Source organism: Pseudomonas botevensis (assembly GCF_019145475.1).
In the GTDB taxonomy this organism is placed as follows: domain Bacteria; phylum Pseudomonadota; class Gammaproteobacteria; order Pseudomonadales; family Pseudomonadaceae; genus Aquipseudomonas; species Aquipseudomonas botevensis.
The window spans coordinates 1-115343 of the sequence record NZ_JAHTKI010000012.1; the positions used below are offsets into that span (position 1 = coordinate 1).

Annotated in this window: 105 protein-coding genes (1 of these 105 running past the window's edge); 53 read left to right on the forward strand and 52 right to left on the reverse strand. The window is 61.2% G+C overall.

Going from position 1 to position 115343, the window contains the following annotated elements; translation table 11 throughout:
- Positions 1-141: 141 nt before the first annotated feature.
- Positions 142-612, reverse strand: coding sequence for a hypothetical protein (locus KVQ74_RS16725; protein WP_217832278.1), 471 nt, complete (start codon positions 610-612; stop codon positions 142-144).
- A gap of 195 nt (positions 613-807) precedes the next feature.
- A complete protein-coding gene (locus tag KVQ74_RS16730; protein ID WP_217832279.1) occupies positions 808-1776 on the reverse strand; it encodes a LysR family transcriptional regulator in 969 nt (322 codons plus the stop codon).
- A 272-nt stretch (positions 1777-2048) separates the two neighbouring features.
- On the opposite strand from KVQ74_RS16730, the gene KVQ74_RS16735 reads away from it, so the two are divergent.
- Genes KVQ74_RS16735 through KVQ74_RS16750 form a run of 4 tightly spaced genes read left to right on the forward strand, consistent with a single transcriptional unit; the run spans position 2049 to position 6845 of the window.
- Entirely contained in the window at positions 2049-3548 is a 1500-nt protein-coding gene (locus KVQ74_RS16735; RefSeq protein WP_217832280.1) for an efflux transporter outer membrane subunit, read from the forward strand.
- Between the two features lie 34 nt (positions 3549-3582).
- Entirely contained in the window at positions 3583-5787 is a 2205-nt protein-coding gene (locus tag KVQ74_RS16740) for an FUSC family protein (protein WP_217832281.1), read from the forward strand.
- On the forward strand, positions 5777-5977 hold the full coding sequence (locus tag KVQ74_RS16745; RefSeq protein WP_015096751.1) for a DUF1656 domain-containing protein: 201 nt from the start codon (positions 5777-5779) through the stop codon (positions 5975-5977). Before KVQ74_RS16740 ends, KVQ74_RS16745 begins: the two co-directional genes overlap by 11 nt.
- A gap of 10 nt (positions 5978-5987) precedes the next feature.
- Positions 5988-6845 carry an efflux RND transporter periplasmic adaptor subunit gene (locus KVQ74_RS16750; protein WP_217832282.1) on the forward strand — a complete coding sequence of 286 codons (858 nt, stop codon included), beginning with the start codon at positions 5988-5990 and terminating at the stop codon, positions 6843-6845.
- On the opposite strand, the gene KVQ74_RS16755 is transcribed toward KVQ74_RS16750, so the two are convergent.
- From KVQ74_RS16755 to yaaA, 17 genes are all read right to left on the reverse strand, one after another.
- Positions 6833-8113, reverse strand: a complete 1281-nt coding sequence (locus KVQ74_RS16755) for an NHL repeat-containing protein (protein ID WP_217832283.1) — start codon at positions 8111-8113, stop codon at positions 6833-6835. The genes KVQ74_RS16750 and KVQ74_RS16755 overlap by 13 nt on opposite strands.
- 336 nt (positions 8114-8449) lie before the next feature.
- Positions 8450-9451: an SEL1-like repeat protein gene (locus KVQ74_RS16760; RefSeq protein WP_217832284.1), complete on the reverse strand. Its 1002-nt coding sequence runs from the start codon at positions 9449-9451 to the stop codon at positions 8450-8452.
- A 242-nt stretch (positions 9452-9693) separates the two neighbouring features.
- Positions 9694-10518, reverse strand: coding sequence for an SDR family oxidoreductase (locus KVQ74_RS16765; RefSeq protein ID WP_217832285.1), 825 nt, complete (start codon positions 10516-10518; stop codon positions 9694-9696).
- Between the two features lie 35 nt (positions 10519-10553).
- Positions 10554-11018, reverse strand: a complete 465-nt coding sequence (locus KVQ74_RS16770) for a multidrug transporter (protein ID WP_217832286.1) — start codon at positions 11016-11018, stop codon at positions 10554-10556.
- 230 nt (positions 11019-11248) lie between these two features.
- Entirely contained in the window at positions 11249-12700 is a 1452-nt protein-coding gene (locus tag KVQ74_RS16775; RefSeq protein WP_217832287.1) for a mannose-1-phosphate guanylyltransferase/mannose-6-phosphate isomerase, read from the reverse strand.
- Positions 12701-12805: 105 nt separating this feature from the next.
- Entirely contained in the window at positions 12806-13462 is a 657-nt protein-coding gene (locus tag KVQ74_RS16780; RefSeq protein ID WP_217832288.1) for an alginate O-acetyltransferase AlgF, read from the reverse strand.
- Positions 13463-13476: 14 nt separating this feature from the next.
- Positions 13477-14652 carry an alginate O-acetyltransferase gene (locus KVQ74_RS16785; protein ID WP_217832289.1) on the reverse strand — a complete coding sequence of 392 codons (1176 nt, stop codon included), beginning with the start codon at positions 14650-14652 and terminating at the stop codon, positions 13477-13479.
- 10 nt (positions 14653-14662) lie between these two features.
- Positions 14663-16228 (reverse strand): MBOAT family O-acyltransferase, encoded by a 1566-nt coding sequence (locus tag KVQ74_RS16790; RefSeq protein ID WP_217832290.1) that lies wholly within the window; start codon positions 16226-16228, stop codon positions 14663-14665.
- Between the two features lie 132 nt (positions 16229-16360).
- Entirely contained in the window at positions 16361-17485 is a 1125-nt protein-coding gene (locus KVQ74_RS16795; RefSeq protein ID WP_217832291.1) for a mannuronate-specific alginate lyase, read from the reverse strand.
- A gap of 8 nt (positions 17486-17493) precedes the next feature.
- On the reverse strand, positions 17494-18945 hold the full coding sequence (locus tag KVQ74_RS16800) for an alginate O-acetyltransferase (protein ID WP_217832292.1): 1452 nt from the start codon (positions 18943-18945) through the stop codon (positions 17494-17496).
- A 10-nt stretch (positions 18946-18955) separates the two neighbouring features.
- Entirely contained in the window at positions 18956-20542 is a 1587-nt protein-coding gene (gene algG, locus KVQ74_RS16805) for a mannuronan 5-epimerase AlgG (RefSeq protein WP_217832293.1), read from the reverse strand.
- Between the two features lie 26 nt (positions 20543-20568).
- The gene (locus KVQ74_RS16810; protein WP_217832294.1) at positions 20569-22050 is read right to left on the reverse strand and encodes an alginate export family protein; all 1482 of its coding nucleotides are present in this window, start codon (positions 22048-22050) and stop codon (positions 20569-20571) included.
- Positions 22047-23459: an alginate biosynthesis TPR repeat lipoprotein AlgK gene (algK, locus tag KVQ74_RS16815; protein ID WP_404822693.1), complete on the reverse strand. Its 1413-nt coding sequence runs from the start codon at positions 23457-23459 to the stop codon at positions 22047-22049. The genes KVQ74_RS16810 and algK overlap by 4 nt, the downstream gene beginning before the upstream one ends.
- 9 nt (positions 23460-23468) lie before the next feature.
- Positions 23469-24638: an alginate biosynthesis protein Alg44 gene (locus tag KVQ74_RS16820; protein WP_217832296.1), complete on the reverse strand. Its 1170-nt coding sequence runs from the start codon at positions 24636-24638 to the stop codon at positions 23469-23471.
- A 35-nt stretch (positions 24639-24673) separates the two neighbouring features.
- Complete coding sequence (alg8, locus tag KVQ74_RS16825) at positions 24674-26155, reverse strand: mannuronan synthase (protein WP_217832297.1); 1482 nt, start codon at positions 26153-26155, stop codon at positions 24674-24676.
- Between the two features lie 94 nt (positions 26156-26249).
- Entirely contained in the window at positions 26250-27566 is a 1317-nt protein-coding gene (locus KVQ74_RS16830) for a nucleotide sugar dehydrogenase (RefSeq protein ID WP_217832298.1), read from the reverse strand.
- Between the two features lie 809 nt (positions 27567-28375).
- A complete protein-coding gene (yaaA, locus tag KVQ74_RS16835; protein WP_217832299.1) occupies positions 28376-29155 on the reverse strand; it encodes a peroxide stress protein YaaA in 780 nt (259 codons plus the stop codon).
- Between the two features lie 176 nt (positions 29156-29331).
- On the opposite strand from yaaA, the gene KVQ74_RS16840 reads away from it, so the two are divergent.
- The 6 genes from KVQ74_RS16840 (at position 29332) to KVQ74_RS16865 (ending at position 34561) form a co-directional block, all read left to right on the forward strand.
- A complete protein-coding gene (locus tag KVQ74_RS16840; RefSeq protein ID WP_217832300.1) occupies positions 29332-30456 on the forward strand; it encodes a polysaccharide deacetylase family protein in 1125 nt (374 codons plus the stop codon).
- Positions 30457-30804: 348 nt separating this feature from the next.
- Positions 30805-32199 (forward strand): PhoH family protein, encoded by a 1395-nt coding sequence (locus tag KVQ74_RS16845; protein WP_217832301.1) that lies wholly within the window; start codon positions 30805-30807, stop codon positions 32197-32199.
- Between the two features lie 139 nt (positions 32200-32338).
- Positions 32339-32812: a cyclic pyranopterin monophosphate synthase MoaC gene (moaC, locus tag KVQ74_RS16850; protein ID WP_217832302.1), complete on the forward strand. Its 474-nt coding sequence runs from the start codon at positions 32339-32341 to the stop codon at positions 32810-32812.
- Positions 32809-33051 (forward strand): molybdopterin converting factor subunit 1, encoded by a 243-nt coding sequence (gene moaD, locus KVQ74_RS16855; RefSeq protein ID WP_217832303.1) that lies wholly within the window; start codon positions 32809-32811, stop codon positions 33049-33051. The genes moaC and moaD overlap by 4 nt, the downstream gene beginning before the upstream one ends.
- 3 nt (positions 33052-33054) lie before the next feature.
- A complete protein-coding gene (moaE, locus tag KVQ74_RS16860; protein WP_217832304.1) occupies positions 33055-33507 on the forward strand; it encodes a molybdopterin synthase catalytic subunit MoaE in 453 nt (150 codons plus the stop codon).
- A 277-nt stretch (positions 33508-33784) separates the two neighbouring features.
- A complete protein-coding gene (locus tag KVQ74_RS16865; protein WP_217832305.1) occupies positions 33785-34561 on the forward strand; it encodes an ABC transporter substrate-binding protein in 777 nt (258 codons plus the stop codon).
- 81 nt (positions 34562-34642) lie between these two features.
- Here the strand turns inward: KVQ74_RS16865 and KVQ74_RS16870 are convergent, their stop codons facing one another.
- The 5 genes from KVQ74_RS16870 to KVQ74_RS16890 form a co-directional block, all read right to left on the reverse strand.
- Positions 34643-35284: a helix-turn-helix transcriptional regulator gene (locus KVQ74_RS16870; RefSeq protein ID WP_217832306.1), complete on the reverse strand. Its 642-nt coding sequence runs from the start codon at positions 35282-35284 to the stop codon at positions 34643-34645.
- A 93-nt stretch (positions 35285-35377) separates the two neighbouring features.
- A complete protein-coding gene (locus KVQ74_RS16875; RefSeq protein ID WP_217832307.1) occupies positions 35378-36505 on the reverse strand; it encodes an NAD(P)/FAD-dependent oxidoreductase in 1128 nt (375 codons plus the stop codon).
- A gap of 59 nt (positions 36506-36564) precedes the next feature.
- Positions 36565-37509, reverse strand: a complete 945-nt coding sequence (locus KVQ74_RS16880) for an ornithine cyclodeaminase family protein (protein WP_217832308.1) — start codon at positions 37507-37509, stop codon at positions 36565-36567.
- A gap of 124 nt (positions 37510-37633) precedes the next feature.
- Positions 37634-39085 carry an ATP-dependent RNA helicase RhlB gene (gene rhlB, locus KVQ74_RS16885; protein ID WP_225930064.1) on the reverse strand — a complete coding sequence of 484 codons (1452 nt, stop codon included), beginning with the start codon at positions 39083-39085 and terminating at the stop codon, positions 37634-37636.
- Positions 39086-39222: 137 nt separating this feature from the next.
- Positions 39223-39879: an alpha/beta hydrolase gene (locus KVQ74_RS16890; protein WP_217832310.1), complete on the reverse strand. Its 657-nt coding sequence runs from the start codon at positions 39877-39879 to the stop codon at positions 39223-39225.
- A 467-nt stretch (positions 39880-40346) separates the two neighbouring features.
- On the opposite strand from KVQ74_RS16890, the gene KVQ74_RS16895 reads away from it, so the two are divergent.
- The 4 genes from KVQ74_RS16895 (at position 40347) to KVQ74_RS16910 (ending at position 44510) form a co-directional block, all read left to right on the forward strand.
- Entirely contained in the window at positions 40347-41378 is a 1032-nt protein-coding gene (locus KVQ74_RS16895; protein WP_217832311.1) for an amino acid ABC transporter substrate-binding protein, read from the forward strand.
- A 65-nt stretch (positions 41379-41443) separates the two neighbouring features.
- Positions 41444-42625 carry an amino acid ABC transporter permease gene (locus KVQ74_RS16900; RefSeq protein WP_217832312.1) on the forward strand — a complete coding sequence of 394 codons (1182 nt, stop codon included), beginning with the start codon at positions 41444-41446 and terminating at the stop codon, positions 42623-42625.
- Positions 42626-42635: 10 nt separating this feature from the next.
- Complete coding sequence (locus KVQ74_RS16905; RefSeq protein WP_217832313.1) at positions 42636-43733, forward strand: amino acid ABC transporter permease; 1098 nt, start codon at positions 42636-42638, stop codon at positions 43731-43733.
- Between the two features lie 12 nt (positions 43734-43745).
- The gene (locus KVQ74_RS16910) at positions 43746-44510 is read left to right on the forward strand and encodes an amino acid ABC transporter ATP-binding protein (protein ID WP_003221897.1); all 765 of its coding nucleotides are present in this window, start codon (positions 43746-43748) and stop codon (positions 44508-44510) included.
- A gap of 64 nt (positions 44511-44574) precedes the next feature.
- Here KVQ74_RS16910 and KVQ74_RS16915 read toward each other — a convergent pair whose 3' ends face one another.
- Positions 44575-45057: a type II toxin-antitoxin system MqsA family antitoxin gene (locus KVQ74_RS16915; RefSeq protein ID WP_217832314.1), complete on the reverse strand. Its 483-nt coding sequence runs from the start codon at positions 45055-45057 to the stop codon at positions 44575-44577.
- A complete protein-coding gene (locus KVQ74_RS16920; RefSeq protein WP_217832315.1) occupies positions 45054-45365 on the reverse strand; it encodes a type II toxin-antitoxin system MqsR family toxin in 312 nt (103 codons plus the stop codon). The genes KVQ74_RS16915 and KVQ74_RS16920 overlap by 4 nt, the downstream gene beginning before the upstream one ends.
- 165 nt (positions 45366-45530) lie before the next feature.
- Between KVQ74_RS16920 and KVQ74_RS16925 the strand changes: the two genes are divergently transcribed.
- The 5 genes from KVQ74_RS16925 to KVQ74_RS16945 all read left to right on the forward strand — a co-directional run bounded on the left by KVQ74_RS16925 (position 45531) and on the right by KVQ74_RS16945 (position 49437).
- Entirely contained in the window at positions 45531-46190 is a 660-nt protein-coding gene (locus KVQ74_RS16925) for a FadR/GntR family transcriptional regulator (protein ID WP_217832316.1), read from the forward strand.
- A complete protein-coding gene (locus KVQ74_RS16930) occupies positions 46180-47484 on the forward strand; it encodes a CynX/NimT family MFS transporter (protein WP_217832317.1) in 1305 nt (434 codons plus the stop codon). The genes KVQ74_RS16925 and KVQ74_RS16930 overlap by 11 nt, the downstream gene beginning before the upstream one ends.
- 120 nt (positions 47485-47604) lie before the next feature.
- Positions 47605-48075 (forward strand): nuclear transport factor 2 family protein, encoded by a 471-nt coding sequence (locus KVQ74_RS16935; protein WP_077571232.1) that lies wholly within the window; start codon positions 47605-47607, stop codon positions 48073-48075.
- A gap of 39 nt (positions 48076-48114) precedes the next feature.
- Positions 48115-48417, forward strand: coding sequence for a GIY-YIG nuclease family protein (locus KVQ74_RS16940; protein ID WP_217832318.1), 303 nt, complete (start codon positions 48115-48117; stop codon positions 48415-48417).
- Between the two features lie 84 nt (positions 48418-48501).
- On the forward strand, positions 48502-49437 hold the full coding sequence (locus KVQ74_RS16945; RefSeq protein WP_217832319.1) for a glutathione S-transferase family protein: 936 nt from the start codon (positions 48502-48504) through the stop codon (positions 49435-49437).
- Between the two features lie 43 nt (positions 49438-49480).
- Here KVQ74_RS16945 and KVQ74_RS16950 read toward each other — a convergent pair whose 3' ends face one another.
- Positions 49481-49831 (reverse strand): glutaredoxin family protein, encoded by a 351-nt coding sequence (locus tag KVQ74_RS16950; RefSeq protein ID WP_217832320.1) that lies wholly within the window; start codon positions 49829-49831, stop codon positions 49481-49483.
- Positions 49831-50835 (reverse strand): nucleoid-associated protein YejK, encoded by a 1005-nt coding sequence (gene yejK / locus KVQ74_RS16955; RefSeq protein WP_217832321.1) that lies wholly within the window; start codon positions 50833-50835, stop codon positions 49831-49833. The genes KVQ74_RS16950 and yejK overlap by 1 nt, the downstream gene beginning before the upstream one ends.
- Positions 50836-51231: 396 nt before the next feature.
- Between yejK and KVQ74_RS16960 the strand changes: the two genes are divergently transcribed.
- A complete protein-coding gene (locus KVQ74_RS16960; protein WP_217832322.1) occupies positions 51232-51513 on the forward strand; it encodes an HU family DNA-binding protein in 282 nt (93 codons plus the stop codon).
- A gap of 66 nt (positions 51514-51579) precedes the next feature.
- Here KVQ74_RS16960 and rlmF read toward each other — a convergent pair whose 3' ends face one another.
- The 5 genes from rlmF to KVQ74_RS16985 form a co-directional block, all read right to left on the reverse strand.
- Positions 51580-52611 carry a 23S rRNA (adenine(1618)-N(6))-methyltransferase RlmF gene (gene rlmF, locus KVQ74_RS16965; RefSeq protein ID WP_217832323.1) on the reverse strand — a complete coding sequence of 344 codons (1032 nt, stop codon included), beginning with the start codon at positions 52609-52611 and terminating at the stop codon, positions 51580-51582.
- Between the two features lie 127 nt (positions 52612-52738).
- Positions 52739-55585: a valine--tRNA ligase gene (locus tag KVQ74_RS16970; RefSeq protein WP_217832324.1), complete on the reverse strand. Its 2847-nt coding sequence runs from the start codon at positions 55583-55585 to the stop codon at positions 52739-52741.
- Positions 55586-55743: 158 nt separating this feature from the next.
- Entirely contained in the window at positions 55744-56145 is a 402-nt protein-coding gene (locus KVQ74_RS16975) for a DNA polymerase III subunit chi (RefSeq protein ID WP_217832325.1), read from the reverse strand.
- Positions 56146-56153: 8 nt separating this feature from the next.
- On the reverse strand, positions 56154-56582 hold the full coding sequence (locus KVQ74_RS16980; RefSeq protein WP_217832326.1) for a DNA polymerase III subunit chi: 429 nt from the start codon (positions 56580-56582) through the stop codon (positions 56154-56156).
- A gap of 60 nt (positions 56583-56642) precedes the next feature.
- On the reverse strand, positions 56643-58133 hold the full coding sequence (locus tag KVQ74_RS16985; RefSeq protein WP_217832327.1) for a leucyl aminopeptidase: 1491 nt from the start codon (positions 58131-58133) through the stop codon (positions 56643-56645).
- A gap of 308 nt (positions 58134-58441) precedes the next feature.
- Between KVQ74_RS16985 and lptF the strand changes: the two genes are divergently transcribed.
- From lptF to pdxJ, 8 genes are all read left to right on the forward strand, one after another.
- The gene (gene lptF / locus KVQ74_RS16990) at positions 58442-59563 is read left to right on the forward strand and encodes an LPS export ABC transporter permease LptF (RefSeq protein WP_217832328.1); all 1122 of its coding nucleotides are present in this window, start codon (positions 58442-58444) and stop codon (positions 59561-59563) included.
- Positions 59556-60617: an LPS export ABC transporter permease LptG gene (lptG, locus tag KVQ74_RS16995; RefSeq protein WP_217832329.1), complete on the forward strand. Its 1062-nt coding sequence runs from the start codon at positions 59556-59558 to the stop codon at positions 60615-60617. The genes lptF and lptG overlap by 8 nt, the downstream gene beginning before the upstream one ends.
- 172 nt (positions 60618-60789) lie before the next feature.
- Complete coding sequence (gene lepA / locus KVQ74_RS17000; RefSeq protein ID WP_217832330.1) at positions 60790-62586, forward strand: translation elongation factor 4; 1797 nt, start codon at positions 60790-60792, stop codon at positions 62584-62586.
- Positions 62587-62595: 9 nt separating this feature from the next.
- Positions 62596-63450, forward strand: a complete 855-nt coding sequence (gene lepB, locus KVQ74_RS17005) for a signal peptidase I (RefSeq protein WP_217832331.1) — start codon at positions 62596-62598, stop codon at positions 63448-63450.
- A gap of 184 nt (positions 63451-63634) precedes the next feature.
- Positions 63635-64324: a ribonuclease III gene (rnc, locus tag KVQ74_RS17010; protein WP_217832332.1), complete on the forward strand. Its 690-nt coding sequence runs from the start codon at positions 63635-63637 to the stop codon at positions 64322-64324.
- On the forward strand, positions 64317-65219 hold the full coding sequence (gene era / locus KVQ74_RS17015) for a GTPase Era (RefSeq protein WP_217832333.1): 903 nt from the start codon (positions 64317-64319) through the stop codon (positions 65217-65219). The genes rnc and era overlap by 8 nt, the downstream gene beginning before the upstream one ends.
- Positions 65220-65392: 173 nt before the next feature.
- Entirely contained in the window at positions 65393-66082 is a 690-nt protein-coding gene (gene recO, locus KVQ74_RS17020) for a DNA repair protein RecO (protein ID WP_217832334.1), read from the forward strand.
- Between the two features lie 46 nt (positions 66083-66128).
- Entirely contained in the window at positions 66129-66872 is a 744-nt protein-coding gene (gene pdxJ, locus KVQ74_RS17025; RefSeq protein WP_217832335.1) for a pyridoxine 5'-phosphate synthase, read from the forward strand.
- Between the two features lie 128 nt (positions 66873-67000).
- On the opposite strand, the gene mltF is transcribed toward pdxJ, so the two are convergent.
- On the reverse strand, positions 67001-68461 hold the full coding sequence (gene mltF, locus KVQ74_RS17030) for a membrane-bound lytic murein transglycosylase MltF (RefSeq protein WP_217832336.1): 1461 nt from the start codon (positions 68459-68461) through the stop codon (positions 67001-67003).
- 285 nt (positions 68462-68746) lie between these two features.
- Between mltF and purL the strand changes: the two genes are divergently transcribed.
- Together purL and KVQ74_RS17040 are read left to right on the forward strand one after the other, a co-directional pair.
- Positions 68747-72643: a phosphoribosylformylglycinamidine synthase gene (gene purL / locus KVQ74_RS17035; RefSeq protein ID WP_217832337.1), complete on the forward strand. Its 3897-nt coding sequence runs from the start codon at positions 68747-68749 to the stop codon at positions 72641-72643.
- 5 nt (positions 72644-72648) lie between these two features.
- Positions 72649-72960 (forward strand): YqfO family protein, encoded by a 312-nt coding sequence (locus tag KVQ74_RS17040; protein WP_217832338.1) that lies wholly within the window; start codon positions 72649-72651, stop codon positions 72958-72960.
- Between the two features lie 677 nt (positions 72961-73637).
- Here KVQ74_RS17040 and nagE read toward each other — a convergent pair.
- From nagE to KVQ74_RS17075, 7 genes are all read right to left on the reverse strand, one after another.
- Positions 73638-75353 (reverse strand): N-acetylglucosamine-specific PTS transporter subunit IIBC, encoded by a 1716-nt coding sequence (nagE, locus tag KVQ74_RS17045; protein WP_217832339.1) that lies wholly within the window; start codon positions 75351-75353, stop codon positions 73638-73640.
- Positions 75354-75376: 23 nt separating this feature from the next.
- Positions 75377-77890, reverse strand: coding sequence for a phosphoenolpyruvate--protein phosphotransferase (ptsP, locus tag KVQ74_RS17050; protein ID WP_217832340.1), 2514 nt, complete (start codon positions 77888-77890; stop codon positions 75377-75379).
- A 33-nt stretch (positions 77891-77923) separates the two neighbouring features.
- Positions 77924-78934, reverse strand: coding sequence for an SIS domain-containing protein (locus KVQ74_RS17055; protein ID WP_404822695.1), 1011 nt, complete (start codon positions 78932-78934; stop codon positions 77924-77926).
- On the reverse strand, positions 78927-80033 hold the full coding sequence (nagA, locus tag KVQ74_RS17060) for an N-acetylglucosamine-6-phosphate deacetylase (protein ID WP_217832342.1): 1107 nt from the start codon (positions 80031-80033) through the stop codon (positions 78927-78929). Before nagA ends, KVQ74_RS17055 begins: the two co-directional genes overlap by 8 nt.
- Positions 80034-80061: 28 nt before the next feature.
- Entirely contained in the window at positions 80062-80793 is a 732-nt protein-coding gene (locus tag KVQ74_RS17065; RefSeq protein WP_217832343.1) for a GntR family transcriptional regulator, read from the reverse strand.
- A gap of 292 nt (positions 80794-81085) precedes the next feature.
- Positions 81086-81592: a L,D-transpeptidase family protein gene (locus KVQ74_RS17070; protein WP_217832344.1), complete on the reverse strand. Its 507-nt coding sequence runs from the start codon at positions 81590-81592 to the stop codon at positions 81086-81088.
- 48 nt (positions 81593-81640) lie between these two features.
- Positions 81641-82192 (reverse strand): NUDIX hydrolase, encoded by a 552-nt coding sequence (locus tag KVQ74_RS17075; protein WP_217832345.1) that lies wholly within the window; start codon positions 82190-82192, stop codon positions 81641-81643.
- Positions 82193-82338: 146 nt separating this feature from the next.
- Between KVQ74_RS17075 and KVQ74_RS17080 the strand changes: the two genes are divergently transcribed.
- The 5 genes from KVQ74_RS17080 (at position 82339) to purT (ending at position 85573) form a co-directional block, all read left to right on the forward strand.
- Positions 82339-82938 (forward strand): CoA pyrophosphatase, encoded by a 600-nt coding sequence (locus KVQ74_RS17080; protein WP_217832346.1) that lies wholly within the window; start codon positions 82339-82341, stop codon positions 82936-82938.
- Between the two features lie 46 nt (positions 82939-82984).
- Entirely contained in the window at positions 82985-83509 is a 525-nt protein-coding gene (locus tag KVQ74_RS17085) for a gamma carbonic anhydrase family protein (RefSeq protein ID WP_007954617.1), read from the forward strand.
- Complete coding sequence (locus KVQ74_RS17090) at positions 83506-83715, forward strand: DUF1289 domain-containing protein (protein ID WP_217832347.1); 210 nt, start codon at positions 83506-83508, stop codon at positions 83713-83715. Before KVQ74_RS17085 ends, KVQ74_RS17090 begins: the two co-directional genes overlap by 4 nt.
- Positions 83716-83823: 108 nt before the next feature.
- Positions 83824-84291: a preQ0 transporter gene (locus KVQ74_RS17095; protein ID WP_217832348.1), complete on the forward strand. Its 468-nt coding sequence runs from the start codon at positions 83824-83826 to the stop codon at positions 84289-84291.
- Between the two features lie 100 nt (positions 84292-84391).
- Positions 84392-85573 carry a formate-dependent phosphoribosylglycinamide formyltransferase gene (gene purT / locus KVQ74_RS17100; protein WP_217832349.1) on the forward strand — a complete coding sequence of 394 codons (1182 nt, stop codon included), beginning with the start codon at positions 84392-84394 and terminating at the stop codon, positions 85571-85573.
- Between the two features lie 89 nt (positions 85574-85662).
- Here the strand turns inward: purT and KVQ74_RS17105 are convergent, their stop codons facing one another.
- The 3 genes from KVQ74_RS17105 to KVQ74_RS17115 form a co-directional block, all read right to left on the reverse strand.
- Positions 85663-86976 (reverse strand): MFS transporter, encoded by a 1314-nt coding sequence (locus KVQ74_RS17105; RefSeq protein ID WP_217832350.1) that lies wholly within the window; start codon positions 86974-86976, stop codon positions 85663-85665.
- Between the two features lie 271 nt (positions 86977-87247).
- Positions 87248-88492 carry a transporter associated domain-containing protein gene (locus KVQ74_RS17110; RefSeq protein ID WP_217832351.1) on the reverse strand — a complete coding sequence of 415 codons (1245 nt, stop codon included), beginning with the start codon at positions 88490-88492 and terminating at the stop codon, positions 87248-87250.
- Between the two features lie 12 nt (positions 88493-88504).
- A complete protein-coding gene (locus KVQ74_RS17115; RefSeq protein ID WP_217832352.1) occupies positions 88505-89317 on the reverse strand; it encodes a cytochrome C assembly family protein in 813 nt (270 codons plus the stop codon).
- A gap of 210 nt (positions 89318-89527) precedes the next feature.
- Here KVQ74_RS17115 and ffh point away from each other — a divergent pair, with 210 nt between their 5' ends.
- The 12 genes from ffh (at position 89528) to KVQ74_RS17175 (ending at position 100467) form a co-directional block, all read left to right on the forward strand.
- On the forward strand, positions 89528-90904 hold the full coding sequence (ffh, locus tag KVQ74_RS17120; protein WP_217832353.1) for a signal recognition particle protein: 1377 nt from the start codon (positions 89528-89530) through the stop codon (positions 90902-90904).
- 249 nt (positions 90905-91153) lie between these two features.
- Complete coding sequence (gene rpsP, locus KVQ74_RS17125; RefSeq protein WP_065259645.1) at positions 91154-91405, forward strand: 30S ribosomal protein S16; 252 nt, start codon at positions 91154-91156, stop codon at positions 91403-91405.
- A 5-nt stretch (positions 91406-91410) separates the two neighbouring features.
- Positions 91411-91947, forward strand: a complete 537-nt coding sequence (rimM, locus tag KVQ74_RS17130; RefSeq protein WP_217832354.1) for a ribosome maturation factor RimM — start codon at positions 91411-91413, stop codon at positions 91945-91947.
- 3 nt (positions 91948-91950) lie between these two features.
- Positions 91951-92703, forward strand: a complete 753-nt coding sequence (trmD, locus tag KVQ74_RS17135) for a tRNA (guanosine(37)-N1)-methyltransferase TrmD (RefSeq protein ID WP_217832355.1) — start codon at positions 91951-91953, stop codon at positions 92701-92703.
- A gap of 45 nt (positions 92704-92748) precedes the next feature.
- Positions 92749-93099 (forward strand): 50S ribosomal protein L19, encoded by a 351-nt coding sequence (gene rplS, locus KVQ74_RS17140; protein WP_217832356.1) that lies wholly within the window; start codon positions 92749-92751, stop codon positions 93097-93099.
- Positions 93100-93318: 219 nt separating this feature from the next.
- Positions 93319-94215, forward strand: coding sequence for a site-specific tyrosine recombinase XerD (gene xerD / locus KVQ74_RS17145; protein WP_217832357.1), 897 nt, complete (start codon positions 93319-93321; stop codon positions 94213-94215).
- 149 nt (positions 94216-94364) lie between these two features.
- Positions 94365-95096, forward strand: a complete 732-nt coding sequence (dsbC, locus tag KVQ74_RS17150; protein WP_217832358.1) for a bifunctional protein-disulfide isomerase/oxidoreductase DsbC — start codon at positions 94365-94367, stop codon at positions 95094-95096.
- 132 nt (positions 95097-95228) lie between these two features.
- Complete coding sequence (locus KVQ74_RS17155) at positions 95229-96533, forward strand: homoserine dehydrogenase (RefSeq protein ID WP_217832359.1); 1305 nt, start codon at positions 95229-95231, stop codon at positions 96531-96533.
- Positions 96534-96596: 63 nt separating this feature from the next.
- Positions 96597-98006, forward strand: a complete 1410-nt coding sequence (gene thrC / locus KVQ74_RS17160) for a threonine synthase (protein WP_217832360.1) — start codon at positions 96597-96599, stop codon at positions 98004-98006.
- Between the two features lie 119 nt (positions 98007-98125).
- Positions 98126-99496, forward strand: coding sequence for a transporter substrate-binding domain-containing protein (locus tag KVQ74_RS17165; protein ID WP_217832361.1), 1371 nt, complete (start codon positions 98126-98128; stop codon positions 99494-99496).
- 116 nt (positions 99497-99612) lie between these two features.
- Entirely contained in the window at positions 99613-100020 is a 408-nt protein-coding gene (locus KVQ74_RS17170; protein WP_217832362.1) for a response regulator, read from the forward strand.
- 162 nt (positions 100021-100182) lie between these two features.
- Positions 100183-100467: a DUF3509 domain-containing protein gene (locus KVQ74_RS17175; protein ID WP_217832363.1), complete on the forward strand. Its 285-nt coding sequence runs from the start codon at positions 100183-100185 to the stop codon at positions 100465-100467.
- Positions 100468-100641: 174 nt separating this feature from the next.
- Here the strand turns inward: KVQ74_RS17175 and KVQ74_RS17180 are convergent, their stop codons facing one another.
- On the reverse strand, positions 100642-101622 hold the full coding sequence (locus KVQ74_RS17180; RefSeq protein WP_217832410.1) for a TIGR02285 family protein: 981 nt from the start codon (positions 101620-101622) through the stop codon (positions 100642-100644).
- Complete coding sequence (locus tag KVQ74_RS17185; protein WP_217832364.1) at positions 101549-102748, reverse strand: CaiB/BaiF CoA transferase family protein; 1200 nt, start codon at positions 102746-102748, stop codon at positions 101549-101551. The genes KVQ74_RS17180 and KVQ74_RS17185 overlap by 74 nt, the downstream gene beginning before the upstream one ends.
- 146 nt (positions 102749-102894) lie before the next feature.
- Here KVQ74_RS17185 and KVQ74_RS17190 point away from each other — a divergent pair, with 146 nt between their 5' ends.
- From KVQ74_RS17190 to KVQ74_RS17200, 3 genes are all read left to right on the forward strand, one after another.
- Entirely contained in the window at positions 102895-103437 is a 543-nt protein-coding gene (locus KVQ74_RS17190; RefSeq protein ID WP_217832365.1) for a YaeQ family protein, read from the forward strand.
- Positions 103438-103492: 55 nt separating this feature from the next.
- On the forward strand, positions 103493-105202 hold the full coding sequence (recJ, locus tag KVQ74_RS17195; RefSeq protein ID WP_217832366.1) for a single-stranded-DNA-specific exonuclease RecJ: 1710 nt from the start codon (positions 103493-103495) through the stop codon (positions 105200-105202).
- Between the two features lie 268 nt (positions 105203-105470).
- Positions 105471-106577, forward strand: a complete 1107-nt coding sequence (locus KVQ74_RS17200; protein ID WP_217832367.1) for an NADH:flavin oxidoreductase/NADH oxidase — start codon at positions 105471-105473, stop codon at positions 106575-106577.
- A gap of 91 nt (positions 106578-106668) precedes the next feature.
- Here the strand turns inward: KVQ74_RS17200 and KVQ74_RS17205 are convergent, their stop codons facing one another.
- Positions 106669-108297: a glucan biosynthesis protein D gene (locus KVQ74_RS17205; protein ID WP_217832368.1), complete on the reverse strand. Its 1629-nt coding sequence runs from the start codon at positions 108295-108297 to the stop codon at positions 106669-106671.
- Between the two features lie 404 nt (positions 108298-108701).
- Between KVQ74_RS17205 and KVQ74_RS17210 the strand changes: the two genes are divergently transcribed.
- Entirely contained in the window at positions 108702-108887 is a 186-nt protein-coding gene (locus KVQ74_RS17210; RefSeq protein ID WP_217832369.1) for a hypothetical protein, read from the forward strand.
- Between the two features lie 7 nt (positions 108888-108894).
- Here the strand turns inward: KVQ74_RS17210 and KVQ74_RS17215 are convergent, their stop codons facing one another.
- Complete coding sequence (locus KVQ74_RS17215) at positions 108895-109098, reverse strand: hypothetical protein (protein WP_217832370.1); 204 nt, start codon at positions 109096-109098, stop codon at positions 108895-108897.
- A 101-nt stretch (positions 109099-109199) separates the two neighbouring features.
- On the reverse strand, positions 109200-109700 hold the full coding sequence (locus KVQ74_RS17220) for a BRO-N domain-containing protein (RefSeq protein ID WP_217832371.1): 501 nt from the start codon (positions 109698-109700) through the stop codon (positions 109200-109202).
- Between the two features lie 440 nt (positions 109701-110140).
- Here KVQ74_RS17220 and KVQ74_RS17225 point away from each other — a divergent pair, with 440 nt between their 5' ends.
- Both KVQ74_RS17225 and KVQ74_RS17230 read left to right on the forward strand, forming a co-directional pair.
- Positions 110141-111394: an AAA family ATPase gene (locus KVQ74_RS17225; protein ID WP_217832372.1), complete on the forward strand. Its 1254-nt coding sequence runs from the start codon at positions 110141-110143 to the stop codon at positions 111392-111394.
- 2 nt (positions 111395-111396) lie between these two features.
- Entirely contained in the window at positions 111397-112023 is a 627-nt protein-coding gene (locus tag KVQ74_RS17230; protein WP_217832373.1) for an RloB family protein, read from the forward strand.
- A 40-nt stretch (positions 112024-112063) separates the two neighbouring features.
- Here the strand turns inward: KVQ74_RS17230 and KVQ74_RS17235 are convergent, their stop codons facing one another.
- The 3 genes from KVQ74_RS17235 to KVQ74_RS17245 form a co-directional block, all read right to left on the reverse strand.
- Positions 112064-113548: an APC family permease gene (locus KVQ74_RS17235; RefSeq protein WP_217832374.1), complete on the reverse strand. Its 1485-nt coding sequence runs from the start codon at positions 113546-113548 to the stop codon at positions 112064-112066.
- A gap of 173 nt (positions 113549-113721) precedes the next feature.
- Positions 113722-115146 carry a gamma-aminobutyraldehyde dehydrogenase gene (locus KVQ74_RS17240; protein WP_217832375.1) on the reverse strand — a complete coding sequence of 475 codons (1425 nt, stop codon included), beginning with the start codon at positions 115144-115146 and terminating at the stop codon, positions 113722-113724.
- A gap of 79 nt (positions 115147-115225) precedes the next feature.
- A protein-coding gene (locus KVQ74_RS17245) for an ABC transporter permease (protein WP_217832376.1) crosses the window boundary here: on the reverse strand, positions 115226-115343 show its 3' end. 692 nt of this gene lie beyond the right edge of the window; the window shows 118 of its 810 coding nt (coding positions 693-810); its start codon lies beyond the right edge, outside the window — the gene reads right to left on this strand; its stop codon occupies positions 115226-115228.

The following is a 115343-nucleotide window of genomic DNA, read 5'->3' on the forward strand; positions in this document are numbered from 1 at the left end:
AGCTAACGCTCATTGTGTTGAGTGGTGAAGGGCGGAGGTGGACGGCTTTCGCTTTTGCTTTTGTGGGAGTGGGTTTGCCCGCGAAGGTGGCCTTTGGGCCGATCTGGTTTGGGTGATGGGGTGTCTGCAGGTCTGCTCAAATTACTCGCCCGGCCTTTCAATCATGCCCGCTGCGCTGATTTTGAAAATGACTTGAAAGTCTCTCTTGCTGTCGTGATGGTCGTAAAAAGTAAAGTTACCTTCAGCATCAAATTCTCCCTTAACAGGATCGAACCTGATGATGGTGATGTATCCCTGATCGCGGTAAGAGTTGTAGTACATCTGAGTGCCGCCGCTCAGGCGCGAGACGGTTGGTACTTCGGCGGCTCCTGCTTGTCCGAAGAAGTATTTTTTATTTTCTATGCTGTCGGGAAAAACCATTGAGCATATGAGTCTTGCGCGGGCGTCATATTCTCCCTCACCCACTACCACGACTATGTCGCGCTGGTGATAGAAGGTTCGAACGCCAAGATTGAAATTTTCCTTGCCGTAACCAGGGATAGAGAAAACAAACGCTCCGGATGCAGAGGGTTGATGGGGTTGATCGAAAGCGTCCAATGCTTTACTCGTCATGTTATGTAATCTCAGCTGATGGGTGAGGAGACAAACATGACACGCAAACACGGTCGCAACTACTGTCAGTTCTGACAGGTCATTTAGAATGATTGGCTATTGCAGCCACCTGAAAACAAATGACTGCGCGCTGATTGCCAGCCAGCCAGACCCTTGTCGGCAGGCAGATCAGCACTTCAGTCAAACCAGCAAAAGTCAGTTCGCCACCCGAACCCCACCCATGCTCCCGCTCAGTTCATAAGCCGCCAGTTCCGCCTGATGCGCCGCCAGAATCTCCGGCAACGAACCCCGCAGGTACTCGACCCAGGTCTTGATCTTGGCGTCCAGGTACTGGCGCGACGGGTAGATCGCGTACAGGTTCAGTTCCTGCGAGCGGTAGTTGGGCATGACCCGTACCAGCGAGCCATTGCGCAGGGCTTCGATCGCGGCGTACACCGGCAGCACGCCAATGCCCATGCCGCTGATGATCGCGGTTTTCATCGCATCGGCGGAGTTCACCAGGAAGGGTGAGCTGTTGATGGTGACCATTTCCTGGCCTTCCGGGCCGTCGAAGGCCCATTTTTCCAGGGGGATCACCGGGCTGACCAGGCGCAGGCAGGCGTGGTTCAGCAGGTCGCTGGGTTTTTGCGCGCAGCCGTTGGCTTTCACGTAAGCCGGGGAGGCGCAGACGATGCTGTAGGTGATGCCCAGGCGCTGCGAGACGAAGCCGGAATCCGGCAGTTCGCTGGCGAGCACGATGGACACGTCGTAGCCCTCGTCGAGCAGGTCCGGCACGCGGTTGGCCAGGGTCAGGTCGAAGGTCACGTCCGGGTGGGTCTTGCGGTAGCGGGCGATGGCGTCGATGACGAAGTGCTGGCCGATGCCGGTCATGGTGTGCACTTTCAATTGCCCGGCCGGGCGTGCGTGGGCGTCGCTGGCTTCGGCTTCGGCCTCTTCGACGTAGGCCAGGATCTGCTCGCAGCGCAGCAGGTAGCGCTTGCCGGCCTCGGTCAGGGCGATGCGCCGGGTCGTGCGGTTGAGCAGGCGGGTTTGCAGGTGGGCTTCCAGATTGGAGACCGCGCGCGAGACGTTGGCGGTGGTGGTGTCGAGTTGCACGGCGGCGGCAGTGAAGCTGCCGGCTTCGGCCACGCAACTGAAGGCGCGCATGTTTTGCAATGTGTCCATGGGGTGCTCTCAAGGGAGATGGCAAATTGTGACACGAAGTTTCAGGGGCTGAACCCCAGACTTAAGGATTATCTCGTTAACCGTAACAAAGATTCGCAGAAATCCCAGCTTATCGTGGTTCGGGGCGCCCCCTAGAATTGCGCCGTTGTGGAGCCGGGCCCTTTGCGAAAGCCACGTATTGATCGACATCAATGTTGAATGCGAAAGCGTTTTCGCGAGCAAGCCCGCTCCCACAGGGTCTCGATCCATCCCTCTCTCAGGAATTCGCAGCTGTGCCGCGTCGCATCAACAGAGCGCTTTTGCCGCTCAGTGTTCTGGCTTTTACCCTGGGTCTTGGCGGCTGCATCGGAACCGGAGGCATTGCCCCGCAGGGCAAGGCGCTGGAGGCCAACGCCCTGGCCACCGACGACGCCATCGCCCACGCCGCCCGTGATGCAAACTGGCCCACCGCCCGCTGGTGGCAGGCTTACGGCGACCCCCAGCTCAATCACTGGATCGACCTCGCCGTGCAAGGCAGCCCGACCATGGCGATGGCGGCCGCGCGGGTGCGTCAGGCCCGGGCCATGGCCGGTGTTGCCGAAGCCGCCGAGTCGTTGCAGATCAATGGCGAGTCGACCCTCAAGCGCCACAACTGGCCGACCGATCAGTTCTACGGCCCTGGCGAGTTGGCTAACACCACCACCTGGGACAACAACGCCGCCCTGGGCTTCAGCTATGCCCTCGACCTCTGGGGCCGGGAGAGCAATGCCAGCGAGCGCGCGGTCGATCTGGCGCACATGAGCGCCGCTGAAGCGCGGCTGGCGCAGCTCGAATTGCAGAACAACATCATGCGCGCCTACATCGAACTGTCGCTGCATTACGCCCAGCGCGACATCGTTGCCGCGACGCTCAAGCAGCAGCAACAGATTCTCGACCTGGCGCAGAAACGCCTGAACGGCGGGATCGGCACGCATTTCGAAGTCAGTCAGGCGGAAACCCCGCTGCCGGAAACCCATCGGCAACTGGATGCGCTGGACGAGGAAATTGCCCTGAGCCGCAACCAGATTGTGGCGCTGGCCGGCAAGGGGCCGGGGGAGGGCGCGCAGTTGCAGCGTCCGACCCTGTCCCTCGGGGCCGCGCTGAAACTGCCGTCGGCCCTGCCCGCCGAATTGCTCGGCCAGCGTCCGGACGTGGTCGCCAGCCGCTGGCAAGTGGCGGCGCAGGCGCGCGGGATCGATGTGGCGCATGCCGGGTTCTATCCCAACGTCGATCTGGTCGGCAGCCTCGGCTACATGGCGACCGGTGGCGGGGCGCTGGAGTTTCTGACGGGCAAGAAGCTCAACTACAACGTCGGCCCGGCGATTTCCCTGCCGATCTTCGACGGCGGCCGCTTGCGCGCTGAACTCGGTGAAGCCTCCGCCGGCTATGACATCGCCGTGGCGCATTACAACCAGACCCTGGTCAATGCGCTGAAGAACATCTCCGATCAGTTGATCCGCCGCGAGTCGATGGACAAGCAACAGGCATTCGCCGCCGAGTCGGTGGCGACCGCGCAGAAGACCTACGACATCGCGATGGTCGCGTATCAGCGCGGCCTCACCGACTACCTCAACGTGCTCAACGCCCAGACCCTGTTGTTCAAGCAGCAGCAGGTGCAACAGCAAGTGCAGGCCGCGCGCTTGAGTGCCCATGCCGAACTGGTGACCGCGCTCGGCGGTGGCCTCGGTGCCGGTAACGATGTGCCGACCACCGAACAGACCGCCGTCCCGAAAACCCCGGCGCTCTTGCGGTGAACTCGCTCCCACGGATTTTTCTGAGCAGAACTTCATGACTCCCTTGCCCGCCCCCCTGCGCTGGCTCTACTCCCTGGAGTGGCGCCGGGGTTTCTTCGACTGGGCACGCAGCGATGGCGTGACCTGGGTCTACATCTTCAAGGTGCTGATCGCCGCGTTCCTGACCTTGTGGCTGGCGATGCGCCTGGAGCTGCCGCAGCCGCGCACGGCGATGATCACCGTGTTCATCGTCATGCAGCCGCAGAGCGGTCAGGTGTTCGCCAAGAGTTTCTATCGTTTCCTCGGCACCCTGGCCGGGTCGGCGATGATGGTCACGCTGATTTCGCTGTTCGCGCAGAACACCGAACTGTTCCTCGGTTCGCTGGCGATCTGGGTCGGCATCTGCTCGGCCGGTGCCGCGCGCTGTCGCAACTTCCGCGCCTATGGTTTTGTGCTGGCCGGGTATACGGCGGCGATGGTCGGCCTGCCGGCGCTGGCGCATCCTGACGGCGCGTTCATGGCGGCGGTGTGGCGGGTGCTGGAAATCTCTCTGGGGATTCTCTGCTCGACCCTGGTCAGCGCCGCGATCCTGCCGCAGACCGCCAGTGCGGCGATGCGCAACGCCTTGTATCAGCGTTTCGGCGTGTTCGCGCTGTTCGTCACCGATGGTCTGCGCGGGCGCAGCAAAGCGGAGTCGTTCGAAGCCAGCAACGTGCGCTTCATCGCCGAAGCGGTAGGGCTGGAAGGGCTGCGCAGCGTGACCGTGTTCGAAGACCCGCACATGCGCCGACGCAACGGTCGCCTCAGCCGTTTGAACAGCGAATTCATGGGCATCACCACCCGTTTCAACGCCTTGCATCAGTTGCTCGAGCGCCTGCGCCGCAACGGCGCCGAGCACGTAGAGGCGGCGATCAGACCGGGCTTGCAGGACCTGGCCGAAGTGCTCGACGGCTTCAGCGGTCGCGCCCTGACCAGCCCGGATGCGGCACGACTGGTGGTGGCGTTGACGGCCTACAAGGAAGGCCTGCCGGCGCGGGTGCGCAGCCTGCGGGCGATCTTCCAGGAGCGTGCGCCGAGCGATGCCGAGCTGTTGGATTTTCATACCGCGTATGAGCTGCTTTATCGCTTCGTCGATGACCTGCACGGTTATGCGCAGACCCACGCCTCTCTGGCCGATCACCGCCACGAGCGCGAGCGCTGGGACGAGCCGTTCACCCCGCAGACCAACTGGTGGGCTGCCGCCGCTTCGGGGATTCGCGCGTCGTTCATTCTCATCGTGCTCGGCAGTTACTGGGTGGCGACCGCATGGCCAAGCGGCGCGACCATGACCCTGATTGCCGCCGCTACCGTAGGCCTTTCCGCTGCGACGCCGAACCCGAAACGCATGGCGTTCCAGATGGCGTGCGGGACGTTTCTCGGGGCGCTGATCGGCTTCGTCGAGATGTTTTTCATCTTCCCGTGGATCGATGGTTTTCCACTGTTGTGCGTGATGCTCGCACCGGTGATCGTGCTCGGCTCGTTCCTCGCTTCCCGTCCGCAATACGCCGGGGTCGGCCTCGGTCTGCTGATCTTTTTCAGTACCGGTTCGGTGCCGGACAACCTGACCATCTACAACCCTTACAACTTCATCAATGACTACATCGCCATGGTCATGGGCATGCTGGTCTGCGCGGCGGCGGGGGCGATCATTCTGCCGCCGAACAGCCGCTGGTTGTGGAAGCGTCTGGAGCAGGATCTGCGCGGGCAAGTGGTGTATGCGATCAGCGGCAAGCTCAAGGGCCTGGCGTCGAGTTTCGAGAGTCGTACCCGCGACTTGCTGCACCAGGCCTACGGCCTGGCGGCCGGTCAGCCGCTGGTGCAGAAAAACCTGCTGCGCTGGATGTTCGTGGTGCTGGAGATCGGTCACGCGATCATCGAATTGCGCAAGGAACAGGCGATCCTGCCGGTGCATCCGGCGTACGCCGAATCGCAGCCGTGGCGTCAGGCGATCCGCGTCATGGGCCGGGCGCTGGTGCGGCTGTTCCTGCAACCGAACGCGAGCAATCTGGAGCGCGCGCTGGTCGCCGTCGATCACGCGATCAGTCGGGTGCAGGCCACCGACGAGCCGTTCGCGCCGCACTTCGACACCTCGGCGTTGCGCCGGGTGAAGAGCTACCTGCACTTCATCCGCACCTCGCTGCTCGACCCGCAATCGCCGCTGTCGGCCTACGTTGCCGTCACCGCATCCGCCAGACCCGAAGGACTTGCCCATGCCTCGTGAGATCGCTTTCCACGGCGTGTACATGCCGACCATGACCCTGATGTTCTTCATCGCTGCGGCGCTGGCCTGGGCGCTGGACCGGTTTTTGTCCGGATTCGATCTGTACCGCTTCTTCTGGCACCCGGCGCTGCTGCGCCTGAGTCTGTTTACCTGTCTGTTCGGCGCGATGGCGCTGACTGTCTACCGTTGAGAACGCTCCGATGAAAAAGTTTTTCAGCCTGCTCGCGACTCTGCTGGTGCTGGCCCTTGCGCTGTGGATCGGCCGGACCCTGTGGGAGCACTACATGAACACGCCGTGGACCCGCGATGGGCGGGTCCGGGCGGACATCATCAACGTCGCCGCCGACGTCACCGGGGAAGTGGTCGACGTCCCGGTGCGCGACAACCAGTTGGTGAGGAAGGGCGACCTGCTGATGCAGATCGACCCCGAGCACTATCGTCTGGCGGTGAAACAGGCGCAGTCGCTGGTGGCGTCTCGCAAGGCCACTTGGGAGATGCGCAAGGTCAACGCCCATCGCCGCGCCGATCTCGACAACCTGGTGATCTCCAAGGAAAACCGCGACGACGCCAGCAACATCGCCGACTCGGCGCTGGCCGATTACCAACAGGCCCAGGCGCAACTGGAGGCCGCCGAACTCAACCTCAAGCGCACCGAAGTGCGTGCGGCGGTGGACGGCTACGTGACCAACCTCAACGTTCATCGCGGCGACTATGCACGCATCGGCGAAGCGAAAATGGCCGTGGTCGACATGAACTCGTTCTGGGTCTACGGCTTCTTCGAAGAAACCAAACTGCCCCACGTGCGTGTGGGCGACCAGGCCGACATGCAGCTGATGAGCGGCGAAACCCTCAAGGGCCATGTCGAAAGCATCTCGCGCGGCATCTACGACCGCGACAACCCGGAAAGCCGCGAGCTGATCGCCGATGTGAACCCGACCTTCAACTGGGTACGCCTGGCCCAGCGCGTGCCGGTGCGGATTCACATCGATGAGGTGCCGGAAGGTGTCGTACTGGCGGCGGGGATTACATGTACGGTGGTGGTCGGTCAGGCTCGGTAGTAGCGATAAAAAACCCCAGAGACTCCACCTAATCCAATGACGTTGCATACATAGAGCAACCGGTCTGATGAATAGGGCAGGAGTGCGTTAGCAGCGCCTGACATGAACTCTCCCACAACGCCACCCGTGCCAAACCTGGGATTGAGTTCACCGTCAGGCGTCAGTGACGCAAGCAGGAGGTCGTAGCCACCGGCTGCGTAAATATTTGGGCCGTGAGTGAACAGTGCGTCCCAGCCGGTCGTATGACTTGGGCTGACGGCCCCCTCCAGCGCAACGCCGGCATTGAATTCGGGATCGTTTTTGCCCTGGTTGTCGAAGCCCAGCAACAGACCGATGGCGTCAGTTGCCCCGACTTCGCCAATGCTGCCCGCCGCCAGGTATTTGCCAGGTTCGCGCTCAGTGACGGCGTTCAGACTGACGTTGCTGTCTGCCTTGGCGAATAGTCGAAAGCCGGGGGCATTTGGGTCGCCGCCAAAGATCAGATTGGTCGAACCGTTCTGGTTCAGCATGGAGAGTAAACCGCCAGAGAACCGGGATGATTTGGCGTGAGCGTAGCCTGCCAGAAGAATTCGACCGTCGCTCAAGACGCACACGTCTTTCAAGGTAGTGACTGCTTCGTAGGGCAGGTTTATGTCGACAACGCCATTGTTACCGAAAGACGTCACGGGCCGGCCACGGGCATCGAACTTCATCAGGTAACCCCTTGTGACGCGAGACGGGCCAATAGCACCGTTGGCGACGACAAGCAGACTGCCATCTGGCAGGACCCGGATGCGACCCGGTAAATGCCCATGGAAAACGCGATCATTGACCTTTTTTTCTATGATGATTTGCCCGTTGGTCCCGAAGTCTTCGATGCGCTTGCCTGTCTCGTCGAAGCATAAAACCGCCATTTCGGTATCCAGAGAATCTGGTGCTTTTGAGCCGCCGAACATATAGATGCGCCCATCCGCTCCCTGAACCATCTCGCCAGCTTTCGCAGAAAGATCGGGCGCGAAGAGTTCTGTGAGAAATCCTTTTCGCCCAAAGCGCTCATCCAGTTCTCCGAGAGCGTTGAGTTTGGCGATAGAGAAATGTGGCAAGCCGGCTTCCATCATCGTGGTGGCAATCAACGTACTGCCATCGTCAAGTATCAAGGCACCCTGGGCCTGACGAGCGTCGGACTGACCATCATCAAACACGTCTTTTATGAATATTCGTCCGTCTTTGTTCGGCCCCCAATGTTCATCACGACTACCGGGTGCACCCGTCAACGTATCAGTCTTCATGTCCGTTTCCCCTCAAGGAGTGGTCGCCGGGAGATGAAGTGAAATCGGCCAGCCGAGGACCGCCCGGTGCCGATCCCTCGCGCGACCGACTCTACGCCTTGGCCCCCCCGGCCATAACTGACAACTCTGACAGTTGACACAGGCGAGTCGAGGGGAGTACCGGCGGCCGGAGATGCAATGAGATAGTGGAAGCGGGCGACGCGATCCTGTTGGGAGCCGTGCTTGCCCGCGAAGAACGATAACGCGGTCTTAGAGTTGCCCGCGCAAGCCGAAGCGCTTCATCAACGTCGATTCCACGCTCACGCGGGAGCAAACGCTCTCGCTATAGGTATGTATTTACCGGTAGAACTTTTCGACCACTTTCAGGCCGGACTCGATGGTTTCACCGACCGACAAGTCAGGGTCGTCCATGATGGCGACGATTCGCGGGTCCTTGGCGATATTCGCGTCAGGTTTTTTCAGCAGGGCGGCGCGATTGATCACGATGTAGCTCAATACGTGACCGCGACTCTTGGTGAACGGCAGATCGAGGGCCGTGTACATTGACTGCTTCACGTAGTTGTAACGCTCGGTGGACGACATGCCCTTGAAGGTGTCCGGCCATTCCTGGTAGATCTCGGCGGAGTAACGGCCGACGTCTTCTTCCCGCGCTTCGGCGTACATGGCTTTCTTGCTGGCGACCTGAGCGGCGAGTTCGCTGTAACGCTTTTCACCGTCGGCAATTTGCGCAGCCGTCATTTTCTTTTTCAGGGCATCGGCCGCCGTGCTGTCATCATCCTTCGCCATTACTTTGGTCCAAGCATAGGCGTCAGCCAGGTTGCCTCGCTCCTCATACTGCTCGATCAGCTCTTTCTGCGCCTCGGGATAACCGTGCAGGGAGGAACGCTCCAGCCAGCGAGTGGCGAGTGCCGCATCTGCCTCGACCCCGACGTTGCCGTATTTATAGGTCTGGTACAGGCCATATTCCGCGCACCAGTCGTTTTGCAATGCCGCATAAGCGGTGTAATTGAAGGCTTCGGTGTCGCGTTGCTCGGTGGTCAACTGCTCGTCCTGACGGACAATCATCGACAGATAGCAAAACGCGCGCGTGTGCTTTGGCGCAGCCATGACCATGCAGGTCTTGGCGTCGTCGAGTTCCTGGTTTTCATACATCTGGAAGCCGATGCCGTACAGAATGTCGCTGTCCATCTGCGCATTGCAGTGTTCATTGGCAGTGACGGTCGGCAACACGTTCTGCAGGGTCAGTTTGGGCAGGGTGTCATTGAGGGACGGTTCTTTGGCTGCGCAGCCAACCAGCAACGAGAGCAATGCCAGTGGCAATACTTTGAAAGTTTTCAAAAGATGTTTCCTGATCTGAATTGAAGCGTAAAGCGGGGTTCGCGTCAGGCAGGTCAACAAAGCAGCGGCGCTTTCCAGGCAGGAAAGGTCCGGGAGGAAACGATCAGTGTTCAGCAATTCCCTTGCTTCGATGCTTGCGCCAGCGATTCCATGCGCTATTGGTGGCACTTCAAGCACCGGGGTGCTCGAAGTGCGGCGCATTCTACGTGGATCGAGCGATTTGGCAATTTGGCGCGGTTGAATCAGAGATTTCCACGCAAACCGAAGCGCTTCATCAACGTCGACTCCAGCAAGCCTTTAGGCAGCAGTGTCGCCAGCAGCGGCAGCGCGCGGCTGCCGTTGCCGATGCGGATCAGCCGTGGCGGCTTGCTCTGTTGCACGGCTTTGAGCAGTTCGGCGGCGAACTCGCTGGCCGGTGTCGGTTTGTCCTGGGAGGCCTTGGCCCGTGCGCGAATACCTTCGCGCAGGGGGAACCACGGCGATTGTTCGGTGATCAGTTGCTCGGCCTCGGCTCCGGCATTCTTGGCGAAGCTCGACTGAATCGCGCCGGGCTGTACTTCCATCACCCGGATGCCGAACGGTGCCAGCTCCATGCGCAACGCATCGCTCAAGGCATGCACCGCCGCTTTCGAAGCGCAGTAGGCGCCGGCGAACGGTGTGACCAGAACCCCCGACACGCTGCCGACATTCACCACCAGTCCCTTGGCCCGGCGCAGCACCGCAAACATGGCGCGAGTCACGCCGACGATCGAGAACACGTTGGTTTCGAACTGGCGCTGCATGGCCGAGACGCCGCCATCGAGCAGCGGCCCCATGGCGCCGTAACCGGCGTTGTTGATCAGCACATCGAGGCCGCCGTGTTGTTGATTGATCCGCTCGGCGAGCTGTTCCAGTCCCCCGGCGTCGTTGACGTCGAGTTGCACGGCGGTGAAGCCGGCGGACGCCAGCATGGCGACGTCGTCAGCCTTGCGCGCCGTGGCCCAGACCGAATAACCGGCAACCTTGAACGCGTCGGCCAGGGCGCGGCCAATGCCGCTGGAACAACCGGTAATCAACGCAACGGGCATGGCGCATTCCTTGTGCAAAAGAGTGGGGAAAAGGATCAGTCGGAGAAGCTACCCTGCAATCGCTCGGCGCGAAACTCCAGGGTTTGCGGACGGTAGCCGGGGCGCAGCGGCGGCAGGGGCAAACAGTCGTCCCAGTTGCCGCCGGCCTGCAATTCGCCCGGGCCGCGATAGCGTGGCGCGGCGTATTGATTGTCGGCCAGATTGACCGTGTCGCCGGGCGCGTAGGCCGCGATGCGCCAGCGCAGTTCAGTCAGCGGCACATCGTTGCCGTTATTCATCTTCAGCAACAGCGGACGATCCGCCGGGCACTGTTCGGGAGCGTAGGTGATGCGCAGTTCAAGACGCGCCAGTTGCTTGATCTCGCGGTTGTCCAGCCACACCACCCACATCGCCACCAGCCCGAGGCCGACAGCGGCAGCCATCGACACCGGCAGGGCCTTGGCCGGATAGCGCAGCAACAGGATCAGCCAGGTGATGACCAGCAAGACGCCGATGAACATTTCGCACAACCTCGCAGGGATAGAGGGGCATCCTACCTAAGCGTAGGTGAGGTTGGCGATGGGCCGTGCTTCGGAGGTGTCCGTCAGGACGCCTTCACGTCTGCAGGAGTCGGGCTTGCCCGCGAAGAGGCGGGCGGCGCCAATACACCATCCGGACAAAAAAAGCCCCCGGGCCAACCACTGCGGATAGGGGACGCAGCGGCGGGGCCGGGGGCTTTAAAACAGCGCGATCACTGGGCGATGGTTTTCACTGACACGCCACGTTCGATCGGCGTGGAGCGACCGTAGATATCTTCGAAACGCTCGATATCGTCTTCACCCAGGTAGCTGCCCGATTGCACTTCAATGATCTCCAATGGGATCTTGCCCGGGTTGCGCAGGCGATGCACCGAGGCGATCGGGATGTAGGTCGACTGGTTCTCGCAGAGCAGGAACACGTTCTCGTCGCAGGTCACTTCGGCGGTGCCGCTGACCACGATCCAGTGTTCCGCGCGGTGGTGGTGCATCTGCAGCGACAGGCACGCGCCCGGCTTGACCGAGATGTGCTTGACCTGGAAACGCCCGCCCATGTCCACCGAGTCGTAGGAGCCCCACGGACGATAGACTTCGCAATGGTTCTGGGTCTCGCTGCGGCCCTGCTCGTTGAGCGTGTTGACCATCTGCTTGACGCCCTGAACCTTGTCCTTGTGGGCGATCATCATGGCGTCCTTGGTTTCGACCACCACGATGTTTTCCAGACCGATCACCGACACCAGTTTGCCGTTGCCGTGGATCATGCAGTTCTTGCTGTCCTGGATCACCACGTCGCCCTTGCTGACGTTGCCGTTGGCGTCCTTCTCGTTGACTTCCCACAACGATGACCAGCAACCGACGTCGCTCCAGCCGGCGGTCAGCGGCACCACGCAGGCACGCTGGGTCTTTTCCATCACCGAGTAGTCGATGGAGTTGTCCGGGCAGCAGGCGAAAGTGGCTTCGTCGAAGGTGATGGTGTCAACATCCTGCTCGCTGCGTTCCAGGGTCAGCAGGCAGGTGTCGTAGATGTCCGGATCGTGTTTTTTCAGCTCTTCGAGGAAACGGCTGGCGCGGAACAGGAACATGCCGCTGTTCCAGTAATAACCGCCGGACTCGACGTATTCGGTGGCGCGTTTGACGTCGGGTTTTTCGACGAAATGCGAGACACGGCTGACCCCTTCGGGCAGCAGCGAGTCGTTGACCGACTTGATGTAGCCGTAACCGGTTTCCGGTTTGGTCGCCGGTACGCCGAACAGCACCATCTCACCGTTTTCCGCCGCCACGGTGGCCAGGGCCAGCGCGCGTTGCAGGGCTTTCTGATCTTCAAGGACGTGGTCGGCCGGCAGCACCAGCATCAGTTCATCGCGACCTTCGTTGACCAGCATCATCGCGGTCAGTGCCACCGCCGGCGCGGTGTTGCGGCCGAACGGTTCCATGAGGATGCGCTGGGTTTCCAGATTACGGTTGCTCAACTGCTCGTTGACGATGAAACGGTGATCCTTGTTGCAGACCACGATCGGGGTGTCCATGCCTTCGAACACCAGGCGCTCCAGGGTTTGCTGGAACAGCGTGTGTTCGCCGGTCAGGGCGAGGAATTGCTTGGGGAATTGCTTGCGCGAAAGCGGCCAGAGACGTGAACCGCTACCACCTGACAAGATCACCGGAATCATGTTGTTACTCCTTGAGAATCGATTGGTTAGAGGCACGAACGTTGTGTCGTTTCACTCTTGTTGTTGTTCCGTGCCGGGCAGCGACGGCTGCCCGGTTTCATAGGCTTAGCGGGTCGACACCGGGCGTTTCACCCACACCGGCGACAGGCTGCTGCCAGTGCCGGTGACGTACAGCACCGCCGCTTCGCCGCGTTCCAGGGCGACCGGCTTCACGTCGCCGACTTTCTTGTCGCCCTCGTACAGCGCCAGGCTGACTTTCACCGGATTGATTTCACGCTCGCCACGGCCCTTGGCGGCCACGTTTGGCACCACCTCGGTCTTGCCGTCGGCGGTCTTCAGGGTCAGCGGCTTGTCGCTGAGGTTCTGCACGCGCACCAGGGATTTCTGCTTGTTCTTGAACGGCGGCTCTTCGATCAGTTGCGGCGCCCCGGAAGCGTTGTTGACCAGGGTGTAGTAATGGTCGCTGGCGAGTTTCACCGGCAGGGTCTGGCTGCCGATCTTGGCGCTGTAGTCGCCGCCGGGCATGAAGCTGAAGTCGCTGCTGGCCAGCGGCGCGACGTCGCTCAGGCTGGTGCTGCCGACGGTGGCGCTGACTTCGGCGTTGCTCGCGTTGTAGACCCGCACGAAGGTCGAGCCTTTCGGTGCAGTCGGGCCGTACAGCGCAGCGTCGCCACCGGCAAATGCCTGGACCGACAGCACGCTCAGACCGGCAACCAGCGCGAAGCGTTTAGCGAGACGACGAGGAGTTGTAGTGAAAGTCATGGTGTACCTCTCTTTCAGTTTTGCGCCCGATCGGGCGTCTCGGATTTAGTGTTGATGGCTACGTTTTGTTGGCGAGCGCCGGCTTGTTTGAGCTCTGCGACCCACTGCGGGTCGGCGTCGCCGATTTCGTTGTTCACAGGCAGATATCGTTCAGGAAACTCCCAGATCAGCACCTGTGGTGGGCTGTTCTTGAAGTCATCGCTTTTCAGGTAGCTGAGCATCGGCAGAATCGGGCCGTGGCCGTCTTCGGCGTAATTGACCACGTCGCTGTGCAGCGCTTGCTTGAGTGCACCGACGAAGTTCCAGTTGGGGTTGGCGCTGTAGCTGGTGCCGATCAGCGCGACCGGCACTTCGCTGTTGGCGAACAGCGCATCGTCACCGGCAGGCTGCTCGGCGGCGGCCACGGTGTTGCGTTTTTGCAGCGGCTCCTGGGCCGGCATCAGGTTTTCGAACAGCGGATCCAGCGGCAGGAACAGGCGCAGGTCGCCCTTGTGCGTGACTTTCTCCGCTGGCGTGGTGACGAAGCGCTGCGGCTCGCCGCTGAGCGGGAACTTGTCGGCGATGGTTTTCGCCAGGGTGTTGGCGGCGATCTCGGCGCCTTCCGGGGTCCAGTGGGTGTCGGTGCGCAGGAACACTTGCTGGCCGTTCTGCTTGGCCTGTTGCAACGGCTTGAGCAGGTCGGGAGCGAGGATCTTGTCTGCCGCAACGCGAGCGTGGAAGTCCTGATAGAGGTTGGCGTGGATGCTCGCCGGTTTCACTTCACCCAGGTGTTCCGGGTACAGGCGAACCTTGGCCGGGACGATCGCCATCACCAGTTTCACGCCTTTGGCCTTCAAGGTCTGGCGCACGCCTTCGACCAGCGCGTAGTTGCCTTGCAGGTTCAGCTCTTCGTTGACGATCGGATTGAATTCCTCGTCGCTGTACAGCCACTGATCGCGACCGAGCACCACGCCCGGACGGCCCTCGTTGAACAGTTTGAAATCCAGCGCGGCCCAGAGATTGGTGCCCAGGCGCTTGATCGGAAACTCATCGTCGTAGTGGGTTTCCACAGCCTTGGTCCAGCGCCCGTTGAGTACCGTCGCGTCGGCGTTGGTGCTGAAGCCGAAGAAGCTGCGCATCGACCACAGACCGAGCACCAGCAAGGTCAGCAGAAACAGCGCGATGTAGAACATGCGTAATGAGCGGGTCATGTCAGATCCCTCAGAACTGGAAGTAAAGGAACGGCGAGAAGCTTTGCGCCGAGAGTTTGAGAATCGAGGCGATGAACAGCAGCAGGATCAGCCCGCGCATCACGTAGCGCGGCCAGTCGGCAGTCCAGTAGGCCGGTTGCACCTGGGCTTCGACGCCGACGGTGTAGCCAGGCTCGTGGATGCTCGCCGGGTTTTCGCCAGGGGCGGCCTTGATCACCCCCGGTTGGGCAGCGGCAGGGCCGTCGCTTTCGACGTTCACTTCAGGCTTGGTCTTGACCGGTGGCTTGCTGGTGTACAGGTCACGCAGGCCGAAGAACGCCAGGGTCAGGTAGGCCACCACCAGCGTTGCCACATGCAGGCCGGTGAGGCTGGCGCGGTTGAGTTCCGACAGCGACCAATCGCCGAAGCTGAACATCGCGCCGTACATACGCCCGGCCACGTGCAGGTTCTCGGCGCGGAAGATCACCCAGCCCATCACCACCAGCAGGAAGGTCAGCGCCCAGCGGATCGGGTTGAGGCTGCGCGGCGAGGTGTTGAGGCCGAGCATTTTTTCGATTGCCAGCCACATGCCGTGCCACGCACCCCAGACGATGTAGGTGATGTTCGCGCCGTGCCACAGACCGCCCAGGAGCATGGTCAGGAACAGGTTGCGGTAGGTCATCAGCGTGCCTTTGCGGTTGCCGCCAAGGGTGATGTAGAGGTAGTCGCGCAGCCAGGTCGACAGGCTGATGTGCCAGCGCCGCCAGAACTCGGTGATCGACTGGCTGATGTATGGCTGCTTGAAGTTTTCCATGAAGCGGAAACCCATCATCAAGCCCAGACCAATCGCCATGTCGCTGTAGCCGGAGAAGTCGAAATACAGCTGCGCGGTGTAGGCCAGCGCACCGAGCCAGGCATCGCCGGTGGTTGGGTGTTGCAGGGCGAAGCAGTGGTCGGCGACCACCGCCAGGGTATCGGCGATGAATACCTTCTTGATGAAGCCCTGCATGAACCGCGTGCAGCCCTCGGAGAACTTGTCGAGGGTGTGGGTACGGTTGTTGAACTGATCGGCGAGGTCGCGGAAACGCAGCACGGGACCTGCGATCAGGTGCGGGAAGATCGCCACGAACGCCGCGAAGTCGATCAGGTTGCGGGTGGCCGGGGTGTCGCCGCGATACACGTCGATGATGTAGCTGATCGACTCGAAGATGTAGAACGAGATGCCGATCGGCAACAGCACGTGAGTCAGGATGAACGGCTCAAGGCCTACCGACGTCATCATCGCGTTGATGCTGTCGACGCCGAAATTGGCGTACTTGAAATAGCCGAGGATGCACAGATCCACCGCCACGCCGAGCAGCAACCAGCGTTGGGCCGGTTTGCTGCGCACGCCGGCGGCACCGACTTTCAGGCCGATCCAGTAGTTCCACAATGTGACGGCTGCGAACAGCGCAAGGAAGTCCACCCGCCACCAGGCGTAGAACACATAGCTGGCGATCAGCAGCAGCAGATTGCGATAGCGTTGCCCGCTCAGGTAGTACAAGCCGAGAAAGATCGGCAAGAACAGAAACAGGAACACGTTGGATGAAAATACCATCCCGATCTCTCCATGTTTGAACCAACAGTCAAGGGCCAAAGCCCCCCCAAACCCCCCGTGAAATTCCGGTGGGCGACATCACTTCGCTGTGGGAGCGGACTTGCTCGCTCCCACAGGGGGATTGCATTCGTCTTACGAGCCTTTGTTGCCCTTTTCATGCGATGGGTCGTAGACCTTGGTCAGGTCTCCACCCAGCCGGAACGTCTTGAACGGCTGCATCCCGTGCTTCTTCTCCAGCACGTCCGGCGAGCAGGTGTAGAGGGTGCAGAACGGTTCGAGCCAGGCGAATTTCATGTCCTCTTTCAGATCGGTCATGTCCTGCTCCTTGCCGTTCTTCTTCTCGAACTGCTCCGGGTCTTTCACCCCGGCCAGCACCCGATCACCCAGACGCTTCAGCGCGCCGTTGTTTTCCTGACGCAGGTCCACGCCGTTGACCTGGGCGAAACTGGCGATCATCGCCAGCGGCGGCAGGGCGTAGTTGTGGTAGGCGAGGGCGCGTTGCTGGCGCTTGAGTTCGTTCGGCAGGTAGCCGTCGGCGTCGATCTGATTGGCGCCGACCTTGTATTCCTTCACCGCCCAGTCAAACAGGTCGCGGCGGTTGGTGGCGATCGACGTCGCCATCACCGACCAAGCCGCCCAGTACGAGTGGTTGTTGGTTTTATCCAGCGGCAGGTTGTCCCAGTCGCTCACCACCTGGTCGGCCATCTTGCTGAACCAGGCCTCGATCAACTGCGCTTCCTGCTGATGCTCGGCCAGCGGATGGGAGTCGGAAAACTTCAGGCGAATGTATGAAGACGCCATACTGCCCAGCGCCCATTTGCGCATCGACTTGCCGGTGTGGTTGAAGTCCCTGGACATCAAGGCATCTGCCTTGGCCCAACTGGTGAGCCAGTTCAACGTGCAATCGAGTTGCTCCGGACGCCCGTCGCGCATGAACTGCATCACCCGTTTGGCGGTGCCGCGCTCCAGGGTGGTGATGTCCTTGGTGGTGTCGCGGAAAGCCTTTTCCGACTGCACGTTGAGGGTCGCGCGGGCCTTGTCCGAGCCTTCGTACTTGCTGCGAAATTGCAGCGGGCCGGTGTACGGCGCCGGCATTGCGTCGCAGCCGTCGCTCTTGTCGGCGGATTTGAATCTATCCACAGGCGCGAAGTAGCCCTGGGGTGGACGCAATGGCGCGGCGGCCTGGGTCGCTCCGGCGAACATCGCCAGGGTCAGCAGGGACGGCGCGAGCCAGTGTTTGATCGTTCGGTTGTGCATGGCAGACCTCATTGCCCGAGCTGCGCGGTTTGTTGACCGGCGCCGGGGAATACGTTGCGTTTGCAGATTTTCGCTTCGACCTTCTGTGGCGTGCCGCCCGTTTCCGGGCCATGGACTTCGACGGCCAGCAGGTTTTGCGAGGCCCAGTCTTCGTCGGTGCGCAGTTCAAAGGCGAAACGCCCGTCGGTGTCGGAGGTTTCCGGTTTTTCGATCTTGATGTCCTCGTGGCGACCGTTCATGTACCAGAGGGTGGCTTGCAGGGTTTTCACCGAGGTGTCGGCGAAGCGGATGTCGACCTGGTGGCTGCTGTTCTGCAGGTTCAGGTTCTTGCTGTTGACCAGCAGTTCGGTCTTGCCGTTCGGCTTGACCGTACCGCTGCCGGTCATCTGCGCTTCTTTGCCTTCGCAGCCGTTGTCCAGCAGCGCCATCATCTGGCGGTAAATGGTTTCCTGGTCGAGGCGATACAGCGGCGAGAATTCCCAGATGAGAATTTTCGGCGGGGTCTTCTGGAATTCGTCGCTGCCCAGGTACTGCAACATCGAACCTTCCAGACCGCCGCCAGGGAAGGCGACGTTGAGGATGTCGGCGCCGATGGCTTCTTCGAGGAACCCGGCGAAGTTGTAGTTCTTGCCGCTGTGGGAGGTGCCGACCAGGGTGATCTGCGGATTGCCGGAATCGCCGAACAGATCGCCGTCACCGGCCTCGCCCTTCGGCTCGGTGGTGAACTGGTCCATGTACTGGATCGCGTAACTGGTGCCGCACAGTTGCCCGGCCATGTTGTGCAGGGTGCCGGTCTTGCCCATGCGCCCGGAGCGCTTGGTTTCGAATTCACGCTTGGGAATGTCGGCGAAGGCGGGGATCTGCCTGACCTTCTCGGCGACGATTTTCGCCGTGCGCTGGGCGCCGTACGGGGTCCAGTGCTGGTCGCCACGGAAGTAGAAATCGTGGGCCGGCAAGGTGTCGGGCAGCGACTCGTTGGTCAGCGGCGAGAGGTCCGGCACCACGTAGCCCATTTTGGCGAAACGGCCGAGCATGGTCTTGTAGTTGCCCAGCGCTTTCTCGTAATCGAAGGCGGCTTTCTCTTGCGGGTTGAGCTTGTTGCGGTTCACCAGGCCACGGGTCGGCTGATAGACGATCACCAGTTCCACGCCCTTGCTCTTGAATGCGTCGTGCAACTGTTGCAGGCGCTTGTAGCCGGCCGGGGTGGTGTCGAACTCGGTGCGCAGGTCTTCCTGGGTCCGGAACAGCCAGTCGCCTTGCGCCTGCACCAGCGTGGTGAAGTTCTGCTGATAACGGGTGGTGTAGTTCTTCGCATCGTGGGCGGCAGGGCACAGGCTGCAGCACGGTTCGGCGCTGAACGACGGCGCTTTGACTTCATCGGCACGGGCGCCAGTGCTGGCCGCGAGAATGCCCACGGTCAGGGCCGACAGGCTGAGTAATCTGATCAGGTGTGGGTGCATAAAATTATCCTCAGTCCTGCATTTCGGTCTGGCGTTCGACGGGGTCGATCAGCACGGCTTTCTGCTGGCGCACCAGCAGGTCGAGAATTTCATCCTGGCGCTCGCCGAGGATGCCGTTGAAGCTGATGCCGCTGGATTTGGTCGGCGCCAGCATCGACACGCGGTACAACTCGACACTCAACGGCGAGTCGATCGACAGCGGGCCGCTGCCATTGGCCGCCAGCTCGCCGCCGACCACGATCAGCGACACCTGGGCGTCGAACGGGTCGAGCTTGATGTCGCGGTCGGTGTCGGTCAGGTCCTTGATGTGCCCGTAGACGCCGGTGAGACCGTTGGCCATGGCGACGTTTTCGTAGAGGCGAATGTTCACGCTGTTACGAATGCGGATGCCGTGGCGCTTGTTGCTGATGACCTTGTTGCCCCACAGCAGGTTGTCGGCGGACTCGTAGAGGGTGATGCCGTCGGTGTGGTTGCGGTAGATCTCGTTGTAGGCGACCAGGTTGTTCACGCTGTTACGGTCGATCACCAGCCCCGAGAGGTGGTTGTCGTAGCTTTTGTTGTTGAAGATGAAGCTGTCGTTGACCTCACGGGAAATGATGATTCCGTGCTTCTTCTTCGTCCCGTACACGGTGTTCTCGGCGATGATCAGACCGTGGGAACGGTCGTGCGGGTCGATGCCGTAGACGATGTTGTCCTTGTAGGTGTTGCCCTTGACCACGAAGTCGCGGGTCTCGTAGCAGTAGAAGCCGTACCACATGTCGGAGAACTCGGAACCGACGATCCAGCCGGTCGGCTCTGGACGCTTGAGGACCTTGGCCATGTTCGGCGTGTACTGGGAAATACTCACGCCGTAGGACTTACTGTTGGCGTAGCCGAAACTCGCCATCTTGCTGTTGACGATGTAAGTCTCGGTGCCGCCCCAGGCCAGCAGGAACGGACGGAATTCCTTCGGCGAGCGGAAGGTCGCCGGGCCGTTTTCCTTCTCGCGCCAGCCAGTGACTTTGGTATCGCGCACGAACAACTGGCCGTCGTTGACCAAGAACGAACCGGCCTCCTGGGACAGGCGCAACTCCTGGGTCTGGCCGTCGATTTCGAGGATGCCCTTGCGGCCGACCACGATCGGCAACTTCGCCAGATACACCCCCGGCGAGGTTTCGCTGAAATACTGCTTGGGCAGTTTCTGCGCCAGTTCCTTGAGGTTCATGTAGCCGTCGTCGACGAAGATCGCCTGGGGGATGCCGTGCTGGCGCACCACCCATTCGGCCATCTTGTTGTCGCCGCCGATGAAGTCCTTCAGGGCGTCTTCCTGCATCATCCGGCGCACGCTGAGCTTGCCTGGTTTGCTGCGCACGATCTTCGCGGCGGCGGCTTCGGCGGTGTAGCCGGAGAGATCGGGCAGTTTCGGCTTCGCCAGCTCCAGCGCCTCGGTCGGTGCGCTGCTGACGGTGTAGGTCTTGGCCTGTTGCAGTTCCTTGGCGACGGTCACCGGTTTGCCGGGTGACGGTGCCGCCGGTTCCACGTTGGCGAACGTGCCGGCCGAGGCCAGCAGCATCGCGCCGGCCAGCAGGCTCAACGTGGCTATGCGGTTGCTGTGCATGTCGGGCACTCCCTTGGCGGTCTGCATCAGAAGCGCCAGATCACATCGATGAACGCACGGTGCATGTACGAATCGACCTGGCTGCCGTAGGCATCACCCGGCTTGAACACGCCGCCACGGAAACGCACCAGCGCCGACGGCTCGTCGATCGACTGGCTCAGCGCCGCCGGCAACAGGCCCTGCTTGAAGTACTTGGTGACCACCAGATCCATTTCCTGGCCCAGGTCCTTGTTGCCGTCCTGCAATGGCAAGGAGGTGCTGGAGAGGATCGCGCCGGTCACGTCGTCGGTGTTGTTTTCCACGGCGTTGATGCCGTTGCTGCCCACCGGTTTGTTGCCGTCCACGCGCCAGAACTTGTGGTAGATCAGGCTGGCGTCGTACTGGTCGTTGAGCATCCACGAGCCGAACAGGGTGGCGCTCTGCATGTTGTTCATTTCGCCACGGAAGGCCTCGCCGAAACGGTGAACTCGCGAGCGGGTGCCGGTGTAGGTCGAGCGGTTGCTTTCCAGGCCGTTCTGTTCGTAATCGGCACTGGCACGGGCATAGGCGGCACCGACCTGCCATTGCGGATCGAGGCGCAAGCGCACGCCGACATCGGTGGCCCAGCCGTCGACGTTGTCGCTGCGCTTGGCCTGGGCCGGACGGCTGCCATCGGCGTTCAGCGGGTTGACCGTGTCGCGGTCGCCGCTCATGCCGGTGATACTGCCCCAGTAGTTGACGGTGTTGGTGTTGCGCCAGTTGTAGGCGTCACTGTCGGCGGTCAGGCCGAGCCAGCTGATGTCGCCGTTTTCGGTCTTGTCGAGGGTGTCGCGGGGCACGCCCGGCTCGGCGTAGTCGAGCTTGCCGTCATCGTGGGTGTGATGGCCACGAATGCCGACCCAGTTGCCCGGCGTCCACTGGTAAGCGGCGTCGGCGTAGGCGTGCAGGCGATCCTTGTCTTTGGGCGCCAGTTCCTTGAGGTCGGTGCGGTATTCGCTGAAGCGTTCGGCGACACCGGCGTTGGCGCGCAGCAGGGTGGTGTCGAAGGTCCAGTTCAGCGCCTCGATGTTGGTGTCGCGCCATTGGCCGTCGTCGTTGCGCAGGCGCTGGCGACCGAACTTGAGCATCTCGCCGGGATAGGGCGTCAGGCCGCTGTAGCCGACCCAGAACTCGCGCATCGCCAAGTAGTTTTTCTTGGTCTTGCGGTCGCCGCTGTCGGTGGTTTGCGCACCGTCGGACTGTTGCAGGGTGTCGGTCTCGATGATGTCGGTCGAGGTCACGGCCTGACCCATGGCGTAGGCGCTCCACGCGCCGCTCTCGCCGTAGACCCACGGACGCAGGTCGAGGCCGACGCCGTTGACGTCGCCACCGCTGGCGGTGCCGAGGTCGCGGTCGTCTTCGGACTGGCCGGTGATTTTCACTTCGAGACCGAAGTTCTTGGTTTCAGTCATCGCGGCCAGTGTCGGGCAAGACCAGATCAGCGCGAAGGTCAGGCCGATGCCGGCCTTGACGAATGGATTCAGCTTCATAGGGATTCCTCGCCGTCTTCTTCTTGCAGGGCGTGCAGTTGCAGCGTGTTCTGGTTCAGGGCGCCACGGCTGGCCTGCTCCTGTTGCAGCAGGCGCTGGGCTTCGGCCAGGCGTTCGGGCGGCAGTTGTGCGGCGAGGGTGGTCGCCAGCTCATCCGCTTGCGGGGTGTTTTGCGCCTTCGCCAACTGGCTGAACACGTAGGCGTTGAGCGGATCAGGCTTGGTGCCTTTGCCTTGGGAGAACAGTTGGGCAATGGCGAAGTCGGCGCTGTTCTGGCCGTTGCGCGCCGCCGTCAGCAGGTGATCGAGGGCCTTCTGCGGATAGACCTTGCCCAGGTAGCCACGGCGGTAGATCTGACCGAGGTAGTAATCGGCGGCGACTTCGCGGCCGACGGCTTTCTGGAAGTGTTCCTCGGCGACCTTGGCGTCGGCCGGGACCATTTTCCCTTCGTAGTAAAGCTTGCCCAGCAACAGCTCGGCGCGCGGCTGGTCGGCGGCGCGGCCGTTGTCCAGGTACTTCATCATCTGGTCGATATCGCCCAGTTCCGGGAAGTCGTAGAGCAATTGCGCGAGGGTCACCCACGAGGCCGGGTAGCCGGGGGCGATCGGTTCGAGCAGCGCCTGCGCGGTTTTTTCGTCGGTCTTGCCCAGGGTCGAATCGGCGAGCACACGGGCCACGCTGTCGACCCGTTGCGCGGTCACGGCGCCACGGCTGAAACCTGCCTGCATCTGCTTGAGCAGTTCGGCCTGCTGTTCCGGTTGCGCGCGTTTCTGGTAAACGGTGGCCAGTTCGACGTAGCAGATATCGGTGGTGTGCAGCGCGGCCTTGCAGATTTTTTCCACGTCATCCAGGTGCTGGTCGTAGCTGCCCTGAGTGCGATACAGCAGCACCTGCGCCAGACCCGCCTCCGGGTTACCCGCCTTGCGCCACTGGTCGATCTGCTGCTGGGCGTTGATGTTCGGGAAGCTGTGCGGGTATTGCAGATAGAGCATCGCCAGCGGGATCAGCGTATTGCCTTCGCCATTGGCGCCAGCCTTTTTCAGCAGGCTTTCGGCCTCCTGATGTTCGGCTTCGGTGGCGCCGGGCTTGGCCACCAGCAGGCGCCCGAGACGCGCCTGGGCGCGGGGCGAAACGCTGGCGGCGGCACGGTAGGTGGCTTCGGCCTGTTTGATCTGCGCCGGGTCACGGCTGTCGACCTGAATGTCGGCCAGGCCCACTTGCGCTTCGCTGTAGCCCAGATCGGCCAGCGCGCGGTAGTTCTGCGCGGCCGTGGCGGTGTCCCCGCGCTTGAGCGCTTCGTTGGCCAGGCGCTGGTCCGGCAGGCCGGCGCAACCGGCCAGACTCACCGCCAATGCCACTGCACACAGGGTCTGCGGGGTTCTGAGGATGGGTGAAATCATCACAGGCATATCCTCGACTTAAAGACCGGCAGCCATGGCTTTGTCGATCAGCCAGTTGAGGTTCGGACCACGGTCGCTGTTCACTTCCACCGGGCGACCGGCGAAGGTGCTGTCCAGCGGCTCGTCAGGCTGGATCTGCACGCGGATATCGGAAGACAGGTCTTCGCTTTTCAGGCTGGAACTGCTGACGATCTTGCCGGTGCGGGTCTTGTCGTCGCCGGCGATCTGGAAGCTGACCGGAGTGCCCGGACGCACGTCGCCGAACTGGCGATAGGAGAAGCGCGCATCGACGGTGGCCTGGGTATTGCGCGGCACCAGTTCGAAAATCACGTCACCCTTGCTCGCGTATTGACCGTCGGCCACCAATTGTCGGGCCACGGTGCAGTCGCACGGCGAAGTCAGGGTGCCGGTCATTTGCTTGCCGAACAGTTCCTCGACCTTGGCCGGCTGCAACTGGTCTTCGTCCAGATGGCCCTTGAGCACGTCGAGCATGCTGGTGCTGAAGGTCGCCAGCGGTGCGCCCTTGGCGGCGACGCCGTCGGACTTGATCAGGCTCTGCACGGTGCCGTCGCGAGGCATGGTGATGTTCATCGCCGGCACGCTGACCAGACCGGCCTGGGCGTGGCTGACGAAGTACATGCCGTACACCGATTTGAAAATGAAACCGAACGCCGCCAGGCCGACGATGAACACACCGGCGCTGAAGGTCACCGCTTTCAGACGGCCGAAGGCGGTCATGCCATGGCCGCCGTCCTTGACCTTGCGCGCCTTGGTGAAATTGTCGCGCTGCAGGGTCGCGAGCACTTCGCCGATGCTGACGATGTCGCCGGCCAGGTGCGAGGTGATCAGGTGGCGCAGGGTGGAAATATCCTGCGGCTCGAGGTTCTGGAACTGGCAGCCGGCGCGGCCGGTCTGGCGGTCGTAGGAGCGGACCTGCAACTCGACGTCCATCGCCAGGCCGAGGTTGTCGATGACGAATTGCAGACGGGCCTTGTACACATCACCGGTCTTGAGCGGCAGTTGCCCGGCGTTGAACGCCAGGCCACCGGCGGACAGGTCGATGACCCGCGCTTCAACCGGCGTCCGGTCAGGGCCGAAGAACCGCAGCTTGGCCGGGATTTTCACCCGCGCGTGCTGACGCTGGGCTTCGGATTCATGGACTACGTTGACGTTGACGGCGGTATTCATAGGGGCGGTTTCCTTGTTAATTCAAGAGGGGCGGTTCAGACCATCATCAGCAGCACGGCGACGAAAATGCTGCCGGCGGAGAAGGTCATGGTCCGAGACGACCAGGTGTTGAACCAACGTTGAAAGCTGGCGAGATCACGGGACAGCGATGTGGGCTGGCGAGTCCAGGATTGCTGGTCGAGGCGGAAGAACACGTAGATCTTCACCAGCGCGCCGACGATCTGGTTGTAATAGAGAATCGCCGGGTAGGCCGGGCCGATCCGGTGACCGGAACAGGACAGCAGCAAGGTCAGGATCAGGCGGGTGATGCCGATCCACAGCAGGTACACGAGGATGAACGCGGTGCCGTACTTGAAACTGGCGATGATCGCCACGGTCAGGCCGAGCAGCGACGTCCACATCGACACGCGCTGGTCGAACAGCACCACCGAGGTGAAGACGCCAAGGCGCTTCACACCCAGCCCCAGCGCCCGGGAGTTCTGCCGCAGGTTGTTGCCGTACCAGCGGAACATCAGTTTGCGACTGGCCTTGATGAAGCTCTTTTCCGGCGGATGTTCAACGGTGTTGATCGCCGCGTCCGGCACGTAGAAGGTGTCGTAACCCAGGCGCATCAGGCTGAACCAGCTCGACTTGTCGTCGCCGGTGAGGAACTTGAAGCGGCCCAGGCGCCAGTGTTGCAGCGAGTCGCTTTCGACGTCGGCGATGAATTCCGGGTTGGTGACCACGGTGGCGCGGAACACCGACATCCGCCCGGTCATGGTCAGCACACGCTTGGACAGGGCCATCGAGCACATGTTGATGTGACGCTGGGCGAAACGCAGCTTGTGCCATTCGCTCATGATGTAGCCGCCGCGCACTTCGCAGAACTCGTTGGTGGTCAGGCCGCCGACATTGCCGAACAGCTGGAACCACGGCACGGTCTTGCGCACGGTGCCTTCGCCGAGCACGGTGTCGCCGTCGATCACGGCCACCACGGCACGGTCGTCCGGCAGGTGACGGGAGATCGCGCGGAAACCATACGCCAGGCCATCGCGCTTGCCGGTGCCGGGAATGCGCACGAAGTCGAGCTTGACCCGATCCGGCGGATTCATCCGCGCCCACAGGCTTTTCACCAGCAGCTCATCGGACATTTCGACGATCGAGCAGACCACGGTGGTCGGCAGTTCGCAGTCGATGGCTTCACGGATCACCGAGCTGTAGACCTGCGCGGTGGTCAGCGCGTCGATACGGAAACTGGTGACCATCAGGTACACATGCGACGGGTCTGCCGCTTTACCCAGCTTGCGCAGTTTGCGGCGCAGATGCGGGTAGACGATGTAGAGAAAAATCATGCCGCGCACGAAGTGCGTGGCACCCATCGAGTAGCGCCAGATACCCACGGCGCCAATCAGGAAAATGAAGTCCTTCGACTCTGAGTCGAATGTGGACACGGGCAGCATCAGGGCCAGGCCCATCAGCAGGCTCAGGAACAAAAGCCAGCCGGCAGCTTGCAGAAAAAAATGTTTGAGCTTGGACATGACCGTCTTCCGAAGGTGAAGGAGGCTTCGAGCCACAAGCGTCGGGCTGCAAGTGCAACGACTTGGCGCCCGACGCTTGCCGCTCAGGGCTGCTTTACCAGCAGATCCCTTCGGTACGGCTACCGGCGCTGGTGGCCTTGGACATGAAGCCCACCAGGTCGATGACTTGTTTGCCGTGCGGTACTTCCTGGGCCAGGGCGCGGAACTTCTCGTCGCGGTTGCCGAGGATGATCACGTCGGAGTTATCAATCACCGACTCGAAGTCCGCATTGAGCAGGGACGACACGTGAGGAATCTTCGACTCGATGTAGTCCTTGTTCGCGCCGTGGACACGGGCGTACTCGACGTTGCTGTCGTAGATGCTCAGGTCGTAGCCCTTGCCGATCAGCATCTCGGCCAGTTCCACCAGCGGACTTTCGCGCAGGTCGTCGGTGCCGGCCTTGAAGCTCAGGCCGAGCAGGGCGACTTTGCGTTTGTCGTGGCTTTCGACGATGTCGAAGGCGTTCTGCACTTGCGATTCGTTGCTGCGCATCAGCGAGTTGAGCAGCGGCGCTTCCACGTCCAGGGAACCGGCGCGGTAGGTCAGGGCGCGTACATCCTTCGGCAGGCACGAGCCACCGAAAGCGAAGCCCGGACGCATGTAGTACTGGGACAGGTTGAGGGTCTTGTCCTGGCAGACCACTTCCATCACTTCACGGCCATCGACGCCGACCGCCTTGGCGATGTTGCCGATCTCGTTGGCGAAGGTCACTTTGGTAGCGTGCCAGACGTTGCAGGTGTACTTGATCATCTCGGCGACGGCGATGTCCTTGCGGATGATCGGTGCGTCGAGCTCTTCGTACAGTGATTGCAGGACATCGCCCGAAGCCTTGTCGAACTCGCCGATGACGGTCATCGGTGGCAGGTCGTAGTCGGCGATCGCGGTGGACTCACGCAGGAATTCCGGGTTGACCGCAACGCCGAAATCGACGCCGGCCTTCTTGCCGGAGCAGTCTTCGAGAATCGGGATCACCACGTTGGCGACGGTGCCCGGCAGCACGGTGCTGCGGACGACGATGGTGTGGCGGGTGGTTTTTTCCCGCAGGACGAAACCGATCTCGCGGCATACCGCTTCGATGTAGTTCAGCTCCAGGTCGCCGTTCTTCTTGCTCGGCGTACCGACACAAATCATCGACAGATCGGTGTCGCGAATCGCCTCGGCGAAGTTGGTCGTACCGCGCAGACGACCGGTCTCGATACCTTGCGCCAGCAGCTCGCCCAGGCCCGGTTCCACAATGGGGGATTTGCCAGCGTTGATCATATCGATCTTGTCTTTGGCAACATCGACGCCAACCACGTCATGGCCCCGTGCAGACAGGCAACCGGCACATACTGCGCCGACGTAACCCAAACCAAATATGCTGATGCGCATCGCAATTACCTCTGTATATATCAGGCCGTTAGATGGCCGGAGTTAATGGTGTTCAGCGGTCATAGTGCACTCGAAAGTGCGGCTTACAGGCGCCGCAATGCCGTGTGCAGGCATACTAAGTTTCGAGTGTCTAAATAAGTGCACTCAAGTTGTGCGCAACCAGGACTTGTTCTTGTGACTTGCCCTGTCATGCAGCCGATCCTCAATCTTGAGGATGTTCGTGCATTCTTTCTGCGCGCTCGATGCCGGACGAAAGGCCCGTGGATCAAGCGGTTCGGTGCTCAGGCGAGCACGTTATAGGGGGACGGCCCAGGCCTTGCCGGCGATCGTCATGGTGCGTATCTCCGGTCCCTTGTTAGTTGTCCAGAGGCGTTATTCCATCTAGACAAGTTGCTGTGACAACTTGGTTACATGGTTTTTATCTCTGCGTAAGTTATCTCGTACAAATTCGCCGAGAATCGTTACCGGTGGTATGAGCAATGCATTTGGACATAGTTCCTGCCCGCTCATCGCGAAATCTGAAATTTCTTGAAATATTGTAAAAGATGGCACTGAGAGCAAATTGATAGCACTTTTGATTTCGCCCTTTATTAATAGGGAGATAATCGGCGCGGATGGTTTTATGCCACTACCGTGAAAAAAATTACGTGCCACTACTGAAAAAAATGACATCTGTCGAGTGAAACAAACGTTAGGAATTGGCGAGGTGTTTTATTGGCGCCGGTTAATTGGCGTTATTAGGCGGGGGATTTTTGACGTCGTGCGAGCTGCACGACTCTTTTATTGAAGAGTCGTGCAATGAGCATGCTTTATTCCGGGGCGTGGTCGCGCAGAAAGACCAGATTGTCCGGTTTCGATTGCTCGGCGCTGAAGCGATAACCCTGCACGTCGAACTGTTTGAGGGCGGTCGGATCGTTGATGCGTTCCTGGATCACGAAACGGCTCATCAGGCCTCGGGCCTTCTTCGCGTAGAAGCTGATGATCTTGTACTGGCCGTTCTTCAGGTCCTTGAATTCGGTGTTGATGATCCGCGCGTTCAGGGCCGTGCGCTTGACCGCCGAGAAATACTCGTTGGAGGCCAGGTTGAGCAGCACGTCATCGCCCTGGTCGGCCAGCGCTTCGTTCAGCCATTCGCTGATGCGCGTGCCCCAGAAGGCGTACAGATCCTTGCCTCGGGCGTTGGCCAGTCTGGTGCCCATTTCCAGGCGATAGGCTTGCATGAGGTCCAGCGGACGCAGCAGGCCGTAGAGCCCGGAGAGCATGCGCAGATGCTGTTGCGCGTAGTCGAAATCCGCTTCGCTGAAGGATTGTGCGTCGAGCCCGGTGTAGACGTCGCCCTTGAAGGCCAGCAGTGCTTGCTTGGCGTTGGCCGGGGTGAACGCCGGTGTCCAGCTGCCGAACCGCGCGGCGTTGAGGCCGCCGATCTTGTCGGAGACATGCATCAGCTCGCTGATCTGCGCCGGTGTCAGCTCGCGCAATTGCTGGATCAGCTCCTGGGAATGGTCGAGGTATTGCGGCTGGGTGAAGCGCGAGGTCGCCGGCGGTGTTTCGTAATCGAGGGTCTTGGCGGGGGAAATCACCATCAGCATGAAGTCGTCTCCTTTAATCGTGGGGGCGATTCTAGGGGGTTGAGCGTGTCGACTCCAGCTATCAGGGTCATAGGTGATCGACGGCATCACCTGATTCTTGTGGGAGTGTCGTTGCTGCTGGGATTGGTACTGGATCAGCTATAGTGCCGCGCGGGTTTTGTTATGGAGACATCCCTTTGCGTACCGTTCTTTTATTCACCGCGTGGCTGTTGAGCTTCGGTGCCGTGGCGGCGCCGGGCGATATCGCGACGCTGGATCGCAGCACCTGGCCGGAAAAACTGAGCAGCCCGACCCTGTTCGACGTGGCCTCGCGGGCGGAAGTCCTGATGTTTGCCCGAGGCCTGCTGGGCAGCGAAGCGCTGGAGCCCACCGCGCTGGCCCAACGCCTGGGGCTGCGCACGGTCAACATCGACGCGATCAACAGCCTGCGCGAGCGCCTGTGGCAGCGGCTGCTGACCAGCTACAACTTTGCCCAGCAAAGCTGCGATCAGGACGCCTCGTTCTGCTTCCTCGTCGAAGATCTGCCGACCCTGCGCGAGCAGGCTGCCAAGTTCGTGGTCAGTGACGAGAGTTATTACACCAAGTGGGCCGAGCCGAGCCGGATCTTCCATTTGCAGTATCTGGACGAGCTGTTGCGCAAGGCTGCGCTGTCGCCGCAGACCAGCAGCGAAGTCGATCATTTCGGCGACTACGAGCGTAACGGCGACGACATGCACGATCGCCTGTTTCTGTTGAGTTTCGACAGCGCCGCCAACCTGCAGCCGGACAACACCGACTGGCTCACCGAGTACTTGCGCAAGTCGAACCTGAGCGGCACGTTCTTCATGTTGGGCAAGGATATTCAGGCGCGTCTGGCCGAGCGTTCGGTCAGCAATCTGCAAGCGGCGTTTTCCCGCCAGTGCGTGGGTGTCCAGGGCTGGGAATTCCGTTCCCACAGCCACTGGCAGGACTGGCAGGACTCGGTACGCCGCAGCGCCGATCTGGTCAAGAACAAGCTGCCGGAAAACTACGTGCCGCTGTTCCGTCCGCCGGATGGCCAGCGTCGTAGCGACGCCCAGGGCTTCTTCAACAATCAGGGGCTGCAAGTGGCGCTGTGGGACATCGATGCCCAGGACGGCGCGGGCAAACTCAAGGGCAATCCGAGCGCGCAACGGGTGCTGACCCTGATGCTGCTGTGGCGTCACGGAGTGATCAATTTCAACATGAAACAGGATGCGGTGAAGACCGCGTTGCCGTGGCTGATCACGCAAACCGCGCAAAGCGGCATCGGCTGGGAAGATTGTCAGGACGCGTTTCGCTGAGAAACGGCAGAAGCCCGGAAACATTGGGCCTGGGAAAAATTTTACGCAGATTTTGAAGCAGGCGGACTTCCGACTCTAACGGGGGCAGGGCGGTCCGCCAAGGGCTTTTCGTCACTTTGCAAAATAAACTTCAAAAAAGCGTCAAAGTGCTTTTTTCTGTCATGGGTTTTGGAGTATTACGAAGTCAGACCGCCGAAACCTGCGACACAGGTGGCGTCTCCCAAGACCCACTTTGTGTGCAGTCCGTCTGGCCCTCGAACGAGCCCGCGCAGATGGATTCGGCAGTCACTTCGAGGCGCAGCACCGCCCAGGTATTGCGTCGAATGGCTCCCACAAAGGTGACCGAGTATGGATGATCACGGACGTAGCCCTTCTTCCAACCAGCCAATCCTTTATGTACTCGATACCAACGTACTGATTCACGATCCAAACGCCCTGCTGAATTTCGAAGAACACCACGTCGCGATCCCGATGACCGTGCTTGAAGAGCTGGACAAGCTCAAGAGCGGGCATCACAGCGTGGCCGCCGAATGCCGCCAGGCCATCCGGCTGATCGACAAGACGCTGGGCGATGCGTCTCCCGAAGATGTCGAGCTGGGCGTGCCGATCCAGCGCGGCAAGAGCGGACCGAAGGGCTTGCTGTCGATTCTGATGAGCAAACAGGCCGAGTCGAACCTGATTCTGCCCGAGCACCTGAACGACAACAAAATCATCAACCAGCTGATCGACCTGCACACCCGCGAGCCGAAGAAACCGGTGGTGCTGGTCACCAAAGACATCAACATGCGCCTCAAGGCGCGCGCCTGCGGGATCGCGGCCGAGGACTACAGCACCGACCAACTGGTCGACGACGTCTCCCTGCTGCCCAACGGCTACCACGAAATGACCGGCTCCTTCTGGGACCGCGTGAGCAAGGTCGAAACCCGTCAGGACCACGGCCGCACCTGGCATCAAGTGCAACTGATCGACAACCTGCCGGCGGTGCACATCAACGAGTTCATCATCGACGAGCAAGGCTTCGTCGGCTGGATCAAGGAGATCGACGAGGACCGTCTGCTGATTCTCGATCTGCACCAGGAACCGCTGCTGCATCAGGAAGCGTGGGGCCTCAAGCCGCGCGACATCTATCAGAGCCTGGCGCTGTACGCGCTGCTCGACCCGGATATCCATCTGGTCAACCTGTCCGGTGCCGCCGGCTCGGGTAAAACCATTCTGGCCCTGGCGGCGGCGATCGAGCAGACCATGGTCAGCAAGCGCTACCGGCGCATCATCGCCACCCGCAGCGTGCAGGGGCTGGACCAGGAAATCGGCTTCCTGCCGGGCACCGAAGCGGAAAAAATGGAGCCTTGGCTCGGCGCCATCACCGACAACCTCGAAGCCTTGCACATGGATGACGAAAACACCCATGGCAGCGTCGACTACATCCTCAGCAAAGTGCCGTTGCAGTTCAAATCGCTCAACTACATTCGCGGTCGCAGCTTCCAGCAGAGCCTGATCCTGATCGACGAATGCCAGAACCTCACGCCGCACCAGATGAAAACCATCATCACCCGGGCCGGCGCCGGTTCCAAAGTGGTGTGCCTGGGCAACCTGGCACAGATCGACACCCCTTACCTGTCCGCGACCAGTTCCGGGCTGACCTACCTGACTGAACGCTTCAAGGATTTCCCCAACGGTGTCCACATCACCCTGCAAGGGGTGCCTCGTTCGATCCTGGCCGAATACGCCGAATCGCATCTGTAATCCGCAACACCAAAACCGGGCGGCGTAAAAGCCGCCCGGTTTTTCATGCGTACACAACCGGTGGCAGGGGGCGGTAATCAAAGGTGCGCAGTCTTGACCCGCAGGTTTACAATCGATGCTCCTGATCAGGAGTAATCCCGTGCTGACTCATCTCGATTCCCAAGGTCGCGCCCATATGGTCGACGTCACTGAAAAAAACGTGACGTTCCGTGAAGCGACGGCCCAAGCGCTGGTGCGCATGCTGCCCGAAACCCTGCAGATGATCGTCAACGGTGGCCACCCCAAGGGCGACGTGTTCGCCGTGGCGCGCATTGCCGGCATCCAGGCAGCGAAGAAAACCAGTGATCTGATTCCTCTGTGCCACCCGCTGATGTTGACGGGCGTCAAGGTCGAACTCAGTGCCGAAGGCGACGATACCGTGCGCATCACCGCCTGCTGCAAGCTGTCCGGGCAGACCGGCGTCGAGATGGAAGCGCTGACCGCCGCCAGCGTCGCCGCCCTGACCATTTATGACATGTGCAAGGCCGTGGATCGCGGCATGACCATCGAAAGCGTGCGCCTGCTGGAGAAACTCGGCGGCAAGAGCGGACACTTTCGCGCGGAGCAAGCATGAACCTGACCGTGAAGTTTTTTGCCCGTTACCGGGAGGCGCTGGGTGTGGACTCGATCAAGGTCGAGGGCGATTTCCGCACCGTCGATGACGTGCGCGCACTGCTGGCGCAGCGTGCTGGCGCCGAAGTGTTGAGCGAACAGAACCTGATGTGCGCCCGCAACGAAGATTTGTGTCAGCTCGACGAGCCGGTGGCCGACGGCGATGAAGTGGCGTTTTTCCCGACCGTGACCGGAGGCTGAGCCATGGCGATTCGCGTGCAGACCACGCCGTTCGATCCGGGCGTTGAAGTCAATGCGATGCATGCGGCGAACGTCGGCGTCGGCGCGGTGGTGAGTTTTGTCGGCTACGTGCGTGATTTCAACGATGGCCTGGACGTGGCCGGGATGTTCCTCGAACACTATCCGGGCATGACCGAAAAAGCCCTGGGCAAGATTGCCGACGAGGCGCAGCAGCGCTGGCCGTTGCTGAAGCTGGAAGTGTTGCACCGCATCGGCGCGCTGGAACCGGGCGAGCCGATCGTCTTCGTCGGCGCTGCCAGCGCCCATCGCCAGGCGGCGTTCGACGCCTGCGCCTTTGTCATGGATTATCTGAAAACCCGCGCGCCGTTCTGGAAGAAAGAGAACACCAGCGACGGCCCGCGTTGGGTCGAAGGGCGCGACAGCGATCATGCGGCGGCGGATCGCTGGCAGAAGTAAAGTCTGCGTCGTCGTCCCGTCTGCCTTCGCGAGCAAGCCCGCTCCCACAGGATTTCACCGATCCGGTGGGAGCGGGCTTGCGGGCGAACAGGTCTTCAGTTCTGCCGGATAACCCTCTGATTCATCACCCGACCACCGGCCGGGCGCAATCCCTTCTGCCCGATTGACGGAATATACATAAAAGTCCAGTATGGATTTCCAAGTACAAAAAAGTCGTCCCCGCTCCAGCTCTTTCTTCTGTCTTGCCAAACCTACAACAACCCGCGAGAGAACGAACATGAAGAAGCTTCCCCTCATCACCGGTCTGGCGCTGAGCCTGTTGGCTGCCAGCAGCGTGTTCGCCGCCGAGAAAACCTTGCGCATCGGCATCGAAGCCGCCTATCCGCCGTTCGCGTCCAAGACTGACGCCGGTGAAATCGTCGGTTTCGACTACGACATCGGCAATGCGCTGTGCGCGCAGATGCAGGTCAAGTGCGTGTGGGTCGAGGGCGAATTCGACGGTCTGATTCCTTCCCTGAAAGTGAAGAAAATCGACATGGCGCTGTCGTCCATGACCATCAATGACGACCGCAAGAAGTCGGTGGACTTCACCCACAAGTACTATTTCACCTCGTCGCGGCTGGTCATGAAGGAAGGTGCGACGGTCGACGATCAATACGCCAGCCTCAAGGGCAAGACCGTCGGCGTGCAGCGCGCCACCACCACCGACCGTTACGCCACCGAGGTGTTCGAGCCCAAGGGCATTACCGTCAAGCGCTACGGCAACAACGAAGAAATCTACATGGACCTGGCGGCCGGACGCCTCGATGCGATCTTTGCCGACACCATTCCCCTGACGGATTTCCTGGGCATGCCACGGGGCAAGGGGTACGCGTTTGTCGGGCCGGAACTGAAGGATCCGAAGTACGTGGGCGAGGGCGCCGGGATCGCAGTGCGCAAGGGTAATACCGAGCTGGTCAGCCAGTTGAACACGGCCATCGACGGGATTCGCGCGAGTGGCGAATACCAGAAGATTTCCGAGAAGTACTTCAAGTCTGATATCTACGGCGACTGATTGACCGCCTTCGCGAGCCAGCCCGCTCCCACAATGTCGTGGGTGCGGGCTGGCTTGCGAAGGGGCCGGATCGCTCGGCTCCTAGCCTTTCAATTCCTTCAAATGCTTGTACACCGTCGCCCGCCCCATGTTCAGCACATTGGCCACATAGTTCGAGGCGCTCTTGCCCTTGAACGCGCCTTCGGCGTGCAGCGCGAGCACCAGTTCGCGTTTGTGGTCACGGGTCAGCAGGTTCAGGCTCAGTTGCCGCTCGCGCAGCCAGTTGTGTAGGAAGGTGTTGATCCGCTCCTGCCAGTCATCGCGAAACAGTGAGTCCGGTTGCGGGATCAGTTTGCTCGGCGAGAGGAACAGGTCCAGCGCAGCCTTGGCATTCTCGAACAGCGAAATGTTCAGGTTGATACACAGCACCGCCAGCGGATGACCGTCGCTGTCGCGCAGCACGGTGCTGAGGCTGCGAATCTTCTGGCCGTCCCAGTTGAGCTTTTCGTACGGGCCGATGTTCCGTTCGCTGACGTCCTCGCTGAGCATGTCCTCCAGCGACGACTCATCTCCGATTTCCCGCTTCGACAGGTTGTTGGCGATGTAGTCGACTTTCTGCGTGCGCAGGTCGTGCAGCACCACTTCGGCGTGGGGGAAGAACAGCGTGGCGATGGCGTCGGCGATGGCATGGAAGTTATCCAGCGCGGCGTCATGCAGCTCGGGTGTCGGTTCGGGGGCGGTCATAGCAGTGGAGCTCCAGGCAGCGTCAATGCCCCCGTATTCCGGGGGCAAGACGAGTGTGCCGCAATCCGTTGGGCGCGTCATCCGGGCAAGCGGTCAGCTCAGGCGAGCGGGGGAGAGCATGTCGGCGCTCAGGCCGAACTGCTTGAGATGTTCGGGCAGCGGCTCACCCCGCACCAGCGCCGCGCTGGCCTGGCCCATGGCCGGCGACGTCTGGATGCCATAGCCGCCCTGGGCCGCCACCCAGAACAGCCCCGGAACCTGCACATCGAAACCGGCCAGCAAGTCGCCGTCCGCGACGAAACTGCGCAGGCCGGCCCAGGTTCGGGTCGGGCGGCGGATGGTCAGGGTCGTGGCTTCTTCGATCTGGTAGATGCCCATGGCGATGTCCAGTTCTTCCGGCTGTACGTCGTGGGGTTCGACCGGATCGGCATTGGCTGGCGAGCCGAGGAACATTCCGGCGTCGGGCTTCATGTAGAACGATTCGTCGAGGCTGACCAGCATCGGCCAGTGGTGAATGTCCACGCCTTCGGGGCCGGCGAAGATGAACGCGGCACGGCGTTTCGGTTGCAGCCCGAGTGTTTGCGCGCCGGCCAGTGCGCCGATCTGGTCGGCCCAGGCGCCTGCGGCGTTGATCACGATGGGTGCACTGAAGGTCTGGCCGTTGGTCTGCACCTGCCACTGGCCACCGGCGTCGCGGCTCAGGCCCAGCACTTCGCAGTCGGTATGGACTTCACCGTTGTTACGCCGAATGCCGCGCAGATAGCCCTGGTGCAGGGCGTCGGTGTCGATGTCGCTGGCCGAGGGATCGTAGATCGCGCCGTGGACTTTTTCCCGGCGCAGGATCGGCAGCCGTGCACAGGCTTGCTCGGCGCTGAGCAGTTGCATCTCCGGCACCGTGGCCTTGGCGCTGAGGTACTGATTGTTCAGTTCGGCGGCATCACCGGTGAAGTCCACGGTCATTTCACCGCGCGGCGTCAGCAACGGATGCTCGCAGAAACCAGGCGGCGGCGTGTCGAAAAACGCCCGACTGGCCTGGGTCAACGCCCGCACTTGCGCGGTGCCATAGGCGGCGGTGAACAGTGCGGCGGAGCGTCCGGTGGAGTGATAGGCCGGGTGCGACTCGCGCTCCAGCACAATGACCTTGCCGTGGGGCGACAGCCAGAAACCGGTGGAAGCGCCGGCGATTCCGCCGCCGATGATGATGAAGTCTGCCTGGCTCATTGAGATCTCCAGTGGGCGCGATATCGAGAAATTGGTTGATTGTCTCGTGGGAGCGGGTATCAGGATTGGAGGCGGTACACCGCGTTGGCGACGGCGATGTCTTCCAGGCCCAGGCCGATGGAGCGGAAAAATACGTGACGGTCGTAAGCGGGGCGCGGCACTTTTTTGCCGAGCAGATCCGCCAGGTCGCCAACGATCGCGTCCTTGTTCCAGCCGTGCTGCTCGGCGGCAATCAGCATTTCCCCCGCCGAGCCCGGCGTGGTCAGACGATAGTCGCAGAATACCTGCATGCCATTGAGGCTGCTCGGCGGCACTTCATGGGCGCGCGGGGCGTTGGTGCTGATCGAGGTGATCAGCGCCGGTTTGCTCAGGATGGCCGGATCGATCACAGGTCCGGCGGACGACGTGCAGAGCATGATGACGTCGGCATCGGCGATGGCGGCTTCGCGGCTGGCGGCAATGTTCAGGCGCGGCTCGATGCTTTTCAGCAGGCTCGCGGTGGCCGGATCTTCGCCGAGGTTCGGGGCGTACAGGCTGATGCTTTGCCAGTCGCGCAGGGTTTTGACGTAATGCAGATGCGCCTGGGCCACTTTGCCGCTGCCGATGATCGCCAGCCGTTCGGCCGCGTGCGGGGCGAGGGCGTCGACTGCGACGGCGGTGGTCGCGGCGGTGCGCGCGGTGGTCAGTTCGCCGGCGTCGCACAGCAGCAGCGGCTGGCCGGTCTGCATCGACATCAGCAGCGTCCACGCGGTGACCAGCGGACCTTGCTCGCGGACGATGTACGGCGAAGTCTTGACCCCGTACACGCCATCTTCGGCCAGCACGCCGAGGTAGTTGATGAAGTCGCCGGCACCCTGGGGGAATTCCACCAGTTGTTGCGCCGGTTGCACCGCATGCCCGGCCGCCAGATCACGAAACAGCTTGCGCATGATCTGCGGCACATCGATACGGGCCAGCAGGTCGCGGGCCTGGGTTTGATCGATCACATACGGCGTGCTGGACATGGCGGACTCCGGGGATTGAAATTAAACTAATTTGTCCATTATGGACTTTTAGTTTAATCCAGCAATATCCAGGCGAAAAAAAAGCGCAGCCCGTTACCGGCTGCGCCTTTTTTTACCGCGTCGCTTACTGAGGACGCTTGCGCTCAACCGCCCGTAGCAGATGGGTTGGTGGCATTTCGCAGCTGATCTTGCGACCCAGCAGTTCCTCGATGGACGGTAGCTGATACGAGTCGTCCTCACCGGCGAAGCTGATCGACACGCCATCGGCGCCTGCCCGACCGGTACGGCCGATGCGGTGTACGTAGTCGTCCGGGACTTCCGGCAGGGTGAAGTTGATCACATGGCTGATACCGTCGATGTGGATACCGCGACCGGCCACGTCAGTGGCGACCAGCACACGGATCTTGCCTTCGCGGAAACCTTCCAGGGTCTTGATGCGTTTGTGCTGCGGCACGTCACCGGACAGTTGCGCGGCGTTGATACCGTCACGCACCAGGCGTTCTTCGATGCGTCGCACTTCATCCTTGCGGTTGGCGAACACGATCACCCGCTCCCAGCCGTTGTCGTTGACCAGGTTGTAGAGCAGTTTGTACTTGTCGGCGCCAGCCACGGCATAGATGTGCTGTTCGACGTTCTCGTTGGCCACGTTGGTGACTTCGATTTCGACGATGGCGGGGTCGGTGGTCCATTGCTTGGCCAGGTTCATCACGTCATCGGTGAAGGTCGCGGAGAACAGCAGGGTCTGGCGTTCGCTTTTCGGCGGGGTCTGGCGAATGATCTGGCGAACCTGCGGGATGAAGCCCATGTCGAGCATGCGGTCGGCTTCGTCCAGCACCATCACTTCAACCATGTCCAGGTGCACGTCGCCGCGCTGGTTGAAGTCCAGCAGGCGGCCTGGCGTGGCGACGAGGATGTCGCAATGGCGCGCTTCGAGGTGCTTGAGCTGCTTGTCGAAGTCCATGCCGCCCACGAAGGTCATGACGTTGAGGCCGGTGTACTTGGTCAGGTCGGCGGCGTCCTTGGCGATCTGCACCACCAGTTCGCGGGTCGGCGCGATAATCAGTGCCCGTGGCTCGCCCATGTAGCGCTCTTTCGGCGGCGGCGTCTGCAGCAGTTGGGTGATGATCGAGATCAGGAACGCGGCAGTCTTGCCGGTGCCGGTCTGGGCGCGGCCGATGGCGTCTTTGCCGGCGAGGGTGAAACCCAGCACCTGGGCCTGGATCGGCGTGCAGTACGGGAAACCCAGGTCCTGGATGGCGTGCATCAGTTCCGGAGCGAGTTTGAAATCGTGGAAGCGGGTTTTGCCTTCCTGGGGTTCGACGACGAAATCTTCGAGTTTCCAGGGAATCACCGGCGCCTTGGGCTTCGGTTCGCGGCGCGGTCTGGGCGGTTTCGGTGCTTCGCTACGGGCAGGTTCGGCAACGTTGGCAGCGGCGGAGGCCGGTTTCGGCTCTGGTTTCGGTGCCGCTGGGCGAGGCTGGCGGTCGGCCGGTTTGGCATCGTTGCGATGACCGGGGGCGGGGGACGGCGCAGTGGGCGCTGGTGCGAGCGGCTCAGCCTCGCTTTTACCGAACATTTTCTTGAGTGCTTTGAGCACGGTCGTCTCATCAATTGGTTAAGGAATGTACGCCGGCCAGTGTAATGCAAGAAACGGGCGCGGCGTAGTGGGATGATCAAAGGGTGCCGTCTGTAGGAAAAACCCCTGAGGCGCGATCAGCGCAGGCGTTCGCCCAGCCATTGACCAATGTCGCGAATTTCTTCGGGTAACACTTCGTGCTCCATTGGGTATTCCTGCCATGTCACGGTGACACCATTGGCTTTCAGATACTCATAGGCGGTGCGGCCCATGGAGTTCTGCACCACGTTGTCGAACTGGCCGTGGAGCGACAGCACCGGGATCCGTTGCTGGCTGGCGGACAGCTCCAGCGCATCGCTGAATGTCGGTGCGTAGGTCGACAGCGCCAGCACGCCACCCAAGGGTCCCTGCCATTTCAGGAACGCGGTGTGTAGAACCACTGCGCCGCCCTGGGAAAACCCCGCGAGAAAAATCCGCGAAGCGTCTATTCCGCTGGCGCGCTGCTCTTCGATCAGTTCGATGATGCGGTCGGCGGACGCTTCCAGTTCGTCGCGGTCGATCGCCCGCGCCGGGCTCATGGCCTTGATGTCGTACCAGCTCGGCATGGCATATCCGCCATTTATCGTGACCGGGCGGGTGGGTGCCTGAGGCAGGACGAAACGCGTGCTCAACAGGGTTTCCTGCAACGCCTCGGCCACCGGCAGGAAGTCGTAGCGATCGGCGCCGAGGCCGTGCAGCCAGATCACGCAGGCGTCCGCGGTCTTAACAGGCTGAAGAATCAAGGGCTCGGTCATGGCTGCTCCAATTGTGTGCGGGCGCTCTCATTAAGTGCGTGATTCGAGTGCGCGCCTGGTTTATCCGTTAAGAAGATGTCGCAAGGCTGAAAGTTTTGCTATTGACCTCTTCCTCATCTGCTTCTGCGACCGGTCTGGTACGGGCTTTGCTATGAGGTGGTTGTGCAATCGATCTCGGGCCTGGCGGTAACACTATCAGTGAACGCCCGGCGACGGGATAGCAAAGAATCCGGTGATGGATGTTCGCCAATGGCCGCTACGGGCATCGCGAACGTGAAAGGGCTACAGCCCGTTCGGCCGACTGGTGAGAAGTGAGTTGTCCATTATGTGGATTTTCTCCTACTAGACTCATAGCTAAGGTCTTACGTCGGTTGACCCCATAAGAAGCCAACACGGGTCAACTACGCCTCAAAAGGGTGCGACTGGACTCAAGCTCCGACACAACAAGAGCAAAACTGGAGGTTTGAATGAAGATGTTGAAATCCACTCTGGCGGTCGTGACTGCTGCTGCAGTTCTCGGCGTCAGCGGGTTCGCTCAGGCGGGTGCAACCCTGGATGCGGTACAGAAGAAAGGTTTCGTGCAGTGTGGCGTGAGCGACGGTCTGCCAGGCTTCTCCGTACCGGATTCGACCGGCAAGATCATCGGTATCGACGCTGATGTCTGCCGTGCCGTGGCCGCTGCCGTGTTCGGCGATGCGACCAAGGTCAAATTCAGCCAGCTGAACGCCAAGGAGCGCTTCACCGCGCTGCAGTCCGGCGAAATCGACATCCTGTCGCGCAACACCACCATGACCAGTTCCCGTGACGCGGGCATGGGCCTGAAATTCCCTGGCTTCATCACTTACTACGACGGTGTGGGCTTCCTGGCCAACAACAAGCTGGGCGTGAAAAGTGCCAAGGAACTGGACGGTGCGACCATCTGCATCCAGGCCGGTACCACTACCGAACTGAACGTGTCCGACTACTTCCGCGCCAACGGCCTGAAGTACACCCCGATCACTTTCGACACCTCCGATGAAAGCGCCAAGTCGCTGGAGTCCGGTCGTTGCGACGTGCTGACCTCCGACAAGTCCCAGCTGTTCGCCCAGCGCAGCAAGCTGGCTTCGCCGAAGGACTACGTGGTTCTGCCGGAAACCATTTCCAAGGAACCTCTGGGCCCGGTCGTGCGTAACGGCGACGACGAGTGGCTGGCCATCGTACGTTGGGTCGGCTACGCGCTGCTCAACAGCGAAGAAGCCGGTATCACTTCGAAAAACGTTGTTGAAGAAGCCAAGTCCACCAAGAACCCGGACGTTGCCCGTCTGCTGGGTGGCGACGGCGAATACGGCAAGGACCTGAAACTGCCGAAGGACTGGGTCGTCAAGATCGTTTCCCAGGTGGGTAACTACGGCGAAATCTTCGAGAAAAACCTCGGCAAGACCACTCCGCTGGAAATCGACCGTGGCATGAACGCGCTGTGGAACAACGGCGGCATTCAGTACGCACCACCAGTGCGCTGATTGTTCTATCACCCGGCGGGCCAACCGCCGGGTGATGTTCTGTTCGATTTTTTCCGGGGCACTTCATGCAAAATTCAATCGGCGCACCAAAGCAGAGGTTCAGCCTCAGCGATCCGCGTGTGCGTGCGTGGCTGTTTCAGATCATCACCGTCGTGGCGGTGGTCTCGATGGGCTGGTATCTGTTCGATAACACCCAGACCAACCTGCAACACCGGGGCATCACCTCCGGTTTCGGCTTCCTGGAGCGCAGTGCCGGGTTCGGTATCGCTCAACATCTGATCGACTACACCGAAGCGGACAGTTATGCCCGCGTCTTTGTGATCGGCCTGCTCAACACCCTGCTGGTGACATTCATCGGCGTGATCCTGGCGACCCTGCTGGGCTTCATCATCGGTGTGGCGCGTCTCTCGCCGAACTGGATCATCAGCAAACTGGCGACCGTGTATGTGGAAGTGTTCCGCAACATTCCGCCGCTGCTGCAAATCCTGTTCTGGTATTTCGCGGTATTCCTGACCATGCCGGGGCCGCGCAACAGTCACAATTTCGGCGACACCTTCTTCGTCAGCAGCCGTGGCCTGAACATGCCGGCCGCGCAAATGGCCGATGGCTTCTGGGCGTTCGTGGTGAGCATCGTGGTGGCCATCGTCGCCATCGTGTTCATGAGCCGCTGGGCGACCAGACGCTTTGAAGAAACCGGCGAGCCGTTCCACAAGTTCTGGGTTGGCCTGGCCATCCTGCTGGTGGTTCCGGCCTTGTGTGCGTTGATCTTCGGCGCTCCGCTGCATTGGGAACTGCCGCAGCTCAAAGGCTTCAACTTCGTCGGCGGCTGGGTGTTGATCCCGGAACTGCTGGCGTTGACCCTGGCCCTGACCGTGTACACCGCAGCATTCATCGCCGAGATCGTGCGTTCGGGGATCAAGTCGGTCAGCCATGGCCAGACCGAAGCGGCCCGTTCCCTCGGCCTGCGCAACGGTCCGACCCTGCGCAAGGTGATCATTCCGCAAGCGCTGCGAGTCATCATTCCGCCGCTGACCAGCCAATACCTGAACCTGGCGAAGAACTCGTCCCTGGCCGCCGGTATCGGTTATCCGGAAATGGTTTCGCTGTTCGCCGGCACCGTGCTCAACCAGACCGGTCAGGCCATCGAAGTCATTGCCATCACCATGAGCGTGTACCTGGCGATCAGTATCAGCATTTCCCTGCTGATGAACTGGTACAACAAGCGCATTGCGCTGATCGAGCGGTGAGGAAACGCGCATGACATCCCATACTTTCAAACCTGACATGCCCCCACCGAGCAGTAGCATCGGCGTGGTGGCGTGGATGCGCGCGAACATGTTCTCCAGCTGGCTCAACACCCTGCTGACCCTGTTTGCGTTCTACCTGATCTACCTCGTGGTCCCACCGATTCTCAGCTGGGCGATCCTCGATGCCAACTGGGTCGGCACCACCCGCGCCGACTGCACCAAGGACGGCGCCTGCTGGGTGTTCATCCAGCAGCGTTTCGGCCAGTTCATGTACGGCTACTACCCGACCGACCTGCGCTGGCGCGTGGACCTGACCGTGTGGCTGGCGGTCATCGGCGTGGCACCGCTGTTCATCTCGCGCTTCCCGCGTAAAGCGGTGTACGGATTGAGCTTCCTGGTGATCTACCCGATCGTTGCCTACTGCCTGCTTCACGGCGGTGTGTTCGGCCTGACCACCGTGGCGACCAGCCAGTGGGGCGGCCTGATGCTGACCCTGGTGATTGCCACCGTGGGGATCGCCGGTGCGCTGCCGCTGGGGATTCTCCTGGCGCTGGGGCGTCGCTCGAACCTGCCGGCGATTCGCGTGGTCTGCGTGACCTTCATCGAGTTCTGGCGCGGCGTGCCGTTGATCACGGTGCTGTTCATGTCCTCGGTGATGCTGCCGCTGTTCCTGCCCGAAGGCATGAACTTCGACAAGCTGTTGCGAGCGCTGATCGGCGTGATCCTGTTCCAGTCGGCCTATGTCGCCGAGGTGGTGCGTGGCGGTCTGCAAGCGATCCCCAAAGGTCAGTACGAAGCCGCCGCTGCGATGGGCCTCGGTTACTGGCGCGCCATGGGCCTGGTGATTCTGCCGCAAGCCCTGAAGCTGGTGATCCCGGGCATCGTCAATACCTTTATCGCGCTGTTCAAGGACACCAGCCTTGTGATCATCATCGGCCTCTTCGACCTGCTCAACAGCGTCAAGCAAGCCGCCGCCGATCCGAAATGGCTGGGCATGGCCACCGAAGGCTACGTGTTCGCCGCCCTGGTGTTCTGGATTTTCTGTTTTGGTATGTCGCGCTATTCCATGCATCTGGAACGCAAGCTCGACACTGGCCACAAGCGTTAGGAGTTCTCTGTAATGAGCGAAGCAATCAAAAAGCCAGTGGGGCCTGAAGGCATCATCCAGATGCAAGGCGTCAACAAGTGGTACGGCCAGTTCCACGTTCTGAAAGACATCAACCTCAATGTCAAACAGGGCGAGCGTATCGTGCTGTGCGGCCCGTCGGGCTCCGGCAAGTCCACGACCATTCGCTGCCTGAATCGTCTGGAAGAGCACCAGCAGGGCCGCATCGTGGTCGACGGCGTAGAGCTGACCAACGACCTCAAGCAGATCGAAGCGATCCGCCGTGAAGTCGGCATGGTGTTCCAGCACTTCAACCTGTTCCCGCACCTGACCATCCTGCAGAACTGCACGCTGGCGCCGATGTGGGTGCGCAAGATGCCCAAGCGCAAGGCCGAGGAAATCGCCATGCATTACCTGGAGCGCGTACGCATTCCGGAGCAGGCGCACAAGTTCCCGGGGCAACTGTCCGGTGGTCAGCAACAACGTGTGGCGATCGCCCGCGCGTTGTGCATGAAGCCGAAAATCATGCTGTTCGACGAACCGACTTCGGCACTCGACCCAGAGATGGTGAAAGAGGTTCTGGACACCATGATCGGCCTGGCCGAAGACGGCATGACCATGCTCTGCGTAACCCACGAAATGGGCTTCGCCCGCACCGTGGCCAACCGCGTGATCTTCATGGACAAGGGCGAGATCGTCGAACAGGCGGCGCCGAACGACTTCTTCGACAATCCGCAGAATGATCGGACGAAGTTGTTCCTGAGTCAGATTCTGCATTGATGCAGAGGTGATTTCTGAAACAGACCCGGCCTTGTGCCGGGTTTGTTTTTTGCGGGAAACCTGTTCAGGAGGCGGGGAGGGTTTCGCGTTCCGTGTGAACAGTGTCCTTGAACCCCCGCAAGTCCGCGCCTTCCCCCAGCACGCGAGCGTCGGCGAGCAAATGCGGATAACGATCGAGCAGGCGCATCAACACCATCAACGCCTTGGGAGGCAACGTTTCACCACGTTCATAGCGTGAAAACGCGTTGTGCCCGCCGCCCGACAGCAGTTGCACTGCGTCTTTCTGAGATAGATGGAGTTTGCGGCGAATGCGCTTCATCTCATTGCCGATCATTTGCCTGCCGGCGATGACCAGTTCGTCGCAGGCATCCGAATAACGCTCTGCGCTACCTGGGTCGAAGATGACCTCTGCGCAGGCCTGGCACTCCCAACCGGATAAGTCATCGAGCCGCTGCTCCATGCCCTTGACGCTCATGGTTTCGCCGCGACCCTTGAAGTGCCGCATCCCCTCGGGGGCACCACAGCTGAAACATTGCTTTGTGTTCATGGATTTTTCTCCTTGAAGGAGATCACCGGAGGTTCACTACCTGTGCAGTAAGTGACCTTGATGTATATCTCCAAATCGTTCCAGGTCGTGTGATAGACGTCTTGCCAGACTCGATGATCGCTGTAGGTGGTCATCGATTTGTAAAGCATCCGGCTGTTGAGTTCGAAAACGACCTGTTGCATTTCATTGAGGCTCAGACCCAAGTCCCTGCCGGTATTTCGGGCAGTTCGGGTGAACGCTTCTCTACCCAGTCTCCTGACATCCTCCTTGATCACCGCCAGGTTGTAGTGGGGTGTGTTTTTCTCCATAAAAACCTGAGTCCCGTCCCTGAAATTACCCTTAAAGGGTAATTTTGACCAATCGAAAATCCCGCTCCATTTCCCTCTCTCTGACCGTAGGCGGTTGCCGTCCTACACGGAGCTGACTAACATGTCAGAAAATTCATCCCATGATTGGATGAAAGGACGAATCCCATGTCAGAAAATTCCTTGCTCATTAAGCGGTCACTGGTCGATCAGGCGCTGGACCAGTTGCGCCAGCGCATCACCGACGGCACCTGGCAGGTCGGCCAGCGTCTGCCCACCGAACCCGAGCTCTGCGCGGAACTCGGCATCAGCCGCAACACCGTGCGTGAAGCCATGCGCGTCCTGGCGTTTTCCGGGTTGATCGAAATCCGTCAGGGCGACGGCAGTTATCTGCGCGCGGTGGTCGACCCGATGGACACCCTCAAGGCGCTGTCCCGGTGCTCGCTGGATCAGGCCCGGGAGACCCGGCACATTCTCGAAGTCGAGGCCATCGGGCTGGCGGCCCTGCGCCGTACCGATGAGGATCTGGTGGCATTGCGCGAGGCACTCGGGGTCATCGGTTGCCACTACCACGGTGACCTCGACACTTACATCGCCTGCGATCTGGTGTTCCACCGCCGACTGGTGGATGCTGCGCACAACCCGACCCTCAGCGAGCTGTATCGCTATTTCTCCAGCATTGTCGGCGCGCAATTGCGCCAGACCCTGAACATCGTCCCGCGCCGTCAGGAAGTGTTCGACCTGCACGTCGCGCTGCTCGACGCGGTTGAACAACGTGATCCTGAGCGGGCCAAAGCCATATCCAGGCAGTTGATCAATGAACCTTGAAACCGAGAAGTCCATGTCCCGCAGTGAGTTGTCCACAGCCGCCAAACACTCGACCGAGATCGAAGAGTTGCTGATCGACGCCGAGGCCAATGATGAGCAGGTGCAGCAGAGCCATCCGCTGGTGCGCCGTCCCTGGCTATTGCTGTTGGGGTTGATCCTGGTGGCACTGAACTTGCGCCCGGCGCTGTCCAGCATGGCGCCGCTGCTCAGCGACGTGTCGAAAAGCCTTGGGTTGTCGGCCGCCCAGGCGGGTCTGCTGACCACATTGCCGGTCCTCTGCCTGGGGCTGTTCGCCCCGCTGGCACCGATGCTGGCGCGGCGCTTCGGCGCCGAGCGAGTCGTGCTGGGAATTCTTTTGACGCTGTCCGGCGGCATTATCCTGCGCAGCAACTTCGGTGAGATCGGTCTGTTCGCCGGCAGTGTGCTGGGCGGTGCCAGCATCGGCATCATCGGTGTGTTGTTGCCGGGCATCGTCAAACGCGACTTCGCCAAACACGCGGGCACCATGACCGGTGTCTATACCATGGCCCTGTGCCTTGGCGCGGCGATGGCGGCGGGTTCGAGCGTGCCGTTGAGCGAGCATTTCGACCACAGTTGGGCGATGGGCCTGGGCTTCTGGGTGATTCCGGCGCTGGTGGCGGCGCTGTTCTGGCTGCCTCAGGTGGGGCAGAAACACGGCGCGCACAATGTCGCCTATCGGGTGCGCGGGCTGCTGCGCGATCCGCTGGCCTGGCAGGTGACGTTGTACATGGGGCTGCAGTCGTCGCTGGCCTACATCGTGTTCGGCTGGCTGCCGTCGATCCTGATCGGGCGCGGGCTGACGCCGACCCAGGCGGGTCTGGTGCTGTCCGGCTCGGTGATCATCCAGCTTGCCAGTTCCCTGGCGGCGCCGTGGCTGGCGACCCGTGGCAAGGATCAACGCCTGGCGATCGTGGTAGTGATGGCGTTGACCCTGGGTGGTCTGTTCGGCTGCCTCTACGCACCGATCGAAGGGCTGTGGGGCTGGGCGATCCTGCTTGGCCTGGGGCAGGGGGGCACGTTCAGTCTGGCGCTGACGCTGATCGTTCTGCGCTCGCGCGACTCTCATGTTGCGGCGAACCTGTCGAGCATGTCCCAGGGCTTCGGCTACACCCTAGCTTCGATGGGGCCGTTCGCGGTCGGCGTGGTGCACGACTGGACTGGCGGCTGGAATGCCGTGGGCTGGATCTTCGGCATCATCGGCTTCGGTGCGATCCTTGCCGGGCTTGGGGCCGGGCGAGCGTTGTATGTGCAGGTGCAGAGCGAAAAGATCTGAGGCTCGCCAGTTCCACCGTTTTAATCCGCACCGCCGCCATTCGAATCACGAATGCCGATAGTGTTTCCGGCGATTGCAGATTATCGTGCTGGCAATCTGTACATTCTTTGGAGATTGCCCATGAGTGAAGCCCACGCCGCCCTGATTACCCGGTTCTACCAAGCCTTCCAGCGCCTCGATGCCGAGGCGATGGCCGCCTGTTACACCGATGATGTGGTGTTCAGCGATCCGGCCTTCGGCGAACTGCGGGGCCGTGATGCCGGCGACATGTGGCGCATGCTCACCACCCGTGCCAAGGACTTTTCGCTGACCTTCGACAACGTGCGTGCCGACGAGCGCAGCGGCGGCGCCCATTGGGTGGCGACCTATCTGTTCAGCCAGACCGGCAACATCGTGATCAACGACATCCAGGCGCGTTTCGTCTTCCGCGACGGCAAGATCTGCGAACACCACGACCACTTTGACCTGTGGCGCTGGTCGCGTCAGGCCCTCGGCTTCAAAGGTCTGCTGCTGGGCTGGACGCCGCTGGTACGCAACGCCGTCCGCGCCCAGGCGTTGAAAGGGCTGAAGGCATTTCAGGCCGGGCGCTGATAAGATCGCGGCCTGTTTCCTACACGCCCTGACCGTTACGTGACCACCCTCAGCGAAAATCCTGTCGATGCCGACGTCCCGGCGAGCAAGTCCTGGTTCGTCTACCTCGTGCGCGCCGCCAACGGCTCGCTCTACTGCGGGATCAGCGATGATCCCGTGCGCCGCTTTGCCAAACACCAGAGCGGCAAGGGTGCACGGTTTTTCCTCTCAAGCCCGGCCATGGCACTGGTCTACACCGAGCGCTGCCGCGACAAGGGCGATGCGCTGCGTCAGGAGCGGCTGATCAAGAAGTTGAGGAAGAGTGCGAAGGAGTGTCTGGTGGCGGGGTATCAACCTGACTGATGGGTTCCCATCAGCCACATCCGTAGGCCGCGATCCAATTGCACGCTAAGCTGCTGATTCACTTTCTGTGCGGCGGAGCCGAGCATGTCCGAGCTTATTCTTCACCACTACCCAGCCTCTCCATTCGCCGAAAAGGCCCGGCTGCTGTTGGGGTTCAAAGGTTTGTCCTGGCGCTCGGTGAATATCTCGCCGGTGATGCCCAAGCCCGATCTGACGGCCCTGACCGGAGGCTATCGCAAGACCCCGGTGCTGCAGGTCGGTGCCGATATCTATTGCGATACCGCCTTGATCGCTCGTCGCCTGGAGCAGGAAAAGGCACAGCCGGCGTTCTTCCCGGAAGGTCAGGAAATGATCGCCGCCAGTTTCGCCACCTGGGCGGATTCGGTGGTGTTTCAGCATGCGGTGAGTCTGGTGTTTCAGCCGGAGTCCGTGGCGGTGCGTTTCGGCAAATTGCCGCCGGAAGCGATCAAAGCCTTCCTGGCCGACCGCGCGGGGCTGTTCAGCGGTGGCAGCGCGACCCGGCTGTCCGCCGAGCAGGCCAAACATCAATGGCCGACGATCATGGCGCGTCTGGAACAGCAGTTGCCGCGCGAGCAGGGCGACTTTCTGTTCGGCGATCCGTCGATTGCCGACTTCGCCATGGCCCATCCGCTGTGGTTCCTCAAGGCAACTCATGTGACCGCGCCATTGGTGGATGCTTATCCGGCGGTGTCGGCTTGGCTGGGGCGCGTGCTGGGCTTCGGGCATGGCGCGGCGAGTGAAATGAGCTCCGAGGAAGCACTGGAAGTTGCGCGCAATGCCACCCCGGCGGCACTGCCGGATGAGCAGTTTGTCGATCCGAATGGATTCACGGCGGGCCAGCAGGTAGCGATTGCGGCGACGGATTACGGCGTTGATCCGGTGGCCGGGGAATTGGTGTTTGCCGGGCGCGAAGAGTTGATCCTGCGCCGCGAGGACGCGCGTGGCGGGGTGGTGCATGTACACTTCCCGCGATTCGGCTTCCGCATCGAGGCCCGCTGAAACTCCACTGTGGGAGCGGGCAAGCCCGCTCCCACAATGCGTTCTATTTCAGGGCGGCGAGTATTTCGTCCGGGTCGAACCCGCGAATCAACGTACCGTTGACGTCGATCAGTGGAATCCCGCGCCCGCCCAGCGCTTCATAAGCCTTGCGCGCTTCGGCGTCCTTCTCGATATCGAACTCCTTGAACGGAATGCCCTTGCTGTCGAGAAAACGCCTGGTCTGCTTGCAGTAGCCGCACCAGTCGGTGGCGTAGAGCGTGACGCTGGCCTGCGCTCGCGTCTGCTCGGACACCATTTGCGACGGATTGAACACCCGCTCGATCTTGCCCCAGTTCTGATAGACCACGGCCACCAGCAGTACCAGCAGAACCTTTTTCAGCACATTGCCGAGCATCAGTTGCGGCGCTTCAGCTGATCGGTCAGCGAGGTCGGCAGGCCCTTGATGACCAACGTGCCGGCTTCTTCGTCGTACTCGATCTTCGAGCCCAGCAGGTGCGCTTCAAAGCTGATCGACAGGCCTTCGGCGCGACCGGTGAAGCGGCGGAACTGGTTGAGCGTGCGCTTATCCGCCGGAATCTCCGGCGACAGGCCGTAATCCTTGTTGCGGATGTGATCGTAGAAGGCCTTCGGGCGTTCTTCGTCGATCAGTTCCGAGAGTTCCTCCAGGCCCATCGGCTCGCCGAGTTTGGCCTGGCTGCTGGCGTAGTCGACCAGAGTCTTGGTCTTCTCGCGGGCGGAGTCTTCCGGCAGGTCTTCGCTTTCGACGAAGTCGCTGAAGGCCTTGAGCAGGGTACGGGTCTCGCCCGGGCCGTCGACGCCTTCCTGGCAGCCGATGAAGTCGCGGAAATACTCCGAGACCTTTTTGCCGTTCTTGCCCTTGATGAACGAGATGTACTGCTTGGACTGCTTGTTGTTCTGCCACTCGGAGACGTTGATCCGCGCCGCCAGGTGCAACTGGCCGAGATCGAGATGACGCGACGGGGTCACGTCCAATTGATCGGTCACCGCCACGCCTTCGCTGTGGTGCAGCAGGGCGATCGCCAGGTAATCGGTCATGCCTTGCTGGTAGTGGGCGAAGAGTACGTGGCCGCCCACCGACAGGTTCGATTCTTCCATCAGCTTTTGCAGATGCTCGACCGCCACCCGGCTGAACGCGGTGAAATCCTGCGCGCCGTCGAGGTATTCCTTCAGCCAGCCGCTGAACGGAAATGCGCCGGACTCCGGATGAAACAGGCCCCAGGCTTTGCCCTGTTTGGCGTTATAGCTTTCATTGAGGTCGGCAAGCATGTTCTCGATGGCCGCAGACTCAGCCAGTTCGGAGTCACGGGCGTGCAGAACTGCGGGTGTGCCGTCGGGTTTTTTGTCGATCAGGTGGACGATGCAATGACGGATCGGCATAGGCTTCTCGGCTGGTGGAAGGGAGGAGGGCAGGCTCCCCCGAAAAAGCGCCCAGTGTACCGCAACCATTGGTTTTGGCGCGGGTTGAGGGGCAATTCAGGGTCACGGGTCGGCCCTTATGCATTTATTTACCGATTTAGCGCAATAAACCTGACCATTTGGCTAGCTAGAGGCGGATATTTCCTTGTCTCTGTGCTAGTTTTGCCCGGTCTTGCGCGAAGTCACCGCGACAAGCATGCATTCAGCTTTTGTCAGGTCGAACCAAACCTTGATTTCGGCATCTATAACCCCGACTCGTCGTGGTTATCGCCGAGGGTGCCAGATCCAGAAGATCGGGCTCGATGGCTGACACTGCACTCTGCAATCCATATGAATTTGATAGGGAAGGAACACTACATGGCTCTTACTAAAGACCAACTGATCGCCGACATCGCTGAAGCTATCGACGCGCCGAAAACCACCGCGCGCAACGCTCTGGAGCAACTGGGTCAAATCGTTGCCGATCAGCTGGAAAACGGTGCCGAAATCACTCTGCCAGGTATCGGCAAGCTGAAAGTGACCGAGCGTCCTGCCCGTACCGGCCGTAACCCATCGACTGGCGCTGCCATCGAAATCGCTGCCAAGAAAGTTGTCAAGTTCGTTCCAGCCAAAGCGCTGACCGACGGCATCAACAAGTAAGACAGCATGAAAAACCGTGCACTGGAGCGATCCGGGCACGGTTTTTTTGTGTCCGCAGAAAAGTGCTTACTGCGCTGAGGCCTTGCTCCAGCGAGCCTGACGCCAGGCCTGTTGCTGTTCCGGGGTCTGGAAGGTCCAGGCGACGAAACGGCTCTGCTTCTGACCCTGGCCCATCTCCACGACCTGGCTTTGCAGGGCGCCAGCCTTGTTCAGCGCGGTCTGGATCGCCGGCAGGTTCGACGCTTTCGATACCAGCGTGCTGAACCACAACACCTGCTGCGCCACCTGCGCGCTCTCGCTGACCAATTGGGTGACGAAGCGCACCTCACCGCCCTCGCACCACAACTCCGCCGCCTGCCCGCCGAAGTTCAGCACCGGCAGCTTGCGTTTCGGATCAGCCTTGCCCAGCGCGCGCCATTTGCGGGTACTGCCCCGAGTGGCTTCTTCGAGGGAGGCGTGGAACGGCGGGTTGCACATTGTCAATTCGAAGCGTTCGGTGGCTTCCAGCAGGCCAAGCAGGATGTGCTTGCGATTGCCTTGCTGGCGGATCTGGATCGCCTTGTTCAAGCCGTTGGCCTGGACGATGGCCCTGGCGGCGGCGATGGCCGTGGCGTCGATGTCCGAGCCGAGGAACTGCCAGCGATAATCGCTATGGCCAATCAGCGGATAGATGCAGTTCGCGCCCATGCCCACGTCCAGCACCTTGACCGCCGCCCCGCGCGGGATCACGCCGTCGTTATGGCTGGCCAGCAGGTCGGCGAGAAAGTGTATGTAGTCCGCACGCCCCGGCACCGGTGGGCACAGGTAATCGGCGGGAATGTCCCAATGGGCGATGCCGTAGAACGCCTTGAGCAGCGCCCGGTTGAACACACGCACGGCTTCGGGGCTGGCGAAGTCGATGCTTTCCTTGCCATAGGGGTTGATGATCACGAACTTCGCCAGTTCCGGCGTGCTCTTGATCAGTGCCGGGAAGTCGTAACGGCCCTGGTGGCGGTTGCGCGGGTGCAGGCCGGCCTTTTCCTTTGGTGCGCCGTTGGCGGCCGGGGTCTTGGCTTCAGGCTTCTTGCGCGCGGGTTTGGGTGGGCGTGGAGCGGTCATGGGCGAGGTCGATTCGGGTAAGGCTGAAAGTGGCGGGCATTGTCCCACATCTGAACAGGGCGGGTGATTTGACAGGCATGAAAAAGGGAGGCCGTTGCGGGCCTCCCTTTTTCAATGCGATTTGCCGTTACAGGCTGGCAATCCGCGCGTGCTGCTCAGCCAGCTTGGCCAGTGCCTGTTCGGCCTCGGCCAGTTTGGCGCGCTCCTTGTCGATGACTTCGGCCGGAGCCTTGTCAACGAAACTAGCGTTGGACAGTTTGCCGCCGACGCGCTGGACTTCACCCTGCAGACGCAGGATTTCCTTGTCCAGACGTGCCAGTTCCGCACCCTTGTCGATCAGGCCGGCCATTGGCACCAGCACTTCCATCTCGCCGACCAGTGCGGTGGCGGACAGCGGCGCTTCTTCGCCAGCGGCCAGGACCGTGATCGATTCCAGGCGTGCCAGTTTCTTCAGCAGCGCTTCGTTCTCGGTCAGGCGACGCTGGTCTTCGGCGCTGACGTTCTTCAGATAGATCGGCAGCGGTTTGCCCGGGCCGATGTTCATTTCGCCCCGGATGTTGCGGGTGCCGAGCATCAGGCCCTTGAGCCATTCGATGTCGTCTTCGGCGGCCGGATCGATGCGTTCTTCGTTGGCCACTGGCCAGGCTTGCAGCATGATCGTCTTGCCCTGAATGCCGGCCAGCGGCGCGATGCGCTGCCAGATTTCTTCAGTGATGAACGGCATGAACGGATGCGCCAGGCGCAGCGCCACTTCCAGTACGCGCACCAGGGTGCGACGGGTGCCGCGCTGGCGCTCGACCGGCGCGTTTTCGTCCCACAGTACGGGCTTGGACAGTTCCAGATACCAGTCGCAGTACTGGTTCCAGATGAACTCGTACAGCGCCTGCGCCGCCAGGTCGAAACGGAACTGATCCAGTTGACGGGTCACTTCGGCTTCGGTGCGTTGCAGTTGCGAGATGATCCAGCGATCGGCCAGCGACAGTTCGTAAGCTTCGCCGTTCTGGCCGCAGTCTTCGCCCTTGTCCAGAACGTAACGCGCAGCGTTCCAGATCTTGTTGCAGAAGTTGCGATAGCCTTCGACGCGGCCCATGTCGAACTTGATGTCGCGACCGGTGGACGCCAGCGAGCAGAAGGTGAAGCGCAGGGCGTCGGTGCCATAGCTGGCGATGCCGTCGGCGAATTCGTCGCGGGTGGCTTTCTCGATCTTCTTCGCCAGTTTCGGCTGCATCAGGCCGGAAGTGCGTTTCTGCACCAGGGTTTCCAGCTCGATGCCGTCGATGATGTCCAGCGGGTCCAGGACGTTGCCCTTGGACTTGGACATTTTCTGGCCCTGACCATCACGCACCAGACCGTGTACGTAAACGGTCTTGAACGGAACCTGCGGGGTGCCGTCCTCGTTCTTGATCAGGTGCATCGTCAGCATGATCATCCGGGCGACCCAGAAGAAAATGATGTCGAAACCGGTGACCAGCACGTCGGTGGAGTGGAATTTCTTCAGAAATTCGGTTTTTTCCGGCCAGCCCAGGGTGGAGAACGTCCACAGACCGGAACTGAACCAGGTGTCGAGAACGTCGTTGTCCTGTTGCAGCGTCACGTCGGCGCCGAGTTTGTGCTTGGCGCGGATTTCCGCTTCGTCGCGACCGACGTAGACCTTGCCCGACTCGTCGTACCAGGCCGGAATCCGGTGGCCCCACCACAGCTGACGGCTGATGCACCAGTCCTGGATGTCGCGCATCCACGAGAAGTACATGTTCTCGTATTGCTTGGGCACGAACTGGATGCGGCCGTCTTCAACGGCAGCGATCGCAGGCTCGGCCAAAGGCTTGGTGGACACGTACCACTGGTCAGTCAGCCACGGCTCGATGACGGTGCCGGAGCGGTCGCCTTTCGGCACTTTCAGGTTGTGGTCGTCGACGCTGACCAGCAGGCCGGCGGCGTCGAAGGCGGCAACGATCTGCTTGCGCGCTTCGAAACGCTCGAGACCGGCGTACTCGGCCGGGATCTGGCCGTCGATGCTGTCGTTCAGCGTGCCGTCGAGGTTGAACACCTGCGCTGCCGGCAGCACGTTGGCGTTCTTGTCGAAGATGTTCAGCAGCGGCAGGTTGTGGCGCTTGCCGACTTCGTAGTCGTTGAAATCGTGGGCCGGGGTGATTTTCACGCAGCCGGTGCCGAATTCAGGATCGCAGTAATCGTCGGCGATGATCGGGATGCGGCGGCCGACCAGCGGCAGCTCGACGAACTTGCCGATCAGGGCCTTGTAGCGCTCGTCGTTCGGGTTAACAGCCACGGCGGAGTCGCCGAGCATGGTTTCCGGACGGGTGGTGGCGACGATCAGGAAGTCGTTGCCTTCGGCGGTTTTCGCGCCGTCGGCCAGCGGGTACTTGAGGTTCCACAGGAAACCTTTCTCGTCGTGGTTTTCCACTTCCAGATCGGAAATCGCCGTGTGCAGCTTGGTGTCCCAGTTGACCAGACGCTTGCCGCGGTAGATCAGGCCGTCTTCGTGCAGGCGCACGAACGCTTCTTTCACGGCTTCCGAGAGGCCGTCATCCATGGTGAAGCGCTCGCGGCTCCAGTCCACGGACGAGCCGAGGCGGCGGATCTGACGGCTGATGTTGCCGCCGGACTGCTCTTTCCACTCCCAGACTTTCTCGAGGAATTTTTCCCGGCCCAGGTCGTGGCGATTCTGGCCCTGGGCTTCGAGCTGGCGCTCCACCAGCATCTGAGTGGCGATACCGGCGTGGTCGGTGCCCGGCTGCCACAGGGTGTCGCGACCCTGCATGCGGCGGAAACGGATCAGGGCGTCCATGATCGCGTTGTTGAAACCGTGACCCATGTGCAGGCTGCCGGTGACGTTCGGCGGCGGGATCATGATGGTGTAGGAGTCGCCCGCGCCTTGCGGGGCGAAGTAGTTCTCGGACTCCCAGGTGTTGTACCAGGAAGTTTCAATGGCGTGCGGCTGGTAGGTCTTATCCATGCGCGGCGGGACCCTATTGGCATTTATTCAGGAAAAGCCGGGAAGTATAGCGGGGCATGGGGCGCAGGGCGAGCGGGGGAGGACAATGTGCAGCTTCAGATGCGGTGTACATTCAATGGGGGAGCGGGCAAGCCCGTTCCCGCAAGGAGATCGGGGGATTACTCGTATTGGCCGAGCAGTCGCTCCATCCGCGCCTCGAGGCGGCGCTTGATTTCGGTTTCGATATGCGGGGCGAAGTCGTCGATCACGTCTTGCATGATCAATTGCGCGGCGGCGCGCAGTTCGCTGTCCAGGTGCAGCAGGGCGTCCGGGCCTTTATCCACAGGGGCGGCGGGCTGCGCGGCAGGTGCTGGAGCGGGAGCAGGAGTGGACTGCGGTTCGACGCTTGGCGACTCGTTGTCGACGGCTTCGAACAGCATGGGAATCTGTTCCTGTTCGCCATCATCGACCGTGTCGGTCAGCAGGGGCGGTTGCAGGTTGTCATCGCCGAGCAGCTGGCGGATCGACTCCAGGTCGTCCAGCAGGTGCACAGGCTTTTGCAGCGGTTTTGGAGTGTCCATCGGCGTACTCAGAGTCGCTGTAAACGGTGGTCTTGCAGAGGATAGCCCTGTTCCCGATAGAAACGGAAACTGTCCCGGGCGGCCTGACGGATTGCCGGGTCTTCGACCACCACTTCCGCCACGCGGGCGAACTGGCTGGCGAAGGGCGGGACTTTCAGGTCGAGGTTGACCAGAAGATCCTGATGCTGACCGCAGTCATCACCCAATCCCAGTACGATCAAACCGTCCGGTTCGCTGTCGGCTGGGCCGTGGGGGACAAAACTCTCGCCCTTGAAGGACCACAGGCGCGCGTCGAGTTCGTCACGCTGGGCGGCATCGCTGCAATGCAGGTAGATGCGGTGGCCCATGCGCCAGGCTTTCTCGGTGAGCTTGCAGGCGAAGTCCAGGCGGGCCGAAGGATCGGCGCTGGGCAGGATATAGAAGTCGACTTTGGTCATTGCGGTTCCTGAGCTGCAAACGGCGCCACCCGAAGGTGACGCCGGCGCAAGTCATCGGTTTCAGGCTTTGGCGCGGTCCAGCAGGTACTGGGTCAGCAGGGGAACCGGACGGCCAGTGGCGCCCTTGTCCTTGCCGCCGCTGGTCCAGGCGGTGCCGGCGATGTCCAGGTGCGCCCAGTTGAGGTTCTTGGTGAAGCGCGACAGGAAGCACGCGGCGGTGATGGTGCCGGCCTTCGGTCCGCCGATGTTGGCGATGTCGGCGAACGGGCTGTCCAGTTGCTCCTGGTATTCGTCGAACAGCGGCAGTTGCCAGGCGCGGTCGTCGGCCGCCTGGCCGGCGCTCAGCAGTTGGCCGATCAGTTCGTCGTTGTTACCCAGCAGGCCCGAGGTGTGCGCACCCAGCGCGACCACGCAGGCACCGGTCAGGGTGGCGATGTCGATCACCGCTTGCGGCTTGAAGCGCTCGGAGTAGGTCAGGGCATCGCACAGCACCAGACGGCCTTCGGCGTCGGTGTTGAGGATTTCCACGGTCTGGCCGCTCATGGTGGTGACGATGTCGCCCGGACGCGAAGCAGTGCCGCTCGGCATGTTCTCGGCGCAGGCCAGGATGCACACCAGGTTGATCGGCAGTTTCAGCTCGAGCACGGCACGCAGGGTGCCGAACACGCTGGCGGCGCCGCCCATGTCGTACTTCATCTCGTCCATGCCGGCGCCCGGCTTCAGGCTGATGCCGCCGGTGTCGAAGGTGATGCCTTTACCCACCAGGGCGTACGGCTTCTCGGATTTCTTGCCGCCGTTGTATTGCATGACGATCAGGCGCGGCGGCTGGGCGCTGCCCTGGCCGACGGCGTAGAACGAACCCATGCCCAGCGCTTTGATCTTCTTCTCGTCGAGGACTTCGACTTTCAGGTCCTTGAACTCTTTGCCGAGGTTCTTGGCCTGTTCGCCCAGGAAAGTCGGGTGGCAGATGTTCGGCGGCAGGTTGCCCAGGTTGCGGGTGAACGCCATGCCGTTGGCGATCGCAGTGGCGTGGGTCACGGCGCGCTGCACTTCGGCCTGGGCGGCCTTGATGGTCAGCAGGGTGATTTTCTTCAGGGCGCGCGGTTCGGCTTTCTGGCTCTTGAACTGATCGAACGTGTATTCGCCATCGACCAGCGATTCGGCCAGCAGACGGGTTTTGCCGTAGCTGTCGCGGTTTTTAACAATAATTTCATCCAGCGCCAGCACGGCATCGCTGCCGCCTAGGCCTTTGAGGGTGTTGAGGATACCGGCAACGATCTTGCGGAACGGGCGGTCGCCCAGCTCTTCGTCCTTGCCCACACCCACCAGCAATACGCGCTCGGCCTTGAGGTTCGGCAGGCTGTGCAGCAACAGGCTCTGGCCGACCTTGCCGGCCAGGTCGCCACGCTTGAGTACGGCGCTGATGGCGCCACCGCTCAGTTCGTCGACCAGTCTGGCCGCAACGCCGAGTTTGCGGCCTTCGCCGACGGCAACCACCAGGGTGGCGGTTTTCAACGTTTCTGGGCTAACGCTTTTTACAACCAGTTCCATGTCCGGATCCCTGAATGAATGGTCAACACGCAGGCGTTCGGCGATGTGCGCAATCGCCTGCTTATAGATAGAAGAAGCGCAGGCCAGCGCCTGCGACAGAGGCGGCAGTGTGAACCTCGCCCACCGCGCCTGACAACCCTCGGTTGTACGATCTTCAACGGATTGCACGCTTGCATGAGTGTGCGCAGTGACAGGCGGGCCCAATCACAGGATAATGCCGCATCTTTTTTCGGCGGCTCTGCCTTGCGGGCCGGCTGATACGTTTGCTTGTTTGGCCGCCTTAGCCTGACAACCCTGGAGTGTCTGGTTTGATCGTCTTCCGTTATCTGTCCCGCGAAGTCCTGTTGACCCTGAGCGCCGTGAGCGCCGTGCTGTTGGTCATCATCATGAGCGGTCGCTTCATCAAATACCTTGCCCAGGCCGCTGCGGGCCAGCTCGATCCGGGATCGCTGTTCCTGATCATGGGCTTCCGCCTGCCGGGCTTCATGCAACTGATCCTGCCGCTGGGCCTGTTCCTCGGGATTCTGCTGGCGTATGGCCGGTTGTACCTGGAAAGCGAAATGACGGTGCTGTCGGCGACCGGCATGAGCCAGCAGCGCCTGTTCCGCATCACCTTGTTCCCGGCCACTCTGGTCGCCCTGGTCGTTGCGTGGCTGAGCCTGAGCCTGGCCCCGCAAGGCGCCAACCAGTTCCAGTTGCTGCTGAACAAGCAGGACGCCCTGACCGAGTTCGACACCCTTGAGCCGGGCCGCTTCCAGGCACTGCGCGACGGGACCCGGGTGACTTACACCGAAACCCTGAGCGACGACCGGGTCAACCTGGGCAGCGTATTCATTTCGCAGAAGAATTTGGGTGCCAACCAGAAAGATCGCGGAATCTCGGTGCTGGTGGCCGAAAAGGGTCGTCAGGAAATCCGTCCCGATGGCAACCGTTACCTGATTCTTGCCAATGGCTACCGTTACGATGGCAGTCCGGGCCAGGCCGATTACCGGGCCATCCATTACGAAACCTATGGCGTGCTGCTGCCCAAGCCCGACGTCAGCGAGGAAGTCACCGACCGTGACGCGATGCCGACCTCGACCCTGCTGGGCAGTGACGACATCCGCTCCAAGACTGAACTGCAATGGCGCCTTTCTCTGCCATTGCTGGTGTTCATCGTGACCCTGATGGCGGTGCCGCTGTCGCGCGTCAACCCGCGCCAGGGGCGTTTCCTCAAGCTGCTGCCGGCGATTCTTCTTTATATGGCTTACCTGACCATCCTGATTGCCGCCCGCGGCGCCCTGGAAAAGGGCAAGATTCCACCGGCCCTCGGCCTGTGGTGGGTGCATGCGATCTTCCTCGCCATCGGCCTTGTCCTGTTGTACTGGGAACCGCTGCGCCTGAAGCTGGCTGCCCGTCGCAGCGCTGCGCTGGAGGTGGCCCGTGGTTAAACTCGACCGCTACATCGGCAGCAGCGTGTTCATGGCGATCATCGCCGTGCTGGCGATCATTCTTGGCCTGGCGACCCTGTTTGCCTTCATCGACGAGATGGGCGATGCCAGCGATACCTACACCCTGGTCGATGTCCTGAGCTTCGTACTGCTCACCGCGCCGCGCCGACTCTACGAAATGCTGCCGATGGCGGCGCTGATTGGTTGCCTGATCGGCCTCGGCAGTCTGGCGAGCAGCAGCGAGCTGACCGTGATGCGAGCGGCTGGCGTGTCGATCGGGCGCATCGTCTGGGCGGTGATGAAGCCGATGCTGGTGCTGATGCTGGCCGGCGTGCTGATCGGCGAGTACGTGGCCCCGGCCACCGAAAGCATGGCGCAGGCCAATCGCTCGCTGGCGCAAGGCAGCGGCGACGCGCAAAGCGCCAAGCACGGTATGTGGCACCGTCAGGGCGATGAGTTCATCCATATCAACGCCGTGCAGCCTAACGGTCTGTTGTATGGCGTGACCCGCTATCACTTCGACAAGGAACGCCACCTGCTGAGCTCCAGCTTCGCCAAGCGCGCCGAGTTCGACGGCAGCCACTGGCAGCTCACCGACATCACCACCACGCTGTTCCATGAGCGCAGCACCGAAGTGGTCAATGCGCCAAGCGAGCGTTGGGACGTGTCGCTGAGCCCGCAGTTGCTGAGCACGGTGGTGATGGCACCGGAATCGCTGTCGATTTCGGGCCTGTGGGGTTACATCCACTATCTGGCCGACCAGGGCCTGAGCAACGGCCGTTACTGGCTGGCGTTCTGGGTCAAGGTGTTGCAGCCGCTGGTGACCGCCGCGCTGGTGTTGATGGCGATTTCCTTCATCTTCGGTCCGCTGCGTTCGGTGACCCTCGGTCAGCGGGTATTTACCGGCGTACTGGTGGGCTTCACCTTCCGCATCGTTCAGGACCTGCTTGGCCCGTCCAGTCTGGTATTCGGCTTCTCGCCGCTGTTCGCGGTGCTGGTGCCTGCCGGTGTCTGTGCGCTGGCGGGGGTCTGGTTGCTGCGTCGAGCCGGTTGATGAACAAGGTTTCACCCAGGCTTTAGCCTTGAAAACGCCCCGGTCGACAGATCGGGGCGTTTTTGCATGCAATCCGGGTGACAGGCGAACGTGACGCTTGCGCCGTGCATCAGGTACAATCCCCGGCTATTTTTCGGCGGGCCAAGCCTGCAGCCTTTTTGAGTGTTGATCCGTGAGTGATTTGAGTCATATCCGCAATTTCTCCATCATCGCCCACATTGACCATGGCAAGTCGACGCTGGCTGACCGCTTCATCCAGATGTGCGGCGGCCTGGCCGATCGTGAAATGGAAGCCCAGGTACTGGACTCCATGGAGCTGGAACGTGAACGCGGGATCACCATCAAGGCCCACAGCGTCACCCTTTATTACAAAGCCAAAGACGGCATCAACTACCAGCTGAACTTCATTGACACCCCGGGCCACGTCGACTTCACCTACGAAGTCAGCCGTTCCCTGGCGGCCTGTGAAGGTGCCTTGCTGGTGGTCGACGCCGGTCAGGGCGTTGAAGCCCAGTCCGTAGCCAACTGCTACACCGCCATCGAGCAGGGCCTTGAGGTCATGCCGGTGCTGAACAAGATCGACCTGCCACAGGCCGAGCCTGATCGCGTCAAGGACGAGATCGAGAAGATCATCGGCATCGACGCTGCCGACGCCGTCACTTGCAGCGCCAAGACCGGCCTGGGTGTCGACGAGGTTCTGGAGCGTCTGGTTGCCACCATTCCTGCGCCGACCGGCGAAATCGACGCGCCACTGCAAGCGCTGATCATCGATTCCTGGTTCGACAACTACCTGGGCGTTGTTTCCCTGGTGCGCGTGCGTCAAGGCCGCGTGAAGAAGGGCGACAAGATCCTGGTGAAATCCACCGGCAAGGTGCATCTGGTCGACAGCGTCGGCGTGTTCACGCCCAAGCACACCAACACCGCCGATCTGAAGGCTGGCGAAGTGGGCTTCATCATTGCCAGCATCAAGGACATTCATGGTGCGCCGGTCGGTGACACCCTGACCCTCAGCTCCACCCCGGACGTTGAAGTGCTGCCCGGCTTCAAACGCATCCAGCCACAGGTTTACGCCGGTCTGTTCCCGGTCAGCTCCGACGACTTCGAGGACTTCCGCGAAGCGTTGCAGAAACTGACCCTGAACGACTCGTCGCTGCAGTACACCCCGGAAAGCTCCGACGCCCTGGGCTTCGGCTTCCGTTGCGGCTTCCTCGGCATGCTGCACATGGAAATCATCCAGGAACGTCTCGAGCGCGAGTACGACCTGGACCTGATCACCACGGCGCCGACGGTAATCTTCGAGCTGGTGCTGAAAACCGGTGAAACGATTTACGTCGATAACCCGTCGAAGCTGCCGGACGTTTCGGCCATCGAAGACATGCGCGAGCCTATCGTGCGCGCCAACATCCTGGTGCCGCAGGAGCACCTGGGCAACGTCATTACCCTGTGCATCGAGAAGCGTGGCGTACAGGTCGACATGCTGTTCCTCGGCAATCAGGTGCAGGTCACCTACGATTTGCCGATGAACGAAGTGGTTCTCGACTTCTTCGACCGTCTGAAATCCACCAGTCGCGGCTATGCTTCGCTGGACTACCATTTCGATCGTTACCAATCGGCTAATCTGGTGAAGCTGGACGTGCTGATCAACGGTGACAAGGTCGACGCCCTGGCGTTGATCGTGCACCGCGACAACTCTCACTTCAAAGGTCGCCAGCTGACCGAGAAGATGAAAGAACTGATTCCTCGTCAGATGTTCGACGTGGCCATCCAGGCCGCCATCGGCGGTCAGATCGTCGCCCGGACAACCGTCAAGGCGCTCAGAAAGAACGTATTGGCCAAATGCTACGGCGGCGACGTGAGCCGTAAGAAAAAGCTGCTTGAAAAGCAGAAGGCCGGTAAGAAACGCATGAAACAGGTGGGCAACGTGGAAATTCCACAAGAAGCCTTCCTCGCCGTGCTCAGGTTGGAATAGTCAGGTCCTATGTCACTAAATTTCCCGCTGTTGCTGGTTATCGCCGTGTTCGTCTGCGGCCTGTTGGCGTTGCTCGATCTGTTGATCCTGGCACCGCGTCGGCGTTCCGCCATCGCTTCGTATCAGGGCAGCGTCAGCCAGCCTGATGTGCTGGTGGTGGAAAAACTGAACAAGGAACCGCTGCTGGTCGAATACGGCAAGTCGTTCTTCCCGGTGCTGTTCATCGTGCTGGTGCTGCGTTCGTTTCTGGTCGAGCCGTTCCAGATTCCGTCCGGCTCGATGAAACCGACCCTGGATGTCGGCGATTTCATTCTGGTGAACAAGTTCTCTTACGGGATCCGCCTGCCGGTGATCGACAAGAAAGTCATCGAAGTCGGTAACCCGCAACGCGGTGATGTGATGGTGTTCCGCTACCCGAGCGATCCGAACGTCAACTACATCAAGCGTGTGGTCGGCCTGCCGGGCGACACGGTGCGCTACACCGCCGACAAGCGCCTGTTCGTCAATGGCGAGTCGATTGCCGAGCAGTTGGTCGGTTCCGAGCCGGGCACCCTGGGCAGCGCGGAGCTGTACAAGGAAAAACTCGGCGAAGCCGAGCACCTGATCCGCAAGGAAATGAGCCGTTACCGCGCCACCCCGGACCATAGCTGGACCGTGCCGGCCGGGCACTACTTCATGATGGGCGACAACCGCGACAACTCGAACGACAGTCGCTACTGGGATGATCCGAACATTCCCAAGGACCTGCTGGGCATGGTTCCCGACCGCAATATCGTCGGCAAGGCCTTCGCGGTCTGGATGAGCTGGCCGGAGCCGAAACTCAGCCACCTGCCGAACTTCTCGCGGGTCGGCCTGATCAAGTAATCACACACGGCGCTGTTGACCACAGCGCCGAATGCATTTCTGGAACCGGCACAATCGGCTCCGTGCGCATGAAGCCAACGAAATTCAGGACGTTATTTTTGAACACAGCGTTAATTGTCCCAGGCCTGCGTCGTATCCCGGCGATGGCAGTGGAAACCAGCCACGAACTCAGCGTGGTCAAACCGTGAGCGTTTCTCTAAGCCGTCTCGAGCGTCAGCTCGGTTATACCTTCAAGGATCAGGAACTGATGGTCCTGGCCCTTACGCACCGCAGTTTTGCCGGGCGCAACAACGAGCGTCTGGAATTTCTTGGCGACGCGATCCTCAACTTTGTCGCCGGCGAAGCGTTGTTCGAACGCTTCCCGCTGGCCCGCGAAGGCCAGTTGTCGCGTTTGCGCGCCCGGCTGGTGAAGGGTGAGACCCTGGCAGTGCTGGCCCGTGGTTTTGATCTGGGCGACTACCTGCGCCTGGGCTCCGGCGAGTTGAAAAGTGGCGGTTTCCGTCGCGAGTCGATCCTGGCCGACGCCCTCGAAGCGCTGATCGGTGCGATCTACCTCGACGCCGGCATGGAAGTGGCCCGCGAGCGCGTGCTGGCCTGGCTGGCCGGCGAATTCGAAGGCCTGACACTGGTCGACACCAACAAGGATCCCAAGACCCGCCTGCAGGAATTCCTGCAATCGCGCAGTTGCGAACTGCCGCGTTACGAGGTCGTGGACATCCAGGGTGAGCCGCACTGCCGAACCTTCTTCGTCGAGTGCGAAGTGGTATTACTGAACGAAAAAAGCCGAGGTCAGGGTGTAAGCCGTCGCATTGCCGAACAGGTAGCGGCCGCCGCAGCACTGATTGCCCTGGGTGTGGAGAATGGCAATGACTGATACAAACGCAACGCGCTGTGGCTATGTTGCCATCGTCGGCCGTCCCAACGTGGGCAAGTCCACGCTGCTGAACCACATCCTGGGTCAGAAGCTGGCGATTACCTCGCGCAAGCCGCAGACCACCCGCCACAACATGCTCGGGATCAAGACCGAAGGCGATGTGCAGGCTATCTACGTCGATACCCCCGGCATGCACAAGGGCGGCGAAAAGGCACTCAACCGCTACATGAACAAGACCGCTTCGGCGGCGTTGAAAGACGTCGACGTGGTGATCTTCGTGGTCGACCGTACCAAGTGGACCGAAGAGGACCAGATGGTGCTGGAGCGCGTGCAGTACGTGACCGGTCCGCTGATCGTCGCGCTGAACAAGACCGACCGCATCGAAGACAAGGCCGAACTGATGCCGCACCTGACCTGGTTGCAGGAACAGTTGCCGAACGCACAGATCATCCCGATTTCGGCGCAGCACGGACACAACCTCGATGCGCTGGAGCGCGTGATCGCCGAGCATCTGCCGGAGAACGATCACTTCTTCCCGGAAGACCAGATCACCGATCGCAGCAGCCGCTTCCTCGCCGCCGAACTGGTGCGCGAGAAGATCATGCGTCAGCTGGGCGCCGAGCTGCCGTACCAGATCACCGTGGAGATCGAAGAGTTCAAGCAGCAGGGCAAGACCCTGCACATCCACGCGCTGATCCTCGTCGAACGTGACGGTCAGAAGAAAATCATCATTGGCGACAAGGGCGAGCGCATCAAGCGCATCGGCACCGAGGCACGCAAGGACATGGAGTTGCTGTTCGACTCCAAGATCATGCTCAACCTGTGGGTCAAGGTGAAGGGCGGCTGGTCCGACGACGAGCGTGCCTTGCGTTCGCTGGGTTACGGCGACCTGTAAAGCCAAGTTTCCGAGACGCCAGAAACCTCTTGTGGGAGCGGGCTTGCCCGCGAATGCGGTTGAACATTCAACGTTTATGTCGAATGACACACCGCTTTCGCGAGCAAGCCCGCTCCCACATTGGTTTCAGGTTGTTTACAGGATCGTGATTCCTTTCGAGAACCCTGACCGCTATGTCGCAAACGCCGCCACCTGCCCAACTCGCCTACGTTCTGCATTCGCGCGCCTACCGCGAGACCAGCGCGCTGGTGGATTTCCTTACGCCGCAAGGTCGGCTGCGGGCGGTATTGCGTAGCGCGCGAGGCAAGGCCGGGACGCTGGCGCGGCCCTTCGTGCCGCTGGAGGTCGAGTTTCGCGGGCGCGGCGAGCTGAAGAATGTCGGGCGCATGGAAGGCGTTGGCACGGCAGCCTGGCTCAATGGCGAGGCGCTGTTCAGTGGTCTCTATCTAAACGAGCTGTTGATCCGTTTGCTGCCCGCCGAAGACCCGCATCCGGCGGTGTTCGATCACTATGCCGCGACCTTGCTGGCACTGGCTGAAGGACGGCCGCTGGAGCCATTGCTGCGATCTTTCGAGTGGCGGCTGCTCGATGATCTGGGCTACGGCTTTGCCTTGAGCACCGATATCCACGGCGAACCTGTCGCGGCGGATGGCCTTTATCGCTTGCAGGTGGATGCCGGGCTAGAGCGGGTCTTTCTGCTGCAGCCGGGCCTGTTCAACGGCACCGAACTGCTGGCCATGGCCGACGCCGACTGGTCGGCCCCCGGCGCGTTGTCCGCCGCCAAGCGCCTGATGCGTCAGGCATTGGCTGTTCATCTTGGTGGTCGGCCTCTTGTCAGTCGCGAACTGTTTCGCAAACCGTAGCCCCGTGTATGCTGTGCGCCGAATCTTTCCATTCAGGAGCGCATCCGTGACCACCAGCAATCGCATTCTTCTTGGCGTGAACATCGACCACGTCGCCACCCTGCGTCAGGCCCGTGGCACGCGCTACCCGGATCCGGTCAAGGCAGCGCTGGACGCGGAAGAGGCGGGTGCCGATGGCATCACCGTGCATCTGCGTGAAGACCGTCGGCACATTCAGGAGCGCGACGTGTTGCTGCTCAAGGACGTGCTGCAAACTCGCATGAACTTCGAAATGGGTGTCACCGAAGAAATGATGGCGTTCGCCGAGCGCATTCGTCCGGCGCACATTTGCCTGGTGCCGGAAACCCGTCAGGAGCTGACCACCGAAGGCGGTCTGGATGTGGCGGGGCAGGAGGCGCGGATCAAGGCTGCCGTTGAGCGTCTGTCGAAAATCGGCAGCGAAGTGTCGCTGTTCATCGACGCTGACGAGCGCCAGATCGCGGCATCGAAGCGGGTCGGCGCGCCGGCCATCGAATTGCACACCGGGCGCTACGCCGATGCCGAAACCCCGACGGAAGTGGCTGAAGAGCTCAAGCGCGTGGCCGACGGGGTGGCGTTTGGTCTGGCCCAGGGCCTGATCGTCAACGCCGGTCATGGTCTGCACTACCACAACGTCGAGGCGGTGGCGGCGATCAAGGGCATCAACGAACTGAACATCGGCCATGCGCTGGTGGCGCATGCGCTGTTCGTGGGCTTCAAGTCGGCGGTGTCGGAGATGAAAGCGCTGATCCTGGCTGCCGCCAAAGCCTGATCATCAACACGAAACACTCATGTGGGAGCGGGTTTGCTCGCGAATGCGGTGCATCAGTCGGAGAGTTGGTCGACTGACACCAAGCCTTCGCGAGCAAGTCCGCTCCCACATTTGTTTTTGGGGCGAGGTTAGAGCGGCGGGGTTTCCTGGGCCGGCTTGGACTTGTCGATCCCCGGCACATGCAGATTGCCCTCGGCGACCTGATCGCCCTCGAGCTGCGGCTGGGTCACCCAGGTCAGGATGTCGTAGTAGCGACGGATGTTCGCCACGAAATGCACGGGTTCGCCGCCACGGGCGTAACCGTAGCGGGTCTTGCTGTACCACTGTTTCTGCGACAGGCGCGGGAGCATCTTCTTCACGTCCAGCCACTTGTCTGGGTTCAAACCTTCCCGGGACGCCAGTTTGCGCGCGTCATCCAGATGGCCGCTGCCGACGTTGTAGGCGGCGAGGGCGAACCATGTGCGGTCCGGCTCCTGAATCGAATCGTCGAGCTGATCCTTCATGTAGGCCAGGTACTTGGCGCCGCCCATGATGCTCTGCTTCGGATCGAGACGGTTGGACACGCCCATGGCCTGGGCGGTGTTCTGGGTCAGCATCATCAGGCCGCGTACGCCGGTCTTCGAGGTGACAGCCGGTTGCCACAGCGATTCCTGATAACCGATGGCGGCCAGCAGGCGCCAGTCGACTTTCTCTTTCTTGGCGTAGGTCTTGAAGTGCTGTTCGTACTTGGGCAGGCGCTGCTGCAAGTGCTGGGCGAAGGTCGTTGCGCCCATGTAGCCGAGCACGTCGACGTGACCGTAGTAGCGATCCTTCAGACGCTGCAGGGTGCCGTTCTTCTGCACCTTGTCCAGGTAGCTGTTGATCTCGTTGAGCAGGCTGTTGTCTTCGCCAGCGGCCACCGCCCAGCTCTGGTTGCGTGCGTCGCCGAGGTCGAAGGCGACGCGGATGTTGGTGAAGTACACCTGGTTCATCGCCACTTCGTTGGAATCGACCAGGGTCAGGTCGATCTGCCCTTCGTCGACCATGCGCAACAGGTCGACCACTTCAACCGCGTCGGACTCTTCGTATTCGATGCCGGGAAATTTCTTTTTCAGCTCTGCCAGTTGCTCGGCGTGGGTGCTGCCCTTGAGCACCATGATCTTCTTGCCCACCAGATCCCCGGCGTCGGTCGGCCGTGACTGGCCGTTGCGGTAGATGACCTGCGGGGTGACTTCGAGGTAGGAGTGGGAGAAGCGCACCTGCTGCTTGCGCTGCTCGCTGCTGACCAGACCGGCGGCGGCGAGGACCGGGCCGTTCGGCTTGCCGATCTGGTCGAACAGATCGTCGAGGTTGTCGGCGGTCTCGATTTTCAGCTCGACCCCCAAATCGTCGGCGAAGCGCTTCACCAGCTCGTATTCGAAGCCGGTTTCACCGCTGCGATCCTGAAAGTAGGTGGCGGGACTGTTGCGGGTGACCACCCGCAGCACGCCATCCTCCTTTACGCGCTCGAGTGTGTTGGGTTTATCAACACAGCCACTGAGCATCAGGAAGAGTCCGGTAGCGATCAGCCATTTGGCGTATCGCGGACGCAAAGCCGTTGGGGAAAACATGTGCGCAGTATACGCAAAGGACCGTGAGCGCCATATCTCGACAGTGAAGGGGTTGTCTGCTAGAGGCTGGAAAACCCCTCGCGAGCCCGCAGGAACGGGCTCTAGCACTGATTTGTGACAGAAAAAATAAGCCGCTGTCCCGCACCCCCGGAATTTGACCTTCGAGGCAGGAACAACGGCCGACATCCGGGTGCAACCGTGCGTAGCGTTTCGGGTGATGTTGAGGGCGGTTTAGGCTAGAATGCACGGCCTCAAAGCACACCCCTTCCCGAGGCTGTCCCGAAGATGTTGATCCTGCGCGGCGCTCCTGCCCTTTCTGCCTTTCGCCACAGCAAACTCCTTGAGCAACTGAGCCAGAAGGTTCCGGCTGTCAGTGGCTTGTATGCTGAATTCGCTCACTTCGCCGAAGTTACCGGCGTCCTGACCGGCGACGAACAGCAGGTGCTCGCGCGCCTTCTGAAGTACGGTCCAAGCGTTCCGGTTCAAGAGCCGACCGGTCGTCTGTTCCTGGTGCTGCCACGGTTTGGCACCATTTCGCCATGGTCGAGCAAGGCCAGCGACATCGCCCGCAACTGCGGTCTGGGCAAGATCCAGCGCCTGGAGCGCGGTATCGCGTTCTACGTGGCCGGCCAGTTCAGCGAAACCGAAGCGCAACAGATTGCAGACGTGCTGCATGACCGCATGACCCAGCTCGTTCTCGGCAACCTCGAGCAGGCCGCCGGCCTGTTCAGCCACGCCGAGCCGAAGCCGCTGACCGCCATCGACATCCTCGGCGGCGGTCGCGCCGCGCTGGAAAAGGCCAACACCGAGCTGGGCCTGGCCCTGGCCGAAGACGAGATCGACTACCTGGTCAACGCCTTCAACGGTCTGAAGCGCAACCCGCACGACATCGAACTGATGATGTTCGCCCAGGCCAACTCCGAGCACTGCCGCCACAAGATCTTCAACGCCAGTTGGGATATTGACGGCGAGAGCCAGGAAAAAAGCCTGTTCGGCATGATCAAGAACACCTATCAGATGCACAGCGAAGGCGTTCTGTCGGCTTACAAGGACAACGCCTCGGTGATCGTCGGCAACGTCGCCGGCCGTTTCTTCCCGGATCCGGAAACCCGCCAGTACGGCGCGGTGCAGGAGCCGGTACACATTCTGATGAAGGTTGAAACCCACAACCACCCGACCGCGATCGCCCCGTTCCCGGGCGCGTCCACCGGTTCCGGTGGCGAGATCCGCGACGAAGGCGCGACCGGTCGTGGCGCCAAGCCGAAGGCCGGCCTGACCGGTTTCACCGTGTCCAACCTGCAGATCCCGGGCTTCGAACAGCCATGGGAAGTGCCGTACGGCAAGCCTGAGCGCATCGTCAACGCCCTCGACATCATGATCGAAGGCCCGTTGGGCGGCGCCGCGTTCAACAATGAATTCGGTCGCCCGGCCCTGACCGGCTACTTCCGTACCTTCGAACAATCGATCACCACCCCGCACGGTGACGAAGTTCGCGGCTACCACAAGCCGATCATGCTGGCTGGCGGCATGGGTAACATCCGTGAAGAGCACGTCAAGAAAGGCGAGATCGTCGTCGGCTCCAAGCTGATCGTGCTGGGCGGCCCGGCGATGCTGATCGGCCTCGGTGGCGGCGCAGCCTCGTCCATGGCCACCGGCACCAGCTCGGCGGACCTGGACTTCGCTTCCGTGCAGCGTGAAAACCCTGAGATGGAGCGTCGTTGCCAGGAAGTCATCGACCGTTGCTGGCAACTGGGCGACAAGAACCCGATCAGCTTCATCCACGACGTCGGCGCGGGCGGTCTGTCCAACGCCTTCCCGGAGCTGGTCAACGACGGCGACCGTGGTGGCCGTTTCGAACTGCGCAACATTCCAAACGACGAGCCGGGCATGGCCCCGCACGAAATCTGGAGCAACGAATCCCAGGAACGTTACGTGCTGGCCGTCGGCCCTGCCGACTTCGAGCGCTTCAAGGCGATCTGCGAACGTGAGCGTTGCCCGTTTGCCGTGGTCGGTGAAGCCACCGCCGAGCCGCAACTGACCGTGACCGACAGCCACTTCGGCAACAACCCGGTGGATATGCCGCTGGAAGTGTTGCTGGGCAAGGCACCGCGCATGCACCGTTCGGTGGTCCGCGAAGCCGAGCTGGGCGACGACTTCGACCCGAGCACTCTGGACATCGGCGAAAGCATCGAACGCGTTCTGCATCACCCGGCCGTCGCCAGCAAGAGCTTCCTGATCACCATCGGCGACCGCACCATCACCGGCCTCGTGGCCCGTGACCAGATGGTCGGCCCATGGCAGGTTCCGGTGGCCGACGTCGCCGTCACCGCCACCAGTTTCGACGTCTACACCGGCGAAGCCATGGCCATGGGCGAACGCACGCCGCTGGCACTGCTGGACGCTCCGGCGTCGGGCCGCATGGCCATCGGTGAAACCCTGACCAACATCGCTGCCTCGCGCATCAACAAGCTCTCCGACATCAAACTGTCGGCGAACTGGATGTCGGCCGCCGGTCACCCGGGTGAAGACGCGCGTCTGTACGACACCGTGAAAGCGGTCGGCATGGAGCTGTGCCCTGAGCTGGGCCTGACCATTCCGGTGGGCAAGGACTCGATGTCCATGGCCACGCGCTGGAACGACAAGGGCGAAGACAAGACCGTCACCTCGCCGATGTCCCTGATCGTGACCGGTTTCGCGCCAGTGGCTGACATCCGTCAGACCCTGACCCCGGAACTGCGCATGGACAAGGGCACCACCGACCTGATCCTGATCGACCTCGGTCGCGGCCAGAACCGCATGGGCGCCTCGATCCTCGCTCAGGTTCACGGCAAGCTCGGCAGCCAGGCACCGGACGTCGACGACGCCGAAGACCTGAAAGCCTTCTTCGCGGTGATCCAGGGCCTCAACGCCGACGGTCACCTGCTGGCTTACCACGACCGTTCCGACGGTGGTCTGCTGACTTCCGTGGTGGAAATGGCTTTTGCCGGCCACTGCGGCCTGAGCCTGAACCTGGACAGCGTTGCCGAAAGCTCCGCTGAACTCGCCGCGATTCTGTTCAACGAAGAGCTGGGTGCGGTGATCCAGGTTCGCCAGGACGCCACGCCGGACATCCTCGCGCAGTTCAGCGCTGCCGGTCTGGGTGACTGCGTGTCGGTGATCGGCCAGCCGATCAACAACGGCCAGATCATCATCACCTTCAACGGCGAAACCGTGTTCGATGGCCAGCGTCGTCTGCTGCAACGTCAGTGGGCCGAAACCAGCTACCAGATCCAGCGTCTGCGCGATAACGCCGACTGCGCCGAGCAAGAGTTCGATGCGCTGCTGGAAGAGGACAATCCGGGCCTGAGCGTCAAGCTGAGTTACGACGTCAACCAGGACGTCGCCGCGCCTTACATCAAGAAAGGCATCCGTCCACAGGTTGCCGTGTTGCGTGAGCAGGGCGTCAACGGTCAGGTGGAAATGGCGGCGGCGTTCGACCGCGCCGGTTTCAACGCGATCGACGTCCACATGAGCGACATTCTGGCCGGCCGCGTCGACCTGAACGAGTTCAAGGGGCTGGTGGCCTGCGGTGGTTTCTCCTACGGCGACGTACTCGGCGCCGGTGAAGGCTGGGCCAAGTCGGCACTGTTCAACAGCCGTGCCCGCGATGCGTTCCAGGGCTTCTTCGAGCGTAACGACAGCTTCACCCTCGGCGTGTGCAACGGTTGCCAGATGATGTCCAACCTGCACGAGCTGATTCCGGGCAGCGAATTCTGGCCGCACTTCGTGCGCAACCGCTCCGAGCAGTTCGAAGCGCGCGTGGCAATGGTGCAGATCCAGGAGTCGAACTCGATCTTCCTGCAGGGCATGGCCGGTTCGCGCATGCCGATCGCCATCGCCCACGGTGAAGGCCATGCCGAATTCGAAAGCGAAGAGGCACTGCTCGAAGCCGATCTGTCCGGTTGCGTGGCGATGCGTTTCGTCGACAACCACGGCAAGGTCACTGAAGCCTACCCGGCTAACCCGAACGGCTCGCCGCGTGGGATCACCGGCCTCACCAGCCGTGACGGTCGCGTAACGATCATGATGCCGCACCCGGAGCGTGTATTCCGTGCCGTGCAGAACTCGTGGCGTTCGGAGGACTGGAACGAAGACGCTCCTTGGATGCGCATGTTCCGTAACGCACGCGTCTGGGTGAACTAAGCGCTGTGTACAAGCTCGCGTTTTTTGTTCCCGACAGTCATGTCGAGGTGGTCAAAAGCGCCGTATTCGCTGCCGGTGGCGGGCGGATCGGAGACTATGACCACTGCGCGTGGCAGGTGCTGGGTCTGGGCCAGTTTCGACCGTTGGACGGCAGTCAGCCATTCATTGGTCAGGCGGGGCAGGTTGAGCGGGTCGAGGAGTGGAAGGTCGAGCTTGTTGTCTGCGATGAGTTGATTCATGGGGTGGTGGGGGCTTTGAAGTCTAGCCATCCTTACGAGACGCCGGCTTATGAGGTTTGGCGGTTGGAGGATTTTTGATCTTCCTTGGCTGCTGAAACGGGAAACCCGCTGAGAGTGATTTCAGCGGGTTTTTTGGTTTCTGGGGTTTGGGGTTGGGATTGAGTGAATATCCGTTGCTGCGGGTGTTGCTGATGGCGGTTTCGCCCTTACGGCGAGTCACCTTTTTCAAACGCCAAAAAGGTAACCCAAAAGGCTAGGCCACGGCGTACGGCACCTCGCTGTGGCTCGGTGTTCCTTCGTTCCGGAATTCATCCGGGGGCATCGCCTACGGTTTGCTTCGCTGCACCTCCTCTCGATGCATGCGGCTTCGCCGCACGGTCGCTGCGCTCCCACCCCCGGATAAATCCCTCCACTCAGCCTTCCGATGTGGCCAGCACGTCAAAAGCTTTACTCGAGCTAACGCTCATCGTGTTGAGTGGTGGGGAGCGAAAGCAGAAGCTGAAGCTGAAGCAGGAGCAGGAGCAGGAGCAGGAGCAAGGAGCAGAAGAAGGGGAGGAAGCAAAGGAAGCAGAGGAAGCAGAGGAAGCACGATTCGAGTTGCATGCATTTCATACCCCGAGTTCACCTCGGTTTTTCACGTCGGCGTACCTCCCCCAAACAACTCGGTCAGTCCCCTCTCCCTCCGGGAGAGGGGAGATTCTGAGTCCGCACCAAGATGCGTCAAATCACCCCCACCCATCGATTCAGAGGTCGCCCTAAACCTTGGCACTCACCTCACTCCGATTGACCAACCCCTCCAGCGCCACACTCAAACTCTGCGCCCGTTCTCCCACCAACAGATGCCACACGCCATCTTCCAGCGCGCTGACACCCAAACATCCAAGCTCTTTCAATCGGCTTTCCGAGAGCACCTTGCCATCGGCCAGTTGCAGGCGAATCCGGCTCATGGCGATGCAGTCGAGTTGCAGCACGTTGTCGCTGCCGCCCAGGGCGGTCAGCCATTGCTGGGCCTGGGGTGTGGAGACTGCGACGGGCTGGCTGGTTTCGATGATCGTGACAGGAGCAGTCGCTGCGACTCGGCCCAATGCGGGCATCGCCAGGCGAATCTCATCGGCAATGCTGTCGGCCATCGGCCCGACAACCACCTGCAAGCTCCCGCCCTTGCCCGGACGAACCACGGCCATTGCGCCCAACGCTTTCAAGTCCGCATCGGAGGCTTTGTTGCGATCGACCATTTCCAGTCGCAGTCGCGTGGTGCATGCGCCGACGGTGACCAGATTTTCCGCGCCGCCGAGTGCCTTGATGTACGCGCCGGCGCGTTCGTTTTCGGTCAGGACCGCTTTGTCGGTGGTGGCGACGTCTTCGCGTCCCGGGGTTTTCAGGTTGAAGCGGCGGATGCAGAAATCGAACACCGCGTAGTAGATCACGGCATACGCCAGGCCTACCGGCACCACCAGCCAGCCGTTGGTGGAACGTCCCCAACCCAGCACCATGTCGATGAAGCCGCCGGAGAAGGTGAAGCCCAAGTGAATGTTCAATGCGTTGGTGATTGCCATCGACAGGCCGGTCAGCAGTGCATGCACCAGGTACAGCAGCGGGGCGAGGAACATGAAGGCGAATTCGATGGGTTCGGTAACGCCGGTCAGGAACGAGGTCAGGGCCATCGACAGGAAGATCCCGCCCATCACCTTGCGCCGTTCCGGCAGGGCGTTGCGGTACATCGCCAGGCAGGCGGCGGGCAGGCCGAAGATCATCATCGGGAACATGCCGGTCATGAACTGGCCGCCCTTCGGATCGTCGGCGAAGTAGCGCGACAGGTCGCCGGTGACCAGCGCACCCGTGGTCGGGTCGGTGAAGTTGCCGAACACGAACCACGCCATGTTGTTGAGGATGTGGTGCAGGCCGGTGACGATCAGCAGGCGGTTGAACACGCCGAACACGAACGCACCGAAGCTGCCGCTTTCCATCATCAGGCTGCCGAAGCTGTTGATGGCGTGCTGGATCGGCGGCCAGATGTAGCCGAACACCACGCCCAGGCCGACGGCGGCGAATCCGGTGACGATCGGCACGAAGCGCCGGCCGCCGAAGAACGCCAGGTATTCCGGCAGTTTGATGTCCTTGAAACGGTTGTACAGCGCGCCAGCCATCAGGCCGCTGACAATCCCGGCGAGCATGCCCATGTTGATGCTGGCGTCGAGCACCTTGAGGGTCGAGATCATCACCAGATAGCCGATCACCCCGGCCAGGCCTGCCGTGCCGTTGTTGTCCCGGGCGAAGCCGACCGCGATGCCGATGGCGAAGATCATCGCCAGGTTGGCGAAGATCACCTGGCCGGCATCGTGAATGATCGCAATGTTCAAAAGATCGGTGTCGCCCAGGCGCAGCAGCAGGCCGGCGATCGGCAGGATCGCGATCGGCAGCATCAGTGCGCGGCCCAGGCGTTGCAGGCCTTCGATGAAGAGTTGGTACATGGCGGTTCTCCTTCTTGTTGTTATTAGCGCAGGGGCCAGTGTTGATGGCAGGCATGGCGCACCGCCGAGGCGCTGCCGAGCTTGAGCAGTTCGTGGCTCTGGCGCTGGCATTCGGCCTGGTCGAGCTGGCGTACGCGATCCTTGATTTCACCGATTTGCACCGGGCTCACCGACAGTTCGCTGACACCCAGGCCGATCAGTACCGGCGTTGCCAGCGGGTCCGAGGCCAGGGCGCCGCAGACGCCGACCCAGCGTTTGTGCACCGCCGCGCCTGCGCAGGTCTGGGCGATCAACCGCAGCAGCGCCGGATGCAACGCGTCGACCCGCGCGGCGAGGCCGGCGTGGTCGCGGTCCATCGCCAGGGTGTATTGCGACAGGTCGTTGGTGCCGATCGACAGGAAGTCGGCGTGTTCGGCCAGTTGTTCGGCCAACAGGGCGGCGGCCGGGACTTCGATCATCACGCCGACTTCCGGGCGCTGCGCGATGCCCAGTTCGATGCACAGGGCATCGACCCGTTGGCGGATGTGCAGCAACTCATCGACCTCCGTGACCATCGGCAACAGGATCCGGCAACGGTGCAGCGGTCGGGTTTGCAGCAGCGCGCGCAGTTGCTGGTCGAGGATTTCCGGACGGGCCTGGGCCAGGCGAATGCCGCGCAAGCCGAGCACCGGGTTGGCTTCGGCCGGCAGGGGCAGGTAATCGAGTTGTTTGTCGCCACCGACGTCGATGGTGCGGATGATCACCGATTTGTCGCCCATGGCATCGAGTACGGCTTGATAGGCACTGCGCTGTTCTGCCTCGTCGGGCGCGGTCTGGCGGTCGACGAAGAGGAATTCGGTGCGCAGCAGGCCGACGCCGTCGGCGCCGTTGGCAAGGGCGTCCGCCGCTTCGGGGCTGGAGGCGACATTGGCGGCCACTTCAATCGACACGCCATCGCGGGTGTGCGCTGGCAGATGAGCCTGGGCTTGCTGCGCTTCGCGGCGTTGCTGGCGTTCGAGTTGAATCTGGTGCACATCAGTGAGGCGTTCGGCAGCGGGCTTCAGTTCGAGGCGCCCGCCATCGGCGTCGAGCACCACCGCCAGGCCTTGCGCCTGATCGAGCAACGCCGAGCCCACTGCGACCAGGCATGGCAGGCCTTTGCCCCGCGCCAGAATCGCTACGTGGGAGGTCGCGCCTCCCTCGGCCATGCACAACCCGGCGACGCCCTGGGCGCTCAGTTGCAGCAGATCCGAGGGTGTCAGTTCATGGGCGGCGACGATGGCGCCGGTCGGTACTTCGTAATGCCAGGCCTCGCCGAGCAGGGCACGCAACACCCGTTGCCGTAGATCGCGCAGGTCGTTGGCGCGCTCGGCCAGCAAGGCGCTGCCGGTGTGTTGCAGCACCTCGCATTGCACGTCGATGGACTGGCTCCAGGCATGGGTCGCGGCGCAGCCTCGGGCGATCGATTGCTGCGCGGCGTCGAGCAGGGCCGGATCTTCCAGCAAGGCCAGGTGCGCGGCGAAGATCGCTTCTTCGTCGTTGTTGCGCTGCTTGCGGGCCTGGGCGAGAGTGCCGTCGATTTCGCGGCGCACTTGATCGAGTGCCGCGTCGAGGGCTTGCTGTTGTCGGGCGGGGTCATGGTCGCCGGAGTCGGGTGGCAGGCTGATCGCATTCAAACGAAACAGCGGCCCGCCGACCAACCCGGGTGCTGCGCAGACACCGTGCAGCACGCCTGCCTCGGCGGGGCGGTTGCGCGGTGCAATCACAACGGGCGCGGCGACGTGATGATCTTCCGGCAGGGCGGTGGACAAGGCACCGAGCAACGCTTGCAACGCTGCTTGCGCATCCACGCCCTGACAGCTGACCTGCACCTCATCCTGCTCGCCCACCGCCAGTCCCATCAGGCCGATCAGGCTGTTGCACGGCGCGGTCTTGCCGGCGAAGTGCAACTGCGACTGGCTCTTGAATCCTTGTGCGGTCTGGCGGATAAGCGCCGCCGGACGCGCATGCAGACCGCCGCGATGGGCGACGCGGACATGGCCGTGAACCTCGGGGCCGGTCTGCTCATTGGCATTCACCGCCGTGTTTTGCCGGGCGACGATGTGCAGCAACGGTTCGCCGACCTTGACGTTTTTCAGGGTGATGGGGCGAGCCTGGAAGTCCGAACTGTTGGTCAGGATCAACAGACTGACGAGGCTTTTGCACTGACGGCCGACCTTGTCCAGGTCATAGCGCAACAACGGTTGGCCGGCGCTGACCCGCACACCTTCCTTGACCAGCATCGAGAACCCTTCGCCCTGCAACTCGACCGTATCCAGCCCCAGGTGCAGGAGGATCTCCGCACCGTTGTCGGCGCGCACGGTCAGCGCATGGCCGGTGCGGGCGACATGGATCACCACCCCGGCACACGGCGAATACAGGGTGTCGTTCAACGGATCGATGGCGATCCCGTCGCCCATCGCGCCGCTGGCGAACACCGCGTCCGGGACTTTGGCGAGGGTCAGCACCGGGCCGCTGAGCGGGGCGCTTAGGGTCAGCTCTTTATTGTTGTTGTGCATGGCTCGGTCTCATCGGGAATCGGTTGGGCGCAATCAATGGGTTCGGGTGACTTTGCTCAGGTGCCGTGGCTGATCCGGGTCCATGCCTCGGGCCACTGCAAGACCGGCCGCCATCACATAGAAACTCTGGATCGCCAGAATCGGGTCGAGGGCCGGATGCTGGGCGCGGGTCAACGTCAGATCGCGTTCGAGTACGTCGTCCGGCGCGGCCAGCAACACCCGGGCGCCACGCTGGCGCATGTCGGCGGCCAGGCTGAGCAGACCGGCCTGCTCGGCACCGCGCGGGGCGAACACCAGCAGCGGATAGTTTTCATCGATCAGGGCCATCGGGCCGTGGCGGACTTCGGCGCTGCTGAAGGCTTCGGCCTGGATCGCCGAGGTTTCCTTGAATTTCAGCGCCGCTTCCTGGGCGATGGCGAAACCGGCGCCACGGCCGATCACCATCAGCCGCTGGCAATCGCGCAGCGCGTCGATGGCCGGACTCCAGTCCTGTTGCGCGGCCTCGCGCAGACCTTCGGGCAGGGCATCGTGAGCCTGGAGCAGTTCCGGATCGTCCTTCCAGTGGCCGATCAATCGGGCGCTGGCGCTGAGGGTGGCGATAAAACTCTTGGTCGCGGCGACGCTGCTTTCGGTCCCGGCGAGCAGCGGCACGCTGAACTCACACGCGGCTTCCAGTGGCGAGGCTTCGGCGTTGACCATGGCAATGCTCAGGGCGCCGCGTTTGCGCAGCAGGCGCAGACTGTTGACCAGGTCCGGGCTCTGCCCCGACTGGGAAAAGGCGAAAGCCACCTGACCGCTGACCTTCAACGGCGCCTGCTGCATGGTCACCACCGACATCGGCAGCGACGCCACCGGAATCCCCAGTTGCTGCATGGTCAGGTAGGCGAAATAGCTCGCGGCGTGATCGGAGCTGCCACGGGCGACGGTCATCACCACTTGCGGCGGCTGACGGCGCAGGCGTCCGGCGATCTCGATCATCGGCGCTTCGAGCTGTTGCAGTTGGGCTTGCACGGCCTCGAACGAGGACAGCGCCTCTTCAAGCATTTTTGAAGTCAATGTCTTCTCCTTCGACCATGACGGCGGTCAGTGTGAGTGCGCGATCCAGCCGCACGCAGTCGGCCCAGGCACCGGGTTGCAGGCGCCCGCGTTCAGTGATGCCGAGGTAGTCGGCGGGAAATTGCGACAGGCGCTGCGAGGCTTCGGCGATCGGCAGGCCGATCTTCACCAGATTGCGCAGGGCCTGGTCCATGGTCAGGGTGCTGCCGGCCAGCGTGCCGTCCGGCAGGCGCACGCCGCCCAGGCATTTGGTCACGGTGTGGCTGCCGAGCTTGTATTCGCCGTCGGGCATGCCGGCGGCGGCGGTCGAATCGGTGACGCAGTACAGGCACGGGATCGAGCGCAGGGCCACGCGGATCGCGCCGGGGTGGACGTGCAGCAAGTCCGGAATCAGCTCGGCGAACTTCGCATGGGCCAGCGCTGCACCGACGATCCCCGGCTCGCGGTGATGCAGCGGGCTCATGGCGTTGTACAGGTGGGTGAAACTGCTGGCGCCGGCCTCCAGCGCGGCCACGCCTTCCTCATAACTGCCGAGGGTGTGACCGATCTGCATACGGATGCCACGGGCGCTGAGGGCGCGGATCAAGGCGTCATGACCGGCGATTTCCGGGGCGATGGTGATCACCCGGATCGGCGCCAGCGTCAGGTATTCCTCGACTTCGGCCATCAACGCGGTGTGGGCGAAGTTCGGTTGCGCGCCGAGTTTGCCGGGGTTGATGTACGGCCCTTCGAGATGCACGCCGAGTATCCGGGCGGCACCTTTCTTACGCTGTTCGCAGAATTCTCCGACCTGTTTCAGGACGCTGGCGATTTCGGCACTTGGCGCGGTCATCGTGGTGGCCAGCAGCGAGGTGGTGCCGAAACGCACATGGGTCCGGGTGATGGTATCGAAGGCGCTGGCGCCTTCCATGATGTCTTTGCCGCCACCGCCATGGACGTGCAGGTCGATGAAACCCGGCAGCAGATAAGGCAGGTCATTGTCGGCCGGATCGCAGGGCACGCCCTCGATGGACACGACCTTGCCGTGTTCGTGGATCAGCCGGCCGCGTACCCAGCCGTTGGCAGTGAGGATGTTGTCTTCGGACATTTTGGCTCTCGCTTTTGGCCGCGCTGTTTCAGCGGCGCAGCTCTGCAACAAAGTCGTAGTAATCGTTGCGGCAATAGGTGTCGGTGACTTCGATCGGGGTGTTGTCTTCGAGGTAGCCCACCCGGGTCATCAGCAGCATTGCCGTGCCGGGGGCGATGCCGACCAGCGCGGCGAACTCGTCGGAGGCGTTGATCGCCTGAATGTGCTGCAAGGCGCGGACGATGGGCTTGCCCAGACCGTCGAGGAATTCGTACAGCGAATCGCCCACCGCTTGCGGCTTGGGCATGATCGAGGCGGGCAGGGTGCTCATTTCGATCGCCATCACCGTGTCATCGGCTTTGCGCAGGCGCTTGAGGCGCGCCACCTTGTCGTTCGGCGACAGGCTGAGGCGGATCAGTTCTTCGTGGGTCGGCAGGGTGATTTCCCGCTCCAGCCATTGCGAACTGGGCACGAACCCCTTGAGGCGGAGCATTTCGCTGAACCCGGAAAGGCGTGACAGCGGTTGTTCCAGGCGCGGAGTGATGAACGTGCCGGAACCTTGCAAACGACGGATCAGCCCCTGGTCGAGCAACACTTCCAGGGCTTTGCGCGCGGTGACCCGGGAGATGCCCAGCAGTTCGCTGAGGTTGCGCTCCGAGGGCATCGCCTGTTCGGCTTTCCACTGGCCGGCATGAATCGCCGCTTCCAGGTTACGCGCCAGTTGCAGGTACAGCGGCGTCGGCTGGGAGTCGTCGGGACGTAGGGCGTGGAGGTCGTTCATGTAGGTTATTTCCGGCGCTGATATAGGATTGTTGTCGCTCGGTTGTGCGGCGAAACCTAATACCACTTGCATACCATGTCAACGCGTCGAAATTGCCTGAAGCCCTTTAAAACCGGGCGATTTAGAGGGGGTGGTCGCAAGTGGTATTAGCGGTGGAACGCTGAAAGCAAAAAATCGCCGCGTGCGACAATGCCTGCCGGTGAGAGTGGTATCACCGCGCAGGCGCCGTCGCAGGCTGCGATTTTTTTGAATTATTTTTTGCGGGCGACCAATGGTCGCCACGGGGGAGGGGTTACGGGCGGATTTCGATCATCGTGCCGTCCGGCACCAGATCCCACACTTCGCGCATGTCGACGTTGCGCATGGCGATACAGCCGTCGGTCCAGTCCAGGGTGTGGAACAGGTTTTCCGGGTTCTCTTCGGAGTCCGGCGTGCCGTGGATCATGATCATCCCGCCAGGCTCGACGCCTTCACGCCGGGCGCGGGCCGAATCGCTGATGTTCGGGTAGGAGATGTGCATCGACAGATTGAATTTGTCGCTGGTCTTGCGCCAGTCCAGCCAATAGAAGCCTTCAGGCGTCTTTTTATCGCCCTCTATCAGCTTCGGGCCTTTCTTCGCGCCCCGGCCCAGGGAGATGCGATAGGTCTTGAGCGGTTTGCCGTCGTTGATCAACTGCAACTGGTGGGCGGATTTGAGAACCAGGACTTTCTCGATGACTTTGCCGTCCAGGGTTCCCACAGCCGAAGCCTGGGACACCGCAACGAACGACAGGCAAAACAGGGCAAGCAACCAGCGCATTGAAACGATTCCCCAGGAGTGACGCAGATATTTTATTTATAGATGTTTTCAGGTGATGGCAGGCTGAGCGAGCGGCGGAATCGACTCCGAGCGAACGGGATAGACCTCGGCGCGCCGGTCAGCGAAGAAGCATTCTAAGGTACGGCCCACCGTGCGGAAAGCCAGCTCGTCCCACGGGATGTCGGCTTCATCGAACAGCTGCACTTCGAGGCTTTCGGGGCCGGCGGCGAAGTCCAGGTCCGCCAGCTCCGCGCGGAAGAACACATGCACCTGACTGATGTGCGGCACGTCGATCAGCGTGTAGATGCTCAGGTTGCGTACCCGGGCGCAGGCTTCCTCGGCGGTTTCGCGAATCGCGGCCTGCTCGATGGTCTCGCCGTTTTCCATGAAACCGGCCGGCAGTGTCCAGTAGCCGAGGCGCGGCTCGATGGCACGGCGGCACAGCAACACCTTGGTGCCCCAGGTCGGCACGCAACCGGCGACGATGTTGGGGTTCTGGTAGTGAATGGTCTGACAGCTGTCACAGACAAATCGCAGCCGCGAATCGCCTTCGGGAATGCGCTGGGTCACCGGGTTGCCGCACTGGCTGCAAAATTTCATGCTGGGGTTCCTGAATGCTGCGCCTATCTTGGCGTGCAGCGGTGGCACTCGGCAAGTTGTCGTTTCGCGACATGGCGCCGTCCGGGGCTTGGGCGGTCGCTTTGATTGGTGCATGATGCAGGGCAAGGCACAGATCGAGAATATTTATGCTGGACGAGCTACTGCACCGGGTAAGCAATCACACGCCGCTCACGCTGGAGACCGACAAGCGTTTTCCCGAGGCCGCCGTCCTGGTGCCGATTACTCGCAGTGACGAACCGGAACTTGTCCTCACCTTGCGCGCCAGCGGGCTCTCGACCCATGGTGGCGAAGTCGCCTTCCCGGGCGGGCGCCGCGACCCGGAGGATCCGGATCTGGTATTCACCGCCCTGCGTGAAGCCGAAGAGGAAATCGGCCTGCCACCGGGCCTGGTCGAGGTGATCGGCCCGCTCAGCCCGTTGATCTCGCTGCATGGCATCAAGGTCACCCCCTATGTCGGCGTGATCCCGGACTTTGTCGAGTATCAGGCCAACGACGCGGAGATTGCTGCCGTGTTCAGCGTTCCACTGGAGTTCTTCCGCAAGGACCCGCGCGAGCACACCCATCGCATCGACTACCAGGGCCGCAGTTGGTACGTGCCGAGCTATCGGTTCGGCGAATACAAGATCTGGGGGCTGACGGCGATCATGATCGTCGAGTTGATCAACCTGATCTATGACGCGAAAATCAGCCTGCACCATCCCCCGAAAAGTTTTATCAATACCTGAAGCCATCGCTCGAATGGCCGCCATCGTGAGCCCTGAGGAAAACAAGATGAAATATCGCCTGGGCGACGCCCGCGTCGAGACTCACCCACAGAGTTGGGTCGCCCCCAACGCCGTGCTGGTGGGCAAGGTCAAGCTGGAAGAGGGCGCCAACGTCTGGTTCAACGCCGTGCTGCGCGGTGATAACGAACTGATCCTGATCGGCAAGAACAGCAACGTGCAGGACGGCACGGTGATGCACACCGACATGGGCTACCCGTTGACCATCGGCACCGGCGTGACCATCGGCCACAACGCCATGCTCCACGGCTGCACGGTCGGCGACTACAGCCTGATCGGCATCAATGCGGTCATCCTCAACGGCGCGAAGATCGGCAAGAACTGCATCATCGGCGCCAACTCGCTGATCGGCGAGGGCAAGGAAATTCCTGACGGTTCGCTGGTGATGGGATCACCGGGCAAGGTGGTGCGGGAACTGACCGAGCCACAGAAGAAAATGCTTGAAGCCAGCGCCGCGCACTATGTGCATAACTCGCAGCGTTACGCTCGCGATCTGGTCGAGCAAGAAGAATGAACACGCCTGAAAGACCGGTGGCATCGCCCTGCGTGAGTATTTGTGCGCTGGACAATGACGACATTTGTACCGGCTGCCAGCGCACGGTCGAGGAGATTACCCGCTGGAGTCGCATGACCAATGACGAGCGGCGGGTGGTGCTGGGGTTGTGCCATGAGCGGGCGAAGGCGAGCGGGTTGATCTGGATGCTGCCGTCGAAGTCGTGATTGGCATCGCGAATGCCTTCTCCCTCTCCCCGGGACGACAGGACTGACCGGGGTGGCTCTTGATCTTGCGCTCCAGTAACCTGTGCGCCAATTCCACAGGTCGCCCCCATGATTTTCCTCATCGCCTACATCAGCAGCGTTGTTCTCATCAACTTCGCGTTCTCCACCGCGCCGCACCTGGATGTCATCTGGTCGGCCTGGGGCGGGCTGGTGTTCGTGCTGCGCGACATGGTGCAAACCCGTTTCGGGCATGGCGCGATCGTGGCGATGCTGGCGGCGCTGGTGCTGTCCTACGTGACGTCCGACCCATCCATTGCACTGGCCAGCGCCACGGCGTTCGCGGTGTCCGAGTGCATCGACTGGCTGGTGTTCAGCGTCACCAAACGTCCGTTGCGCGATCGTCTGTGGATCAGTTCGGCGCTGAGCATTCCCCTCGATACCTTCATCTTCTTCGGCATGATCGACCTGATGACGCCAGCAGTGATCATCACGGCCCTGGCCTCGAAGTTCGCCGGTGTTACCGCTGTCTGGCTGATCATGGCCTGGCGTGAGCGCAAACAGGCTGTCGCCGGCTGAAGCCAAACCCTCTGGTTCATGTAAAATGCCGCGCTTTCTCCCCATGGGAAGCGTGCCAGGCACTGCATCCCTCGATGATCCGCTTCTTTGAGGACCTGAGATGACCCGTATCGGAACTCCATTGTCGCCGACCGCGACCCGCGTATTGCTGTGTGGCTGTGGTGAGTTGGGCAAGGAAGTGGTGATCGAGCTGCAACGCCTGGGCGTTGAAGTGATCGCCGTTGACCGTTACGCCAATGCCCCGGCCATGCAGGTTGCCCACCGCAGTCATGTGATCAACATGCTCGACGGCGCTGCCCTGCGGGCGGTGATCGAAGCCGAGAAACCGCACTTCATCGTGCCGGAAATCGAAGCCATCGCCACTGCCACGCTGGTCGAGCTGGAAGCCGAAGGCTTCACCGTGATCCCGACCGCCCGCGCCGCGCAACTGACCATGAACCGCGAAGGCATCCGTCGCCTGGCCGCCGAAGAGCTGGATCTGCCGACCTCGCCGTACCACTTCGCCGACACCTTCGAGGACTACAGCAAAGCCGTTCAGGACCTGGGTTTCCCATGCGTCGTGAAACCGGTGATGAGCTCGTCGGGCAAAGGCCAGAGTCTGCTGCGCAGTGCCGACGACGTGCAGAAGGCCTGGGAATACGCCCAGGAGGGCGGTCGCGCCGGCAAGGGTCGGGTGATCATCGAAGGTTTCATCGATTTCGACTACGAAATCACTCTACTGACCGTGCGTCACATCGGCGGCACCACGTTCTGTGCGCCGGTCGGCCACCGTCAGGAGAAGGGCGACTATCAGGAGTCCTGGCAGCCGCAGGCAATGAGCCAGGTAGCACTGGCAGAGTCCGAGCGCGTTGCCAAAGCCGTGACCGAAGCCTTGGGTGGCCGTGGTCTGTTCGGCGTCGAGCTGTTCATCAAGGGTGACCAGGTGTGGTTCAGCGAAGTGTCGCCGCGCCCGCATGACACCGGTCTGGTGACCCTGATTTCCCAGGACCTGTCGCAGTTCGCCCTGCATGCCCGGGCCATTCTCGGCCTGCCGGTGCCGCTGATTCGTCAGTTCGGTCCATCGGCCTCGGCGGTGATCCTGGTGGAAGGTCAGTCGACCCAGACCGCCTTCGCCAACCTCGGCGCCGCGCTGAGCGAGCCGGATACCGCGCTGCGCCTGTTCGGCAAGCCGGAAGTCAATGGTCAGCGCCGCATGGGCGTGGCACTGGCTCGCGATGAGTCGATCGAAGCGGCCCGTGCGAAGGCGACCCGCGCGTCTCAGGCGGTTGTTGTAGAGCTGTAAGCCCAGACGCGTCGTTCGCGGGCGAGCCCGCTTCCACAAAGGATCATCGGAGTATTCAGATCCAGTGTGGGAGCGGGCTTGCTCTTCTGTCAGGCAATCTGATTCAGATCGTTGTTACGCGTTTCCTTCAGGCACAGCACGGCGATCAAGCTGAGCATTGCCGCCCCCGATACATACCCGCCGACGTAACTCAAACCACCCATCGCCACCAGTTTCTGCGCGAAGAACGGCGCCGCCGAGGCCCCGACGATGCCGCCAAGATTGTACGCCGCCGAGGCGCCCGTGTAGCGCACATGGGTCGGAAACAGCTCCGGCAGCAGCGCCCCCATCGGTGCGAAGGTCACGCCCATCAGGAACAGTTCGATGCACAGGAACAGGGCGACGCCCCAGGTCGAGCCTTGGGTCAGCAATGGCTCCATCAGAAACCCGGAAAGAATCGCCAGCACGCCGCCGATGAGCAGCACCGGTTTACGCCCGTAGCGGTCGCTGGCCCAGGCGGACAATGGCGTCGCGGCGGACATGAACAGCACCGCGAAGCACAGCAGGCCAAGGAACGTTTCGCGGCTGTAACCGAGGGTGGATACCCCGTAGCTCAGGGAAAACACCGTCGAGATATAGAACAGCGCGTAACACACCACCATCGCCGCAGCGCCCAGCAGCGTCGGTGCCCAGTATTGGCTGAACAGCTCGACCAATGGCACTTTCACCCGTTCCTGACGGGCGATGGCGTTGGCGAATATCGGTGTTTCGTGGAGCTTGAGGCGCACGTACAGACCGACCATCACCAGTGCGGCGCTGAGCAGGAACGGAATCCGCCAGCCCCAACTGCGGAACTGTTCGTCACTGAGGGTCATGGCCAGGGTCAGAAACAGACCGTTGGCGGCGAGGAAGCCGATCGAAGGGCCGAGCTGCGGGAACATGCCGAACCACGCTCGTTTGCCTTTCGGCGCGTTTTCCGTCGCCAGCAGCGCGGCACCGCCCCATTCGCCGCCCAGCCCCAGGCCTTGGCCGAAGCGCAGCACGCAGAGCAGGATCGGCGCCCAGGCTCCTATGCTGGCGTAACCTGGCAGTACGCCGATCAGCGTGGTGCAGACGCCCATCAGCAGCAGCGAGGCGACCAGCGTCGACTTGCGGCCGATCCGGTCGCCGAAGTGGCCGAACAGCGCCGAACCCAGCGGGCGGGCGAGGAACGCGATGCCGAAGGTCAGAAACGCCGACAGCATCTGCGCCGTGCCGGAGGTCTGTGGAAAGAACACCGGCCCGATCACCAGCGCGGCGGCCGTGGCGTAGACATAGAAATCGTAGAACTCGATGGCGGTGCCGATGAAGCTCGCCGTGGCCACGCGGGTGGCGGAGTTCGTCGGTGGGGCGGCGGTGTCGCTGTAGGCGGTACGGGTCGTCATGCGGTGATCCCTGACAGTCATGAGCTCCGGTGGAGCGAATTATTATGGTCGAGCACCCAGGGATGTGGGGTAGGGCACGAGCGCTGTTTCAGGTAGGAACAGTCGTCGGTGTGGTGCGGAAAACGTCGATGATCGGGCCGGAACCTGTCTGGTGCGGGGTAAGCACGCGGCCCGGCGGGGCTTGGGTAAGCGGCTTGATTATAGAAAGGGGGCTAACGATCGAACAAGAGCAAAGATCGCCGCCGACGGAGGACTGCGATCTTTTGATTTTTTATCGGGTAGGCGCCAGGACGGGCGCAGCGCTGGTATGCCAGATCAACACCTTGCTGACCCGGTTCTCCTCGGTCTCGAGGATTTCCAGCCGATAACGCCCGATCTTCAGGCATACCGCGCTTTCCGGAATGGTTTCCAGCGCTTCGGTCACCAGGCCATTGAGGGTTTTCGGGCCGTCGCTGGGCAGGTGCCAGCCCAGGCATTTGTTCAATTCGCGGATCGAGGCGGCGCCGTCGATCACCATGCGGCCGTCGGCTTGCGGATGAATATGCGGGTTGTCGAGGCTGTGCTCGCTTTCGAATTCGCCGACGATCTCTTCGAGAATGTCTTCCAGCGTGACGATCCCCAGCACCTCGCCGTATTCGTCCACCACCATGCCCAGGCGGCGTTGCTGTTTGTGGAAGTTCAGCAACTGCAATTGCAGCGGGGTGCTTTCCGGCACGAAGTAAGGCTCGTAACTGGCGGCCAGCAGCGCTTCGCGGGTCAGGTTGTCGGTGTCCAGCAAGTGGCGGATCTGCCGGGTGTTGAGCACTGCTTCAACCTGGTTGATGTCGCTGTGGAACACCGGCAGGCGCGTGCGTTTGTTGCGGCGCAGTTGCTCGACGATCTCTTCGAGCGGGTCGTCGAGATTGACGCCGTCGACATCGCTGCGCGGCACCAGGATGTCGTTGACCGTAATGTTGTCCAGCGCATGGATGCCCGAAACCGGGTGCAGGCGGCTGGCCGGGTGCTCAAGGTCGTCATCGTGCTCGTCAGGCAGGTCGTCCTCGCTCTGTTGCACGACCTGGACCTTGCGCGCGAACGGGCGCAGCAACAGGCGGCTGCTGCCACTGAGCAGCCAGGCGGCGGGATAGATGATTTTCAGCGGCACCGCCAGCAACGTGTTGCCGAAGGCCAGCACCGCATCCGGATAGCGCTGGGCGAGGGTGCGCGGGAAGTAGTCGGCGAACACCAGCAGGATCGCGCCGGCACCGAGGCAGGCGACCCAAGGTCCCTTTTCTTCACACAGGAAAATCGCCAGCAGCGTGGCAAGCACCACGGCCAGGGCGCGGCACAGGGTATTGCAGAGAATCAGGCTGTCGAGGGGGAAGCTCAGCTGCGCCAGCGGTTTGTCACTGGCGCGCGAGGCGGTGCGTTGCGCCAGCAGGTACTGCTGCGCGACTTCGACGGCGGTAAACAGCCCCGACCACAAAATCAGCAGGACAAATACCGCGAGCATCGGCCCTATGGGCAAACCGTCCATTTATGCCGCCCGTCAGATGTGCAGGATGTATTCACGGACCAGTTTGCTGCCGAAGTACGCCAACATCAGCAGGCAGAAACCGGCGAGGGTCCAGCGAATCGCTTTGTGGCCGCGCCAGCCGAGGCGGTTGCGACCCCACAACAGCACGCTGAACACCACCCAGGCCAGACAGGCCAGCAGGGTCTTGTGCACCAGATGCTGGGCAAACAGGTTCTCGACGAACAGCCAGCCGGAAATCAGCGACAGCGACAACAAGGTCCAGCCCGCCCAGAGGAAGCCGAACAGCAGGCTTTCCATGGTTTGCAGCGGCGGGAAGTTGCGGATCAGCCCGGACGGGTGCTTGTGCTTGAGCTGGTGATCCTGCACCAGCAGCAGCAAGGCCTGGAACACCGCGATGGTGAACATGCCGTAGGCGAGGATCGACAGCAGGATGTGGGCGAGGATGCCGGGCTCTTCATCGATGATCTGGACCGTGCCGGTGGGCGCGAACTGCGCCAGCAACACCGTAATCGCTCCCAGCGGGAACAGCAGCACCAGCAGGTTTTCCACCGGGATGCGCGAACAGGCCAGCAGGGTCAGGGCGATGACTGCCGCCGCGATCAGGCTCGATGCACTGAAAAAATCCAGGCCCAGGCCGATCGGGGTCAGAAGATGGGTCAGCAGGCTGGCGCTGTGGGCCAGCACGGCGAAGACGCCAAGCGTAACCAGCAGGCGCTTGTTGGCCTTGGCGCCGGTGGCCAGGCGGGTGCCCTGATAAAGGGTCGCAGCGGCATATAGGAGGGCGGCGGCGAGGGTGGTCAGCAAACTCGGTGACAAGGGGAGCATAAGTCCTGTTAGGCAAGCCCGAAAGGCGCTGAGTTTGGCATAGAACGGTCACGGCACGAAAGACCACATGACCTGACGGCGAGGTGTCCGCCAGACGCAGTCTTCGCTATAATCCGCGACCTGCCCACGCCGCAGGCTCGCCGAGCACATGTTGATTCCGGTCTGGGCCGCCATTATCCCGGTCTACACAGGGCCTGAAAGGATCGCGCAATGTTTGAAAACTTAACCGACCGTCTCTCGCAGACGCTGCGCCATGTCACCGGCAAGGCGAAGCTGACCGAGGACAACATCAAAGACACCCTGCGCGAAGTGCGCATGGCGTTGCTCGAAGCCGACGTCGCCCTGCCGGTGGTCAAGGACTTCGTCAGTTCGGTCAAGGAACGCGCCGTCGGCACCGAGGTGTCGCGCAGCCTGACGCCAGGCCAGGCGTTCGTGAAGATCGTCCAGGCCCAGCTCGAAAGCCTGATGGGCGCGGCCAACGAAGATTTGAACCTGAGTGCCGTGCCACCTGCCGTCGTACTGATGGCCGGTCTGCAGGGTGCCGGTAAAACCACCACCGCCGGCAAACTGGCGCGCTTCCTTAAAGAGCGCAAGAAGAAGTCGGTCATGGTGGTGTCGGCGGACATCTACCGTCCGGCGGCGATCAAGCAGCTGGAAACCCTGGCCAGCGACATCGGCGTGACGTTCTTCCCGTCCGACCTGAGCCAGAAACCGGTCGACATCGCCAACGCGGCTATTAAAGAAGCAAAACTGAAATTCATCGACGTGGTCATCGTCGACACCGCCGGCCGTCTGCACATCGACGAAGAGATGATGGGCGAGATCAAGGCGCTGCACGCCGCGATCAACCCGGTCGAAACCCTGTTCGTGGTCGACGCCATGACCGGCCAGGACGCTGCCAACACGGCCAAGGCCTTCGGCGATGCGCTGCCGCTGACCGGTGTGATTCTGACCAAGGTCGACGGCGACGCCCGTGGCGGTGCCGCGCTGTCCGTGCGTGCGATCACTGGCAAGCCGATCAAGTTCATCGGTATGGGCGAGAAGACCGAAGCGCTCGAGCCGTTCCACCCTGAGCGTATCGCGTCGCGGATCCTCGGCATGGGTGACGTGCTCAGCCTGATCGAGCAGGCCGAGCAGACCCTCGACAAGGAAAAGGCCGACAAGCTGGCCAAGAAGCTGAAGAAGGGCAAAGGCTTCGATCTGGAAGACTTCCGCGATCAGTTGCAACAGATGAAGAACATGGGCGGCCTTGGCGGGCTCATGGACAAGCTGCCGAACATCGGTGGCGTCAACCTGTCGCAGATGGGCAATGCCCAGAATGCGGCTGAAAAGCAGTTCAAGCAGATGGAAGCCATCATCAACTCCATGACCCCGGCCGAGCGCCGCGACCCTGAGCTGATCAGCGGTTCGCGCAAGCGCCGGATCGCCTTGGGTTCCGGCACTCAGGTGCAGGACATCGGTCGCTTGATCAAGCAGCACAAGCAGATGCAGAAGATGATGAAGAAATTCTCCGCCAAGGGCGGAATGGCGAAAATGATGCGCGGCATGGGCGGTATGTTGCCCGGCGGTGGCATGCCAAAGATGTAAAAGAACTCGCCGGTCGTCGTACCGGCGCAGGCCCCGCAAGGATGCGGGATCCACAGCAAACCCGCACCCGGCGGGAGCTGACCGGCCGTTTTCATCGACGGCTCTATCGCAAATCTGCACGGCATGCCACAGGCGCCGGAAAAAGTCATTTGCAAAAGTCCGGATATTCCTTAGAATATGCGGCCTTTCGGGCACCCATGCCCGCTGTGCATTTAGATTTGCAGCACCGACTACAGGAACGATGTTCACATGCTAACAATCCGTCTTGCCCTTGGCGGCTCCAAAAAGCGCCCGTTTTACCACCTGACCGTAACCGACTCCCGCAACCCGCGTGACGGTTCCCACAAGGAACAAATCGGCTTCTTCAACCCGGTTGCCCGTGGTCAGGAAGTTCGTCTGTCTGTAAACGACGAGCGTCTGAACTACTGGTTGAGCGTTGGCGCACAGCCATCTGAGCGTGTTGCTCAGTTGCTGAAGGAAAAAGCCAAGGCTGCAGCCTGAGCAATATGAGCGCGACGCCAGAAAAAGCTGATGACCTGATCGTTGTCGGCAAGATTTTTTCGGTTCACGGCGTTCGCGGCGAGGTGAAGGTCTTTTCCTTTACCGATCCGATAGAAAACCTGTTGGATTACCGCAACTGGACGCTTCGGCGCGAAGGCGTGGTCAAACAGGTCGAGCTGGTCAGTGGCCGTTCCACTCAAAAGGATCTGGTCGCCAAGCTCAAAGGCCTCGACGATCGTGATGAAGCCCGTCTTCTGAGCGGTTACGAGATTTGTATCTCGCGAAGCCTTTTGCCCGACCTGACTGACGACGAGTACTACTGGTACGAGTTGGTTGGTCTGAAAGTCATCAACCAGGACGAACAGCTGTTCGGCAAGGTTGATCACCTGTTGGAGACCGGCGCGAACGATGTATTGGTGGTCAAGCCCTGCGCAGGCAGCCTGGATGATCGCGAGCGGTTGTTGCCCTATACAGAGCAATGCGTGCTGGCAATCGACCTGGAGGCAGGCGAAATGAGGGTGGAATGGGACGCGGATTTCTAAGCAATGGCCAGCCTGCGCATAGAAGTCATCACGTTGTTCCCCGAGATGTTCTCGGCCATCAGTGAGTACGGCATTACCAGTCGTGCGGTCAAACAGGAGCTCTTGCAGCTGACCTGTTGGAATCCGCGAGATTACACGACGGATCGACATCACACTGTGGACGATCGCCCGTTTGGCGGTGGTCCGGGCATGGTGATGAAGATCAAGCCCCTGGAAGATGCTCTGGTTCAGGCCAAGGCAGCAGCCGGGGAGGCGGCGAAGGTGATTTACCTGTCCCCCCAAGGCCGTCAACTGAATCAGTCGGCGGTACGCGAGTTGGCAACATCGGATGCATTGATCCTGATTGCCGGCCGCTATGAAGGCATTGACGAGCGGTTTATTGAGGCTCATGTCGATGAAGAGTGGTCGATTGGCGACTATGTATTGTCTGGCGGCGAGCTGCCGGCCATGGTCCTGATCGATGCGGTTACACGACTGCTGCCTGGAGCTTTAGGGCATGCGGACTCCGCCGAGGAAGATTCCTTTACGGATGGTCTGCTGGATTGCCCGCACTACACCCGACCTGAGGTGTATGCGGATCAGCGTGTACCCGACGTGTTGCTGAGTGGCAACCACGCGCACATCCGGCGTTGGCGTTTACAGCAGTCCCTTGGTCGGACCTATGAACGACGCGCCGATCTTCTGGAAAGCCGCTCGCTTTCTGGAGAAGAGAAGAAGCTGCTCGAGGAATACATCCGCGAGCGGGACGATAGTTAACAACGTATCGATGGTAGATCCGACGATTTACCTTAGGAGCACAGCATGACCAACAAAATCATCCTTGCACTCGAAGCAGAGCAGATGAGCAAAGAAATCCCTGCCTTTGCCCCGGGCGACACCATTGTCGTTCAGGTGAAAGTGAAGGAAGGCGATCGTTCCCGTCTGCAAGCGTTCGAAGGCGTTGTAATCGCCAAGCGTAACCGCGGCGTGAACAGTGCGTTCACCGTTCGTAAAATCTCCAACGGTGTTGGCGTAGAACGTACTTTCCAGACCTACTCCCCGCAAATCGACAGCATGGCTGTCAAGCGTCGCGGTGACGTACGTAAAGCCAAGCTGTACTACCTGCGCGACCTGTCGGGTAAAGCAGCTCGCATCAAGGAAAAACTGGTTTAATCCCAGTCTCCGATGCAGAAAAAAGCAGCCTACGGGCTGCTTTTTTGTTGCCTGCGATTTATTCATCCCGGTTCCGCGGGATGATTCGGAATCGGATCACTGCGTTCGATGGCTGTGGGGGTGGGAATCGATGGCCTGGACAACACAGAACGGTTCCTTGAACTGACGCGCTGTGAAAGACTGACCGCCATTTCCCGTTCACTCGTTATTTGCGTGCCCATGCCTGCCATCGACCATCCGCTGATTGACCAGTTTCTCGACGCCCTGTGGCTGGAAAAAGGCCTGTCCGATAACACCCGCGATGCCTATCGCAGTGATCTGGCACTGTTCAACGGCTGGTTGCAGGAAAAACATCTGGAACTGATCAACGCCGGTCGCGAGCTGATCCTCGATCACCTGGCCTGGCGTCTGGAGCAGAATTACAAACCCCGCTCCACCGCGCGATTTCTCTCCGGTGTTCGTGGCTTTTATCGCTATCTGCTGCGAGAAAAGCTGATCTCGGTCGACCCGACCTTGCGCGTGGACATGCCGCAACTGGGCCGACCACTGCCCAAATCCCTGTCGGAGGCCGATGTCGAAGCGCTGCTCGCAGCACCGGATCTGAGCGAAGCCATCGGCCAGCGCGATCGCGCCATGCTCGAAGTGCTGTACGCCTGTGGCTTGCGGGTGACTGAGCTGGTGAGCCTGACGCTGGAGCAGGTCAACCTGCGCCAGGGTGTGCTGCGGGTCATGGGCAAGGGCAGCAAGGAGCGCCTGGTGCCGATGGGCGAGGAGGCGATTGTCTGGGTCGAGCGATACCTGCGCGATGGTCGCAGCGAACTGCTCGGCGGGCGCCCCAGCGATGTGCTGTTCCCCAGCCTGCGCGGCGAGCAGATGACCCGGCAGACCTTCTGGCACCGCATCAAGCATCAGGCCAAGGTCGCCGGGATCGGCAAGTCCCTGTCGCCGCACACGTTGCGCCACGCCTTCGCCACTCACTTGCTCAACCACGGTGCGGACTTGCGGGTGGTGCAGATGCTGTTGGGGCACAGCGATCTGTCGACCACGCAGATTTACACCCATGTCGCCCGGGCACGGTTGCAGGACCTGCATGCCAAACATCACCCGCGTGGCTGAACCAGGAAGCCGGAAGTCTTGCGACAGGCGCATTCGGCCATGCAGGCCTTATGTGTTAGGCTTTGCCGGTTTGCACGATGGGCGGTTATGACCCGGTGTTCCGGCACGGGCGTTCTGATCGTTCCATTTGTCCGCCTTCAGGAGTTCTCATGCGTCTGACCCAGATTTTCGCCGCCGCAGCCATTGCGTTGGTCAGCACCTTTGCCGTCGCCGATGATGCGGCCGACAAAGCCATCCGCCAGAGCCTGGAAAACCTCCAGCTCGACGTGCCGGTGGACACCATTACCGCCAGCCCGCTGCCGGGCCTGTACGAAGTCAAGCTCAAGGGCAGCCGCGTGCTCTACGCCAGCGCCGACGGCCAGTACATCGTTCAGGGCTACATGTTCCAGCTCAAGGACGGTAAACCGGTCAACCTGACCGAGAAGACCGAGCGCCTGGGCATTTCCAAACTGATCAATGCGATCCCGGTGGCCGAAACCGTGGTCTACCCGGCCGTGGGCGAAACCAAGTCCCACATCACCGTGTTCACCGACACCACGTGCCCGTACTGCCACAAGCTGCACGCCGAAGTGCCGGAGCTGAACAAGCGCGGCATCGAAGTGCGTTATGTCGCGTTCCCGCGCCAGGGCCTGGGTTCGCCGGGTGACGAGCAACTGCAAGCGGTGTGGTGCTCCAAAGACAAGAAGTCGGCCATGGACAAAATGGTCGACGGCAAGGAAATCAAGGCCGCCAAGTGCGATAACCCGGTTTCCAAGCAGTTCGCCCTCGGTCAGTCGATCGGTGTGAACGGCACGCCGGCCATCGTTTTGGCTGACGGACAAGTCATCCCGGGCTACCAGCCTGCGCCACAAGTCGCCAAACTGGCGCTGGGCGCGAAGTAAATTCGCATCGTCACGGGCAGCCGTTGACGAGCGTGGTCCGGTGGCAGCATTGCCGGGCCATCAATGAGAGCCGCGAACCTGCGGTTGTTTTCACGGCCGGCCTCGTGTCGGCCGTTTTATGGGGAGTTCACAGTGAAACCGGTCAAAGTAGGCATCTGTGGGTTAGGGACCGTCGGTGGCGGAACCTTCAACGTACTTCAGCGCAACGCCGAGGAAATTGCTCGTCGTGCCGGGCGTGGAATCGAAGTGGCACAAATTGCCATGCGCACGCCAAAGCCTCAGTTCCAGACGACCGGTATTGCGATTACCAACGATGTCTTCGAAGTGGCCACGAACCCTGAGATCGACATCGTCATAGAGCTGATGGGCGGCTATACCGTTGCCCGCGAGCTGGTACTCAAGGCCATCGAGAATGGCAAGCATGTGGTCACCGCGAACAAGGCTCTGATTGCCGTTCACGGTAATGAAATTTTCGCCAAGGCACGCGAGAAAGGCGTCATCGTGGCGTTCGAAGCGGCCGTGGCCGGTGGCATTCCGGTGATCAAGGCGATCCGCGAAGGCCTGTCCGCCAACCGTATCAACTGGGTGGCCGGGATCATCAACGGCACCGGCAACTTCATCCTCACCGAAATGCGCGAGAAGGGTCGCACCTTCGAAGACGTGCTGGCCGAAGCCCAGGCGCTGGGTTATGCCGAAGCCGATCCGACCTTCGACGTTGAAGGCATCGACGCCGCGCATAAGCTGACGATCCTGGCCTCGATCGCGTTCGGCATTCCGCTGCAATTCGACAAGGCTTACACCGAAGGCATCACCAAGCTGACCACCGCCGACGTGAACTACGCCGAAGCCCTGGGCTACCGCATCAAGCACCTCGGTGTGGCGCGCAGCACTGCTGCCGGCATCGAGTTGCGCGTCCACCCGACGCTGATCCCGGCCGATCGTCTGATCGCCAACGTCAACGGCGTGATGAACGCGGTGATGGTCAACGGCGACGCTGCCGGTTCGACCCTGTTCTACGGCGCTGGCGCCGGCATGGAGCCGACCGCTTCGTCGGTGATCGCCGACCTGGTGGACGTGGTTCGCGCCATGACCTCCGACCCGGAAAACCGCGTTCCGCACCTGGCCTTCCAGCCGGATTCGCTGTCGGCCCATCCGATCCTGCCGATCGAAGCCTGCGAAAGCGCTTACTACCTGCGCATCCAGGCCAAGGACCATCCGGGCGTTCTGGCCCAGGTGGCGAGCATCCTGTCGGAGCGTGGCATCAACATCGAGTCGATCATGCAGAAGGAAGTCGAGGAGCACGATGGCCTGGTGCCGATGATCCTGCTGACCCATCGTGTGCTGGAGCAGCACATCAACGACGCCATCGCTGCCCTCGAAGCGCTGGCGGGTGTGGTCGGTCCGGTTGTGCGGATCCGTGTCGAGTCCCTGAACTAAGCCGTTATCGAGCACCGGGTCCGCGTGGCCCGGTGCTGCGAACACTGTCCATTGGAGTCAGTCATGCGTTACATCAGTACCCGCGGCCAGGCACCGGCCCTGAATTTCGAAGACGTCCTGCTGGCTGGCCTTGCCACCGACGGCGGTCTGTACGTCCCGGAAAACCTGCCACGCTTCACCCAGGAAGAAATCGCTTCCTGGGCGGGCCTGCCGTACCACGAACTGGCCTTCCGGGTGATGCGTCCGTTCGTGACCGGCAGCATCCCGGATGCCGATTTCAAAAAGATCCTTGAAGAAACCTACGGTGTGTTTTCGCACAACGCCGTCGCGCCGTTGCGCCAACTGAACGGCAACGAATGGGTGATGGAGCTGTTCCACGGCCCGACCCTGGCGTTCAAGGACTTCGCCCTGCAACTGCTCGGTCGCCTGCTCGACTACGTGCTGGAAAAGCGCGGCGAGCGCGTGGTGATCGTCGGTGCCACCTCCGGTGATACCGGCTCGGCGGCCATCGAAGGTTGCAAGCACTGCGAAAACGTCGACATCTTCATCCTGCACCCGCACAACCGTGTGTCCGAAGTGCAGCGCCGGCAGATGACCACCATCCTCGGTGAAAACATCCACAACATCGCCATCGAAGGCAACTTCGACGACTGCCAGGAAATGGTCAAGGCGAGTTTCGCCGACCAGAGCTTCCTCAAGGGCACGCGTCTGGTCGCGGTGAACTCGATCAACTGGGCGCGGATCATGGCCCAGATCGTTTACTACTTCCACGCAGCGCTGCAATTGGGCGGCCCGGCGCGTTCGGTATCGTTCTCGGTGCCGACCGGCAACTTCGGCGACATCTTCGCCGGTTACCTGGCACGCAACATGGGTCTGCCGATCAACCAGTTGATCGTCGCCACCAACCGCAACGACATCCTGCACCGCTTCATGAGCGGCAACCAGTACGTCAAGGAAACCCTGCACGCCACCCTGTCGCCGTCGATGGACATCATGGTGTCGTCGAACTTCGAACGCCTGCTGTTCGACCTGCACGGTCGCAACGGCGCGGCGATTGCCGGGCTGATGGACTCGTTCAAGCAGGGCGGCGGCTTCAGCGTCGAGCAGGAACGCTGGACCGAAGCACGCAAGCTGTTCGACTCCCTGGCCGTGGACGATGCGCAAACCTGCGAAACCATCGCCGAAGTCTTTGCCCAGACCGGCGAAGTGCTGGATCCGCACACCGCCATCGGCGTGAAGGCCGCGCGTGAATGCCGTCGCAGCCTGGACATCCCGATGGTGATTCTGGGAACGGCCCACCCGGTCAAATTCCCTGACGCGGTGGAAAAGGCCGGTGTAGGAAAAGCTCTCGAACTCCCTGCACATCTTTCTGATTTGTTTGAGAGAGAAGAGCGTTGCACCGTTCTGGCAAATGAGCTGAAAGCCGTGCAGGCCTTTGTCAGCCAGCATGGCAATCGCGGCAAGCCGCTTTAAGCCCGAAAAGCTGTCACATTTTGAAGCCCGTCTCCTGACGGGCTTTTTTGTTTCTGCTGCCACACTGCTCGGGTTTTCACCCTTGAAGGACGGGTGACTCCATCACGAAGGAAGTGGCAATGCTGTTTGAAAGAGCAATGAAATCGACGCTTGGCCGGTTGTGTCTGGTGCTGGTGTTGGGGGCAACACCCGGGAGCGAGGCCGCGCAACTGGCGCTGCATGATCAGGAGCCACTCAACGTCGCTCCGATCGAACTGGATGAGGCGGAACACCAGTGGATTCGGGATCATCCCGAGGTGACTGTCGCGGCGGTGCAATACCCGCTGTATCTGTTCCAGGATGAACACGGTCACTGGAGCGGTCTGAACAACGATGTCCTGCGGCGCATCAGCGCCATGACCGGCCTGCGATTCGTCTATCAGGAATCGTTTTCCACCGATCAGATGCTCGAACGCCTGGAGAGCGGAGCGGCGGACATCAGCACGACCCTGGCGATGAACGATCAGCGCAAGGCGTTCCTGGATTTCAGTCATGCCTTTGGCGGGGCTGGCTGGGTGTTCGTCGGGCGCCGGGGGGCGCCCGAGGTGAACGCCCTGGAGCAACTGGCCAAGCGGGTACTGGTGCTTCCGGCCAGGCATGCACTGGAAGATTCCATACGTCGCGATTACCCCGCCATCGAAGTCCGTTCGGTAAAGACCTATGCCGAAGCCCGGGCGCTGGTCGAAAGCGGTGAGGCTTACGCCACCATTGAGAACGAGACGGGCGCCCAACTCTATCCATCGGGTCTGCTCAAGGTCGGTGCCCTGGTCGAGGGCAAGTGGGAGGCCGATCACCTGGCCGTGCGTAAGGGCCAGCCCGAGCTGCTGAGTATCCTCAACAAGGCGCTGGAGGCGTTCCACGCCAGCGAACTGCGCGCGATCCGCATGAAATGGCTGAGCGGCGTCGTGCCTGCCGCTGTGCCGACGCTCTGGCAACGCCTTACGCAATGGGGCTGTTGGGGCATGCTGGTGGTCAGCGTGTTCGGGGTGTTGTCGTTGCTGTGGAACCGTCGGCTGACCGCCGAGGTCAAGCAGCGCTGTGACGTGGAGCGCAACCTGAGTGACCAGTTGGCATTTCAGCGCGCGTTGATCGACGCCATGCCGGACCCGGTGTTCGTGCGGGATTTGCAGGGGCGCCTGATCCTGTGCAACAGAAGTTACGAGGAGGCGTTGTCGGTTCGTTTCGATCAGGTGCAGGGACGCCTGCTGATCGAGGTCGACGCGTTGCCGGAGTCGACCGCGCGAATGCTGCACGGTGAATTCATGATCCAGCTGCGCACGCGCAAGACGCGTTTCAGCACGCGCCAGTTGTTGTTCAAGAGCGGCGTGCATGAGGTCTATCAGTGGACGGTGCCGTTTTTCAGTGCCGACGGCGAGTTGCGCGGGCTGGTGGGAGGCTGGACGGATATCACCCAGCGCAGGGCGGAAAGCGGTTGTCAGTGTCTGCTTTGAAAATCAGAAAATTCCTATGCAAAGCACCTCCTTTTCCGATGGGAGGCCCGGATTGGCTGCCCTACAGTGAGCGCCAATTGCGGTGAGACGCCGCGTTTGCCGTTGCAGGGGTCGCCATGCGCTCGCTTAAAGTCCTGATTCTCGAACCCAATCCCTTCCAGTTGATGGCCCTGCATCAGATGCTCAATGCAATCGGCATTTATGACGTGCTGACGGCGCCGACCCTGACCTCGGCGCTGACCTCGCTGGAGCGGCGCGGGGCGGTCGACATCGTGATTTGCGATCCGCAATTGAAGGGCGGGGAAGGCATGGCGCTGATTCGCCATGTGGCGCTGGAGCGGGCGACGCAGTCGGTGATCCTGCTGGGCAACGTGGCGCCGAGTCTGCTCAGTGACCTGCGCAGGCTGTTGCAGGATCATCAACTGCACTTGCTGGGCTGGTTGCATACGCCAGTGTCGGCGGTCCTGATGAGGGCGCTGCTGGACACTTACCTGCAGCAACGAGTGCAGGTCGTCGGCGTCTGAGGGCGTGGTTGTTTTTCTGTCATCTTCACTCGGCATGCTCTGACAGGACGGTGTCTTTCCAGGGTGCAGCCCGACGATCAGAACTTTCTTCTCGGGCCGGTGGTCATTTACTGTGAACACGCCCCAGGCACTTTGTTTTCGGACTAATGAGTGGAGATCGAGATGGAAAGTATCAGTCTATTGCTCGGTGAGGCTCTAAGCCCGTATCAGGTGACGTTGACCCCTTGTGGTGCCCATGGCGAATGCCTGGTCACCTTGAGGAACGGCAGCGGTGCCATTGCGGTGGAACGCGAATTCAATCAAGCGCAGTTGAGCGACAAACGCCAGCTGACCGATGTGGTCGATGGTCTGCACCGTGACGTGCTGATTGCCGAAGGCCGGCTTGAGCCTTGTGTGATCGCAGCGCTGCGCAACGCCGCCGGGGACAAGCAACCACTGGTTGTCTGAAACGGATTTGTATTTTGTGGGAACCTTCCTGCATCCCGGTCAGTCAGACCCCATAACAGCAGGATCAAGCATTGTGCTCCGGTGCTTGTCGCTTGCTGCTACGGGTCTTTGATACAGGCCACGTTTAACCCCGAGTCGTCTCCCCACTTCTCGGGGTTTCTTTTTGCCCGGATTTCACTGCGCGGCCTGTTGTTCGAAGAATATCCGCGACTGCTCCAGGTAATCCGTGCGCATGTCCGGGTCCAGCCATTCGGCATAGCTTTGATCCACCGGCTCGTGGGGCAGCGTGCGCAGCAGGTGGTTGATTTCGTGGATCGCCTGCCGTCCCTGGGTGGTGTCGGTGCATGCGATGTGGGTCGACAGGTATTTGCCCGTGCCCTGAACCGGAAAGAACACCAGCCCATTTTCGTCAATATCGGCCTGCAGCGCCTGATAGCGAATCTCCGGCCAGTAGCCCAGCACCACCTGCAGCCGCCCCAGATGTTGCATCGACAGCAGATTGCGCAATGCGTCATTTCCGTAGTGCGGGGTCAGTGAACCGCTGGGTGCCTGTTTCAGCAGTTCATCCAGATAACCGCCATAACTGCGTTCAGCCACCACGCCGACTTTTCTCTCGCCGTTTGCCAGAAAGGCCTTCAGGTCGACTTCGCCATCAACGAGAAACGGCTCCAGCACTGCGCGATCTTTCTGACGAACCACCAGACCATTGCTGACAGCGCGAAACGCAGGAATGGAAAAGACCATCCATTGCGCCCGTTCCTTGTTCCACAGCAGCGAGGGGTCACAGGCGAAAGGGTTTTCGTGCAGCATCTGCATGCCGCGAGCGCGGTTGACCCGCATCAGGGTATGTTCGTACTGCGGCATGCCGGCAATCAGCATCGGCAGCAATTGATCGACGACCCCCTGGCCTTTTTTCGGGCCTTCGAAAATCGTCAGTGGCGGGAGGTCGCGCAACAGCCAGATCAGCGTCGGTTTAGCCTCGGCCCAGGCCGGCAGGATCAACAGAAAAAGCAGGCCGAACGACCGCCACGTCCACCAGTGGTGGGCGCGGTTGCTGGCGGAGGGCTGCCGGTGCTTCAGCTTAAATGGCTCCGTCTTCGCGCAGCCGGGCGATCTGCTTCTCGTCGTAGCCAAGATCGTGGAGTACCTGCGCATTGTGTTCACCGAGCGTCGGGCCGACCCATTCGGACGAGCCGGGTGTCTCAGAGAGTTTCGGCACAATGCCCGGCATCTTGAAGGGCTTGCCGTCCGGTAGCCTGGCGTGGAGGAACATTTCCCGCGCCAGGTATTGTGGATCGTTGAACATGTCCTCGGCGCTGAAGATCCGGCTGGCCGGCACGTCGGCCTGGTTCAACAGGTCGAGCACGCTCTGCAGCGGCAGCGAATTGACCCAGCGGTCGATCACCCCGTACAGCTCGTCGCGGCGGGCATCGCGCCCGTCGTTGCTCGCCAGGGCCGGGTCGTTGGCCAGGTCTTCGCGGCCGATAATCAGCATGAAGCGCTTGAAGATGGCGTCGCCGTTGGCGCCGATCTGTACGTGCTTGCCGTCGGCGCTGGTGTGGATCGACGAGGGCGTGATGCCGGGCATGATGTTGCCGGTGCGCTCGCGGATGAAACCGAACACGTCGAACTCCGGGACCATGCTTTCCATCATGGCGAAGATGGCTTCGTACAGCGCCACATCGACGACCTGGCCGAGACCGCCATTGACCTCACGATGACGCAGGGCCATCAAGGCACCGATCACGCCCCACAGCGCGGCGATCGAGTCGCCGATGGAAATCCCGGTGCGCACCGGCGGGCGGTCGTCGAACCCGGTGATGTAGCGCAGCCCGCCCATGGATTCGCCGACCGCGCCGAAACCGGGTTGATCCTTCATCGGCCCGGTCTGGCCGAAGCCGGAGAGGCGCACCATGACCAGTTTCGGATTCAGGGCGTGCAGGGTTTCCCAGCTCAGGCCGAGCTTTTCCAGTACACCGGGGCGGAAGTTCTCGATCAGGATGTCGGCTTCGCCCAACAGCTTTTTCAGGATCGCCAAACCGTCGGGGTGTTTCAGGTTCAGGGTCAGGGACTTTTTGTTGCGTGCCTGGACGAACCACCACAGCGAGGTGCCCTCATACAATTTGCGCCACTTGCGCAGTGGATCGCCGCCGTCCGGCGACTCGATCTTGATCACTTCGGCGCCGAACTCGCCGCAGATGCGCGAGGCAAACGGCCCGGCAATCAATGTACCCAGTTCAATGACTTTCAGACCACTGAGCGGTTTGTTGGCGAACGGCATGGGAAATCCTGTAGGACAAGGCTGATCGGATAGAGCGTTTTAACATAGCCGGCTGTCAGTCGCGCAAGGTTGATCGCCATCAATTCGTTGATTGCCTACGGCATCGGTTAGACTTGCCGACTTTCCCCGTCTCAAGAAGCCCGTTCATGGCCCAGCCGTCCACCACCTACAAATACGAACTGAACCTCACCGACCTCGACCGTGGCGTCTACGAGACCGTGAAGCAGACCATCGCCCGTCACCCTTCGGAAACCGAAGAGCGCATGACCGTGCGACTGCTGGCCTACGCCCTCTGGTACAACGAACTGCTGTCGTTTGGCCGTGGTCTGTCGGACGTGGATGAACCTGCATTGTGGGAAAAGAGCCTGGACGACCGTGTCCTGCACTGGATCGAAGTCGGCCAGCCGGACGCCGATCGCCTGACCTGGTGCTCGCGTCGCACCGAGCGCACCAGCCTGCTGGCCTACGGTAGCCTGCGGGTCTGGGAAGGCAAGGTGATCCCGGCGATCAAGACTCTGAAGAACGTCAACATCGCCGCTGTTCCTCAGGAAGTACTGGAGACCCTGGCCAAGGACATGCCCCGCGTCATCAAGTGGGACGTGATGATTAGCGAAGGGACGATCTTCGTCACCGACGATCGTGGTCAGCACGAAGTGCAGCTGGAATGGTTGCAGGGCGAGCGCGGCTGAGGCTGCATCACTCCCGGAAAAATCCCACATATTTTAGAGAAGCTCCTGTCACACCATGCGTATCGAACCTCGCCAGTTGCCCGCCACCCTGCCATTTCTCGGTGACCTGCCACCGCTGCTGACCCGCCTGTACGCGGCGCGGGGCGTGCAGTCCGAGGTGGAGCTGGACAAGAGCCTGGCGCGGCTGATCCCGTTCCAGCAGCTCAAGGGCATCGATGCGGCGGTGGATCTGCTGGTGACGGCGCTGGAGCAGCGCCAGCGCATCCTGATCGTTGGCGATTTCGACGCCGACGGCGCCACGGCGAGTACTGTGGGCATGCTCGGTTTGCGCCTGCTGGGCGCGGCGCATGTCGACTATCTGGTGCCGAACCGCTTTGAATACGGTTACGGTCTGACCCCGGAAATCGTCGAAGTCGCGCTGACCCGCGAGCCGCAGTTGCTGATCACGGTCGACAACGGCATTTCCAGCGTCGATGGTGTGGCCGCCGCCAGACGTGCCGGGCTCAAGGTGCTGATCACTGACCACCACTTGCCCGGCGATGAACTGCCGCAGGCGGATGCGCTGGTCAATCCGAACCAGCCGGGTTGCGAATTTCCGAGCAAGGCGTTGGCCGGGGTCGGGGTGATTTTCTATGTGTTGATGGCGTTGCGCGCGCGTCTGCGCAGCCTCGGCTGGTACGAGAGCAAACCGCAACCGAACATCGGCGAACTGCTGGATCTGGTGGCGCTGGGCAGCGTCGCCGACGTGGTGCCGCTGGACGCCAACAACCGGATTCTGGTGCATCAGGGGCTGGAACGGATTCGCGCCGGGCGCGCGCGGCCGGGGATCAAGGCCATCCTCGAAGTCGCCAAGCGTGACGCCTCGCGCATCACTTCCACCGACCTGGGGTTCATCGTCGGCCCGCGCCTGAACGCCGCCGGACGCCTGGATGACATGAGCCTGGGCATCGAATGCCTGCTGACCCATGACGCCACGCTGGCGCGGGAAATGGCCGCGCAACTGGACGGCATGAACCAGGACCGCAAATCCATCGAGCAGGGCATGCAGCGTGAGGCGCTGGCCCAGCTCAAGGACTTGCCGGTCGAGTCGATGCCATTCGGCCTGTGCCTGTTCGATCCGGAATGGCACCAGGGCGTCATCGGCATCCTCGCCTCGCGGATGAAAGAGCGTTATCACCGCCCGACCATCGCCTTTGCCGATGCGGGCGACGGCCTGCTCAAGGGCTCGGGACGCTCGGTGCAGGGCTTCCATATTCGCGATGCGCTGAGTGTGGTGGCGGCGCAGCACCCGGAGTTGATCAGCAAGTACGGCGGCCACGCGATGGCGGCCGGTCTGACCTTGCCGCAGGAGAATTTTCCGTTGTTCGCCGAGGCATTCGACGCCGAAGTGCGTAGGCAACTTCGCGAAGAAGACCTCACCGGACGCCTGCTGTCGGACGGCACCCTGGCAGTCGAGGAGTTTCACCTCGAACTGGCCCGCGCCCTGCGTCACGCCGGTCCCTGGGGCCAGCATTTCCCGGAGCCGCTGTTTCACGGCGTGTTCCAGTTGGTGGAGCAGCGGGTGGTCGGCGAGCGGCACCTGAAAGTAGTGCTGAAGAGCGAGTGTGGTTCGGTGAAGCTCGACGGTATTGCCTTCGGCATCGACCGCGACATCTGGCCGAATCCGACGATCAAATGGGTGGAACTGGCCTACAAACTCGATCTCAACGAGTTTCGTGGCAATGAAACCGTGCAACTGATGATTGCCCACATCGAACCGCGTTGAGTCCTTCGCGAGCAAGCCCGCTCCCACAGGCCAAGCACCGGTCGGGTGGGAGTAGGCTCGCCTGCCAAAGCGGCATTTCAGACACCGAATCACTCGGAACCCTCCGTCATCCCCGGATGTCGACTAGGCTCTAAGCACTGCTTGATTGGCCTTGTGACGTCTTGTCGAATTTTTTGCCCGCGGGGGCGGGTGCTGCACCTTTTTCCTGTCACTCGTCGACTATTCAAACAGAACCCTGGAGCCTGCCCACTGATTCGAGAGGTGCCCCATGAGTCTGCTGCTTGAACCCTTTACCCTTCGCCAACTGACCCTGTCCAACCGCATCGCCGTGTCGCCCATGTGCCAGTATTCCAGCGTCGACGGCCTGGCCAACGACTGGCATCTGGTACATCTCGGCAGCCGCGCGGTGGGCGGCGCCGGCCTGGTGTTCACGGAAGCCACGGCGGTTACCGCCGACGGGCGGATCACCGCCGAAGACCTTGGCTTGTGGAACGACGAACAGATCGCACCGCTGCAACGCATCACCCGTTTCATCACCGCCCAGGGCGCGGTGGCCGGCATTCAACTGGCCCACGCCGGGCGCAAGGCCAGCACCCATCGCCCGTGGATCGGCAAGCATGGCAGCGTCAAACCGGACGATGGCGGCTGGACCCCGGTCGGGCCATCGCCGATTGCCTTCGATCCGCAACATACCCAACCGAAACAGCTGGATGAGGGGCAGATCGCCGAGGTCATCCAGGCCTTTGTCGATGCCGCCAAACGTGCGTTGACCGCCGGTTTCAAAGTCGTGGAAGTCCATGCGGCGCACGGTTATCTGTTGCACCAGTTTCTTTCGCCCTTGAGTAATCAGCGCCGTGATCAGTACGGCGGGTCCTTTGAAAACCGCATCCGCCTGGTGCTGCAAGTCACCGAAGCCGTGCGCGCGGTATGGCCGGAGGAATTGCCGGTGTTCGTGCGGGTGTCGGCCACCGATTGGGTCGAGGACGGCTGGAACCCGGATGAAACCGTAGAGCTGGCGCGACGCCTGAAAGCCTTGGGCACCGACCTGATCGACGTCTCGTCCGGCGGCACGGCGGCGAACGCGGAAATTCCGGTCGGACCGGGTTACCAGACACGCTTCGCCGAACGGGTGCGCAAGGAGTCAGGTGTCGCCACTGGCACCGTGGGCATGATTACCGAGCCGGCGCAGGCCGAACACATTCTGCGTACCTGCCAGGCCGACATCATCTTCCTCGCCCGCGAACTGCTACGCGATCCGTACTGGCCGCTGCACGCCGATGACGACCTGGGCGGGCGCAAGGCGACCTGGCCGGCTCAGTATCAACGGGCGACCCATCGCGATCAGCCGATTCATGAGTCTGATTTGCGCGATTGAGTGAACGCCAGACAGCAAAAAGCCCCAGCCAGTGATGGTTGGGGCTTTTTGCTTGATGGAGGCAGCGACGCTGTCTCGGCGTCTCAGACCCTTACGGGTATTTGCGCTTGTCCGGCGCCGGCGGGAAATACTGGTACAGCCAGGTTTCGCTCAGCGTGCGGTCGTTGGTGCGGATGAACAGCCGCAGCTCCACCGGGTCCGTGCTGTCGTTGGTTGGATACCAGTCGAAGAGAATCCGGTAACCCTTGATCTCGTCCAGCACCAGCACGCTGAAGTCCTGCACCTTGCCGTTGGAGCAAGTCACCACCGGCTCGATCCCGGTGCCCTGCGGCAAGCGCTCCAGACCGCCGCCGGTGAAGTCCACGGCAAAACGCCGCGCCCAGACCGGCGGGTAATGCTCGCCCGGTGCCCAGCCTTCGGTGAACCCGCCCATGCCGGAACGGGTCGCGTGTACCCGCGCCAGCGGCGTGCCGACCGGTGGCAGGGCGCTCCAGTAGAGCTTGTAGCCGTAGTTCAGCGAGTCGCCGGCGGCCACCGGTTTTTTCGGTGTCCAGAATGCGACGATGTTATCCAGCGTCTCGCCGGTTGTCGGAATTTCCAGCAGATCGACGGAGCCTTCGCCCCAGGCGGTCGTAGGTTCTACCCACAGGCTCGGGCGCCGGCTGTACCAGTCGACGGTGTCCTGATAGTTGGCGAATTCGTGGTCAGTCTGCACCAGGCCGAACCCCTTCGGATCCTTGTCGGCGAAGGCGTTGAATTGCAGGGTCGCCGGGTTGTTCAGCGGGCGGCAGATCCACTCGCCGTTGCCGCGCCACATGGCCAGGCGGTCGGAGTCGTGGATTTGCGGGTGGATGGTGTCGCACATGCGGCGTTCGTGCGTGCCGCAACTGAACATGCTGGTCATCGGCGCGATGCCCAGTTGTTCGATGGCGGTGCGCGCATTGATGTGGGCGTCGATTTCCATCACCACGCGCTCGGCCTGGCAATCGATGTCGAAACGATAGGCACCGGTGGCGCTCGGCGAGTCGAGCAGGGCGTAGACCACGAAACGGGTGGCATTCTGGTCCGGGGTCTCGAACCAGAACTTGGTGAAGTCAGGGAATTCCTCGCGCTTCTTGGCGTAGGTATCGACGGCCAGACCGCGCGCCGAGAGGCCATATTGGCCAGTGGCGTCCACCGCGCGGAAGTAGCTGGCGCCGAGAAACGACACCACGTCATGGCGATCCAGCTCCGGCGCCTTGAACAGCTTGAAGCCGGCAAACCCCAGGTCGCCCTTGAGCTGCTGGGTGTCGACCGAAGTGTTTTCGTAGTTGAACAGTTTCGGGCGGAAGTGCACTTCACGCGCGGTGCGGGTCTTGGGATCGACGCTGTACATGCGCACCGGCTGGCGGAAACCCATGCCGACGTGGAAAAACTGCACGTCGAGCTGACCCTTGTTTTCCTTCCACAGTGAATGCTCGCCGTCGTAGCGGATCGCGTTGAAGTTCTGCGGGGTCATGGTCGCCAGGGTCGGCGGCAACACCTGTTTGGTGTCCTGATAAGCCGTGCCGGCCAGTTGCTTGGCCTGGCGCTTGAGCGCTTCGAAATCGAACGTCTGGGCTTCACCGTCGGCGGCACCGCCCTCGGCGGCCCAGGCACGGGCGGCGAGCAGACCGGAGGCCGAGAGGCCGGTGTAAGCCGCAATGGCCATCGACGCTTTGAGCAAATTCCTGCGGTGCATAAATACAACCTGTCGTGAGCAATCCCGCGCCGTTCCTGGCACGTACTGGATCAGAAATTACGGTTCGGACAAGCCTTCGGCCAAACGCTATGGACTATACACAGATGCCCGCTAGCTTAATCCGTTCGCCGGCTTTGCAAAATTCGTAGATAGCAAAGCCGAAGTGTCTCAATGAAACAAGACGTTACGGTTAAACATCCGACAGGGTTTTCTGATTTAGAGGGCATTTCTGCTTTTCTCGACTAATTACTCTAAAAACCACTTTTCAGCGTCGATTTAATTTCTATCCTATGGGCATCACCGGTTCGACTTATCCAGCCGGTAGGGCTCAAATCGCTGCTGAAAAGGAGCAGGGCGATGCGGTTTTCCAGACATTCTTGACGTATCAGAGAAGGACATCGTCCATGGCAAAAGTACAAGGCATCACCGAAATGCTGGGCATCTTTCCTTGCCTTTCAAACGTGCGGCGAAGGCGCCGGCTCAGTCCTGATGAACTGAAACTGGTGGAGCGGTATCGGGAGTTGTCGGAAAGCGACCGGATCGCGATGCGGTATCTGGTGGATGCGATGAGGAGTGTTTCGCGGTTTTGAGAGAGGGTTACCGTGAAAGCCATTTGGCTTTCACGGTAACCAGATCAATCAACTTACCCGCATCAGCATCGGCGAGGCCGACATTGATTGCGTGCAGATGCTCGGCAACCGCGCATTGTTTGAGGAATTTTTGCAGGTAGTCTTCAGCAAAACCCTCGTCGCTCGGGATGATTTCGAGAATGGGCGGTAGTGCAGGGATGGCGTTGTGCATCTGTTCGGGACTCGGTCAGAAATTGGTCGAGGTAGAGGGTGAACATTGAAGGGGGCGGACTCTGGAGTTCGCCCCCTTTTTCATTGGCCCAAGTGAGGCCGTCAGCTGCACGTCCCCGATGCCTGATATGGCTGCTGGCCGAGTATCAACTCAGGCATATCACGCCATTTCACCCATGCCTGTTGTTGCCAGTGCAACAGCGGGACGGTGACGCCGGCCCAATGCACTGAACTCAGACTCGGGCCGTTCTGCTCAGGTGTTGAGCCGGTTTCTCGCAACATCGGAATGACTTCATTGCTCAGCCATTGGCGCAGGTTGCGGTTTTCCGGGATGAAATGATGGACGAGCAGCGCGTACATGCCGGATTCGCTGACCATTGGCGTCTCGATAATTTTGCCGTTCTTGCGCAATCTGACGGTGCGGCGCTGGTCGGGGTCGAGCTTCTGGGTGAGACGTTCATTCAGTGGTTGCCCCATGAGTCGACCGAGATCTTGTACGCAGAACCAGGCTTGGTACTTGAGAAAAAGCGTGTGAAGAAAGCGATTGTGCCGGGTGAACACTGTGGGGGTGAAAAACTCGGGAATTGAATTTTGAGTGTGCATGCTTTGACTTCCGTTTCGAATTGGAAAGTCGCCATCAACCCTCCGACAGGTTGGGTGGCGAACCGAGTGGCGTTCGAAGTCGGGTTACTTCCTGTCGAAACGGAAAAGCCGGAAGGCCCGCGCCACACGGCCCGCCATAACGCAGAACTGAAGTTGCAAAGCAGCCGCAGTTCAATGGGGGCACGCAAGCACCGTTTTGACAGTTTTCCGGCTTCGACCCCGGGCCGCTGATTGGGCAGCGACGGGATAAAGCCTATCGGTCAGGCGCTAGCGGCGCCAAGTCTACTCTGTCGACGCAATTCGTAGGAATTGATGGTCTGTCACGAAGGTTGCGTCTGTAGGAATTTCCTGTTTTTGCATGTCCCGCAGAGAGACTGCACCTGGCCCGCTGTTTTTCCTTTATTTATTCGAATCCAAGGAATGAACCGCAGGTTTTCTCCATGCTGATCGAATTTTCAGTTTCCAATTACCGCTCGTTCCGGGACAGGCAAACCTTGTCCATGGCGGCGAGCCCCCGTTTGAGCAAAACGCGCAACACGTTCAAGTTAGCCGTCCATGCGGAAAAGCTTCCCGACTTATTGAAGGTCGCCGCCATCTACGGTCCTAACGCTTCGGGCAAGTCATCCTTGATTCGGGCGATGGGTGTCGTGGGACGCTTGCTGGCGACTCCCGCCGGTTCCAATGACGAGGTGCTTCCCGCTTCTGCCTTTCGCTTCGATGACACGCTTAAAGAGGCCCCCAGCGTCTTTGAATACGACTTCATCCAGGACGGGATGCGTTATCGGTTCGTGCTCGGTTTGAATGCCCGACGAATTGTTCAGGAGCAGTTGCTCGTCTACCCCAAGGGCAAGGAAACGCTTCTGTATCACCGCCAGTTTGATGAGCATGGCGAGCATTACATCTTTGGTAAAACCCTTGAAGGTGGCAAGGAGGTGCATAACGCCTGGCGCCGGCTGACCAATCCGAAAATGCTGTTTATTGCGCAGGCCGTGGCAAACAGCAGTGAAGAACTGAACCAGTTGCGGGCACCATTTGGCTGGTTTCAATCGGGTCTGTTGGTGATTGAACAAAACAACATGCCGGGGTTATCAACAGCTTCGATTCGGTTTCTGCAAATGGTCAAAAACCACACAGGCGATCTGCGTGATTTTCTAAGTGCACTGGATATTCCGGTATCGGCCATTCACCTCAGTTCAGAGGATGCAGCAGTGTGCCCGGACAATAGAAAACTGACTTTGAAAGAGTTTTTTGCAGCTGCGCAACAGGACAAAGTGACTCTTACGCATTCCACGGTCTCGGGCGCTGCGCAATTCGACTTTTCGGAAGAATCGTGCGGCACAAAGAACCTGATCGGCTTCTGGTTGCCCTGGTTCATGATGAATCAGGCCGGTGGCAGCGGGATTTTGTGTGTCGATGAACTGGACAGCAGTCTCCATCCCGAAATCGTCGCGGACTTGATCGGTAAACACCTCGACAGTGGTCTGCAAACGCAACTGATCTTCACCACACATGACACGCACTTGATGAATGAAAAGATTCTTCGCCGGGATCAGTTCTGGATAACGGAGCGTGATGCTCATGGCGCGACGAGTCTGTTTTCCGTTCACGACTTTGAAGGCCGGGAAAGCGAGGATGTGGAGAAGCGCTATTTCGAAGGTCGTTATCGCGGGTTACCGCTGCTCAGGCGAGGTTGAAGATGGGAAGTTCGAGCACGTCGTTTGAACGCAAGGCGTCCCGTTTCAAGGCGCAACCCCGGGTGTTGGTGTTGTGTGAAGACAGCCAGTCCGGGAAGCGCTATCTGGAGGAGGCTGCGTTTTACTTCCGGGCCAGAGCGCAGGTTGAAATTGTGCATTGCGGTGTTACACATCCGAGCGGAATCGTTGAGCGGGCGATTGTGCGCCAAGACTGTTTCGACAAAGTCTTCTGCGTATTGGATCGCGATACTCACCCATGTTTCGAGCGTGCTTTGAACGCGGTGAAGTCGCATCCAAGAATCAAGGTCATCGCATCGTATCCATGTTTCGAGTTCTGGCTTCTGCTGCACTTTGGTTTCAGTCGCAAGCCTTTCCGAGCTGTTGGGAAAAACTCGCCGGGCGAATTGGTTACCAAGAGCCTGAGGGCAAAACCGAATATGGAAAAATATGAAAAAGGCAGGAACACAAGCTACTTCACTCAACTGCTGGGTGAGCCATTTCGAGTGGCGAGGGCTCAGGCGCCGAAAGTGCTTGAAGATGTCGTTCTGAGCGGCGAACCCAATCCAAGTACCGAAATTCATCTATTGATGGATGAGTTCGAAACACTTTCCAGGCCTCAACTGATCTAGCCACAAACGCTGCCCGCATCCTTGCGGGCAGTTACTTTATTTAACGCCCGACCTTCCAAGCATCCCCAGCCGGCGCCTTCCCATGGTCATACGGCTTGCCAATCCACATGTATACCAACCCCAGCCCAATTACGATTACCGTACTCAGCACCATCGCGTAGTTGATGTACCACGCCGCATCCGGCGTGCGTGGCCAGGCCATGTTGATGATTGCGCCGACGCCGTAGACCAGCGCACCGATGTTCACCGGCCAGCCCCAGGCGCCGAGGGTGAATTTGCCACTCGGTTTCCAGCCTTTGCTGCGGGCGTACAGGGAGGCCAGGACGATCATCTGGAACGCGAGGTAGATGCCGATGGCGGCGAAGCTGACGATGGTGGCCACGGCGTCTTGCAGGAAGAAACCGAGGGCGATGATCAGGGCCGGCAGGACACCGGACACGAACAGCGCGGCAACCGGCACTTGTGTCGTAGGAGAAATCTTTTTCAGCAGTCGGCTGCCGATGACCATTTCGTCCCGGGCGTAGGAGTACAGCAGACGACTCGCCGCTGCTTGCAGGCTGATGACGCAGGAGATGAAGGAAATCATCACCACGCCCATCACCAGTTTCGAACCGACCGGGCCGAAGGCGTTGTTGAGGATGGTGGTGACCGGGTCCTTGTCGGTGCCGTTGATCACCGCTTGCATGTCCGGCACGGCGAGGATCAGCGCCAGGCAGGCGAACATCGCTGCGATGCCGCCGATGTAGATGGTCATGCGCATGGCCACCGGGATTTTCTTGCTCGGGTTCGGGGTTTCTTCGGCGACGTCGCCACAGGCCTCGAAGCCGTAGTAGAGGAACATCCCCGCCAGCGAGGCGGTGAGGAATGCCGGCAGGTAGGAGCCGTCGACGCTGATGTCGAAGGTGTTGAACAGCACGCTGATCGGTTGATGACGCTCGAAGATCAGCAGGTACACGCCGACGATCACCGCGCCGACCAGTTCGCAGAGGAAGCCGAACATGGCGATCCGCGCCAGGGTCTTGGTGCCGCTGAGATTGACCAGCGTGGCGAACAAGGTCAGCAGCAGAGCGATGACGATGTTGGTGTTATTGCTCGGTTCAAAACCCATCATCGCGGCCAAGTACGGGCCGGCGCCGACCGCAACGGCAGCAATCGTCACGCAGAGTGCGATGGAGTAGATCCAGCCGACCATCCACGCCCATTTTTTGCCCACCAGACGGCGTGCCCACGGATAAACGCCGCCGGAAATCGGGAACTGCGAAACCACTTCGCCGAAGATCAGGCACACCAGCAACTGGCCGCAACCGACCAGCAAGTAGGCCCAGAACATCGGTGGGCCACCCGCCGCCAGGCACAGGCCGAACAGGGTATAAACCCCTACGACCGGTGACAGATAAGTGAAGCCCAAAGCGAAGTTTTCCCACAGGCTCATGCTGCGGTTGAAGTTGGAGGTGTAGCCCAGTTGACGCAGTTGTTCGGCATCGCTGTCGGCGACAGCGCTCGAGAGATCGGGTGATGCACTCATGGGGTTGCTCCGTGAAATCGGCAGATTTCGGATAGCCGAAACCGTGGCGGGGCGCACAGGCGCCGCCCGGATCGGTGGTTATTGTTTTGAATGCCTGGTGATGCGTGGTGACGGTTTCTGCCTTGAAACCGAGGTGATGCCCTAGCGGGCTTGCCCGCGAAGCTGCTAAAGATTCAGTGCTTGAACATCACATGCCGAACCGTGGTGTAGTCCTCCAACCCGTACATGGACATGTCCTTGCCATAGCCGGACAGTTTCTGACCGCCATGAGGCATTTCGCTGACGAGCATGAAGTGGGTATTCACCCAGGTGCAGCCGTACTGCAAACGCGCCGACATCCGATGTGCACGTCCGACGTCTGCCGTCCACACCGAGGACGCCAGGCCGTAGTCCGAATCGTTGGCCCACTCCAGCGCCTGCGCTTCGTCGTTGAATTTGGTTACCGACACCACGGGCCCGAACACCTCGCGGCGGACGATTTCGTCGTCCTGCTGAGCGTCGGCCAGCACGGTGGGCTCAAAGAAGAACCCGTTGCCTTCCACAGCCTTGCCGCCGGTGATCAAGCGAATGTGCGGCTGCGCCACGGCGCGCTCGACGAACCCGGCGACGCGGTCACGGTGTTGCGCGGTAATCAGCGGCCCGAGTTCGGTGGACGGATCATTCTGCACGCCGTACTTGATGCTGCTGACCGCTGCGCCGAGCTTTTCGACGAACTTGTCGTAGATGCCTTGCTGGGCGTAGATCCGGCAAGCGGCGGTGCAGTCCTGGCCGGCGTTGTAGAAGCCGAAGGTGCGAATGCCTTCGACGGCGGCATCGATGTCGGCATCGTCGAAGATGATCACCGGCGCCTTGCCGCCCAGCTCCATGTGCATGCGTTTGACGCTGTCGGCGGTACTGGAAATGATGTTCGAGCCGGTGGCGATCGAGCCGGTGAGCGACACCATGCGCACCTTCGGGTGGGTCACCAACGGGCTGCCCACCGATGGCCCACGGCCAAACACCAGATTGAGTACGCCGGCCGGGAAAATTTCCGACGCCAGTTCAACCAGACGCAACGCGGTCAGCGGGGTTTGTTCCGACGGCTTGAGCACCACGGTATTACCGGCGGCGAGGGCCGGGGCGATTTTCCAGGCGACCATCATCAGCGGGTAGTTCCACGGCGCGATGGAGGCGATCACGCCGACCGGATCGCGGCGGATCATCGAGGTGTGACCGGGCAGATATTCGCCGCCGGCCGAACCGCTCATGCAACGGTTGGCGCCAGCGAAGAAGCGGAACACGTCGGCGATGGCCGGAATCTCGTCGTTCAGTGCGGCGCTGTAGGGCTTGCCGCAGTTGTCCGACTCCAGTTTCGCCAGTTCCTCGCCATGGGCTTCGATGGCGTCGGCCAGTTTGAGCAGCAACAGAGAGCGGTCTTTCGGTGCGGTCTGCGACCACTCGGCGAATGCGCTGTCAGCGGCGCGCACGGCGGCGTCGACCTGGGCCTCGCTGGCTTCGTTGATTTCCACCAGCACTTCGCCGAGCGCCGGGTTGAGCACCGGTTGTGCCGGGCCTTCGCCGTTGACCAATTGGCCGTTGATCAAGAGTTTGGTTTGCATGGATTTGTCCTCACTGGCACTTTTATTTTTCTGCTGAAACCGAATCCCGCAAGGGATGATGGCGGTGTTAGTCAGGTGTTCATTTGCCGCCGCTGCCGGCCACGCTCTCGCCACCCCGGGTCAGGTAGTAGGCGCCGAGGATCGGCAGCATGGTCACCAGCATCACCATCATCGCGACGACGTTGGTCACCGGCACG

Excerpts from the sequence above, each read along its gene's own strand:
- KVQ74_RS16725 (WP_217832278.1), bottom strand. The coding sequence starts at position 612 with ATGACGAGTAAAGCATTGGACGCTTTCGATCAACCCCATCAACCCTCT.
- KVQ74_RS16730 (WP_217832279.1), bottom strand. The coding sequence starts at position 1,776 with ATGGACACATTGCAAAACATGCGCGCCTTCAGTTGCGTGGCCGAAGCC.
- KVQ74_RS16740 (WP_217832281.1), top strand. The coding sequence starts at position 3,583 with ATGACTCCCTTGCCCGCCCCCCTGCGCTGGCTCTACTCCCTGGAGTGG.
- KVQ74_RS16745 (WP_015096751.1), top strand. The coding sequence starts at position 5,777 with ATGCCTCGTGAGATCGCTTTCCACGGCGTGTACATGCCGACCATGACC.
- KVQ74_RS16750 (WP_217832282.1), top strand. The coding sequence starts at position 5,988 with ATGAAAAAGTTTTTCAGCCTGCTCGCGACTCTGCTGGTGCTGGCCCTT.
- KVQ74_RS16755 (WP_217832283.1), bottom strand. The coding sequence starts at position 8,113 with ATGAAGACTGATACGTTGACGGGTGCACCCGGTAGTCGTGATGAACAT.
- KVQ74_RS16765 (WP_217832285.1), bottom strand. The coding sequence starts at position 10,518 with ATGCCCGTTGCGTTGATTACCGGTTGTTCCAGCGGCATTGGCCGCGCC.
- KVQ74_RS16770 (WP_217832286.1), bottom strand. The coding sequence starts at position 11,018 with ATGTTCATCGGCGTCTTGCTGGTCATCACCTGGCTGATCCTGTTGCTG.
- KVQ74_RS16775 (WP_217832287.1), bottom strand. The coding sequence starts at position 12,700 with ATGATTCCGGTGATCTTGTCAGGTGGTAGCGGTTCACGTCTCTGGCCG.
- KVQ74_RS16780 (WP_217832288.1), bottom strand. The coding sequence starts at position 13,462 with ATGACTTTCACTACAACTCCTCGTCGTCTCGCTAAACGCTTCGCGCTG.
- KVQ74_RS16785 (WP_217832289.1), bottom strand. The coding sequence starts at position 14,652 with ATGACCCGCTCATTACGCATGTTCTACATCGCGCTGTTTCTGCTGACC.
- KVQ74_RS16790 (WP_217832290.1), bottom strand. The coding sequence starts at position 16,228 with ATGGTATTTTCATCCAACGTGTTCCTGTTTCTGTTCTTGCCGATCTTT.
- KVQ74_RS16795 (WP_217832291.1), bottom strand. The coding sequence starts at position 17,485 with ATGCACAACCGAACGATCAAACACTGGCTCGCGCCGTCCCTGCTGACC.
- KVQ74_RS16800 (WP_217832292.1), bottom strand. The coding sequence starts at position 18,945 with ATGCACCCACACCTGATCAGATTACTCAGCCTGTCGGCCCTGACCGTG.
- algG (WP_217832293.1), bottom strand. The coding sequence starts at position 20,542 with ATGCACAGCAACCGCATAGCCACGTTGAGCCTGCTGGCCGGCGCGATG.
- KVQ74_RS16810 (WP_217832294.1), bottom strand. The coding sequence starts at position 22,050 with ATGAAGCTGAATCCATTCGTCAAGGCCGGCATCGGCCTGACCTTCGCG.
- algK (WP_404822693.1), bottom strand. The coding sequence starts at position 23,459 with ATGCCTGTGATGATTTCACCCATCCTCAGAACCCCGCAGACCCTGTGT.
- KVQ74_RS16820 (WP_217832296.1), bottom strand. The coding sequence starts at position 24,638 with ATGAATACCGCCGTCAACGTCAACGTAGTCCATGAATCCGAAGCCCAG.
- alg8 (WP_217832297.1), bottom strand. The coding sequence starts at position 26,155 with ATGTCCAAGCTCAAACATTTTTTTCTGCAAGCTGCCGGCTGGCTTTTG.
- KVQ74_RS16830 (WP_217832298.1), bottom strand. The coding sequence starts at position 27,566 with ATGCGCATCAGCATATTTGGTTTGGGTTACGTCGGCGCAGTATGTGCC.
- yaaA (WP_217832299.1), bottom strand. The coding sequence starts at position 29,155 with ATGCTGATGGTGATTTCCCCCGCCAAGACCCTCGATTACGAAACACCG.
- KVQ74_RS16845 (WP_217832301.1), top strand. The coding sequence starts at position 30,805 with ATGGATGATCACGGACGTAGCCCTTCTTCCAACCAGCCAATCCTTTAT.
- moaD (WP_217832303.1), top strand. The coding sequence starts at position 32,809 with ATGAACCTGACCGTGAAGTTTTTTGCCCGTTACCGGGAGGCGCTGGGT.
- moaE (WP_217832304.1), top strand. The coding sequence starts at position 33,055 with ATGGCGATTCGCGTGCAGACCACGCCGTTCGATCCGGGCGTTGAAGTC.
- KVQ74_RS16865 (WP_217832305.1), top strand. The coding sequence starts at position 33,785 with ATGAAGAAGCTTCCCCTCATCACCGGTCTGGCGCTGAGCCTGTTGGCT.
- KVQ74_RS16870 (WP_217832306.1), bottom strand. The coding sequence starts at position 35,284 with ATGACCGCCCCCGAACCGACACCCGAGCTGCATGACGCCGCGCTGGAT.
- KVQ74_RS16875 (WP_217832307.1), bottom strand. The coding sequence starts at position 36,505 with ATGAGCCAGGCAGACTTCATCATCATCGGCGGCGGAATCGCCGGCGCT.
- KVQ74_RS16880 (WP_217832308.1), bottom strand. The coding sequence starts at position 37,509 with ATGTCCAGCACGCCGTATGTGATCGATCAAACCCAGGCCCGCGACCTG.
- rhlB (WP_225930064.1), bottom strand. The coding sequence starts at position 39,085 with ATGTTCGGTAAAAGCGAGGCTGAGCCGCTCGCACCAGCGCCCACTGCG.
- KVQ74_RS16890 (WP_217832310.1), bottom strand. The coding sequence starts at position 39,879 with ATGACCGAGCCCTTGATTCTTCAGCCTGTTAAGACCGCGGACGCCTGC.
- KVQ74_RS16895 (WP_217832311.1), top strand. The coding sequence starts at position 40,347 with ATGAAGATGTTGAAATCCACTCTGGCGGTCGTGACTGCTGCTGCAGTT.
- KVQ74_RS16900 (WP_217832312.1), top strand. The coding sequence starts at position 41,444 with ATGCAAAATTCAATCGGCGCACCAAAGCAGAGGTTCAGCCTCAGCGAT.
- KVQ74_RS16905 (WP_217832313.1), top strand. The coding sequence starts at position 42,636 with ATGACATCCCATACTTTCAAACCTGACATGCCCCCACCGAGCAGTAGC.
- KVQ74_RS16910 (WP_003221897.1), top strand. The coding sequence starts at position 43,746 with ATGAGCGAAGCAATCAAAAAGCCAGTGGGGCCTGAAGGCATCATCCAG.
- KVQ74_RS16915 (WP_217832314.1), bottom strand. The coding sequence starts at position 45,057 with ATGAACACAAAGCAATGTTTCAGCTGTGGTGCCCCCGAGGGGATGCGG.
- KVQ74_RS16920 (WP_217832315.1), bottom strand. The coding sequence starts at position 45,365 with ATGGAGAAAAACACACCCCACTACAACCTGGCGGTGATCAAGGAGGAT.
- KVQ74_RS16925 (WP_217832316.1), top strand. The coding sequence starts at position 45,531 with ATGTCAGAAAATTCCTTGCTCATTAAGCGGTCACTGGTCGATCAGGCG.
- KVQ74_RS16930 (WP_217832317.1), top strand. The coding sequence starts at position 46,180 with ATGAACCTTGAAACCGAGAAGTCCATGTCCCGCAGTGAGTTGTCCACA.
- KVQ74_RS16935 (WP_077571232.1), top strand. The coding sequence starts at position 47,605 with ATGAGTGAAGCCCACGCCGCCCTGATTACCCGGTTCTACCAAGCCTTC.
- KVQ74_RS16945 (WP_217832319.1), top strand. The coding sequence starts at position 48,502 with ATGTCCGAGCTTATTCTTCACCACTACCCAGCCTCTCCATTCGCCGAA.
- KVQ74_RS16950 (WP_217832320.1), bottom strand. The coding sequence starts at position 49,831 with ATGCTCGGCAATGTGCTGAAAAAGGTTCTGCTGGTACTGCTGGTGGCC.
- yejK (WP_217832321.1), bottom strand. The coding sequence starts at position 50,835 with ATGCCGATCCGTCATTGCATCGTCCACCTGATCGACAAAAAACCCGAC.
- KVQ74_RS16960 (WP_217832322.1), top strand. The coding sequence starts at position 51,232 with ATGGCTCTTACTAAAGACCAACTGATCGCCGACATCGCTGAAGCTATC.
- rlmF (WP_217832323.1), bottom strand. The coding sequence starts at position 52,611 with ATGACCGCTCCACGCCCACCCAAACCCGCGCGCAAGAAGCCTGAAGCC.
- KVQ74_RS16970 (WP_217832324.1), bottom strand. The coding sequence starts at position 55,585 with ATGGATAAGACCTACCAGCCGCACGCCATTGAAACTTCCTGGTACAAC.
- KVQ74_RS16975 (WP_217832325.1), bottom strand. The coding sequence starts at position 56,145 with ATGGACACTCCAAAACCGCTGCAAAAGCCTGTGCACCTGCTGGACGAC.
- KVQ74_RS16980 (WP_217832326.1), bottom strand. The coding sequence starts at position 56,582 with ATGACCAAAGTCGACTTCTATATCCTGCCCAGCGCCGATCCTTCGGCC.
- KVQ74_RS16985 (WP_217832327.1), bottom strand. The coding sequence starts at position 58,133 with ATGGAACTGGTTGTAAAAAGCGTTAGCCCAGAAACGTTGAAAACCGCC.
- lepB (WP_217832331.1), top strand. The coding sequence starts at position 62,596 with ATGTCACTAAATTTCCCGCTGTTGCTGGTTATCGCCGTGTTCGTCTGC.
- era (WP_217832333.1), top strand. The coding sequence starts at position 64,317 with ATGACTGATACAAACGCAACGCGCTGTGGCTATGTTGCCATCGTCGGC.
- recO (WP_217832334.1), top strand. The coding sequence starts at position 65,393 with ATGTCGCAAACGCCGCCACCTGCCCAACTCGCCTACGTTCTGCATTCG.
- mltF (WP_217832336.1), bottom strand. The coding sequence starts at position 68,461 with ATGTTTTCCCCAACGGCTTTGCGTCCGCGATACGCCAAATGGCTGATC.
- purL (WP_217832337.1), top strand. The coding sequence starts at position 68,747 with ATGTTGATCCTGCGCGGCGCTCCTGCCCTTTCTGCCTTTCGCCACAGC.
- nagE (WP_217832339.1), bottom strand. The coding sequence starts at position 75,353 with ATGTACCAACTCTTCATCGAAGGCCTGCAACGCCTGGGCCGCGCACTG.
- ptsP (WP_217832340.1), bottom strand. The coding sequence starts at position 77,890 with ATGCACAACAACAATAAAGAGCTGACCCTAAGCGCCCCGCTCAGCGGC.
- KVQ74_RS17055 (WP_404822695.1), bottom strand. The coding sequence starts at position 78,934 with ATGCTTGAAGAGGCGCTGTCCTCGTTCGAGGCCGTGCAAGCCCAACTG.
- nagA (WP_217832342.1), bottom strand. The coding sequence starts at position 80,033 with ATGTCCGAAGACAACATCCTCACTGCCAACGGCTGGGTACGCGGCCGG.
- KVQ74_RS17065 (WP_217832343.1), bottom strand. The coding sequence starts at position 80,793 with ATGAACGACCTCCACGCCCTACGTCCCGACGACTCCCAGCCGACGCCG.
- KVQ74_RS17070 (WP_217832344.1), bottom strand. The coding sequence starts at position 81,592 with ATGCGCTGGTTGCTTGCCCTGTTTTGCCTGTCGTTCGTTGCGGTGTCC.
- KVQ74_RS17075 (WP_217832345.1), bottom strand. The coding sequence starts at position 82,192 with ATGAAATTTTGCAGCCAGTGCGGCAACCCGGTGACCCAGCGCATTCCC.
- KVQ74_RS17080 (WP_217832346.1), top strand. The coding sequence starts at position 82,339 with ATGCTGGACGAGCTACTGCACCGGGTAAGCAATCACACGCCGCTCACG.
- KVQ74_RS17085 (WP_007954617.1), top strand. The coding sequence starts at position 82,985 with ATGAAATATCGCCTGGGCGACGCCCGCGTCGAGACTCACCCACAGAGT.
- KVQ74_RS17090 (WP_217832347.1), top strand. The coding sequence starts at position 83,506 with ATGAACACGCCTGAAAGACCGGTGGCATCGCCCTGCGTGAGTATTTGT.
- KVQ74_RS17095 (WP_217832348.1), top strand. The coding sequence starts at position 83,824 with ATGATTTTCCTCATCGCCTACATCAGCAGCGTTGTTCTCATCAACTTC.
- purT (WP_217832349.1), top strand. The coding sequence starts at position 84,392 with ATGACCCGTATCGGAACTCCATTGTCGCCGACCGCGACCCGCGTATTG.
- KVQ74_RS17105 (WP_217832350.1), bottom strand. The coding sequence starts at position 86,976 with ATGACGACCCGTACCGCCTACAGCGACACCGCCGCCCCACCGACGAAC.
- KVQ74_RS17110 (WP_217832351.1), bottom strand. The coding sequence starts at position 88,492 with ATGGACGGTTTGCCCATAGGGCCGATGCTCGCGGTATTTGTCCTGCTG.
- KVQ74_RS17115 (WP_217832352.1), bottom strand. The coding sequence starts at position 89,317 with ATGCTCCCCTTGTCACCGAGTTTGCTGACCACCCTCGCCGCCGCCCTC.
- ffh (WP_217832353.1), top strand. The coding sequence starts at position 89,528 with ATGTTTGAAAACTTAACCGACCGTCTCTCGCAGACGCTGCGCCATGTC.
- rpsP (WP_065259645.1), top strand. The coding sequence starts at position 91,154 with ATGCTAACAATCCGTCTTGCCCTTGGCGGCTCCAAAAAGCGCCCGTTT.
- rimM (WP_217832354.1), top strand. The coding sequence starts at position 91,411 with ATGAGCGCGACGCCAGAAAAAGCTGATGACCTGATCGTTGTCGGCAAG.
- trmD (WP_217832355.1), top strand. The coding sequence starts at position 91,951 with ATGGCCAGCCTGCGCATAGAAGTCATCACGTTGTTCCCCGAGATGTTC.
- rplS (WP_217832356.1), top strand. The coding sequence starts at position 92,749 with ATGACCAACAAAATCATCCTTGCACTCGAAGCAGAGCAGATGAGCAAA.
- xerD (WP_217832357.1), top strand. The coding sequence starts at position 93,319 with ATGCCTGCCATCGACCATCCGCTGATTGACCAGTTTCTCGACGCCCTG.
- dsbC (WP_217832358.1), top strand. The coding sequence starts at position 94,365 with ATGCGTCTGACCCAGATTTTCGCCGCCGCAGCCATTGCGTTGGTCAGC.
- thrC (WP_217832360.1), top strand. The coding sequence starts at position 96,597 with ATGCGTTACATCAGTACCCGCGGCCAGGCACCGGCCCTGAATTTCGAA.
- KVQ74_RS17165 (WP_217832361.1), top strand. The coding sequence starts at position 98,126 with ATGCTGTTTGAAAGAGCAATGAAATCGACGCTTGGCCGGTTGTGTCTG.
- KVQ74_RS17170 (WP_217832362.1), top strand. The coding sequence starts at position 99,613 with ATGCGCTCGCTTAAAGTCCTGATTCTCGAACCCAATCCCTTCCAGTTG.
- KVQ74_RS17175 (WP_217832363.1), top strand. The coding sequence starts at position 100,183 with ATGGAAAGTATCAGTCTATTGCTCGGTGAGGCTCTAAGCCCGTATCAG.
- KVQ74_RS17180 (WP_217832410.1), bottom strand. The coding sequence starts at position 101,622 with ATGCGCAGGTACTCCACGATCTTGGCTACGACGAGAAGCAGATCGCCC.
- KVQ74_RS17185 (WP_217832364.1), bottom strand. The coding sequence starts at position 102,748 with ATGCCGTTCGCCAACAAACCGCTCAGTGGTCTGAAAGTCATTGAACTG.
- KVQ74_RS17190 (WP_217832365.1), top strand. The coding sequence starts at position 102,895 with ATGGCCCAGCCGTCCACCACCTACAAATACGAACTGAACCTCACCGAC.
- recJ (WP_217832366.1), top strand. The coding sequence starts at position 103,493 with ATGCGTATCGAACCTCGCCAGTTGCCCGCCACCCTGCCATTTCTCGGT.
- KVQ74_RS17200 (WP_217832367.1), top strand. The coding sequence starts at position 105,471 with ATGAGTCTGCTGCTTGAACCCTTTACCCTTCGCCAACTGACCCTGTCC.
- KVQ74_RS17205 (WP_217832368.1), bottom strand. The coding sequence starts at position 108,297 with ATGCACCGCAGGAATTTGCTCAAAGCGTCGATGGCCATTGCGGCTTAC.
- KVQ74_RS17210 (WP_217832369.1), top strand. The coding sequence starts at position 108,702 with ATGGCAAAAGTACAAGGCATCACCGAAATGCTGGGCATCTTTCCTTGC.
- KVQ74_RS17215 (WP_217832370.1), bottom strand. The coding sequence starts at position 109,098 with ATGCACAACGCCATCCCTGCACTACCGCCCATTCTCGAAATCATCCCG.
- KVQ74_RS17220 (WP_217832371.1), bottom strand. The coding sequence starts at position 109,700 with ATGCACACTCAAAATTCAATTCCCGAGTTTTTCACCCCCACAGTGTTC.
- KVQ74_RS17225 (WP_217832372.1), top strand. The coding sequence starts at position 110,141 with ATGCTGATCGAATTTTCAGTTTCCAATTACCGCTCGTTCCGGGACAGG.
- KVQ74_RS17230 (WP_217832373.1), top strand. The coding sequence starts at position 111,397 with ATGGGAAGTTCGAGCACGTCGTTTGAACGCAAGGCGTCCCGTTTCAAG.
- KVQ74_RS17235 (WP_217832374.1), bottom strand. The coding sequence starts at position 113,548 with ATGAGTGCATCACCCGATCTCTCGAGCGCTGTCGCCGACAGCGATGCC.
- KVQ74_RS17240 (WP_217832375.1), bottom strand. The coding sequence starts at position 115,146 with ATGCAAACCAAACTCTTGATCAACGGCCAATTGGTCAACGGCGAAGGC.